The sequence below is a fragment of the Ureibacillus acetophenoni genome (genome assembly GCF_900220965.1).
In the GTDB taxonomy this organism is placed as follows: Bacteria; Bacillota; Bacilli; order Bacillales_A; family Planococcaceae; genus Ureibacillus; species Ureibacillus acetophenoni.
Genome location: NZ_OBQC01000002.1, coordinates 57,672 through 173,014 on the forward strand (window position 1 = coordinate 57,672; position 115,343 = coordinate 173,014).

General features: G+C 33.9%; 121 protein-coding genes, 5 pseudogenes, 1 riboswitch and 1 other annotated feature (2 of these 128 cut by a window edge). Of the genes and pseudogenes, 17 read left to right on the forward strand and 109 right to left on the reverse strand.

All coding sequences use genetic code 11. From position 1 onward, the window contains the following. The 5 genes from CRO45_RS02955 to CRO45_RS02975 all read right to left on the reverse strand — a co-directional run. A protein-coding gene (locus CRO45_RS02955; protein ID WP_097148153.1) for an exonuclease domain-containing protein crosses the window boundary here: on the reverse strand, positions 1-640 show its 5' portion. Its footprint begins 83 nt before the window's first position; 640 of the gene's 723 nt are visible here — the first part of the coding sequence; the start codon lies at positions 638-640; its stop codon lies off the left edge, out of view. 40 nt (positions 641-680) lie between these two features. Continuing rightward, on the reverse strand, positions 681-1,637 hold the full coding sequence (locus CRO45_RS02960; RefSeq protein WP_097148154.1) for a DUF294 nucleotidyltransferase-like domain-containing protein: 957 nt from the start codon (positions 1,635-1,637) through the stop codon (positions 681-683). A gap of 95 nt (positions 1,638-1,732) precedes the next feature. After that, positions 1,733-3,028, reverse strand: a complete 1,296-nt coding sequence (locus tag CRO45_RS02965; protein ID WP_097148155.1) for an ammonium transporter — start codon at positions 3,026-3,028, stop codon at positions 1,733-1,735. A gap of 230 nt (positions 3,029-3,258) precedes the next feature. Further along, entirely contained in the window at positions 3,259-3,477 is a 219-nt protein-coding gene (locus tag CRO45_RS02970; RefSeq protein ID WP_097148156.1) for a hypothetical protein, read from the reverse strand. A gap of 91 nt (positions 3,478-3,568) precedes the next feature. Further along, entirely contained in the window at positions 3,569-3,802 is a 234-nt protein-coding gene (locus CRO45_RS02975; RefSeq protein WP_097148157.1) for a hypothetical protein, read from the reverse strand. A 330-nt stretch (positions 3,803-4,132) separates the two neighbouring features. Between CRO45_RS02975 and guaC the strand changes: the two genes are divergently transcribed. Next, complete coding sequence (gene guaC / locus CRO45_RS02980; protein WP_097148158.1) at positions 4,133-5,116, forward strand: GMP reductase; 984 nt, start codon at positions 4,133-4,135, stop codon at positions 5,114-5,116. A 37-nt stretch (positions 5,117-5,153) separates the two neighbouring features. Here guaC and CRO45_RS02985 read toward each other — a convergent pair whose 3' ends face one another. The 7 genes from CRO45_RS02985 to CRO45_RS03015 all read right to left on the reverse strand — a co-directional run bounded on the left by CRO45_RS02985 (position 5,154) and on the right by CRO45_RS03015 (position 11,252). Continuing rightward, positions 5,154-5,351 carry an SRPBCC family protein gene (locus CRO45_RS02985; RefSeq protein WP_097148159.1) on the reverse strand — a complete coding sequence of 66 codons (198 nt, stop codon included), beginning with the start codon at positions 5,349-5,351 and terminating at the stop codon, positions 5,154-5,156. A gap of 20 nt (positions 5,352-5,371) precedes the next feature. Then, positions 5,372-5,638, reverse strand: coding sequence for an SRPBCC domain-containing protein (locus tag CRO45_RS02990; protein WP_170949392.1), 267 nt, complete (start codon positions 5,636-5,638; stop codon positions 5,372-5,374). A gap of 284 nt (positions 5,639-5,922) precedes the next feature. After that, on the reverse strand, positions 5,923-6,624 hold the full coding sequence (locus tag CRO45_RS02995) for an ABC transporter ATP-binding protein (protein WP_408057108.1): 702 nt from the start codon (positions 6,622-6,624) through the stop codon (positions 5,923-5,925). After that, positions 6,608-7,420, reverse strand: coding sequence for an ABC transporter ATP-binding protein (locus CRO45_RS03000; protein ID WP_097148162.1), 813 nt, complete (start codon positions 7,418-7,420; stop codon positions 6,608-6,610). Before CRO45_RS03000 ends, CRO45_RS02995 begins: the two co-directional genes overlap by 17 nt. Before the next feature lie 42 nt (positions 7,421-7,462). Then, the gene (locus tag CRO45_RS03005) at positions 7,463-8,749 is read right to left on the reverse strand and encodes a branched-chain amino acid ABC transporter permease (protein WP_097148163.1); all 1,287 of its coding nucleotides are present in this window, start codon (positions 8,747-8,749) and stop codon (positions 7,463-7,465) included. 9 nt (positions 8,750-8,758) lie between these two features. Further along, entirely contained in the window at positions 8,759-9,745 is a 987-nt protein-coding gene (locus tag CRO45_RS03010; RefSeq protein WP_097148164.1) for a branched-chain amino acid ABC transporter permease, read from the reverse strand. A gap of 301 nt (positions 9,746-10,046) precedes the next feature. Continuing rightward, entirely contained in the window at positions 10,047-11,252 is a 1,206-nt protein-coding gene (locus CRO45_RS03015) for a branched-chain amino acid ABC transporter substrate-binding protein (protein WP_097148165.1), read from the reverse strand. Positions 11,253-11,561: 309 nt separating this feature from the next. Between CRO45_RS03015 and CRO45_RS03020 the strand changes: the two genes are divergently transcribed. Next, positions 11,562-11,882, forward strand: coding sequence for a MerR family transcriptional regulator (locus CRO45_RS03020; protein ID WP_097148166.1), 321 nt, complete (start codon positions 11,562-11,564; stop codon positions 11,880-11,882). 168 nt (positions 11,883-12,050) lie between these two features. On the opposite strand, the gene CRO45_RS03025 is transcribed toward CRO45_RS03020, so the two are convergent. The 6 genes from CRO45_RS03025 to CRO45_RS03055 form a co-directional block, all read right to left on the reverse strand. Beyond that, positions 12,051-12,821: an ABC transporter ATP-binding protein gene (locus tag CRO45_RS03025; protein ID WP_097148167.1), complete on the reverse strand. Its 771-nt coding sequence runs from the start codon at positions 12,819-12,821 to the stop codon at positions 12,051-12,053. 196 nt (positions 12,822-13,017) lie between these two features. Beyond that, positions 13,018-13,752 (reverse strand): alpha/beta fold hydrolase, encoded by a 735-nt coding sequence (locus CRO45_RS03035; RefSeq protein ID WP_097148169.1) that lies wholly within the window; start codon positions 13,750-13,752, stop codon positions 13,018-13,020. A gap of 15 nt (positions 13,753-13,767) precedes the next feature. Next, positions 13,768-14,322: a signal peptidase I gene (lepB, locus tag CRO45_RS03040; protein ID WP_097148170.1), complete on the reverse strand. Its 555-nt coding sequence runs from the start codon at positions 14,320-14,322 to the stop codon at positions 13,768-13,770. 174 nt (positions 14,323-14,496) lie between these two features. Continuing rightward, positions 14,497-15,102 carry an NADPH-dependent FMN reductase gene (locus tag CRO45_RS03045; protein ID WP_097148171.1) on the reverse strand — a complete coding sequence of 202 codons (606 nt, stop codon included), beginning with the start codon at positions 15,100-15,102 and terminating at the stop codon, positions 14,497-14,499. Between the two features lie 232 nt (positions 15,103-15,334). Further along, the gene (locus CRO45_RS03050) at positions 15,335-15,769 is read right to left on the reverse strand and encodes a MarR family winged helix-turn-helix transcriptional regulator (protein WP_097148172.1); all 435 of its coding nucleotides are present in this window, start codon (positions 15,767-15,769) and stop codon (positions 15,335-15,337) included. Positions 15,770-15,933: 164 nt separating this feature from the next. Beyond that, the gene (locus CRO45_RS03055; RefSeq protein WP_097148173.1) at positions 15,934-17,865 is read right to left on the reverse strand and encodes an FUSC family protein; all 1,932 of its coding nucleotides are present in this window, start codon (positions 17,863-17,865) and stop codon (positions 15,934-15,936) included. 219 nt (positions 17,866-18,084) lie between these two features. Here CRO45_RS03055 and CRO45_RS03060 point away from each other — a divergent pair, with 219 nt between their 5' ends. Further along, positions 18,085-18,606, forward strand: coding sequence for a methylated-DNA--[protein]-cysteine S-methyltransferase (locus CRO45_RS03060; RefSeq protein WP_097148174.1), 522 nt, complete (start codon positions 18,085-18,087; stop codon positions 18,604-18,606). 2 nt (positions 18,607-18,608) lie between these two features. Here the strand turns inward: CRO45_RS03060 and CRO45_RS03065 are convergent, their stop codons facing one another. Beyond that, positions 18,609-19,298, reverse strand: coding sequence for a DNA alkylation repair protein (locus CRO45_RS03065; RefSeq protein WP_097148175.1), 690 nt, complete (start codon positions 19,296-19,298; stop codon positions 18,609-18,611). An 88-nt stretch (positions 19,299-19,386) separates the two neighbouring features. Between CRO45_RS03065 and CRO45_RS03070 the strand changes: the two genes are divergently transcribed. Beyond that, on the forward strand, positions 19,387-19,755 hold the full coding sequence (locus CRO45_RS03070; protein WP_097148176.1) for a DUF3221 domain-containing protein: 369 nt from the start codon (positions 19,387-19,389) through the stop codon (positions 19,753-19,755). A gap of 42 nt (positions 19,756-19,797) precedes the next feature. Here the strand turns inward: CRO45_RS03070 and CRO45_RS03075 are convergent, their stop codons facing one another. From CRO45_RS03075 to mce, 9 genes and pseudogenes are all read right to left on the reverse strand, one after another. Further along, positions 19,798-20,844 (reverse strand): LLM class flavin-dependent oxidoreductase, encoded by a 1,047-nt coding sequence (locus CRO45_RS03075; protein WP_097148177.1) that lies wholly within the window; start codon positions 20,842-20,844, stop codon positions 19,798-19,800. Positions 20,845-20,961: 117 nt separating this feature from the next. Beyond that, on the reverse strand, positions 20,962-21,303 hold the full coding sequence (gene crcB / locus CRO45_RS03080) for a fluoride efflux transporter CrcB (RefSeq protein ID WP_170949393.1): 342 nt from the start codon (positions 21,301-21,303) through the stop codon (positions 20,962-20,964). Then, the gene (locus CRO45_RS03085; RefSeq protein WP_097148179.1) at positions 21,303-21,653 is read right to left on the reverse strand and encodes a fluoride efflux transporter FluC; all 351 of its coding nucleotides are present in this window, start codon (positions 21,651-21,653) and stop codon (positions 21,303-21,305) included. The genes crcB and CRO45_RS03085 overlap by 1 nt, the downstream gene beginning before the upstream one ends. 43 nt (positions 21,654-21,696) lie before the next feature. Further along, positions 21,697-22,182 (reverse strand): DUF1648 domain-containing protein, encoded by a 486-nt coding sequence (locus CRO45_RS03090; protein WP_235864513.1) that lies wholly within the window; start codon positions 22,180-22,182, stop codon positions 21,697-21,699. Between the two features lie 73 nt (positions 22,183-22,255). Further along, positions 22,256-22,741 (reverse strand): chemotaxis protein CheW, encoded by a 486-nt coding sequence (locus CRO45_RS03095; protein ID WP_097148180.1) that lies wholly within the window; start codon positions 22,739-22,741, stop codon positions 22,256-22,258. A gap of 20 nt (positions 22,742-22,761) precedes the next feature. Then, positions 22,762-23,874 carry a M20/M25/M40 family metallo-hydrolase gene (locus CRO45_RS03100; RefSeq protein WP_097148181.1) on the reverse strand — a complete coding sequence of 371 codons (1,113 nt, stop codon included), beginning with the start codon at positions 23,872-23,874 and terminating at the stop codon, positions 22,762-22,764. Positions 23,875-24,131: 257 nt separating this feature from the next. Beyond that, a pseudogene (locus CRO45_RS03105) lies at positions 24,132-24,842 on the reverse strand (GMC oxidoreductase); the annotation flags it as partial. Between the two features lie 68 nt (positions 24,843-24,910). Continuing rightward, positions 24,911-26,458 carry an acyl-CoA carboxylase subunit beta gene (locus tag CRO45_RS03110; RefSeq protein WP_097148636.1) on the reverse strand — a complete coding sequence of 516 codons (1,548 nt, stop codon included), beginning with the start codon at positions 26,456-26,458 and terminating at the stop codon, positions 24,911-24,913. A 5-nt stretch (positions 26,459-26,463) separates the two neighbouring features. Then, positions 26,464-26,874: a methylmalonyl-CoA epimerase gene (gene mce / locus CRO45_RS03115; protein ID WP_097148182.1), complete on the reverse strand. Its 411-nt coding sequence runs from the start codon at positions 26,872-26,874 to the stop codon at positions 26,464-26,466. 115 nt (positions 26,875-26,989) lie between these two features. Here mce and prli42 point away from each other — a divergent pair, with 115 nt between their 5' ends. After that, the gene (gene prli42, locus CRO45_RS19980) at positions 26,990-27,085 is read left to right on the forward strand and encodes a stressosome-associated protein Prli42 (RefSeq protein ID WP_170949394.1); all 96 of its coding nucleotides are present in this window, start codon (positions 26,990-26,992) and stop codon (positions 27,083-27,085) included. Positions 27,086-27,159: 74 nt separating this feature from the next. Here the strand turns inward: prli42 and CRO45_RS03120 are convergent, their stop codons facing one another. The 11 genes and pseudogenes from CRO45_RS03120 to CRO45_RS03165 all read right to left on the reverse strand — a co-directional run bounded on the left by CRO45_RS03120 (position 27,160) and on the right by CRO45_RS03165 (position 39,702). Further along, entirely contained in the window at positions 27,160-28,125 is a 966-nt protein-coding gene (locus CRO45_RS03120) for an aromatic acid exporter family protein (RefSeq protein ID WP_097148183.1), read from the reverse strand. A gap of 91 nt (positions 28,126-28,216) precedes the next feature. Next, positions 28,217-28,657 carry a BrxA/BrxB family bacilliredoxin gene (locus tag CRO45_RS03125; protein WP_097148184.1) on the reverse strand — a complete coding sequence of 147 codons (441 nt, stop codon included), beginning with the start codon at positions 28,655-28,657 and terminating at the stop codon, positions 28,217-28,219. Positions 28,658-28,746: 89 nt separating this feature from the next. Continuing rightward, a complete protein-coding gene (gene meaB, locus CRO45_RS03130) occupies positions 28,747-29,826 on the reverse strand; it encodes a methylmalonyl Co-A mutase-associated GTPase MeaB (protein WP_097148185.1) in 1,080 nt (359 codons plus the stop codon). Beyond that, entirely contained in the window at positions 29,826-31,973 is a 2,148-nt protein-coding gene (scpA, locus tag CRO45_RS03135) for a methylmalonyl-CoA mutase (RefSeq protein WP_097148186.1), read from the reverse strand. The genes meaB and scpA overlap by 1 nt, the downstream gene beginning before the upstream one ends. Further along, a complete protein-coding gene (locus CRO45_RS03140; RefSeq protein WP_097148637.1) occupies positions 31,970-33,658 on the reverse strand; it encodes a methylmalonyl-CoA mutase family protein in 1,689 nt (562 codons plus the stop codon). The genes scpA and CRO45_RS03140 overlap by 4 nt, the downstream gene beginning before the upstream one ends. Positions 33,659-33,789: 131 nt before the next feature. Then, positions 33,790-34,623, reverse strand: a complete 834-nt coding sequence (locus CRO45_RS20425) for a dihydrolipoamide acetyltransferase family protein (RefSeq protein WP_408057109.1) — start codon at positions 34,621-34,623, stop codon at positions 33,790-33,792. After that, positions 34,611-35,082: pseudogene (locus CRO45_RS20430) on the reverse strand (biotin/lipoyl-containing protein); the annotation flags it as partial. The gene CRO45_RS20425 and the pseudogene CRO45_RS20430, both read right to left, overlap by 13 nt. A 13-nt stretch (positions 35,083-35,095) precedes the next feature. Further along, a complete protein-coding gene (locus CRO45_RS03150) occupies positions 35,096-36,079 on the reverse strand; it encodes an alpha-ketoacid dehydrogenase subunit beta (RefSeq protein ID WP_097148188.1) in 984 nt (327 codons plus the stop codon). Further along, the gene (locus CRO45_RS03155; protein WP_235864524.1) at positions 36,079-37,029 is read right to left on the reverse strand and encodes a thiamine pyrophosphate-dependent dehydrogenase E1 component subunit alpha; all 951 of its coding nucleotides are present in this window, start codon (positions 37,027-37,029) and stop codon (positions 36,079-36,081) included. Before CRO45_RS03155 ends, CRO45_RS03150 begins: the two co-directional genes overlap by 1 nt. A gap of 94 nt (positions 37,030-37,123) precedes the next feature. Further along, entirely contained in the window at positions 37,124-38,545 is a 1,422-nt protein-coding gene (gene lpdA, locus CRO45_RS03160; protein WP_097148190.1) for a dihydrolipoyl dehydrogenase, read from the reverse strand. A 62-nt stretch (positions 38,546-38,607) separates the two neighbouring features. Further along, positions 38,608-39,702, reverse strand: a complete 1,095-nt coding sequence (locus tag CRO45_RS03165) for a Glu/Leu/Phe/Val dehydrogenase dimerization domain-containing protein (protein WP_097148191.1) — start codon at positions 39,700-39,702, stop codon at positions 38,608-38,610. A 245-nt stretch (positions 39,703-39,947) separates the two neighbouring features. Between CRO45_RS03165 and CRO45_RS03170 the strand changes: the two genes are divergently transcribed. Beyond that, a complete protein-coding gene (locus tag CRO45_RS03170) occupies positions 39,948-40,190 on the forward strand; it encodes a DUF2627 domain-containing protein (RefSeq protein WP_097148192.1) in 243 nt (80 codons plus the stop codon). Between the two features lie 23 nt (positions 40,191-40,213). Here CRO45_RS03170 and CRO45_RS03175 read toward each other — a convergent pair whose 3' ends face one another. From CRO45_RS03175 to nusB, 14 genes are all read right to left on the reverse strand, one after another. Beyond that, positions 40,214-40,954, reverse strand: a complete 741-nt coding sequence (locus CRO45_RS03175) for a glycerophosphodiester phosphodiesterase (protein ID WP_097148193.1) — start codon at positions 40,952-40,954, stop codon at positions 40,214-40,216. Beyond that, positions 40,947-42,518 (reverse strand): DUF342 domain-containing protein, encoded by a 1,572-nt coding sequence (locus CRO45_RS03180; RefSeq protein ID WP_097148194.1) that lies wholly within the window; start codon positions 42,516-42,518, stop codon positions 40,947-40,949. Before CRO45_RS03180 ends, CRO45_RS03175 begins: the two co-directional genes overlap by 8 nt. A 183-nt stretch (positions 42,519-42,701) precedes the next feature. Next, the gene (locus tag CRO45_RS03185) at positions 42,702-42,959 is read right to left on the reverse strand and encodes a phage holin (protein ID WP_097148195.1); all 258 of its coding nucleotides are present in this window, start codon (positions 42,957-42,959) and stop codon (positions 42,702-42,704) included. A gap of 346 nt (positions 42,960-43,305) precedes the next feature. Then, the gene (gene spo0A, locus CRO45_RS03190) at positions 43,306-44,097 is read right to left on the reverse strand and encodes a sporulation transcription factor Spo0A (RefSeq protein ID WP_097148196.1); all 792 of its coding nucleotides are present in this window, start codon (positions 44,095-44,097) and stop codon (positions 43,306-43,308) included. A gap of 274 nt (positions 44,098-44,371) precedes the next feature. Then, entirely contained in the window at positions 44,372-45,310 is a 939-nt protein-coding gene (locus CRO45_RS03195) for a SpoIVB peptidase S55 domain-containing protein (protein ID WP_097148197.1), read from the reverse strand. A 207-nt stretch (positions 45,311-45,517) separates the two neighbouring features. Further along, positions 45,518-47,218, reverse strand: coding sequence for a DNA repair protein RecN (gene recN, locus CRO45_RS03200; RefSeq protein ID WP_097148198.1), 1,701 nt, complete (start codon positions 47,216-47,218; stop codon positions 45,518-45,520). A 22-nt stretch (positions 47,219-47,240) separates the two neighbouring features. Then, positions 47,241-47,690 (reverse strand): transcriptional regulator AhrC/ArgR, encoded by a 450-nt coding sequence (gene ahrC, locus CRO45_RS03205; RefSeq protein ID WP_097148199.1) that lies wholly within the window; start codon positions 47,688-47,690, stop codon positions 47,241-47,243. Between the two features lie 201 nt (positions 47,691-47,891). Beyond that, a complete protein-coding gene (locus CRO45_RS03210) occupies positions 47,892-48,710 on the reverse strand; it encodes a TlyA family RNA methyltransferase (RefSeq protein ID WP_097148200.1) in 819 nt (272 codons plus the stop codon). After that, positions 48,707-50,608, reverse strand: coding sequence for a 1-deoxy-D-xylulose-5-phosphate synthase (gene dxs, locus CRO45_RS03215; RefSeq protein WP_097148201.1), 1,902 nt, complete (start codon positions 50,606-50,608; stop codon positions 48,707-48,709). Before dxs ends, CRO45_RS03210 begins: the two co-directional genes overlap by 4 nt. A 91-nt stretch (positions 50,609-50,699) precedes the next feature. Beyond that, positions 50,700-51,584: a polyprenyl synthetase family protein gene (locus tag CRO45_RS03220; protein WP_097148202.1), complete on the reverse strand. Its 885-nt coding sequence runs from the start codon at positions 51,582-51,584 to the stop codon at positions 50,700-50,702. Continuing rightward, complete coding sequence (locus CRO45_RS03225; protein ID WP_097148203.1) at positions 51,581-51,820, reverse strand: exodeoxyribonuclease VII small subunit; 240 nt, start codon at positions 51,818-51,820, stop codon at positions 51,581-51,583. The genes CRO45_RS03220 and CRO45_RS03225 overlap by 4 nt, the downstream gene beginning before the upstream one ends. A 1-nt stretch (position 51,821) precedes the next feature. Continuing rightward, on the reverse strand, positions 51,822-53,177 hold the full coding sequence (xseA, locus tag CRO45_RS03230; RefSeq protein ID WP_097148204.1) for an exodeoxyribonuclease VII large subunit: 1,356 nt from the start codon (positions 53,175-53,177) through the stop codon (positions 51,822-51,824). Positions 53,178-53,283: 106 nt separating this feature from the next. Further along, positions 53,284-54,141 (reverse strand): bifunctional methylenetetrahydrofolate dehydrogenase/methenyltetrahydrofolate cyclohydrolase FolD, encoded by an 858-nt coding sequence (folD, locus tag CRO45_RS03235; protein WP_097148205.1) that lies wholly within the window; start codon positions 54,139-54,141, stop codon positions 53,284-53,286. Between the two features lie 49 nt (positions 54,142-54,190). Further along, positions 54,191-54,577, reverse strand: a complete 387-nt coding sequence (nusB, locus tag CRO45_RS03240) for a transcription antitermination factor NusB (protein WP_097148206.1) — start codon at positions 54,575-54,577, stop codon at positions 54,191-54,193. 186 nt (positions 54,578-54,763) lie between these two features. On the opposite strand from nusB, the gene CRO45_RS03245 reads away from it, so the two are divergent. Continuing rightward, a complete protein-coding gene (locus tag CRO45_RS03245; RefSeq protein WP_097148207.1) occupies positions 54,764-55,360 on the forward strand; it encodes a hypothetical protein in 597 nt (198 codons plus the stop codon). 44 nt (positions 55,361-55,404) lie between these two features. On the opposite strand, the gene glpK is transcribed toward CRO45_RS03245, so the two are convergent. Beyond that, positions 55,405-56,895 carry a glycerol kinase GlpK gene (glpK, locus tag CRO45_RS03250; protein WP_097148208.1) on the reverse strand — a complete coding sequence of 497 codons (1,491 nt, stop codon included), beginning with the start codon at positions 56,893-56,895 and terminating at the stop codon, positions 55,405-55,407. 298 nt (positions 56,896-57,193) lie between these two features. Here glpK and CRO45_RS03255 point away from each other — a divergent pair, with 298 nt between their 5' ends. Beyond that, complete coding sequence (locus tag CRO45_RS03255) at positions 57,194-57,394, forward strand: cold-shock protein (protein ID WP_097148209.1); 201 nt, start codon at positions 57,194-57,196, stop codon at positions 57,392-57,394. A 73-nt stretch (positions 57,395-57,467) separates the two neighbouring features. On the opposite strand, the gene CRO45_RS03260 is transcribed toward CRO45_RS03255, so the two are convergent. The 15 genes from CRO45_RS03260 to CRO45_RS03330 form a co-directional block, all read right to left on the reverse strand. Beyond that, positions 57,468-58,079 (reverse strand): C40 family peptidase, encoded by a 612-nt coding sequence (locus CRO45_RS03260; RefSeq protein ID WP_097148210.1) that lies wholly within the window; start codon positions 58,077-58,079, stop codon positions 57,468-57,470. 113 nt (positions 58,080-58,192) lie between these two features. After that, positions 58,193-58,597 carry an Asp23/Gls24 family envelope stress response protein gene (locus CRO45_RS03265; RefSeq protein ID WP_097148211.1) on the reverse strand — a complete coding sequence of 135 codons (405 nt, stop codon included), beginning with the start codon at positions 58,595-58,597 and terminating at the stop codon, positions 58,193-58,195. Between the two features lie 217 nt (positions 58,598-58,814). Then, the gene (accC, locus tag CRO45_RS03270) at positions 58,815-60,194 is read right to left on the reverse strand and encodes an acetyl-CoA carboxylase biotin carboxylase subunit (RefSeq protein ID WP_097148212.1); all 1,380 of its coding nucleotides are present in this window, start codon (positions 60,192-60,194) and stop codon (positions 58,815-58,817) included. Positions 60,195-60,206: 12 nt separating this feature from the next. Next, the gene (gene accB / locus CRO45_RS03275; protein ID WP_097148213.1) at positions 60,207-60,719 is read right to left on the reverse strand and encodes an acetyl-CoA carboxylase biotin carboxyl carrier protein; all 513 of its coding nucleotides are present in this window, start codon (positions 60,717-60,719) and stop codon (positions 60,207-60,209) included. A 171-nt stretch (positions 60,720-60,890) separates the two neighbouring features. Continuing rightward, positions 60,891-61,436: a SpoIIIAH-like family protein gene (locus tag CRO45_RS03280; protein WP_097148214.1), complete on the reverse strand. Its 546-nt coding sequence runs from the start codon at positions 61,434-61,436 to the stop codon at positions 60,891-60,893. Then, on the reverse strand, positions 61,433-61,840 hold the full coding sequence (locus CRO45_RS03285; RefSeq protein ID WP_097148215.1) for a hypothetical protein: 408 nt from the start codon (positions 61,838-61,840) through the stop codon (positions 61,433-61,435). The genes CRO45_RS03280 and CRO45_RS03285 overlap by 4 nt, the downstream gene beginning before the upstream one ends. Positions 61,841-62,046: 206 nt before the next feature. Then, the gene (locus CRO45_RS03290; protein WP_097148216.1) at positions 62,047-62,958 is read right to left on the reverse strand and encodes a stage III sporulation protein AE; all 912 of its coding nucleotides are present in this window, start codon (positions 62,956-62,958) and stop codon (positions 62,047-62,049) included. Between the two features lie 12 nt (positions 62,959-62,970). Beyond that, positions 62,971-63,348 (reverse strand): hypothetical protein, encoded by a 378-nt coding sequence (locus tag CRO45_RS03295; RefSeq protein WP_097148217.1) that lies wholly within the window; start codon positions 63,346-63,348, stop codon positions 62,971-62,973. Between the two features lie 7 nt (positions 63,349-63,355). After that, positions 63,356-63,562, reverse strand: a complete 207-nt coding sequence (locus tag CRO45_RS03300) for a stage III sporulation protein AC (RefSeq protein WP_097148218.1) — start codon at positions 63,560-63,562, stop codon at positions 63,356-63,358. A gap of 237 nt (positions 63,563-63,799) precedes the next feature. Continuing rightward, positions 63,800-64,342 (reverse strand): DoxX family protein, encoded by a 543-nt coding sequence (locus CRO45_RS03305; protein ID WP_097148219.1) that lies wholly within the window; start codon positions 64,340-64,342, stop codon positions 63,800-63,802. A 181-nt stretch (positions 64,343-64,523) separates the two neighbouring features. Next, positions 64,524-65,051: a DoxX family protein gene (locus CRO45_RS03310; protein WP_097148220.1), complete on the reverse strand. Its 528-nt coding sequence runs from the start codon at positions 65,049-65,051 to the stop codon at positions 64,524-64,526. Positions 65,052-65,312: 261 nt separating this feature from the next. Further along, on the reverse strand, positions 65,313-65,870 hold the full coding sequence (efp, locus tag CRO45_RS03315) for an elongation factor P (protein WP_097148221.1): 558 nt from the start codon (positions 65,868-65,870) through the stop codon (positions 65,313-65,315). Between the two features lie 13 nt (positions 65,871-65,883). After that, the gene (locus tag CRO45_RS03320) at positions 65,884-66,945 is read right to left on the reverse strand and encodes a M24 family metallopeptidase (protein ID WP_097148222.1); all 1,062 of its coding nucleotides are present in this window, start codon (positions 66,943-66,945) and stop codon (positions 65,884-65,886) included. 12 nt (positions 66,946-66,957) lie between these two features. After that, positions 66,958-67,389 (reverse strand): type II 3-dehydroquinate dehydratase, encoded by a 432-nt coding sequence (gene aroQ, locus CRO45_RS03325; protein WP_097148223.1) that lies wholly within the window; start codon positions 67,387-67,389, stop codon positions 66,958-66,960. Between the two features lie 125 nt (positions 67,390-67,514). After that, positions 67,515-67,973 carry a hypothetical protein gene (locus CRO45_RS03330; RefSeq protein ID WP_097148224.1) on the reverse strand — a complete coding sequence of 153 codons (459 nt, stop codon included), beginning with the start codon at positions 67,971-67,973 and terminating at the stop codon, positions 67,515-67,517. Between the two features lie 185 nt (positions 67,974-68,158). Between CRO45_RS03330 and CRO45_RS03335 the strand changes: the two genes are divergently transcribed. Beyond that, positions 68,159-69,043 (forward strand): DUF1385 domain-containing protein, encoded by an 885-nt coding sequence (locus tag CRO45_RS03335; protein ID WP_097148638.1) that lies wholly within the window; start codon positions 68,159-68,161, stop codon positions 69,041-69,043. A gap of 124 nt (positions 69,044-69,167) precedes the next feature. On the opposite strand, the pseudogene CRO45_RS03340 reads toward CRO45_RS03335, so the two are convergent. From CRO45_RS03340 to CRO45_RS03365, 5 genes and pseudogenes are all read right to left on the reverse strand, one after another. Continuing rightward, positions 69,168-69,791, reverse strand: a pseudogene (locus CRO45_RS03340) (response regulator SirA); the annotation flags it as partial. Between the two features lie 68 nt (positions 69,792-69,859). Next, on the reverse strand, positions 69,860-70,693 hold the full coding sequence (locus CRO45_RS03345; RefSeq protein ID WP_097148226.1) for an HNH endonuclease: 834 nt from the start codon (positions 70,691-70,693) through the stop codon (positions 69,860-69,862). Positions 70,694-70,910: 217 nt separating this feature from the next. Then, positions 70,911-71,465, reverse strand: a pseudogene (locus CRO45_RS03350) (vitamin B12-dependent ribonucleotide reductase); the annotation flags it as partial. Positions 71,466-71,926: 461 nt separating this feature from the next. Then, a pseudogene (locus CRO45_RS03360) lies at positions 71,927-73,366 on the reverse strand (vitamin B12-dependent ribonucleotide reductase); the annotation flags it as partial. Between the two features lie 248 nt (positions 73,367-73,614). Continuing rightward, positions 73,615-74,448, reverse strand: coding sequence for a lipoate--protein ligase family protein (locus CRO45_RS03365; RefSeq protein WP_097148229.1), 834 nt, complete (start codon positions 74,446-74,448; stop codon positions 73,615-73,617). Between the two features lie 101 nt (positions 74,449-74,549). Here CRO45_RS03365 and CRO45_RS03370 point away from each other — a divergent pair, with 101 nt between their 5' ends. Further along, on the forward strand, positions 74,550-74,933 hold the full coding sequence (locus tag CRO45_RS03370; protein WP_097148230.1) for a rhodanese-like domain-containing protein: 384 nt from the start codon (positions 74,550-74,552) through the stop codon (positions 74,931-74,933). Between the two features lie 323 nt (positions 74,934-75,256). Here CRO45_RS03370 and gcvPB read toward each other — a convergent pair whose 3' ends face one another. The 10 genes from gcvPB to comGA form a co-directional block, all read right to left on the reverse strand. Next, the gene (gene gcvPB / locus CRO45_RS03375; RefSeq protein ID WP_097148231.1) at positions 75,257-76,720 is read right to left on the reverse strand and encodes an aminomethyl-transferring glycine dehydrogenase subunit GcvPB; all 1,464 of its coding nucleotides are present in this window, start codon (positions 76,718-76,720) and stop codon (positions 75,257-75,259) included. Continuing rightward, positions 76,713-78,059: an aminomethyl-transferring glycine dehydrogenase subunit GcvPA gene (gcvPA, locus tag CRO45_RS03380; protein ID WP_097148232.1), complete on the reverse strand. Its 1,347-nt coding sequence runs from the start codon at positions 78,057-78,059 to the stop codon at positions 76,713-76,715. The genes gcvPB and gcvPA overlap by 8 nt, the downstream gene beginning before the upstream one ends. Positions 78,060-78,079: 20 nt before the next feature. Next, on the reverse strand, positions 78,080-79,183 hold the full coding sequence (gcvT, locus tag CRO45_RS03385) for a glycine cleavage system aminomethyltransferase GcvT (protein ID WP_097148233.1): 1,104 nt from the start codon (positions 79,181-79,183) through the stop codon (positions 78,080-78,082). 225 nt (positions 79,184-79,408) lie between these two features. Beyond that, positions 79,409-79,565: riboswitch (glycine riboswitch) on the reverse strand. 130 nt (positions 79,566-79,695) lie between these two features. After that, positions 79,696-80,208 carry a shikimate kinase gene (locus CRO45_RS03390; RefSeq protein WP_097148234.1) on the reverse strand — a complete coding sequence of 171 codons (513 nt, stop codon included), beginning with the start codon at positions 80,206-80,208 and terminating at the stop codon, positions 79,696-79,698. A gap of 193 nt (positions 80,209-80,401) precedes the next feature. Continuing rightward, positions 80,402-80,857: a competence type IV pilus minor pilin ComGF gene (gene comGF / locus CRO45_RS03395; protein ID WP_097148235.1), complete on the reverse strand. Its 456-nt coding sequence runs from the start codon at positions 80,855-80,857 to the stop codon at positions 80,402-80,404. Then, positions 80,830-81,141 (reverse strand): hypothetical protein, encoded by a 312-nt coding sequence (locus CRO45_RS03400; protein ID WP_097148236.1) that lies wholly within the window; start codon positions 81,139-81,141, stop codon positions 80,830-80,832. The genes comGF and CRO45_RS03400 overlap by 28 nt, the downstream gene beginning before the upstream one ends. Next, a complete protein-coding gene (gene comGD, locus CRO45_RS03405) occupies positions 81,131-81,580 on the reverse strand; it encodes a competence type IV pilus minor pilin ComGD (RefSeq protein WP_097148237.1) in 450 nt (149 codons plus the stop codon). Before comGD ends, CRO45_RS03400 begins: the two co-directional genes overlap by 11 nt. 61 nt (positions 81,581-81,641) lie before the next feature. Beyond that, positions 81,642-81,971: a competence type IV pilus major pilin ComGC gene (gene comGC / locus CRO45_RS03410; RefSeq protein ID WP_170949395.1), complete on the reverse strand. Its 330-nt coding sequence runs from the start codon at positions 81,969-81,971 to the stop codon at positions 81,642-81,644. 13 nt (positions 81,972-81,984) lie between these two features. Then, entirely contained in the window at positions 81,985-83,052 is a 1,068-nt protein-coding gene (gene comGB, locus CRO45_RS03415; RefSeq protein ID WP_097148238.1) for a competence type IV pilus assembly protein ComGB, read from the reverse strand. Further along, on the reverse strand, positions 83,033-84,043 hold the full coding sequence (comGA, locus tag CRO45_RS03420; RefSeq protein WP_456243257.1) for a competence type IV pilus ATPase ComGA: 1,011 nt from the start codon (positions 84,041-84,043) through the stop codon (positions 83,033-83,035). The genes comGB and comGA overlap by 20 nt, the downstream gene beginning before the upstream one ends. 290 nt (positions 84,044-84,333) lie before the next feature. On the opposite strand from comGA, the gene CRO45_RS03425 reads away from it, so the two are divergent. After that, positions 84,334-85,032, forward strand: coding sequence for a helix-turn-helix transcriptional regulator (locus CRO45_RS03425; RefSeq protein ID WP_097148239.1), 699 nt, complete (start codon positions 84,334-84,336; stop codon positions 85,030-85,032). A 122-nt stretch (positions 85,033-85,154) separates the two neighbouring features. Continuing rightward, positions 85,155-85,397, forward strand: coding sequence for a DUF2626 family protein (locus CRO45_RS03430; protein WP_097148240.1), 243 nt, complete (start codon positions 85,155-85,157; stop codon positions 85,395-85,397). A gap of 58 nt (positions 85,398-85,455) precedes the next feature. Here CRO45_RS03430 and CRO45_RS03435 read toward each other — a convergent pair whose 3' ends face one another. After that, on the reverse strand, positions 85,456-86,100 hold the full coding sequence (locus CRO45_RS03435) for an MBL fold metallo-hydrolase (protein ID WP_097148241.1): 645 nt from the start codon (positions 86,098-86,100) through the stop codon (positions 85,456-85,458). A 166-nt stretch (positions 86,101-86,266) separates the two neighbouring features. On the opposite strand from CRO45_RS03435, the gene CRO45_RS03440 reads away from it, so the two are divergent. Continuing rightward, complete coding sequence (locus CRO45_RS03440; RefSeq protein ID WP_097148242.1) at positions 86,267-86,446, forward strand: DUF2759 domain-containing protein; 180 nt, start codon at positions 86,267-86,269, stop codon at positions 86,444-86,446. A gap of 99 nt (positions 86,447-86,545) precedes the next feature. On the opposite strand, the gene CRO45_RS03445 is transcribed toward CRO45_RS03440, so the two are convergent. The 4 genes from CRO45_RS03445 to rpmG form a co-directional block, all read right to left on the reverse strand. After that, the gene (locus CRO45_RS03445; RefSeq protein WP_097148243.1) at positions 86,546-88,441 is read right to left on the reverse strand and encodes an LTA synthase family protein; all 1,896 of its coding nucleotides are present in this window, start codon (positions 88,439-88,441) and stop codon (positions 86,546-86,548) included. Between the two features lie 402 nt (positions 88,442-88,843). Further along, on the reverse strand, positions 88,844-89,050 hold the full coding sequence (locus tag CRO45_RS03450; protein WP_097148244.1) for a YqgQ family protein: 207 nt from the start codon (positions 89,048-89,050) through the stop codon (positions 88,844-88,846). Further along, entirely contained in the window at positions 89,047-89,634 is a 588-nt protein-coding gene (locus CRO45_RS03455; RefSeq protein ID WP_097148245.1) for a 5-formyltetrahydrofolate cyclo-ligase, read from the reverse strand. Before CRO45_RS03455 ends, CRO45_RS03450 begins: the two co-directional genes overlap by 4 nt. Positions 89,635-89,733: 99 nt before the next feature. Continuing rightward, positions 89,734-89,883 (reverse strand): 50S ribosomal protein L33, encoded by a 150-nt coding sequence (gene rpmG / locus CRO45_RS03460; protein ID WP_036173524.1) that lies wholly within the window; start codon positions 89,881-89,883, stop codon positions 89,734-89,736. Between the two features lie 173 nt (positions 89,884-90,056). Between rpmG and CRO45_RS03465 the strand changes: the two genes are divergently transcribed. Both CRO45_RS03465 and CRO45_RS03470 read left to right on the forward strand, forming a co-directional pair. Continuing rightward, positions 90,057-90,482, forward strand: coding sequence for a hypothetical protein (locus tag CRO45_RS03465; protein ID WP_097148246.1), 426 nt, complete (start codon positions 90,057-90,059; stop codon positions 90,480-90,482). Next, positions 90,479-90,991, forward strand: a complete 513-nt coding sequence (locus CRO45_RS03470; protein WP_097148247.1) for an MltG/YceG/YrrL family protein — start codon at positions 90,479-90,481, stop codon at positions 90,989-90,991. The genes CRO45_RS03465 and CRO45_RS03470 overlap by 4 nt, the downstream gene beginning before the upstream one ends. Before the next feature lie 83 nt (positions 90,992-91,074). Here the strand turns inward: CRO45_RS03470 and CRO45_RS03475 are convergent, their stop codons facing one another. Next, positions 91,075-91,971 carry a LysR family transcriptional regulator gene (locus CRO45_RS03475; protein ID WP_097148248.1) on the reverse strand — a complete coding sequence of 299 codons (897 nt, stop codon included), beginning with the start codon at positions 91,969-91,971 and terminating at the stop codon, positions 91,075-91,077. Positions 91,972-92,114: 143 nt separating this feature from the next. On the opposite strand from CRO45_RS03475, the gene CRO45_RS03480 reads away from it, so the two are divergent. Further along, complete coding sequence (locus CRO45_RS03480; protein WP_097148249.1) at positions 92,115-93,332, forward strand: MFS transporter; 1,218 nt, start codon at positions 92,115-92,117, stop codon at positions 93,330-93,332. Positions 93,333-93,349: 17 nt separating this feature from the next. After that, complete coding sequence (locus CRO45_RS03485; protein WP_097148250.1) at positions 93,350-93,820, forward strand: glutathione peroxidase; 471 nt, start codon at positions 93,350-93,352, stop codon at positions 93,818-93,820. 34 nt (positions 93,821-93,854) lie between these two features. Here CRO45_RS03485 and CRO45_RS03490 read toward each other — a convergent pair whose 3' ends face one another. From CRO45_RS03490 to CRO45_RS03580, 19 genes are all read right to left on the reverse strand, one after another. Next, positions 93,855-94,436: an anthranilate synthase component II gene (locus CRO45_RS03490; RefSeq protein WP_097148251.1), complete on the reverse strand. Its 582-nt coding sequence runs from the start codon at positions 94,434-94,436 to the stop codon at positions 93,855-93,857. After that, complete coding sequence (gene trpE / locus CRO45_RS03495) at positions 94,433-95,830, reverse strand: anthranilate synthase component I (protein ID WP_097148252.1); 1,398 nt, start codon at positions 95,828-95,830, stop codon at positions 94,433-94,435. Before trpE ends, CRO45_RS03490 begins: the two co-directional genes overlap by 4 nt. 123 nt (positions 95,831-95,953) lie before the next feature. Continuing rightward, positions 95,954-96,185, reverse strand: a binding site (T-box leader). Positions 96,186-96,280: 95 nt separating this feature from the next. Beyond that, on the reverse strand, positions 96,281-96,937 hold the full coding sequence (phoU, locus tag CRO45_RS03500) for a phosphate signaling complex protein PhoU (RefSeq protein WP_097148253.1): 657 nt from the start codon (positions 96,935-96,937) through the stop codon (positions 96,281-96,283). Positions 96,938-96,956: 19 nt separating this feature from the next. Further along, positions 96,957-97,796 carry a phosphate ABC transporter ATP-binding protein PstB gene (gene pstB, locus CRO45_RS03505; protein WP_235864525.1) on the reverse strand — a complete coding sequence of 280 codons (840 nt, stop codon included), beginning with the start codon at positions 97,794-97,796 and terminating at the stop codon, positions 96,957-96,959. 24 nt (positions 97,797-97,820) lie between these two features. After that, positions 97,821-98,699, reverse strand: a complete 879-nt coding sequence (pstA, locus tag CRO45_RS03510) for a phosphate ABC transporter permease PstA (protein ID WP_097148254.1) — start codon at positions 98,697-98,699, stop codon at positions 97,821-97,823. A gap of 1 nt (position 98,700) precedes the next feature. Then, positions 98,701-99,648: a phosphate ABC transporter permease subunit PstC gene (gene pstC, locus CRO45_RS03515; RefSeq protein WP_097148255.1), complete on the reverse strand. Its 948-nt coding sequence runs from the start codon at positions 99,646-99,648 to the stop codon at positions 98,701-98,703. A 93-nt stretch (positions 99,649-99,741) separates the two neighbouring features. Beyond that, positions 99,742-100,725 carry a PstS family phosphate ABC transporter substrate-binding protein gene (locus CRO45_RS03520; RefSeq protein ID WP_097148256.1) on the reverse strand — a complete coding sequence of 328 codons (984 nt, stop codon included), beginning with the start codon at positions 100,723-100,725 and terminating at the stop codon, positions 99,742-99,744. Between the two features lie 234 nt (positions 100,726-100,959). Then, entirely contained in the window at positions 100,960-103,173 is a 2,214-nt protein-coding gene (locus tag CRO45_RS03525) for a peptidoglycan D,D-transpeptidase FtsI family protein (protein ID WP_097148257.1), read from the reverse strand. Positions 103,174-103,373: 200 nt separating this feature from the next. Continuing rightward, complete coding sequence (locus CRO45_RS03530) at positions 103,374-104,480, reverse strand: ABC transporter permease (protein WP_097148258.1); 1,107 nt, start codon at positions 104,478-104,480, stop codon at positions 103,374-103,376. Next, on the reverse strand, positions 104,477-105,733 hold the full coding sequence (locus tag CRO45_RS03535) for an ABC transporter permease (RefSeq protein WP_097148259.1): 1,257 nt from the start codon (positions 105,731-105,733) through the stop codon (positions 104,477-104,479). The genes CRO45_RS03530 and CRO45_RS03535 overlap by 4 nt, the downstream gene beginning before the upstream one ends. Positions 105,734-105,746: 13 nt before the next feature. Next, a complete protein-coding gene (locus tag CRO45_RS03540; protein ID WP_097148260.1) occupies positions 105,747-106,679 on the reverse strand; it encodes an ABC transporter ATP-binding protein in 933 nt (310 codons plus the stop codon). Between the two features lie 336 nt (positions 106,680-107,015). After that, on the reverse strand, positions 107,016-108,224 hold the full coding sequence (locus CRO45_RS03545; protein ID WP_328588596.1) for a serine hydrolase: 1,209 nt from the start codon (positions 108,222-108,224) through the stop codon (positions 107,016-107,018). Positions 108,225-108,230: 6 nt separating this feature from the next. Next, positions 108,231-108,878, reverse strand: coding sequence for a response regulator transcription factor (locus CRO45_RS03550; RefSeq protein WP_268878117.1), 648 nt, complete (start codon positions 108,876-108,878; stop codon positions 108,231-108,233). Then, on the reverse strand, positions 108,878-109,969 hold the full coding sequence (locus CRO45_RS03555; protein ID WP_170949396.1) for a sensor histidine kinase: 1,092 nt from the start codon (positions 109,967-109,969) through the stop codon (positions 108,878-108,880). Before CRO45_RS03555 ends, CRO45_RS03550 begins: the two co-directional genes overlap by 1 nt. A 90-nt stretch (positions 109,970-110,059) precedes the next feature. Continuing rightward, positions 110,060-111,319, reverse strand: a complete 1,260-nt coding sequence (locus tag CRO45_RS03560) for a M48 family metallopeptidase (RefSeq protein WP_097148263.1) — start codon at positions 111,317-111,319, stop codon at positions 110,060-110,062. Positions 111,320-111,443: 124 nt separating this feature from the next. After that, positions 111,444-112,418, reverse strand: a complete 975-nt coding sequence (locus CRO45_RS03565; RefSeq protein ID WP_097148264.1) for a DMT family transporter — start codon at positions 112,416-112,418, stop codon at positions 111,444-111,446. Between the two features lie 53 nt (positions 112,419-112,471). Further along, positions 112,472-112,801 (reverse strand): Zn-ribbon domain-containing OB-fold protein, encoded by a 330-nt coding sequence (locus tag CRO45_RS03570; RefSeq protein ID WP_235864514.1) that lies wholly within the window; start codon positions 112,799-112,801, stop codon positions 112,472-112,474. After that, positions 112,802-113,938: a thiolase domain-containing protein gene (locus tag CRO45_RS03575; RefSeq protein ID WP_097148265.1), complete on the reverse strand. Its 1,137-nt coding sequence runs from the start codon at positions 113,936-113,938 to the stop codon at positions 112,802-112,804. It lies immediately after the preceding gene. After that, positions 113,935-115,343, reverse strand: the 3' portion of a protein-coding gene (locus CRO45_RS03580; protein WP_097148266.1) for a class I adenylate-forming enzyme family protein. 73 nt of this gene lie beyond the right edge of the window; only the last 1,409 of its 1,482 coding nucleotides appear in the window; its start codon lies beyond the right edge, outside the window; its stop codon occupies positions 113,935-113,937. Before CRO45_RS03580 ends, CRO45_RS03575 begins: the two co-directional genes overlap by 4 nt.

The following is a 115,343-nucleotide window of genomic DNA, read 5'->3' on the forward strand; positions in this document are numbered from 1 at the left end:
TTTCCGCTGTCATTTTAGCATCACCTAGTGCATGATGTCGATTTTCAATGGGTATATGATGGTAATTACATAATTCATCGAGCGTGTATTTTTGAAAATTTGGTTCCACTATTTTTAATAAGAATGAGGTGTCAACAATACGATGCTTAAATGATGTTTTAAAAAGTTTATTACAAAAATGTTGCATAAAACTTCTTTCATGATTCGAGTGGTGAGCAACAAGGGGGGTGTTTCCGATAAATTGAAAGAATTTTATCAATACATCAGATAATGGAGAGGCTACTTTAGTGTCTTCAGCAGTTATCCCTGTTAATTCTTCAACCTCTTTAGGAACAGGCAGGTCTGAAAAAACTAAAGAATAGTATAGTTCCTGTTCCAATATTTTTTTACCATGCATTTTAGTAGCACCAATTGATAGAATTCTATCTCCTCTTTCAGGATAAAACCCTGTAGTTTCAATATCGAATACAACAACTTTTAGTTCATCTAATGGTACGTACATTACATTTTCATTTAACATTTGTTGTTGTAAATTTCTTAAATAAGCCATTTGTTGTAGGTTTTGTGTTTCACTTATTCCAATTAACGATTGTCTCGATTGTATTCCTTTAAAAATCTTTAAAAATGGTTCAAATGCCATAAAATACACCCTTCATTATTTAAAATTACAAAATTTTATATCATTGTAATACTTGAGCTATCACTTGATCATGAAGACTTTTTCCATCTTTTAAAATTCGTTTTATTTCCTTTTTTTGTTCATTTGTTAGTAATCTCACATTCAGATAATGGGTATCATCATAACTTGCACCATTTAAGAATGTCATACGATAGTTTAATAAATTGGAAAAATTACTCTCGCAACCTTCCAGAACATTTCCGTATATTTCCATTCCATTCAGAACTTCTATACGTTGCAGCGTAGAGCATTCTAAAATGCCTTCCTTAATTGCAAGTAGTCTAATAGAGTTAACATATGGAATAAATGCAGCGTACTTTAAATTAATACCCCCTTGGAATTTCCCATGCTGTTCTATCATTATTTGCCCTAAAGGACCGATTGCATTTCTAACGTGTTTTATATTAGCTACAATCCTATGTAATAGACTTGGATGTTCAATTTGATATTGGTAAATACTATATTTCAACTCTTGTATATAATTGGTATTACCATAAAGCTCCCTTGCATCATAGAAAATTTGCAAATACCTTATACTCTCCCAACTTTCGTCTGCCATCCAATTAAATAGTTGTCGTTCCCACTGAACAAATGATTTACACCAAACAGGATTGGAACTCATAATATTGCCTTTACAATAAGGATAGCCTACAATGTTCAATCCAACAGAAATCTCCTTACCAAGCGCTAAAAAATATGCATCACTTTCTATGTCTGACTTAGCATAAATAATTCCATGATCCTGGTCACTTACTATACCTTGCTCTAGTCTCCCACCACTTCCAGTTATAAACCACGTAAACTCGCATGGAATATTGTATTTTGACAACTTTTTCATTGCCACGTCTAATACTTTGCTCATAACTTGATCATGGAAATCATTTAAAGATTGATTCGTATCAAGATATGAGGATATATTTTGATCCTTCCAATGTTTTATAGATTCATACGTTTCCATGATTCACATCCTTTAGTTTAAAAAGGGCTGCTAGAAAGGTAATCTTCCTAAACAGCCTATCGATTTATTAATATATGAACAATGTTTCTTTTATATTATTTTTCTGTCGTGGCAGCTGTCGTTAAATTAGCATGTTTTTCTTGCATTTGTTCTGGATAACCGTAACTTCCGTGCTCACTAATATCTAAACCCATAATCTCCTCCTCCTCAGAGACGCGAAGTCCTATAATCATATCTAATGCTTTTAAAATAATAAATGAAACGATGAATGCAAAAGCTCCTGATGCAACAACTCCTAATGCTTGAACACCTAATTGGTCGAACCCACCTCCGTAGAAAAGTCCTGCTTGCCCCCATTCGATTTCAGTTGATAATGCAGGGACTGCGAAAAGACCGTTTGATAAAGTACCCCAAACACCTACAGTACCGTGAACGGATAAAGCAGCAATTGGATCATCTATTTTCAGTCTATCAAATAGTTTCATAGAGAATACGACCATAATACCTCCAATAAGACCAATTACTACCGCAGCCCATGGTTCAACAAATCCACAAGAAGCTGTGATCGCAACTAAACCAGCTAGTGCACCATTTAATGTAGTAGGAATATCAGCTTTACCTGTTACAGCCCAGACAGTAAACATCGCTGCAATTGCACCTGCACCAGCTGCTAATTGTGTATTTAATAATACGAAACCTAAAAATCCATCTGAAACTCCAAATGTTGAAGCTCCGTTGAATCCGAACCAACCTACCCAAAGAATTAATACACCTAATGCAGTGAAAACTTGATTATGACCTAAAAGATTGTTTGAAGAGCCATCCTTGTTATATTTACCAATACGCGGTTTTAAAATCATCGTTGCTGCAAGGGCAGCCATCGCGCCAGTTAAGTGAACTACAGTGGAACCAGCAAAGTCTTGTTTCCCATGTTCAGCTAACCATCCTCCACCCCAAATCCAATGTGCAACAATCGGATATATAACTGCTGAAAATAACACTGCAAATATAATATAGATCGATAACTTAGCGCGTTCAGCAAATCCTCCGAAAGCAATCGTTAGTGAAACTAGTGCGAACATTACTTGGAATGAAAAATCGACAGCTGGAGTTAACCCTCCATCAGCAGCAGAATAATCACCATAAAAGAAATTCGATAAACCGATAAAGGCATTTCCTTCACCATATATAAATCCATATCCTACCGCCCAAAATACAATTGTTCCGATACCTGCAGTAAAAATAGTCTTACCTGCAATATGACCTGCATTTTTCATTCTAGTTGAACCAGCTTCAAGTAAAATAAATCCTCCAATCATAAAGAAAACTAAAATTGCACCCATAGCTACCCAAAGGTTATCCATTAATACGACAACAGCATTTACATCCATCAACATTCTCCTTTCTTTGATCTCCGTGTAACATATACTCCATTTTTATGTAATGAAATGTTACACAACTCTTATAGTTTTATTTTAACTTGTCAGAAAATACAGTCAATATCATTATTCGATGATATTAATCTAATGTAAGAAATAATGACATTGATTTTGGTTGTATCCCTTACCAACAATAAAAATGGCCACAAGTAAAAACTTGTGGCCATTTTTTAAGTATATAATTAATTCAATAATCGATCTGTTAAGTAGCTCGGGAACATATAAATGCCATCGATCAAATCCAAGTCGTAATGTTTTTGTCTAAATTTTGATTGATATACGTATTCCATAAGAACAATTTCATCATCTGTTGCTTCACATAGTACACCGGAAATTGATAATCCATTTTTAAATGCAACACCGATTGGCTGACCTATTAACGCTTTTATCCTATCCTGCATAGATTAGCCCCCCTTCCTAACAGTTTATGACTTGTAGGTTGGAGGGCCTGTGTGTTTGCCTTTTTTTAAATAATGAAAAATTATTTATTGTTTATTCTTTCTTATGTCCTTTCATTAATTTTTCAAATCGCTCCATCATTAAATCTTTTTTCGGATTTAAGTGATAGGGATTTTTTTCTACCCCAAATTCTTCGTTTTGTTTCGAATATGTGAAAACACTTATTTTATCTCCTGCGGATGCCGTTGAATCATTAATTACATTTTCTTGTATTCCATCTGGATGAGGACTAGCTTGGACATGCTGGTTTTGTGTATCCTTTGGCATAAATATATCTCCTCCTACTACTATTTTGCGATTAGAGAATTGATTTATGCTCTTCAAAATATACCATGCGACTTTACCTAACATCTCAAATTTACCCAAAGTGTAGAATACTTTATCTCAACCACTGTTGTTGGATTGATACTCTCTATTCTTTATACCATTAAACCAATAATTCCATAACAAACATAAATTAATTTCCAAAGCACAAACTAAAAAACAAACTTTTTATGCAAAATACTTTGACATCGCATATGAAATAAGGTAAATTACCAAAGGGCGAACAATTTGAGCCCAATATTTAAAAATATTCGTTTTTTGAGGTGTGTATTTATGGATAACGTTTTTGATTACGAAGATATTCAATTGATTCCTAATAAATGTATTGTTAACAGTCGTTCCGAATGTGATACTTCTGTTATGTTTGGTGGCTTTAAATTTAAATTACCTGTTGTACCTGCAAATATGCAGACTATTATTGATGAAAAAATTGCAATTCAATTAGCTGAAGATGGTTACTTCTATATTATGCACCGTTTTAATCCTGAAACTCGTGCTGATTTTATTAGAGATATGCATGCAAGAAAATTAATTGCATCAATTAGCGTTGGAGTTAAGGAAGAGGAATATAAATTTATCGAACAACTTGCAATTGAAGATCTAGTGCCTGAATTTATCACTATCGACATTGCTCACGGACATTCAAATAATGTAATTGCGATGATTAAACATATTAAAACTCACTTACCACAAAGCTTTGTTATTGCTGGTAACGTTGGAACACCAGAAGCAGTACGTGAACTAGAAAACGCTGGCGCAGATGCAACAAAGGTTGGTATCGGACCAGGTAAAGTATGTATTACAAAAATTAAAACTGGATTTGGTACAGGTGGATGGCAACTAGCAGCCTTACGCTGGTGTGCAAAAGCTGCTACAAAACCGATTATTGCTGATGGTGGCATTCGTACACACGGAGATATTGCAAAATCTGTACGTTTCGGAGCTTCAATGGTAATGATTGGTTCATTATTCGCAGGTCATGAAGAATCTCCAGGTCAAACTGTTGTAAAAGATGGTAAAATGTACAAAGAATACTTCGGTTCTGCATCTGAATTCCAAAAAGGTGAAAAGAAAAACGTTGAAGGTAAAAAAATGTATGTTGAACATAAAGGTTCATTAAAAGATACATTAATTGAAATGGAGCAAGATTTACAATCTTCTATTTCTTATGCAGGGGGAAATAAATTAGAGGCAATTCGTACAGTTGACTACGTTATTGTAAAAAATTCTATTTTCAACGGCGATAAAGTCTATTAATAAAAATGAGGAACCCTTAAAGAGAGTTCCTCATTTTTTATTTATATTGTTCAACGAGTGACTTGTATTCTTCATACCACTTTTCCCACTCATTATCAGGAATTTCTATTGTTGAATCATTTATAACATTACTTAAGTGCATCAAGCAAACTTGCCATCCAGCTAAATCTTTTGGTGTATGGTCCGTTAATTGATTTATGAATTCCTTCATTATTAATTTTGATCCGTTATTCATAGGGAAAACTTCAAAACGGACTATACTTCTCCCCACTCGAACTCAATTACCGATTGATCTTCAAAATCAGTTATTTTCATTTCTTCGAACTTATCAGAACCATCATTATAATGGAAAAGCATTTTACCATCTTTGCGCATATCGACTATTTCCAAATGCGCCATCCATTTTTTAAAATGTTCATTATTAGTAATACTATCCCATACTTTTTCAGTTGGTTGATGAAATTCATTTACATATTCTGCAGTAAATTTCGTTCCATTTTTAGTTAATGTTGCAATTGTCAATTGTGTTTCCTCCATTGAATAATTATTTATTTCATTCTACCCTATTTTTTCATTAAACGATGAAAAGAAGAGTGTTTTGTTTGTAAATCAAGAAGTTTAGTGTCCTTTTTGGATCATTAAAAAATGACCATCAAGCGTAATCCAGATACGACATATTAAGAATTATGTGCATTTGCACTTAATTATTAATATGTCCTATGATTATTTCGGATACTGATTAAAAGGAGTTTATAAAAATATCGATGAAAAAAACGACTATGAAAAATCATTAGTCGTTTTCCTTTTTAAGCTAAATAAGCTTCTTTTATTTGTTCATTTTCTATAAGTTCAGAGCCTGTTCCCGATAATACAATTGCACCGTTTTGAATTACATATCCACGATGTGCAATACTTAATGCTTGATAAGCATTTTGTTCGATTAAAAGAATCGTTATTCCCATCGAATTTAATTGAAGAATGATTTCAAAAATTTGTTCAACGATTATTGGAGCTAATCCCATAGAAGGTTCGTCTAGCATTAGTACCTCAGGCTGCATCATTAACGCACGCCCGATTGCAAGCATTTGCTGTTCTCCACCACTCATTGTACCGCCTTTTTGATTCAACCTTTCTTTTAATCTTGGAAAATAGCTGAAAACCGTTTCCATACGTTCTTGAATAATATCTTTTCCTTTTACTGAATAGGCACCCATTTGTAAGTTTTCCTTAACTGTTAGTTGGGCAAAAATTCTTCGGCCTTCAGGGACATGGGCAAGTCCTAAAAGCGTTGTTTCATGTGGTGGTCTATTTGTAATATCCTTATCTTTATAAATAATGGATCCATTTTTCACTTTCGCTAAACCGCTAATGGATTTTAATGTTGTTGATTTACCTGCTCCATTACTTCCGATTAGTGTAACAATTTCCCCTTTACCTACATCCATACTAATTCCTTTTAACGCTTGAATAGCTCCATAATATGTTTCAATGTTATTCAGTTGTAGTATTGGCACTTGCCTCACTCCTTTGCCCTAATTGCACCGCACCTGAACCTAAATACGCTTCAATTACTTTTGGATTTGTTCGAATCTCATTTGGTGTACCTTCAGCAATTTTTTCACCATGGTCAAGTACATAAATTTGTTCTGAAATTTCCATAACAAGCTTCATATCATGTTCAATCAGTAAAATTGATACGTCAAATTCCTCACCCATTTGTTTAATGATATCCGTTAGCTCTTTCGTTTCCTTTGGATTCATACCTGCTGCAGGTTCATCTAATAAAATTAATTTAGGCTTTGTAGCAAGGGCACGGGCAATTTCTAGTTTCCGCTGGGCACCGTAACTTAAATTTTTCGCCTTTTCATTTAATAATGGTGCTAGATCAAAATATTCTAATAGTCGATACGCTTCCTTTTCTGCCTCTAGTTCTTCATTTCTAGTACTAGGCAAGTTAAGAATAATTCCTAACAAACCTGTTTTTAAATGTTTATGCATACCAACCAGAACATTTTCAAGCACTGTCATCTCTCCAAAAAGACGTATATTTTGAAACGTTCTAGAAATCCCTCTTTTAGCGACTTCATCCGGCTTTAATCCTACAACCGATTTACCTTCTACTAAAATTTCACCAGATGTCGGCTGATAAACCCCAGTTACTAAGTTAAAAAACGTTGTTTTCCCTGCCCCGTTTGGACCAATTACCGCTGTAATAGAACCTTTTTCCACACTCAACGTAATATCTTTATTTGCAATTAAACCACCGAATTCCTTCGTTACGTTAGTTACTTCTAATATTGGCATTTATACCCCTCCTACATTGAATAAAGTTAAATATGAATGAAGTTAAACATTATCTTTATCAATCGCTACAGAATTTTCTCGATCGATAGAAAGTGAATTGGAGCTTTTCAACTTACTTTCATCAAACTTTTTGTTTTTAGCAGGGATTAATCCAATAGGTCTGTACAATGCAAAGATTACTAGAAGTAACCCAAATAATAACTTTTGCATTTTTGCCGGTGATAAGGCATCAGGTATCGTTATCATTCCGCTTAAATTTAACTGGTTTACCCAATTCGTAAGCTCAGTTAATACTTGTAAATTTAAAATTGTTACTAAAGCAGCACCTAATATTACTCCAGGAACACTACCCATTCCACCAAGAACAACCATAACTAGAATTGTAAATGACTCTAACAACGTGAAGCTCGTTGGGTCAATAAATGCCTGTTTAGCTGCGAATACAACCCCCATCATCCCTGAAAATGTTGCCCCAAGAGCAAAAGCTAATAGTTTTGTTTTAACTAATGGAATTCCCATAGCTTGAGCTGCAATTTCATTTTCACGAACTGCTTTCCAAGACCTTCCAAGCTTTGAATGCTCAAATCGTAACACTGCAAAAATCGTAAAAGCTAAGATGAGCAAAGTTACAAAATAGAAATGATGTGGAAATACAAGATTAAATCCAAATATCGATGGAGGTGTAACAGAAGAAATACCCATTGCACCATTTGTAAAGTTTATTGGACGGTCAAGATTGTTAAATACGATACGAATAATTTCACCAAAACCAAGGGTTACAATTGCTAAGTAATCCCCTTTAACACGGAGTACAGGTATTCCAATTAGCACTCCCGCAATAGCCGCACAAATACCGCCGATAATTAAAAAGATCCAAAAACTTTCTCCACCTAGCGGATATTGTCCGAAAGGCATAAAGTTTGAAGCTTGTGGTGTTGCAAAAATTGCATAAGAATAGGCACCTACAGCAAAGAATGCAACAAACCCTAAGTCAAGTAATCCTGCCAAACCTACTACAATATTAAGTCCAAGTGCCATAGCTACATATATTCCGACCATCGTCGCTACTTCCATATACGACTGGAATGCTGGTCCTCCACTAGAGGCCATAGGAAGTAATATGAATAAGATACCCGCACTAACAATCCACTTCGTTAAATTCTTTAACTTCATATAGTAAAGAACGAGTAACGAAGCTAATAACAATAGAAAGGCTACGACTGATTTTTGAGATAAATATAATGATAAGGAAGTGATGACAACAAATAATGTAAATAAAATAACTTGTGACCATTTATTTTGTAAAAAACTCGTTAATTTTTCTTTCATGATAGTCACCTACACTTTCTCTGCAGTCGGTTTGCCTAATAATCCTTCTGGCCTGAAAATAAGCACAATGATTAAGATAGCAAACGCGAATACATCTTTATATTCTGCACCGAAGATTCCACCTGTTAAAATAGAAAGATTTGCAGCAGCAAACATCTCCATTAAACCAAGGATTACACCTCCGAGCATAGCTCCACGAATATTGCCAATCCCACCTAATACGGCAGCAATAAACGCCTTTAATCCAAGGATAAACCCGATATAAGGGTCAATTGTTCCATATTGCATAGCAAATAACACACCCGTAGCTCCACCAAGTGCAGATCCTACAAAAAATGTAGTTGAAATTACTTTATTCACATTAATAGACATTAATGAAGCAGTCTCACGGTCTAAAGAAACAGCTCGAATCGCCGTTCCCCACTTTGTCCTATTAACAAAGTAATCTAGTGCAACCATTAATAAGATTGCTGTAATTAATACAATTAGAAATGATGTTTTAAAACTAGCATTATTAAACCAACTGGAAATAGAGGAGAAATTAATCGTTATTTGATTAGAAAATAATGAAGGACCCGTTAAGATGTAACGACCAGTCGCAAGCTCTGCGATAAAACGAATTACATCTTGTAGGATAAATGAAATACCAATTGCCGTAATTAAAGGTATTAACCTTGGTGCACTTCTTAATGGTCGATAGGCAACCCTTTCCATTCCGACTCCTATTAAACCTGTAAATGAAGCTGTTATTACAATGACTATAATGAATAAAAGTAATTGCGGGATCGCTGTAGTCCAACTCATTCCCATAAGCATTATAAAGAAACCCGTCCCAATAAAAGCACCTGTCATAAAGATTTCTCCATGTGCAAAGTTAATAAGTTGTAAAATACCATATACCATAGTGTAACCAAGCGCTACAACTGCATAAATAGCACCTAATGCAAGTCCATCAATTAAAACTTGTGGCAAACTGAACAACAATTCCTGAAGCATCCTAAACCCTCCCTAAATCAACTTTTTCCTATATGCGAACAATATTCAAATGCGTATTTCCATCACGATTATTTCAATAATTGCATTCGGATAACGTTTTACGAAGTTGTCCCAATCTTATATGCAGAAAAAGTGTTGAGAGTAGCCCCAACACCTTTTTACACATGAAGAATGTGGATTATTGTCTAGCTGCGAATGCTAGCTCCGCGAAAACTTCAGAACTGCCATCAAGGGCAAAGGGCGCGCCCTTAATGTAAGTTCTTCCTGTTTTTTCGGAGATGAGCGAGCATTCTCCGCTTTTCTATTGACCTACTTCACCAACTTGAACTGGAGGATATGAAGCTTCTTCGAACTCATAAATGAACACTTTCGAATTTACGTTATCACCTTTATCATCAAATGTTACAGTAGTCAGTGCACCTTCATAATTTTCAATTGCACGAACTGCTGTAGCTACATCTTCTCTAGATGGAAGCTTTCCACCATTTGAATTAATGGCGTCTTCTAAACCTTTTAAGAATACACCCATTGAATCGTAAGCATATACAGAGAATGATTCAGGATCTTTGTTAAATTTCGCCTTGTAATCAGCTACGAACTTTTTACCTTCTTCTGTTGCATTACTATCCCCAGCGATTGATGTTATAAATGTGTTTATAATTGCATCTCCAGCAATGTCAACTAGACCAGAAGAGTCCATTCCGTCTCCACCCATGAATGGTACTGTAATTCCCTTATCACGAGCTTGTTTGATTAAAATTCCACCTTCAGAATATAAACCACCGAAGTAAACTAAATCAGGTGATGCAGTTAAAACTTGGTTTATAACACCATTGAAATCTTTTTCACCAATAGTGATAGAACCTTCACCAACGATTTCAGCACCTAAATCTTTCGCTTCCTTCGTAAATGTATCTGCAATACCTACACCATATGCAGTTTTGTCAGTTATCACAAAGATTTTCTTTGCACCTAACTCATTAACTGCATAAGCTGCACCTGCAGGACCTTGTAAGTCGTCACGAGCTACAATACGGTTTACAGTTTTTAATCCGCGCTCTGTCACTTCAACTGCAGTATTCGCAGGTGAAACCATTACAAGATTGTATTTTTCATAAACTTCAGATGAAGGAATCGCTACCCCAGAGTTGTAGTGTCCAATTACTCCATAAATTGATTCATCAGCACCAATTACGTTTGCATTGGATACACCTTTTTTCGGGTCACCTTGATCATCATAAGGCTCTAATTGAAGAACAAAGCCCATTTCTTCAAACTTTGCTTTTTCTTCATCTAATTTCATTTGAGCTCCAGACTTAATAGCATCTCCAATTACTGAAGATCCCCCTGAAAGTGGTGATTGTGTAGCTATTTTAATAACTGTTTTACCACCACTCGTCTCAGTACCTTCACTTGAGTTGGAAGTCTCACCTGACGAACAGGCAGCTAATATCCCAATCGTCAAAATACTTGAGAGTAGTAATGTTAGTGACTTTTTCAATTTCATAGCAAACCCCCTAATTCTATTTTTTGTTTACTAGTGTTTGACACTAGTTCTTTCTAAGTATAAAGATGAAACTATAAATTCACATTAACCTTGTCAGATGTTCTAACACACTTTTTATTAATTAATATAATTCAACTCATTAATTTTTTTCATTCCTTTCAAATTTGTTGAAATATGTCTAACATTAGCTGAATTTGTGTTAATTTTTCTAACATCTACGACAAATTACTTGTTGTAATCATTTTGTGAAAAAAGTAAAATGATTAATATTAATCTTTTTTCTGAAAATTTAGAAAGAGAGGTTTTGCAATGCCTTTAACCGATGGATCATTTAAAAATAAAAAAGTAATTTCGATTGGAACGGTAAGTGAATTAACTGGTTTATCTGAAAGACAAATTCGATATTACGAATCTAGAAAACTAATTTTTCCCGAACGGTCCAAAACTGGACTCCGTAAGTATTCCTTTCAAGACATTGAAACATTAATAGAAATTGCTAATCGACTAGAAGATGGAGTATGGACAAACGAAATACGCAAGGAACTGAAAGGACGGAAACAATTAGCAAAGGATCCAGGTTTTACAAATCAGCTAATAAAAGGACAGCTTAATGCTCAAATTAAAATGTAAGTCACTAAATCTTATGTGCTCTCAAATTAAATATGATAAAAAAAGACTAATTTGAAAATCACCAAAGTTCGTTGGTATCATTTCAACATTAGTCTTTTTTACTATTAAAATTAATTGAGCTTATATGTCTAACACAATCTTTCAATACAAAACATACGAAAGTAAAACTTAAATAAGCGCTAACCATTTTCGATTTTGCTCAATTTGTACAGAAATTCTTCTATCAAAAAATGTAGATAAAGTATCCTCATTTAATAAATCACTTGATTTACCCTTCGCAAATACAGTACCTTGTTTTAATAATAATGAATGTGTAAAACATGGTAAAACTTCTTCAATGTAATGGGTTACATAGATTAAAGTAGGACCATCTTCTAGTTTTGCAATTTTTTCTATAAACTTCAGAAGCTCTTCTCTAGCAATAATATCGAGTCCATTACACGGCTCATCTAATACTAAAATTTTTGGTTCTGCCATTAAAGCTCTAGCAATTAGTACCCTTTGTTTCTCTCCTTGCGAAAGTACGCCATAATCTTCATTTTCTAAATGTAAACAATTTAAAAATTCCAACAATTTTTGAGCTGTTTCTACATCCTTCTTTTCCACTGCTTCATATAATCCAATTGATGCGAATTTACCGCTTAAAACAACACCTAGTACACTTTCATTTCTTTGAAATTCATGTTTTATCGAAGAACTTACTAATCCAATTTCTTTTCGTAATTCTTGTAAATTAGTTTTTCCAAACTCTTTACCTAATATCTTTACTCCACCTTTATAAGGATAAACATAACCGTTCACTACGTTTAATAATGTCGTCTTCCCTGATCCATTTAGCCCGATAATGCACCAATGTTCACCACTTTTAACAGTCCATGAAACATCTTTTAAAATATATTTTTTATTTCTTAATACATCTATTCTATCGATTTCAATCATTTAGAATCGCCTCTACTTTTACTTAGTTTCCTATCCTTTTTGTTTAAAGAAATTAGAATGGTAAGTATAACAATAGCACAGAGTATATTAAAATATGATAATACCCTTTCCTCATTCCAGAAGAAATAGCTTTGAATAGAGAAAATGATAATAAGCCCTATACCATAGAATTTCATGCAGTTGTTTAATGGTCTTTTCATTTTGCTTGTACCTCAATTAGCCATTTTTCTAATATTTGGTTAAATTGTGCCGATGCTTTAAAAGGTGAATTATGTGCTACCTTCTCAAATATAAATCCATTAGCATTTAATGAATTATTTTTTAACCGTTCAAAGGACTGTTTTACTATTTTTTGTTCCTTACTACCGATTGTATATAGTAACGGTATCTTCGTTTCATAAAAGGAATTTGGTACTTCAAAACACATGTTTTCCTTCATCATGTTTAGAAAAGCATCTTTAGATAGTAGCAATGACTCTTCAAAATATGTATTAAATAAATGTTCAGGTATGCCCATACTACTAGCTTGTAGCTTTGCGAACAGTCGACTTCTTGTCAAAGGATATGAGTATTTTAATGATATATCCATCAATCGATTGTTTATTGGAACAACTAATGGGCTATTAATCATTGCAGCTTGTATTTTACTTAGACTGTTGCCAATCATCGAAATACATATTTGTGCACCAATACTAAAACCGACTAAGATTATTTTTCTATTTTCTAAATTTTCATCTATGAATTTGTTCAGCTCAATTGCTGTATGTTGAATTTTAAAATGAGAATTCGAAAGTGGGAGTTCGGGTATTAATAAAAAATAGTCCCGTTGAAAATATCGAACCTGTTCCTCCCACATCCAACCCCCTACTCCTCCTCCATGAAGAAATAAGATGGTTGGATTTTTCTCATCCCCAAAAGTATTAATTTTCATCCGTTTTTTTCCCCTTTACCAAAAAAGTTTTATACTTTGAAAAGGGAAAACTCTTAGTTTTGACTCGCCTAAAATAGCTTCCATAGAAATTAACCCGTAATGTCGACTATCAGCACTCTTCAATCGATTATCTCCTAAAACAAATATAAATCCTTCAGGCACTTTATCTTCCCCAATAATTTCTTGGAGAGTGAAGTTTTCAGTTATTCGATTTTGTAGAGGGTCAGCAGCTTCCCGATTTACATATGGTTCTTCATATTCTTCACCATTAACAATTAATACATCATCTTTCATTTCGACTGTATCACCAGGTAGTCCAATTACACGTTTAATATAATATTCATCTTCGTATGGTGCTTTAAAAACAACATGATCAAATCGATTAATTTTACTAATTTTACTAACAATGATTACATCTTTATTTTCATATGTTGGGACCATTGAAGCACCTTTTACTACAACTGGTGAAAAAATGTATTCACGACAAACAAATGCAACTACAATTCCAAAAACAATTGCAAACACCCATGAAATAATCTCTTTTTTTGTTGAAGCTTTTTTTTCAGTCATGCACCCGACTCCTCATATCATTCAATACTATCTCCATATTACATTATTTGGCGTTATTTAGGAAATCAATGACTACCATTTTAATATAGTATTAACAATTTAAATGTATATAAAGGACGATAAAATAAAAAAGACTTAAAAGGTAGTCACCTTCTAAGTCATATGTTTTGTCTATTAACGAATTGTTTTTAATGCTGTGCTCCAAGAAATTACTTGGTCAAGCATATCATTAACTGATTGAGTTTGAACGTCTGCTGGTTTTAATACATTTCCGTTTTCAAAATCAGTGAATAAAGATAAAGCTGGGTGTACGCGAACGTCAGCAACTAATAATTCACCAAGAATTCCACGTAAATGTTCAGCTGCACGAGCTCCTCCTACAGAACCGTATGATACGATACCAGCAGCTTTGTTATTCCATTCTTCACGTAAGAAGTCTAATGCATTCTTTAAAGCTCCTGAAATACTATGGTTATATTCAGAAACGATGAAAACAAATCCATCACAACCAGCTACTCTTTGAGACCAAGCTGCTACACCTGAAGCATCGCCTCCTGGTTCACCTAATAGAGGTAATTTAAATTCTGCAATATCAATAATTTCGTAAGAAGCATCGCCACGCTTGTCTGCAATACCTTTAACCCATTCACCAACTTGTGGGCTTACGCGACCTTCACGAGTACTACCTAAAATGATACCAATTTTTAGCATTTCTTTTCCTCCGTCTTGTTGTTGAGTTACTTCTTGTTTTTTACCAAATAATTTACTAAAAAATCCCATGTTTACTCCTCCAATAATTCCACCTTAATGTTCTGAACGACAAGATGTTTTTCATATTTGTTAGTTTGTCTTTGCTGCTATACATCAATCCTTCGTGCTACATTAATAAATGGAAATTGGGAAATAATTAAACATTATTAATTTCACCATTACTTTCTCAATTTATTCATATTCACAACTGGATAATGTTAGCGTAATAAAAAATTTCGAATTCAAGATATTTGTTAAAAAATTATTGGTTTCGAGCGTTCAAACCAACCTTTTTGAGTGAATCGATTAAGTTGATAACTTCTTCATCTGTTAATACACTAAAAATCTCTTCAATCTTTTTGACATGTAAAGGAAAAATATTGTCCATTAGATTTTTCCCTTCTTCCGTAATTACTGCATAAGTTACACGGCGATCCGTCGGGCATGCACTACGTTGAACTAAATTTTTCTCCACTAATTTGTCAACTACATAAGTGATACTACTACTCGCAATTAAGATTCTTTTACCGATTGCTTGTATCGGTTGATCGCCTTTATGATATAGCAATTCAAGAACTGCAAATTCAGTCGGATTTAAACCTTGTTTCACATGATCTTTTTTAGAAGCGTCTTGAACAGTTTGACTAGCTTTTAATAGTACAGTAAATGCTTTTAATCTATTATTTTGTTGGTCCAAAGGTATTCCCTCCTTCTACCAGCAACTCTTTCGAAGTTAAATATCTTTAATTCGAGATAAATATATCATTATTATTTCCCAATGTCAACAAACTAAACTTAGTATCGTCAATCTTCGAAAAACTATGTTTTATATAATAAAACTCGTGATTAATCTCACGAGTTTTAAATCGTTTTTTCATATTGTTTAATATATTTCTGTAATTCTTCTAGCGCATCATGAATACTTTGGAACCCTGGTATATTAGGAATGTTTTTCTCTTGTGCACTCAACTTTCGTTCAATCGCATTTGCCATTGATTCAAACAGAAGGAGAAAATGAGCTATTTCTTTATCATTTAACAAGGTTCTAGTATTAACTCTAGAACATTGTTCCAATAAATAGGTTAACTGTTCCACAGTAAATACAATCGGCCAATAATATTCCAATGCTTGTTTATCTTTTGGTATCTCACCAGAAGCAGTATCATAAACCATCTTTAAGTTTGACATGTTTGTTTTCATTTTATTGAAGTTAATATTTTCACCTGTGCTAGATTTATTACTTTGGGACGAAAATAAAACATAAAAGCTTTGAGATTGGCTTCGAATCGTTTTCGAAATTAGATGTGGCAACCTGCTTGATGCAGACTTTCTTCCAACTAACCAAACCCCAACTAAGCCAATTAAAATACCAATTGCTACATCAATTAACCTTGCAGTTGCAAAAAATTGAAACGAATAGACACCTGGGTTTCCACTTTCGGCCATTATTAGTGCATTTGGTGTAAAAAATAAAGCTGCAAGTCCATAGTTTTTCACGATAAATAATTCAGTAATAAAGGTTAAAAGAAAAACAAAAAACGCTACAACTATTCCTGATGGATGTAGTGCCAATATTACACTTGCAATTATAATTCCAAAAATTGTTCCAAAACTTCTCTGGATCGCTCGGTGAAATGTCGCTACCGCGGTAGAACCTGCTATTACTGCCACACATGACAATGGCACCCAGAAAGAACGTTCAAATTCTAATTCATAAGCAATAATTGCAGCGAGTGTAGTAATTGCTCCAAATCTTAAAGCATTGATAAAAATAATTGAGTTTTTATCAAGTGCACCTAATATTACACTGCTTGCAGAAGGTTGATTGACTTTCACTTGATCTTTAACACTTTTACTGGATAGAAGTAGGCTTTCCTTTGCAGACTCAATTTCAATGAAAAGTATTGCACTTTTTTCTTCCACAGTTTCAGGATGTGGTAATTGGACTGTAGCTTCATCTTGAATATTTTTTGAATCGAGTAAATTTGCAATAACTCTTAATGATTGACCGAATTCTTTCGGTAATGGTTTAGGCGAGTTTTGAAAACTTTCAACAACATATAGGAATATTTTATTAGCAAAATTGTTTAATACAAATAACCGATTGTATAGATCATTTCTTCTCCACGGAATATAACCCGACACTAAAATATTACTAGCTTCTTTTAAGGTAGACATTACTTGATGTTGTCGTTCATTTTCATTTTCAGACCCAATCGAATCTAAATAATCTGCTAATACTTTATACGTTCTTTTCACAATATTTTTCTCTGGCCCATAGGGGTTAAAAAACCATCCACTCATTGCGATGATAAAGGATATAACGCCACCTGAAAATGCTAATCCTGCTCTCAGAAATGCTTCCTCAGGATTAATTGGCATACCGGTTGTCATAGCAAATACTAAAACAAAGAATATCGCGGAGGGTCCAATAAGTCGAAATGCACCAAAAATAAATATCGCAGTTGCACCAATGAGTCCCATCACGATAGCTGTTGCAAAGGGATGCGGAGCTAAAACCGTACCTAAAAAGACACATGAAGTAATTGAAAGTACGACCCAGAATAACTTTTTAGCTAACTGTGCATATGGGATCGGAAACACATATAAATATGTAAAGCCTCCTAACCCTGCAATTAGCCCATATTGAAGTTTTCCAAATAACAGTCCAAATATTATGATTGGAAGTCCCGCTGCTACACCTGCTAGAAATGCCTTAAGCCAAGGAAATGGTTTATTATTGACTTGAAGTGCTTGTCTAAAAATGGAAGGCGTTTTTTTACTTTCTTTCACATAGCTGTCTCCTTACGAATTAATAACACAATTACTATAATAATCCCCTTTTATAAAGGGATTCATCCTATGATTGCAAAAATCGTTCTAGCCCATAATTGAACTGAACGATTTTGTATACATTATAACATACGACTTTTACATGAAATTCTATATGAGGAAAATATGTTAAAAGAAAATAAAATCATGATAGAATGTAGAAAATGGAGGAATTTAAATATGAAACAAAACGAATTAATATACTATACATTATTTAACTACAAGGGATGGTCTATGTATATCGCAGCTACAGAAAAAGGGTTATGTTACGTTGGTTCACAAAACGAACCCATCGATGAGTTAGAAAAATGGGTACAAAAAAAATTCAAACATGGAAAGCTTATTGGCAATAATGAACAGCTAACTCCATATATTCAAGAGTTGATGGATTATATAGATGGCAAGATTAAAGATTTTACGTATGCATTTGATTTAAAGGGTACCGATTTTCAAAAGAAAGTCTGGCAACAATTATGTACGATTCCTTATGGTGAAACTGTGTGCTATTCAGATGTGGCAAAAAAAATCGGAAACCCAAAAGCAGTACGTGCTGTTGGGACAGCAATTGGAGCAAATCCAATTGCAGTAATAATACCTTGCCATCGTGTTCTTGGTAAAGACGGTTCATTAACAGGTTACAGTGGTGGCCTTCCAATAAAAGAAAAACTACTTCAACTTGAAGGAATCCCTTATAAGAAATAGTTTTATTTCATTTTACGCTTCATATTTCGTAATTCATCTTTTGTTTCCTGATCAATACGACTCGATTCTATAATTTTTTGAATCGATTTATTATAAGTAAAATCATCCAAGTCGTTATTGTTTAGAAATTCAATCGTCCTTTGAGGATAATGTATAAAGCAGACTGAAATTGCCCAAGCAAGTGCCATTTTTACGTAATATCCTTCATGTTTTATAAAATTAAATAATGTAAGAATCATCACTATATATTCTTTTTCGATAAAATAGTTTAATAACATAACAATACCAAAGCGCACTTCATATTCATCTGATGAATTTAAGTATGGCATTAAAAAATCCCATACTATTTTTCTATCTTTTTCTGTCACTTTTATTCCCGAACAAAAGCTATCGCAGATCGACCAATTCGATATTTTTGGAACAAACCATTCAACCCACTCTAGTTTTTCTTCCAAATTAACTTTTAGATAGCCGATGACTAGCCCTTTTAACATTACTTCTTCAAAATAGTCTTCAGGATCATGAACTAAAAATTGTTCCCACTCACCTTTAGCAATTTCTTTTGCTATTTTCCTGAGAACTGGAAGGCGTACACCTAGTAGATTTGTAGTATCAGGTATTAATTTGGATTGAAATTCTTGATATTTTTCATCCACGTGTTCAAGTAATTGATTTCTAATAATAGTTTCCATGTCAACCTCTAGTAATATCGTTTTTTATTAATTATAAGTATTATTGTATTGTATTTTACCAATTTCATCAAAGGAAAGGAAATTTTACATGAAAGTGAACAAATGGATTCTACTATGTTTATTAATATTGTCGATTTTCCTATCCTTTACAATGGGCTTTTACGTTGGGAAACATAGTAACAATGAAAACTACTATGAATCATTTTATGCAAATATAATTCGTAATGAAAATGGGACTCTGCATATTACTGGTATTCCAGAAAATGATATTAATCACCGTGGAGAGTTTACAATAGCACATAACAACATTGACCATGTATATAATGTAACTTCTAAGAAAATAAACATAGTAGAATTGTCTGTAGGATCCCAAATACGCGTTATTTATGATGGAATGGTGTTGGAATCATATCCAGCACAAATTACGCATGTTCTTAAAATCGAGCAAGTTGAATAAATAAAAATGAAGGTAACCTCATTTTGAAGTTACCTTCTTTAATTATTTATTTATTGCTTTTTTTACAACAGGTGCAACTTTTGTAGCTAATAATTCAATGGATCTTTCTATATCTCGAAACGGCACTCCACCAATATCTACTTGTGCCATAAATCTCGTATGACCGAATAGTTCATATTGATGTAGAATTTTTTCGACGATTTCATTGGGACCCCCAACAAATAGAGCACTATTTGGAGCTGTCATCCCTTTAAATCCTTCTTCAGTTATTCTAAAGCCCATTCCCCTCTGTTTATTTACATACGTCCAATAGTTTGCGTAATATGGGAAAAATTCCTCTCTTGCTTGGTCAATTGTATCGGCAATATAAGTATGGCCTGTTACTCCAATTTTCAATTTATCATTTGGATGACCAGCCTCATGAGCAGCTTCAAAGTAACCATCTACTAAATATTTAAAGCGGATTGGATCCCCGCCTAATATAGCGAGTGCCATACCAACACCTAAACGACCAGCACGCAAAGCACTTTCATAAGTACCACCTACACCAATCCATAATGGGATTTCTTTTTGAACTGGGCGTGGTGCTATTTGTGCATTATTTAGCGCAGAGCGGAACTTCCCTTCCCATGTAACAAATTCATTTTCATTTAATAATTGAAACAACTCAAGATGCTCTTCAAATAACTCATTATAGTCATTAAGGTCATAACCAAACAGCGGAAATGATTCGATAAAAGCACCTCTACCCGCTAATACTTCTGCCCTACCTCCTGATATTAAATCTAGTTGGGCAAAATCTTCAAATAACCGGACAGGATCTAATGTACTTAAAACGGAAGTCGTACTAGTTAAGCGAATATTTTTCGTAACCATTGCAATTGCTGCTAAGATGACTGCTGGAGAGGAAACTGCATAGTCAAGTCGATGATGTTCCCCTACTCCAAATATATCAAGACCTGCTTCATCTGCAAGCTTTGCCATTTCAATGATTTCTTTCACTCTTTCTTCAGCACTGATGGTAGTTCCAGTTAATGGATTTGGCCCAATGTCTGCTAATGTATAAACGCCAATTTCGAACTTCGACACAAAATTATCCTCCTATACACCTCTATAGTTACATTTTGTAACCAAGTATATTTTAGTAATTTGTTAAAGTCAAATTTACAATACAAAAAACAGTGCACACTTACTACGCACTGTCCTTTAAATATAGAATCCTAATGCGAACATAGCTAACCCACCGACCAAGGTTATAGATAAATAAATTATTGTCTTTGTTACATATTTTTCATTAAATAATTTTACAAGATCAAAAGCAAAAGTTGAAAAGGTAGTAAAAGCTCCTAAAACACCTATTGCTAAAAATGTAAGTATGAGTTCGCTATTTAGTTTTTGTATTACGAGACCAAGTAGAAATGACCCGATTAAGTTAACTATTACTGTTGCATAATTTACTGGGTAATTCAGTTTAGTTATAAATACCGTCACAGCATATCTAAGCGATGCACCAACTCCACCACCTAATGCAATCATAATCCATTCCATCATCGCTCACCTTGAACTATTCGATAGCCTAAAAATGAAACAACAAAACAACTAACAGTCATAATTGTACCGAATAAAATCCCGACCATTACATTTTCCCTAAGTTGGAAAAACCACTCTTCAGAGAATGTTGAAAATGTAGTAAACGCACCTAACATACCTGTTGTAAGAAATAATTTCAACGTTTCATTTTCCTTCTTATTAAAAACACCATTTAAAGTACCTAAAAGGAAACTCCCTATTAAATTTGCAATCCAAAGCATTAGATAAGTATTTGTAAGTGATTGTACTAGGAAACGTAAAGTAGCTCCTACCATTCCACCTATAAATACAATAGTGTAATTTTTCAACACAATCACTCCAAATAAATGCGTTTATTTTATTTTTGAACTTCTATATAAACCTAAAATTAACGGAATAAATACTAGTAAAAGGAACATTGGAAGAAACCCATCCACCAAGAGACTCTATCTCACCTTTTGCAACTCTAATAACTTGGACAATCAGTAATCCAAAAATAATAAGACAACTATTTTTTGTCATATTAAGGATCATTCTACTATTTAAATAGAATTGTTCTACATTACTTTCATTTAATCGTTTAGGGTAATTATGCATATGAGGTGCCTTTTCAAAAAACGTCATCAAAGTAAAAATAAATAATCCTATGATCGGCAAAATAATAATTTCATATTTCGAACCCCATCTATCAACCTCACCAAGTGCATTAAAATGCCCCGGAATTTTGTCTGGTAGTTGCGGCCAATTTATCAATGCGAAAATTAATGATAATAAAAAAACACCTATACCAACTAAGTCAAAAATTCTTTCAAGTTTCGTTTTAGACAACTTTAATTCCGGACGATATGGGTTACTCATAACTATCACCTCAATTATAAAAGAATAGCTAGAAATCACCAACTAATGTTGGTAACTTCTAGCCAAAAGACCATTATTCATTGTGCTCTTTTTCATTTTCAAGCATACTTTGTAAATTCTCAATAATTTCACGGATACCTTCTAATGAATTCACTAATATTTTTGGTTCCACACAAGTAATCATTCGATTTTCTAAATTGGCAATGGCTGTGAAATATTGTGTCTTTGCATAGTTTACTAATCCCATTTGAGTCAATTCATTGTTACTAAATTGTAGAATTTCTTTTGCCTCATCTACGACTAATCCATAGTTTACAACGTCTGTGTTTAACACAATCATTTTTGCTGTGTTCGGTGAACTAGGTGTATTATATAAAATAATTCCAAAATCCAATACAGGAACTAATTCCCCCCGCACTCGAGTAAAACCTAATAAATAATTAGGTAAATGAGGTACTGGAGTTATTTTTTCTATTTTCTCGATTGAAACAACTTGGTCAACAGGTACCGCATATTCTTCAGTTCGAGAGCGAAAGACGATTGCTTTTTTAAATGACATGTTATAACACACCTCTAGTTTTATTTAGCAGAGCATTTTACAATTTCAACTAATAGATCTGCTAACTTTTCTAATTCTTCGATTGGCATACGTTCATTTGTCGTATGGATTTCTTCATAACCAACAGAAAGGTTAACTGTTGGAATACCAAATCCAGAAATAATATTTGCATCACTTCCGCCACCAGAAACACCTAAATTAGGTTCTCTTCCTATATTATTTACTGCTTCCATCGCAATTTGAACCACTTTATCTGCTTCTGTTACAGAAAAACCTGGATACATGACTTTCACTTCAATTTCAGCCTGTCCACCATTTTCCAATGCTACAGATTCAAAAGTTTCTTTCATATGTTTTGTTTGGGCATGTAGTTTCTCTTCATTAATCGAACGAGCTTCCGCTAAAATAAATACTTCATCACAAACAATATTCGTTGCTTTTCCACCTTCAAATCGTCCGATATTCGCAGTAGTTTCGTAATCTATTCTTCCTAATTTCATTTTCGCAATTGCTTTCGAAGCTAAAGTAATTGCTGAAATACCTTTTTCCGGTGCAACACCAGCATGGGCAGTTTTACCGATAATTTTTGCATTCACTTTTGCTTGGAAAGGTGCACCCGTTATAATTCCTCCAACTTTTCCATCACTATCAACAGCAAATCCGTATTTTGCAATAATTTTATCTCGTTCAAGCTCTTTTGCACCAACTAAACCAGACTCTTCTCCCGCTGTTATTATTAATTGGATTGTGCCGTGCTCTATATTTTGTTCTTTTAATCGTCTTGCCATTTCAAATAAGGCAGCGATTCCTGCTTTATCGTCAGCACCTAAAATAGTTGTACCATCTGAGTAAATGTAACCATCTTCTCTAATTTCAGGTTTAATGCCATTACCTGGAACAACCGTATCCATATGTACTGTAAAATAGATAGGATCTACTTCAATGCTACCTTTTAATGTAGCAATGATATTCCCTGCTGCATGTCCAGTTTTTGTATGCGAATCGTCTTGGTAAACTTCAAAACCCATTTCTTCTAATTTATTCATAAGTACTGGCGCGATTTTGTCTTCGTGCTTCGTCTCAGAATCTATTTGTACCAATTCTAAAAATTCATCTACTAATCGACTGTTCAATGGAAAAACTCCTTTTTTTACTATTTTCTTTATATTTTACGCTTGAAATTACATAAAAACAACAGTTCTACCTATAACATTCAATCGTATCAATAATAAGAAAAGAGTTATTTTTGAATCGGTTAAAATACAGTAGGATAATCATGAAGTTTAAGGACATTTGCTATTCAAAAACAATTAATTAATAAAATTTTCGTAAATAAATTGGCACTATTTTATGCGTATATAATTAAAGATTAATAGACTAAACTAAAGTATTATTTACTTACTAATTGACCGCCAGTTTCCATGTATTTCGAAATTCCTTCTGCAGCACGGTAAGCTAATGCGCCTACTGTACCTGTTGGGTTATATCCTGCGTTTTGAGGGAATGCATAAGCACCAACAACAAATAAGTTATCACAATCCCACATTTGTAGGTAGTTATTAACCGCAGATGTTTCAGGGTCAGCACCCATAATTACGCCACCTGTATTATGTGTAGATTGATATTCTGCAACATTATATGGTCCAAGCTCTCTACTTGTGTCAACGTGGTCTGCTCCCATTTCTAATAGAATCTGTTCACATTTTTCAGCTAAGAATTTCGTCAATTGACGATCTTGTTCTTCGATGTCAAATGTAATACGAGCTAGCGGATCACCGAAATCGTCAGTGTAGGTAGGGTCAAGGTCAATGTAATGTTGACGGTAAGCCATTGATGCACCTTCACCTTTAACTGATAAATAAGCGTTAGAATATTTAATAGATGCTTCTTTAAACTCAGCACCCCATGATTTAGTACCTGATGGAACAGCATTATTCGCAATTGGTCGTAATCCAGTTTGACCTAAGATAATCATACCACCGTGGATAAAGTCTAAATCAGTGTGGTCGAAGTTATCACCGTTGAAATCATCAATGATCATACCTAAACCAACTGAACCTGCAAAGTTATTGAATTTTTTACTCTCAAAGAATCCAGTTGCTGCATTTAATCTTATAGAATGAAAAACCAAGAATGGTGAACATTCTTGGTTTTTTCATTATCATTTTTTTACAGTGGAATATTACCATGCTTTTTAGCAGGTCTTGTTTCCTCTTTATTAGACAACATATCTAATGCTTGTACTAGCTTAATTCGTGTATCACGTGGATCAATTACATCATCAACCATCCCTCGTGAAGCTGCTACATAAGGATTTGCGAACTTTTTCTTATATTCTTCAATTTTTGCAGCGCGCGTCGCTTCTGGGTCTGGAGAATTTGCAATTTCATTGGCAAAAATAATATTAGCCGCGCCAGCTGCACCCATAACAGCAATTTCAGCATTTGGCCAAGCGAATACTAAATCGGCGCCAATGGATTTTGAGTTTAATGCAACATACGCTCCACCATATGCTTTACGTAAAATAACTGTAATTTTTGGAACAGTTGCTTCCGAATATGCATATAAGATTTTTGCGCCATGACGAATAATACCACCATGTTCTTGTTTTACCCCTGGGAAGAACCCAGATACATCCTCAAATGTAATAATTGGAATGTTAAATGCATCACAAGTTCTGATAAAACGAGCCGCTTTATCGGAAGAATCGATATCTAATCCACCTGCTAAAGCTTTTGGTTGATTACATACTAATCCAACAGATTCCCCAGCAATTCTAGCAAAACCTACAACGATATTTTTAGCAAATTCTGAATGGACTTCCATAAATGATCCTTCATCTACTACTTGTTCAACTACTTTACGAACATCATATGGTTTAGTCGGTTCAATTGGTACATAATCAATAATATCTGGACGATAGTCGTCACCTTCTGGACGTGGTAATTTAGGAGCCTTTTCCTTATTGTTTTGTGGTAAATAACTTAGTAATCTTTGAATCTGTTTAATAGATTCTTCTTCGTTAGGCGCTCGGAAATGTGCATTACCACTAATCGTATTATGAACTTTTGACCCACCTAAATCCTCAGATGAAATTTTCTCACCCGTCACTGTTTCAATAACTTTTGGTCCTGTAATAAACATTTGTGATGTTTTATCAACCATTAGAATGAAGTCAGTTATTGCAGGTGAGTAAACTGCTCCACCAGCTGATGGTCCCATAATGACAGAAATTTGAGGGATTACACCAGAGTAGATTGAATTTCGATAGAAAATATGACCATAACCATCTAATGACAGTACCCCTTCTTGAATACGAGCTCCACCTGAATCGTTAATACCGATAAATGGTGTACCGTTTTTAGCCGCTAAATCCATAACTGCTGCAATTTTCTTCGCATGCATTTCACCAAGGGCACCACCAAAAACAGTGAAATCTTGAGCAAATAAGTAAACGTTACGTCCATTAATTTTTCCAAATCCTGTTACAACACCATCACCAGGTCCTTTTTGCTTGTCCATTCCAAAATCACTTGTTCTATGTGTAATAAATGGATTAACCTCAACAAATGTTCCTTCATCAAGTAATAAGTCAATTCGTTCTCTAGCAGTTAACTTTCCTTTTTCGTGTTGCTTTTCAATTCTTTTATCTCCACCGCCAAGTTCGATTTCACGTTTCTTATCATATAATTCATTAATTTTATCATACATATCCATAGCCATTATTCCCCTTTGTCTGTTTTTTCATATAATTCATATAAAACACCAAAAGAATCTTTTGGATGTAAAAATGCCGCTTTTGAACCACCAGCTCCTGGAACAGGTTCTTCCGAAAGTATACGAACTCCCTTTTCACGCAATTCTGACATTTTTTGATATATGTCATTAACCTTAAAGGCAACGTGTTGAATACCTTCTCCACGTTTTTGAATATGATTATAAATAGCTCCCTCATCACTTAATGGCTCTAATAGTTCAATATGAACATTCCCTGCGTCAATAAAGGCTACTCGCACATTTTGTGATGGTACTTCTTCGACTCTTAAAAGTTTTAAACCTAGTATTTCAGTATAATATGTAATTTTTTCTTCTAGATTAGTTACTGCAATTCCAATGTGATCGATTTTTTCCATATAAACACTCCCCTTATCCCCTATTTTACATAATTTAAAAGATTCGCGCTACGTACTTGAGAATTTTTTCATATTTGATAAACTACTAATAGAACAAAAAGGAGCGATTATTTATATGAGTAATAAAAAGATTCAAAAAACAGTAGTTTATATTATGATAGCTATTATGATTATTTCAACATTTGCATTTGGACTAGCTATGTTTAATTAAAGAGAGCAGGGTGCCTCTTAATAAACATTTTGAATGCACCCTATTCGTTGGATCCTAATCTACATTTAACTCATTCACTTCTTACCTTTTAACCCCTTAAAGGTTTGCTTTATTTCCAAATATTCATCCATTTCCTCAATAAATTGATACAAGGATGCCATTGCGAGAAATTTTTCATGTGTTTCAGGCAATGGTAACTCTGCGAATTCTTTTTTCACTATATCTAGCTTATCTCTAAAAGTACGTGCAGTATTACCTGAATGGACATTTTCGCTTAATTCTTTCATAAAAGAAGCAACTAATTGTGCCTGTTGTACTATTACAGGTAGTGTTGTAATTTTTGGTAATACCCTTTCGATAATTTCAAGCTGTCTTTCCCTCATATCAAAGTAAAGGTAGTATTCATTTTCTCTACGTGTTAAGTGATTCTCAACGTCTATATAGGCAAGAGATTTTGCCTTATTTAAAAGCTTTTCAGCTTCAATTAACTCTCGGCCATCCCAATCTGTGTCTCCGACTTCTAAATATTTATAAATTTCAGAAAAAATAGTTTTGTATAATTCCTCTATCTCTATTCGATATTTGTCTAATCGCTTTTGAATATCTCCCATATATAAGTTCACTAATAGAGCAACACCAAAACCGACTGTCATTAATCCTAATTCATTATAAAATAAGGATAATGTAAAATTTGCTTCGGAATATATATGCATCATAATAACCGCACTTGAAATAAATCCAGCAGTAACACCGATCGATACAATAGAAGGAATAAATAGTAAAATCATTATTACAAGAACATACGGATTGTATCCAAATGTTTCAAACGCAATAAATGAATAGAGCATTCCTAGTAAACTTGCGACAAACCGTGTATAGACAGCATGTAATGATTTCTTTTTCGTAGTTTGTATACAGAGAATCGTAAGTATTGCTGCAGAGGTGAAAAACTGCAAACCGAGAGATTGTGCTATTGCTATTGATAATGCAGCACCTATTGCAGTTTTAACCGTCCGGTAGCCGATTCGAAATGGTTTTATACGGATTGCCCCCTATCTACAATCAAAATAAATGAACTCTTAAAGAAGAAATGTCCTTAAGTGAGCTCACTTAAGGACATATTTTTAGTTATTAAACTTCTTCACAATGTTCTTCGAAGTTAGCTTGTAAGTTTGTTATAACTGACATTGGATCGTGACCTTCAATTTCATGTCGACCAATTTCAGCCACAACTTTCCCATCTCTTAATAAGACAAATGATGGTGATGATGGAAGATGGTCTTCACCAAACATGTATCGAGCAGCTGCTGTCGCTTCTTTGTCTTGTCCAGCAAATACTGTTACTAGGTGATCTGGTCTTTTGTCGTAGTGTATAGCATTTGTTGCTGCAGGACGTGCAATACCTCCAGCGCAACCACAGACAGAGTTAACCATAACTAATGTAGTACCTGTACGAGCAAATGCTGATTCTACTTCCTCAGGTGTACGTAACTGTTCGTAGCCAGCTGCTTCCATTTCAGAACGTGCTGTTCTAGTAATTTCTTGCATAAATAAATCGTAATCCATATTCATAATTTCCACTCCTTTTACGTTCATATTTTAACACATTTATAAACTATATTAAGTATAAAAGACTTATTATAGTATAGGAATTTGTTCATCTACTCAAATAATCTTTTCACACCTTGCGTTACTGTGATATCACCATGTAAAATTGATTTTTCCAAATCATTTATTAAATTTTTATTGTCCTTATTGTTATAAAAACTTTCTATTAAATGATCTGTAATCATATTATGGAACCAATCTTTCGTTTGCTGAGATCTTCGCAAATCCCAAAATGATGATGATTTTACAGTTTCCTCAAATTTGCATATCATTTCCCATGTTTCTTTCAGCCCTGTTTTAGCTATAGATGAAACAGCAAGTGATGTACTCATCCAACCAGGTGTAGCCGGTTGTAAAAAATGAAGAATTTGTTTATATTCTCGTACAGTTTTTCTTGCACGATTCACATTATCACCATCGCTTTTATGAACAATGATGCCATCAGCTAATTCCATTATTCCTTTTTTCATTCCTTGTAACTCGTCTCCAGCGCCAGTAAGTACAAGTAGTAGGAAAAAATCAACCATTCCTCTAACATAAGTTTCACTTTGACCAACACCGACTGTTTCAATTAAGATAACGTCAAAACCAGCTGCTTCACACAGTAACATAGTTTCTCGTGTTTTTTTATGGACTCCACCTAGCGTTCCGGCACTCGGAGATGGTCTAACAAAAGCATTTGAGGTACGACTTAACTTTTCCATTCGCGTTTTATCGCCTAAAATACTTCCACCAGAAAGTGTTGAACTAGGATCTATTGCAAGAACTGCCACTTTTTTTCCCTTGTCACATAGCATCGTGCCAAAACTTTCGATAAAAGTACTTTTCCCTGCGCCAGGAACACCAGTTATACCGATTCGTATACTATTTCCTGTATAGGGTAACAACTCTTGTAATAGTTTTTGTGCCTGCTCCTTATGCTCACTATTTGAACTTTCAACTAGTGTAATCGCTCGAGACAAAGCGATTCGATTACCAGAGCGAATGTCAGCCGCCAACTTTTGAAGATCGAACTTATCGTCTTTCTTCTTTCGAAACTTTTTAGGCGAAATTTTAGATAATCCATCATGTCCACCCTTTACACCATCCATGACAAAAAGTGCACTCTCTTCAGTCCCCTTTTGCTCTTTCATTATTCAGACACTTCCTCGTAGCCTAAACGTTTATAAATTTCTTCAATAATTTTCATCGCAGAAATTGGAATTACGCTACCTGGTCCAAAAATTGCTACAGCACCAGCTTCATAAAGGAATTCATAATCTTGTGCTGGGATGACTCCCCCTACAATGACAATAATGTCTTCACGTCCTAATTTTTTCAGTTCTTCTATTAATTCAGGTACTAATGTTTTATGTCCTGCAGCTAAAGAAGATACTCCTACACAATGAACATCATTTTCTACAGCCATAATTGCAGCTTCTTCTGGAGTCATGAACAATGGTGAGATATCAACATCAAATCCTAAATCTGCATAACCAGTTGCTACAACTTTTGCACCGCGGTCATGCCCATCTTGACCCATTTTTGCAACTAAAATACGTGGACGTCTTCCTTCATTTTCTAAAAATTCATTTGTCATTTGTTTTACTTCTGCAATTAATTCCTCGTCAGAGAAGTTAGATGAGTAAATTCCTGAAATTGAACGAATGATTGCTTTATGTCGGCCAGAAACTTTTTCAATAGCATCTGAAATTTCTCCTAAGGATGCGCGAGCTCTTGCAGCATCCACTGCCACTGCAAGCAAATTCTCTTCACCAGTTTCAGCAGCACGTGTTAAACGGGCTAAATGCTTTTGTACTTCTTCTTCATTTCTCTCAGCTTTCATTTTTTCAAGTCTTTCAATTTGTTTTTGTCTTACAATTGTATTATCGATATTAAGAATATCAATAGGTTCTTCTACATCAAGGCGGTATTTATTCACCCCGATAATTGTTTCTGTTTTCGAATCGATCTTTGCCTGACGTTTTGCAGCAGCTTCCTCTACTTTCATTTTTGGAAGTCCTGTTTCAATGGCTTTTGCCATGCCACCTAATTCTTCAATTTCATCAATTAAATCCCATGCTTTTTCAGTCAGTTCTTCTGTTAATTTTTCTACGTAATATGACCCACCCCAGGGATCAATCACTTTCGTCATTCCTGTTTCTTCTTGTAGGAACAATTGTGTGTTACGAGCAATACGAGCAGAGAAATCTGTAGGTAATGCAATCGCTTCATCTAATGCATTTGTATGAAGTGATTGAGTGTGCCCCATGCTAGCCGCATTAGCTTCGATAAGCGTACGCGTAACATTATTAAACGGATCTTGTTCTGTCAAAGACCAACCAGAAGTTTGTGAGTGTGTACGTAATGCAAGTGATTTTGGATTTTTCGGATTAAATGTACTCATCATTTGAGCCCAAATTCTTCGTGCTGCACGCATCTTTGCAACTTCCATGTAGTAATTCATTCCAATACCCCAGAAGAATGATAACCTAGGTGCGAATGAATCAATATCGATTCCTGCTTTAAGACCAGTACGAACATACTCTAATCCGTCTGCAAGTGTATATGCTAATTCAATATCCGCTGTCGCTCCTGCTTCTTGAATATGATAGCCAGAAATCGAAATGGAATTGAATTTAGGCATAAATTTACTTGTAAATTCAAATATATCTGCAATGATTTTCATTGACATAGCCGGTGGATAAATATATGTGTTCCTTACCATATATTCTTTTAAAATGTCATTTTGAATTGTACCTGCAAGTTTTTCTGGTGTTACACCTTGCTCTTCAGCAGCTACAATATAGAATGCCATAATTGGTAATACAGCACCGTTCATCGTCATTGATACTGACATTTGATCGAGTGGGATTCCATCGAACAATATTTTCATATCTTCAATTGAATCAATGGCAACCCCTGCTTTACCTACATCTCCTTTTACGCGAGGGTGATCAGAATCATAGCCGCGGTGAGTCGCTAAGTCAAAGGCAACTGACAACCCTTTTTGCCCCATTGCTAAATTCCGACGGTAAAATGCATTCGATTCTTCTGCAGTAGAAAACCCTGCATATTGACGAACAGTCCAAGGGCGTGCTACATACATCGTTGGATATGGACCCCGCGTATTTGGAGCAATACCAGCACTATCGTTTAAATGTTTTGCGTCTTGAACATCTTCTTTTACATAAAGATCTTTTACTTCAATACCTTCATTCGTTAAAAATGAGTTTGAAGATGTTAAATTTTCATCAATTAAAACTTGCTCAATATTTACTGCCTTGAAATTTGCACTCATGCTTGTACCCCCCTCAAACTAAGAGCTACTGAATTCAGTTTTTCAATAATGTTTTGACCAGCATAAATAAAACCGTTTAACCCATTTGCTAACCATTTTTCTTCTTCATCTTTAAAGCGCCCAGCTACATCAAGTAATAACTTTTGTGGCTTATTAGCTAATAGTTCTGGTACAATCGCTTTTGTATCTTCATCTGTTGTTGCAATAACAACATAATCATATTTACTATTAGTTAGCCATTCTTTAGCAGCTTCTATCGATTTTAATTCACCTGATTGCTCACTAATTATCCCTGCAGTTGATAACAATCCTGAAACAAAGTCTGCACGAGCTTTAAAATTTTTAAGTTCGCCATATGTTAAAATAGCCACTTTTGGTTGAATTGACTGGTAAGTTGCCCGTAATTCCTCAAATGGTATTGCAAAACGTTTTACCTTCTCAAATAGGGGGTTTGTATCATTTGATAGCTCATCCACTGGATTAGCATAAATATTTGTTCCTATTAGCGATTGTTTTCTAGTTGCTAAAGCATTCTGTCTAATTGTATTCACTTCTTCTAAATATTTAGCAAGTTTTCCATTTTGAATAAATGAATCAATTCCGCCATCTTCTTCTATTTCTAAAAATAGCTCCCAAGCCTTTTCAACATATTCTGCCGTTAAAGTTTCGATGAAATACGAACCACCCGATGGATCGATTACGTTTTGAACAAGAGACTCTTCTTTCAATACTAGAACGACATTTCGGGCAATTCGGATAGATTGATCTGTTGGATTAGTTAGTACATCGTGAGGATGGACAGTAATTAAATCAGCACCACCTATGAGTGCTGAAAATGCTTCGTTTCCTCCACGCAGTAAATTTACATAAAGATCCAAGTTCGAGTAACTTCTTAATGATGTTTCCACAACAATCGGTAATGGAATTGTTTCAGAAATTCCATATGCAGATGAAAATGCCTTCCACAAAACTTTAATAGCTCGTAACTTCGCTATTTCTGAGAAAAATTGTGTATCAATTGCAAAGTTAACAAAAAATTTGTTAGCGAACGACTCAAAATTATTTTCACCAATATATTTGCGTGCAATTGCTAAAGTTAACGCTAACTCTTGAACTGCATTTGCACCTTCATAGTGAAATGGAATAGTATTCGCACAAAAAGTGCGCACATTTGGATAACTATTTAGATTGATTGGTTCTTCTGAAATGATATATCCTTTTACATATTCACGTTTTTTTTCTTCAATTCTATCAAATAATCTTAACAGATTATCAGATGAATCTTGAACAATAAGTTTAAATTCATTGTTTGAAATGATATCAGCAAGTCTATTTAATGAATTTTCAGACCATTTAAAAGAAAAACGACTATCGATTGTTAATACAGAATTCCCTCGCTCTAAGCTATCTGTTAAATTAGCAAAAAATTCTTCTTCAGTATTTCCGAAAATTTGTTGAGCACAAGAGAAACCCTCTGATGCTTTTACCTTTCGAACAGTCGTGATTTGTTTTTCTAAATGTTCCCCTAGCTTGTCTATTAATGTTTCTTGTGTGTATAAAGGTTGAAGCGTAACTCCTTCTGTTGTTTTAGTGAAAAGAGATTCAAATGGTTTACCCTTCAGTGCATTTATTGCTTGTTCTTTCCATTGTTCATAACTAACAGATTCAAATTGGATATCTTTCATTTTTGACATACTTTCGCTAAATAGCTGCCCCCTTTATGATGTCTTAATAATATTTTACAATAGAAAGACTTTCCATTAAAGTATAAAAAAATAATGGAAGCCTATAATTAATGGCTTCCACTACAATATTTTTAATATATAGACATATTACTAGCATCCGTACTTTCTAGAATTGATTTAACTCGATTTAAAAATCTTCCAGCTACTAAACCATCTAGTACTCGATGATCAATAGATAAACATAAATTTACCATATCTCTAGCAGCAAACATTCCACCATTCAAAATGACTGGTTTTTTCACAATCGATTCAACTTGTAAAATTGCAGCTTGTGGATAATTAATAATTCCCATAGATTGTACAGAACCGAAGGAACCTGTATTATTTACCGTAAATGTTCCACCTTCGATATGTTCTGAACGTAACTTACCTGCTCTAACAATTTTGGATAATTCATTAATTTCCTTTGCAATTCCTTTAATAGACTTGTCATCTGCGTTCTTTATAACCGGCACAAAAAGAGAGTCTTCTGTTGCAACTGCAATAGATACATTAATTGCTTTTTTCTGAATAATTTTATCCCCGGCCCATACTGAGTTCATGATTGGGTATTCTTTCAAAGCAATAGCAACGGCCTTAATGAAGAATGCAAAATATGTTAAATTAAACCCTTCTTTTTCCTTAAACTCAGTTTTGATACTTTCACGATAATTAACTAAGTTAGTAACATCGACTTCCATCATCATCCAAGCATGGGGAATCTCCGTTTTACTACGCACCATGTTATTAGCTATAGCTCTTCGAATTGATGTTACTGGAATTTCTATATCACCATGTGCTGTTACTTGAACAGGTTCAGTTTTTTGTTTGACAGGCTCTACTTGAGAAACAGAAATTGATGTTTCTGAAGTTGATGTATTATTTGAATCATTTGAAACTAGTTGATCGACTCCACCTGATTCAATTAATTTTAATAAATCCTTACGCGTAATTCTTCCATCTAACCCAGAGCCATTCACTAAATCGAGGTTAATATTATGTTCCTGTGCAATTTTCAAAACCGCTGGAGAATATCTTGCTTTTTTATTGGACACGTTCTTATTCTCTGGAGCTGATTTTTGAATTTCAGTTGTTTCCGGTTTAACAATTTCAACTGTTGTTTTAGACTTCTGTCCCGAACTATCTCCTACCTGTAATGTACACACAACAGTACCTACAGCTAAAGTTTCGCCTTCTTTTGCAATTAGTTCATGTACAACACCAGAAAAGGATGAAGGAATTTCTGCGTTTACCTTATCTGTTACTACTTCAGCAAGGGGATCGTATTTGTTAACAACATCACCCGGTTTTACTAACCATTTTTCAATGGTACCTTCTGTTACACTTTCACCTAACTGGGGCATTAATATATTTTCAATTGGCATCACTACACCTCCATTAAAAAGCAGCTAATTCACGCATTGCCTGCTCAATTTTTTCAGGATTTATCATAAAGAATTTTTCCATAGTTGGTGAATAAGGCATTGCAGGAACATCTGGTCCAGCTAAACGTTTAATTGGCGCATCAAGTTCAAATAAACATTCCTCTGCAATGATGGCAGATACTTCACTCATAATACTGCCTTCTTTGTTATCCTCCGTAACTAATAGAACTTTACCTGTTTTACTTGCTGCTTCAACGATTGCCTCTTTATCCAGTGGATAAACCGTTCTTAAATCAAGAATGTGAGCTTCTATTCCATCAGCAGCGAGTCTTTCTGCAGCTTGCAATGCAAAATGGACAGCTAAACCGTAAGTAATGACTGTAATATCATCACCTTCACGTTTTACATCAGCTTTCCCAATAGGCAATACATAATCATCAGTTGGTACTTCACCTTTAATTAAACGGTAGGCACGCTTATGTTCGAAGAATAATACTGGGTCCTCATCGCGGATTGCTGCTTTTAGCAATCCTTTTGCTTCATAAGGAGTAGAAGGAATAACAATTTTTAATCCTGGTGTACCTGCAAATAGTGCTTCCACTGATTGAGAATGATATAATGCCCCATGTACTCCACCACCAAATGGAGCACGTATAACTAGTGGACAGTTCCAATCATTATTAGATCGATATCTAATTTTTGCAGCTTCTGAAACTATTTGGTTAACAGCAGGCATGATAAAGTCTGCAAATTGCATTTCTGCAATCGGCCTCATTCCTACCATTGCAGCACCAATCGCAACTCCTGCGATTGCACTTTCAGCTAACGGTGTGTCTAGAACTCGATATTCACCAAATTGGTTATAAAGTCCTTGAGTTGCTTTAAACACTCCACCTTTTAGCCCTACATCTTCACCTAAAATAAAAACACTTTCGTCTCGTTCCATTTCTTCTTTCATTGCTAAATTAATAGCTTCTATAAAAGACAGTACAGCCATTATTCACCAGCCCCTTCCGCATAGACATGTTTAAGCGCATGTTCAGGTGGAGAGTAAGGAGCTTCTTCTGCATAATCTGTTGCTTCATTGACAACATTCATGACTCGTACATTCATTTCATTCAACAAATCGTCAGATGCAACTCCAGTATCTTTCAAGTAATTTTCAAAACGATTTATAGGATCATTTGCTCTACCCTGAGCAATATCATCGGCTGAACGATATTGTCTGTCATCATCATCTGATGAGTGGGCTGTCAGTCGATAAGTAATCGCTTCTATAAGAGTTGGACCTTCTCCAGCTCTCGCCCGATCAGCAGCTTCTTTTACTGCTTGATAAACCGCTAAGGGGTTCATTCCATCAACAGTAACACCAGGCATACCATAGCCAATTGCTCGATCAGATACTTTTTCATTACCTAATTGTTTTTCAATTGGAACACTAATGGCATACTTATTATTTTCAACCATCGTAATAACAGGTAATTTATGAACACCTGCAAAATTAAGCCCTTCATGAAAATCCCCCTGGTTAGTGGAACCTTCACCTAATGTAACGAAAGATACATAGTCTTTGTTTTGCATTTTAGCTACTAGAGCTACACCTACCGCATGTGGTATCTGTGTTGCAACCGGAGATGATCCAGTTAATATTCGATTTTTCTTCTGTCCAAAGTGACCAGGCATCTGACGACCACCTGAGTTTGGGTCTTCTGCTTTTGCAAAGGCAGATAGCATTAAATCTTTTGCTGTCATACCAAAATGTAATACAACTCCCATATCACGATAATACGGGGCAATATAATCTTTTGTTTTATCCAACGCGTAAGCGGCACCTACTTGCGCAGCTTCTTGACCCTGACAAGAGATAACAAAGGCTATTTTACCTGCACGATTTAATAGCCACATACGCTCATCAATTCTTCTTGCCATTAGCATAGTTTCATACATATTTAATACATCTTCGTCTGTTAACCCTAACTTTTTATGATGTAAATTCCCATTAGTCAAACAAATCATCCCCTTTCTATTAAATTAACCATGTTTAGTAATGGATTGCCCTTCCATCAACACTTAAAGCTGCTTCCCCAATCACTTCACTTAATGTAGGATGCGGATGTATAGTTTCACCTATTTCCCATGGTGTTGCATCTAATAACATTGCTAAAGATGCTTCGGAAATTAAATCCGTTACATGTGGACCAATCATATGAACTCCTAGTAAATCATTCGTATCTTGATCGGCAATTATTTTTACGAACCCTTCCATATCTCCATAAACTAAAGCTTTACCAATCGCTTTAAATGGAAATCTTCCTACTTTGATGTTCATCCCTAGATTTTTTGCTTTTTCTTCAGTTATACCAATACTCGCTGCTTCTGGGTTTGAATAAATACATCTTGCAATATTTTCATAGCGAATATTTTTAATAGTTCCATTTACTATATGTTCTACAGCAGCGATTCCTTCATGTGAAGCAACATGTGCCAATTGTAATCCACCAATACAGTCACCTATTGCATAAATATGTTTTTCTTTCGTTTGGTACGCTTCATTTACTTTAATAAAGCTAGATTCTAACTCTATTTCAGTATTATCCAGACCAATATCAGAAATATTCCCTTTTCGACCTACGGATACTAACATTTTTTCTGCTTCAATTCGTTTTTCTTCATCATCAATTAAAATAGTAGCTTTTATATTCTTATCTGAAAGATTAAGTTTATCTGTTTGAAGGAATGCATTTGTATAGATTTCAATTCCACGTTTTTTTAGCATTTTCGCCATTTCATTTGCGATATCACTATCTTCAGAAGGCAGTATTTGTTTACTAGTCTCAATAATCGTTACTTTCACGCCAAAATCTGTAAGCATAGAAGCCCATTCTATACCAATTACTCCTCCACCAATAATGAGCATAGACTTTGGAAGTTCCGACATTTCCAGTGCGTGATCTGAGTTTAATACCTTTTTACCATCTGGTATTAGTCCTTCGAGATTTCTCGGGGTAGAACCAGTTGCTATTATAATATTTTTTGGAATGAGCATTTCATTTTCTTCGCCTTCTTTTTCAACAGAAATAGTTCCTGCCATAGGTGAAAAAATAGAAGGCCCTAGAATTCTTCCCGTTCCATAATAGACATCAATTTTCCCTTTTTTTATAAGGCCTTTCACTCCGTTATGGAGTTGCTCGACAATATTATTTTTTCTTTTTTGCACTGCATTAAAATTCACTCGAACTGCAGCTACTTCGATTCCAAAATCACTTGCATTTTTTGATTGCTGGTATACTTCCGCGCTTCGGAGTAATGCTTTACTTGGAATACATCCCTTATGCAAGCAAGTACCTCCAAGTTTTTCTTTCTCAACAATAGCAGTGGACAAACCAAGCTGGCTTGCTCTTATCGCAGCTACATAGCCACCTGTTCCACCACCAAGAATGACTAAATCATATTCACGAGACATAAAGAATCCCCCTTGAAAAATTTGAGAATGAAGGCACCTCGGCTTCCATTCTCATATTTCGACTATCTACCGTTCAGTATATTTTTTTCACTAGGTAAAAATTGCTTACGTGATTTTGCTATACGAGCAATTCGGTCTTCCGCTAATTTGTTTGCTGCTAAATAAGTTGGAATATTTTGTTCCTTTGAAATAGCGTAAATTTTCGAAAGACTATCATAAATCGTTTCTACACGTTTCATTGCACGTTCACGGTTATAACCATATAATTCATCAGCGACATTAATTACTCCACCAGCATTGATAACATAATCTGGTGCATAAATAATTCCCATTTCGTGAAGTACATTTCCATGTCTAGATTCCTTTAACTGATTATTTGCGGAACCTGCAATCACCTTAGCTTTTAGTTGTGGAATTGTTTCATCATTAATAATTGCCCCTAAAGCACATGGGGAAAATACTTCAACTTCTTGTGTGTAAATATCATTTGGTTGGACTGCTTTCGCTCCAAAATCTTTTACAACACGTTCAACAGCCTTTTTATTTATATCAGTGACGATTAATTCTGCACCTTCTTGGTTTAGATATTCGCATAATGAGTATGCTACATTTCCTAAACCTTGTACAGCAACTTTAATTCCTTTTAACGAATCAGATCCAAATGCTTCTTTAACAGATGCTTTCATTCCTATATAAACACCATAAGCAGTTACAGGTGACGGATTTCCAGACGAGCCAAACGTTGGTGAAATGCCAGTTACATAATTCGTTTCTTCATGTATTAAGTCCATATCAGATTCTGTAGTACCAACATCCTCTGCAGTAATGTAACGTCCATTTAAACCTTGTATAAAACGACCTAAAGCTCTAAACATTTCTTCATTTTTGTCTTTCGAAGGATCACCAATAATAACCGTTTTTCCTCCACCAAGATTTAAACCAGCTGCGGCATTTTTGTAGGTCATCCCACGAGCTAAACGCAATGCATCTTCCACTGCTTGATCTTCAGTTTCATATGGCCACATGCGAACCCCGCCTAGTGCAGGCCCTAATGTAGTATCATGTATAGCGATGATTGCTTTTAGACCTGATGTTCGATCTTGACAAAATACCAATTGCTCATAATCGTACTTTTCCATATACTTGAAAATTTCCATTATTAAATCCTCCCCTTGCGAAAGCGCTTTCTTTTAAAAAAGCATTTTTCTCTATAATATTCAAAATAATTCTCGGTAAAATACCCTTATTTCTACAATACTTTTAAATCAATTATGAATCAAGATATTAATTTCCAAATAATAATTTTCGTTCAATAGTATGAATTCCCTAGAAAGACAAATGTCGTTCCTTGACAATCATTTTCTCCATTGTAAAATGAAGATAGTTGTAAGGAGGACTTTATATGGCTCGAATGGCAGCGTTTATCGTGTTATTAATACCTGCACTCATGGCTGGAGCCGGTATTAAATTTTTACGTGATACTTTATATGGCAAGTTAATCTCACCATTTCCATGGTTATGGTTACAATTTATAATTGGTATCGTTTTTTTAGTAATTGGTCTAGGTTTCTTTGCGGGATATTTACTAAATCGAGATCGAAAAAATGGTCGGGTTGCCCCTAAATTTGAAAAGCAATCAAAATAATAAAGAGACTCAAAAAGTCAACATTACTTTTTTGAGTCTCTTTTTTCTTTTTGAATTTTTAACACTCTATCTGGATAGTCTGTAATCCATCCGATGACGGATGGGTCAGGATTAACTAAAAATGTTTCACTTCCGATAATTGAATAAAACCGCATCTTCTTATTAGCTTCCTTGACATAATTTAAATAACTCGGTTTGTAAAATCTTTTGTGAGCATGGATTGTATCTATATAGGACATGGTTTTCAACTGTTCCCAATTAAATTTTTTTGTTACAATAAACGCCGTTTCAATATCTGGTCTTTGCATTTTTACAATCCTCATTAAATCTTCATGGAAAGATGAAAAATGACTTCCTTTAGGTAAACTTAGTCTTTGTAATTCATCAATCAAAATGTCTGTATTTGTTAATACAGATTCTTTCAATTCGACGTTAAGTGGTATTTGATGTTCATTTGCCCAAACGACGACATTGTTAAAACTCGGAATATGATGATTAGTAAACTTTCTAATAAATCGTTTTCCAATTTTCACTTTTGATAGCTCATCGAATGTACAATCTGAAATAAGTTTATTTAACCCAGCTAGTCTGGACAAATTTAGATCGTGAAAAACTACAAGTACATTGTCCCTCGTTAGTTGAAGATCAATCTCAATGCCATTTGCCCCTAATTTCATTGCCTTATCAAAAGCTGACATAGTGTTTTCTATTTCGTAACCTGAAGCACCTCTATGTGCATAAATGAGAATATTATTCTTATACATTTAACTCTCCATTCTCAATTCGAAATGTACCATTCGTTCCTTTTGTAAGTAGGCATGATTTTCGACCAATTTGTATGAACGTGCCAGGATATGCTTCTTTTCGTACTACAACTTCTTCTTTTGTTGTTTTCCTAAATTGACTCATCATTTCTTTGATTTTGACATCGATTTTTTCAGCTTCTATTTTTTTATCTTCCACTAATTGTTTTAATTGATGAAATGCACTTAACTGCTTTTCATTCATTTTTTCAGTATATTGCTGTGTATTATTTAATTGTGAAGTAATTTGAATAATTTCCTCATGTAATGCTTTTAAAATTTGGGCTTTTTCTTGCATTAAGTCTAACTGTTCCTGCCTAGTAATACTTTCAATAATTAATTCCGTTCTACGTTCCATTTTATTCCCTGAAATGGCTGTTATAATTGTGTCCTTAGCTACTGCTTTTCCACCTATTATTTTTCCTTTTCTTTCATCGACAATAATTTTATTTCCAGTTATATTTGAGCCAAGAGCGTAGGAACCAATCACAATTTCATTTCCCGCAATTAAATTCGCTTCGTTTACATGTTTTACGAAAATATTTTTTCCTGCTTCTACAATTGTTTTTCCAAGCCCAAAAATGCCTCCTCGTATAAAAATATCACCATTTGTCGAATGAATTAATTTTGCTCCATTTACACCCTCTATATCTTCAATTGCAATATCGCCTGTGGCTAAAACACTGAAGCCGTTTTGAACTGTTCCACGTATGGAAATAGATCCATCGAATTGTATGTTTCCAGTATCATAACCAACATCACCATCGATAGGTAGGTGACGACTAACTGATACTAACCCTTGGCTTTGCTCAAAAACCCCGTTACTTGTTGCACGAAGTATGATTTTGCCATCTTCCTGAACCTCTTTTGCAGTTTTACGATCATATTTAAATGGTATATCATTACCTGGTGGGGCTGGTATATCCTCCCCATAAATATTCTTACCAGGTATACCGGGCTCTGCTGCAATTTTCTCTCCCAACAGATCGCCTTCTTTAATTTCAAATATAAAATTCATCTCAAAATAATCCGCTCGTCCATCTTCTCGTATAACAGGTTTTCTTTCCGGTATTTCAATATAAGTAACTTTTGCATCGTTACCCTTGATTGGATCAGTTCCTTTTGCTATTAGAAATGCTTTACTGGTTTCAATTTTGCTAAAATCAATAGGCAGCAATCCATGTACTATCCCTTTTTCTCTTATTTGAGAGTGTATTTCATTTAAAATTTCGTCTTTTTTTGTATTAATGGATTGTTTAGTTTCATTTATGTATATAGATGCTGACATCTTATTATTTGCAATTTCAATTTCTATTAGAGGAAGATATTTACCAACTTCAATAGGTTGTGTGGTTACTGTTGATAATACATTCTTTAATAAAGCAAAATTAGTTAGTTTTATACGAGGATGTATGTTAATAATTTCTTGAAAATTTTTGAGTGGAAATCCAACTTTATTAGTTTGAATGAATAACTTTCCGTTTTCCTCTAGAATTTTGAAATATTCATTTTCAAAAATTTTCAATGCTAACTACCTCCAAAAATATTATTAATTAATAGTATATACAACATTTTTAAGATTGTTTAGATTTTTTATTGTCAACAACAGAAAAACCCCACTTGTTGATGTTTTTGAAATCAGAATGGGGTAAATTATATTAAAAAGGTATATTTTTATTGGAATGATTTCTGCTATTAATGAGTTACATTATCCCTTTTTCTTTGGAGTGGTATAGGTCAATGCCTGATCACTATCCTTTATACCATGCGTAGTTGGATCGACGATAACTCCTAAAAATACTAAGATCATTAATATCGTTTCAGCTAATTCAGTAAATTGGGCATTGAACAAAGTAACATCTATATTAAAAATTGAAGCGACTTGATTTAGAAAAATTGAAATTAACGCAATAAGTGAAATCCAAAATGATCTATGTTTAAATCGAACTTTCCAGTTAATCCCCATTATGTCTATCACCTCCTTTAAATAAGAGACCAATGAAAATAAAACCATTATTTTACTTCTATTGTATTTTTTAAATTAATAACTGAAACTACATATGCCTATAAAAAAACACTCAAATAGTATTCATAGGAGAATACTATTTGAGTGTTAAAATAAAAATAAAAAACCCCAGGAATTAGCGACCCGGGGTTCTTAATGGCAAAGCAAAACAAAAATTGTTTTGTAAAATAATTTTATATTGAAAACATTATATTATCAACAAGTAAGTTATACCAAAGTAACCAAATTGCTTAAAAAGTAAATAAAGGGTAAATATTATAAATTATTTACCCTCTATATATATTATTTATGATGCAACTAATTCAATACGAATTTTGTCCGCAATCATGGCGATGAATTCTGAATTTGTTGGCTTTGATTTTAAATGGTGAACTGTGTAACCAAACATTTGTGAAATGGACTCATAATTACCGCGATTCCATGCTACTTCAATGGCATGACGAATTGCACGTTCTACACGTGATGGTGTCGTACCAAATTTTTTAGCGATTTCCGGATATAAGATTTTAGTAACAGAACCAAGTAACTCAATATCATAATAGACCATTTGAATTGCTTCTCTTAAGTAAGAATACCCTTTAATGTGAGCTGGAACCCCAATTTCTTTAATAATTGAAGTAATTGTCGTATCTAGTTGACGTTGATTTACTTTACCTGTCGTTTCAGGTTGTAAAATGCTTTGACGTTTTACTGTCTCTGTTTTTTGACCAGCACAATGTAATATTTTTTGTACCAGTTGGTCAAATTCAAATGGTTTTAACATGAAGTAAGATGCACCGTAAGTTACAGCTTGTTTCATCACATCTTCTTGTCCAAATGCCGTTAACATTATAACTTGTGTATTAGTAAAACGATTATCACCGTACATTGCTTCTAATACAGCTAGTCCATCTAAATGTGGCATGATAATATCTAAAAGTAGAACTTCTGGTTGAAAATCTTCTAACATTTTTAAACATAATTTTCCATTTGGTGCCGTTGCAACAATTTCAATTTCGGGATGATTCTCAAAAAACTGTTCCAATGTTCTTACTAAATCTCTGTTATCGTCAGCAATCGCAACTCTTACTTTCGCCAAAATAATTCCCCCTAGTGTTTAATTCTACTTAATAGTTCCCCTTTATTTAAGAAGTCACAGTTTTTTACTTGACGATTTTAATTTCGACATTTGCCCTAGAATACCCTTCCAAAAATAGAAAATGATATACAAGTCGTACAAATTCATTACTCATCGACAAATTAATCGGGACTAAAACAATAAAACACAAATCAACCATTTCAATTTATCGTATAATTATCATTAATATAAAAAAAAGACTACACATCAACTAATGTGCAGTCTTTTTTACTCATCATGGCTTTTTCTTTAGCATTTCAACAACTGATATTGCTGCCCCTTTTTGTGGTTGTTCGACAAACATATGGGTTACAGCACCTACAAATTTACCATTCTGAATTATAGGACTTCCACTCATGCCTTGTAAAATGCCACCTGTTTTATCTAATAATTTCTTATCTGTAACAATAAATTGTAAAAAACTATCTTCTGTCTTAATTATTTCAATTTCAAATTTCTCAACAGTTGAACCTTCAATAGCAGTGTAAAGTTCTGCTTTTCCTAATTTAATATCCTTCTCGTGCATAATTTCTATAGGTTGTCGTAAACTTTGATTATTGGTCTCCCACTGACCAAATATACCGTATATATCATTTGACTTAATATTTCCTAAACGAATGTTATTATTTTCAATAACAGAAATTTTATATCCTGGATGACCTGGACTACTCTTTTTGATTTGCTCGATTGATGCTAAAAAAATAGATCCTTCAATAAATTTAGGCGGTGCATTAAGGACTCCATCAATAATTTGGTGACCTAGTGCACCGTATTGTTTAGAATCAGGATCAATGTATGTTAAGGTTCCGATACCATCTGTTTCATCTTTTAAAAAAGGTAAAATATTGCTTGCTTCTTCTTTTGTTAAGGATACTTGTCGTTTTTCATCCTTTTTTTGAACCGAAATAGTTAAGTTACTCTCGTCTAACTCTTCCTTAAGTGATCTAACAGAATTTACTTCACGTCCATTTAATTCTGTTATAAAGTCACCCTTTTTGAGCCATTCCCCATTCGGTAATAATACGTCATGAGCAACATAGACAAATGGTAATTGTAACTGTATTCCAATAGATTCACCCATCGGAATTAGCTTTTTCGCTTCCGCTAATACCGTTTGAGTAAAGAACAAAGTGATGAGTAAAGTTATTGTAAACAGTATACGCAAATGTCTCATAGTCCACCTCCTCTAAAGTTTGTAACATTACTATGTGTCAGAAACCATTCATTAATGAGAGGTAAATATTTGTCGTGAAATACGAAAAAAATATTAGAAAACTTAGCTAAACGTCATTTCTTTTGACAATTTGACTTAGTTGTTCTTTTTCTGTAAATAAAAAATTGCCGACATATACATAATTATATTGTCGACAATTTTTCGGATTTATATTTTCACTTTTGTTTCTTTTTTTCGATCTTCCGCTAAATTTAACAATTCTTTTGCATGTTGTAATGTTAAATCAGTAATTTCAGCACCACTCATCATACGACTAATTTCTTCAGCACGTTGTTCAATATTTATGTTAGAAACAGTCGTAAATGTTCGATTGTCCTCTACATTTTTACGAATTAAATAATGTTGGTCAGCCATAGCAGCCACTTGTGGTAAATGTGTGATACAAAGTACTTGCGAATGATGTGAAATTGCAGATATCTTTTCTGCAATTGCTTGTGCAACTCGTCCACTTACGCCAGTATCGACTTCATCAAATATAATAGAAGTAACTCCTTCATTTGAAGAGAAAATGGTTTTAAGCGCTAACATAATTCGTGACAACTCTCCACCAGATGCAATCTTAGGTAATGACTTTGGTGGTTCCCCAACATTTGTCGAAATGTAAAATGTTATTTCATCTTTACCATTAATATCAAAATGGTTTAATGAATCAAAATTAACAATGAATTTTGCTTTTTCCATATGTAAGTCACGAAGTTGGTCCATTATTGCGTTACTTAATTTTTCAGCGCATTCTCTTCTAATTTTTGACAAATCCTCAGCGTAAATTTCAAGACTTTGTTCAAGTTCAAGTAGTCTCTGCTCTTTATGGCGTAATGTTTCATCACGATTTAATAACTGGTCTAACTCATCTTTTATTTTTTCAAGGTAAATTAAAATTTCTTCAACTGTTGAACCATATTTTCGCTTCAATGTTTGGTATTGTGTAAGTCGATGTTCTACCTCATTTAATCTTTCAGGATTAAATTCAAGGTCGTCTAGAATATTTTTAATTTGGTATGACGCATCTTGTAGAGAATAAAATGATGAAGCTACTATTTCCTGAACTTCCTTAAACTGAATATCAAGGTCAACGATATCATCAAGGGCACCCATTGACTTCCCAATTAGATCTAATCCATTCATATCTCCAGAAATTGCTTCATAAGCAATACTTGCACGTTCAAATATTTTATTGAAGTTGATAAGACGACTACGTTCTTCTAATAATTGATCTTCTTCATCAAGTTGTAATTTAGCATCTTCAATTTCCTTGATTTGAAATTGATATAAATCGATTTTTTGGATTGAGCGTTTTTCATCATTACTCAATTGAGTTATTTCTCGATTCAAATCTCGATAGGTTTGAAATGCTTCTACATATTTTTCTTTAATTGAAGAGATTTCTTGGGATGCAAAGTAATCAAGCAAATGAATATGTTGTTTTTCATCCATTAGTTCTTGATTTTCATGTTGACCATGAATATCGACTAATCTACTACCAATTTCACGTAAAATAGATAATGGAACTAGTTTTCCATTAATTCGACAGACACTTTTACCTTTCCCGTTGATTTCACGATGTAAGATTACTGAATCCTCTTCAATTTCTATGCCAACTTCTTGTAATTTTTCATAAATTGCATGATGATTATTTGTAATTTGAAATAAGCCAGAAAGCTCAGCTTTCGGAGCCCCATGTCTTACAAATTCATGCGAAGCTCGTCCACCTGCTAATTGATGAACCGCATCAATAATAATTGATTTTCCAGCTCCTGTTTCACCAGTTAAAACGGTTAAACCTTCTACGAAGCTTACGGTAAGGTCATCAATGATTGCAAAATTACGTATATTTAGCTCTCTTAACAAACATTTCACCTCTAGTATGAATTTATAGCATTTCTAATAAACGTGCTTTTATAGTTTCTCGATCATCTTCTGTTCGGCAAATAATTAGAATTGTATCATCACCAGAAATCGTACCTAATATTTCGTTCCAATCTAATTGGTCAATGAGTACTGCAATTGCGTTTCCATTCCCTGGTAAGGCTTTTAATACTAATAAATGCGAAGCTCCCTCAATACTTATGAAAGCATCCGCAAGTGAGCGTTGTAATTTCTGCAATGGATTAAATCTTTGATCTGCAGGTAAGCTATATTTATACCGGCCATCTTGCATTGGCACTTTTACTAAACTTAACTCTTTAATATCTCTTGAAACTGTTGCTTGAGTAATGTTGTAGCCTGCTTCTCTTAACCTTTCAACGATTTCGTCCTGTGTTTCAATATTTTCATTTGTTATTATTTCGCGAATTCTAAGATGACGTTGTCCTTTGTTCATTTACACACCTCTTATGAATATATATGTATAATTATACTAACATTTTGTGTTAAATTTTCAAGCGACATAAAGCAACAAATATTTTTAACACACAAAAAAGAATGTCCCAATAGTTTGCTGTTGCATAACTTTGGGACTTTTTAATGAAGAATATAAAGTAACCGAATCATTTAAAGTTGCATAAACACTTTAATATGTTAATCATTTTAGTTCATTATGTGCTAATTCGACGACCGATTTAAAATCTGTAAAAGCTTCAAAGTGATCATTATCATCTGGATTCACTAAATGGAATAAAAACTCAATATTCCCTTCGCCACCTGTAATTGGGGAAAAGGAAGCATTTTTTAAAATAAAACCTTGTTCTGAAGCCATTTTTGCAGTATTTTCTAATACTTCAAGATGTACTTTTGGATCCCTAACAATTCCTTTTTTGCCTACATTTTCTTTTCCGGCTTCAAATTGTGGTTTTACTAATGCCATAACATCTCCACCAGGAATTAATATAGCCTTCAAGACAGGTAATATTAAGGATAGAGAAATAAAAGATACGTCGATTGTCGCAAAATTAGGTAATCCTTCAGTAAAATCTTCAGGTTTTGAATACCTAAAATTAGTCTTTTCCATAACCGTTACACGTTCATCAGACCGTATTTTCCAGGCAAGCTGATTAGTGCCTACATCAAGTGCATAACAGTGTTTTGCTCCATTTTGTAATGCACAATCTGTAAATCCACCTGTTGAAGATCCGATATCTAACATAATTTTACCTTCAACCGACATATCAAATATTTCTAAGGCTTTTTCTAGCTTTAAGCCTCCACGACTTACATATTTCAATTGGTTTCCTTTTACTTGAAGAGGTGCATCTACGGGTATTTTTTCACCAGCTTTATCTATTCGAGTTTCATTAGAATAGACTAGACCTGCCATAATAGATCGTTTTGCTTTTTCCCGTGTTTCACACAATCCTCGTTCAACTAAAAGAACGTCCACACGCTCTTTCATTTGTTTCGTCATACTGTCTTCGTTCCCAAACGATCATTTGTGCTTACTAAAATTTCAATACGTTTTATAATTTCTTCTTTTGTAATATCAATCTCATTAAGTAATAAGTCAACGCTACCTTGTTCAACAAATAGATCTGGAATACCAATTCTTTCGATTGAATTATAATAATTATTGTCACTCGCAAATTCTAATACAGCGCTACCAAAGCCACCTTGTAAGACAGCTTCTTCTACTGTTAAAATAGGCATTTTTGATGACATAATTTCATGAAGCATGCCTTCATCCATAGGTTTAATAAATCTAGCATTAACGACTTGCACATGAATACCTTTTTCCGATAATTCCTCTGCTGCTTCCATCACCATTGGTATTGTTGTGCCAAATGTTAATATCGATGCACTTTGACCTTCTCTTAATACTTCCCAGCTACCAATTGGAATCGTCGTCATTTCTTCATCTAACGGTACACCATATCCATTACCACGTGGATAACGCATAGCAATCGGTCCATCATTATATTCGACAGCAGTTTTCACCATATGTTGACCTTCGTTTTCATCTTTAGGCATCATTAAAACAATGTTTGGAATATGTCTTAAAAATGCAATATCATAGACACCTTGATGTGTTTCTCCATCTGCTCCAACTAGTCCTGCGCGATCGATACCAATAAACACATTTAAATTTTGGCGAGCTACATCATGTAGAACTTGGTCATATGCTCTTTGTAAAAATGTAGAGTAAATAGCTAAATACGGCTTCATTCCTTGTGTTGCTAAACCAGCAGCCATCGTAACCGCATGTTGTTCAGCAATTCCTACATCAAAGAATCGATGAGGGAAATCTCTTTGGATCCCTTCCATTTTCGATCCAACTGGCATCGCTGGTGTAATAGCAACAATTCTCTCATCTGTTTCCATTAGTTTACGTACAGACTCTGAAACTAAACTACTCCATCCCGGACCTTTCGTTTTGCTTTTAACAAAATCCCCAGTTTCCATTTTATATGGACCCGTTCCATGCCAAGTACCAATTGTATCTTCTTCAGCAGGCTTATATCCTTTTCCTTTTTTCGTAATAACGTGTACAAGGACAGGACCTTTTGCTTTTTTTGCATAGTCTAATGTTTTTTCAAGCGAGTCAATATCATGCCCATCGATGGGTCCTAAATATTTAAAGCCCATTTCCTCAAAAAAGACACCAGAAACAACTAAATATTTCAAACTATCTTTCACTCGCTCGGCAGTACTTGCCATTTTGCCGCCTAGTACAGGAATTTTCTTCATTAAAGATTCTAGTTCTTCTTTAGCTTTTGAATATTCCTTAGCCGTACGAAGTCTTCCTAAAATATTGTGTAATGCACCGACATTTGGCGCAATTGACATTTCATTATCATTTAAAATGACAATCATTCTCGTTTTTTCATGACCGATATGATTTAATGCTTCTAGCGCCATACCACCAGTTAAAGCACCATCACCAATAATCGGCACAACATAAGAATCATCCTTTTTTAAATCTCTAGCTACCGCCATACCCATAGCAGCGGAAAGAGAAGTTGAACTGTGTCCAGTTTCCCATTCGTCATGTTCACTTTCATTTCTTTTTGGAAAGCCACTTAGCCCTTTATATTGACGTAAACTGTCAAATTGACTAGCACGTCCAGTTAAAATTTTATGAACGTATGATTGGTGACCGACATCCCAAATAAATTTATCTTTCGGGGTGCTAAACGCTCTGTGTAATGCAATTGTTAGTTCTACTACACCAAGATTCGGACCAATATGCCCACCAGTTATTGAACATTTATTTATAAGAAAAGATCGGATATCGTTTGCTAAAGTATCCAATTCTTTTTTATTCAACTTTTTTAAAAAGGATGGACTAGTAATATTGTTTAAATCCATCTCTCACACACCTTTTCATCAAATATTTATCATCAAATTGTTTTTCTTATTATAACAGTGTTCGAGATTAAGAAAAAGCAATACATTTCGATTATTTGTTACGACGCACAATATACTCTGTAAGTTCTTTTAATACAGTAGTATCACCTTTTAATTGTTCTAAAAGAGAAATCGCTACTTCATAGTGTTCGTTTAATTTATTTTTTGCACCATCTATTGTTAATAAAGATGGGTATGTACTTTTATTGCTAGCAACATCTTTTCCAGCAGTTTTACCCAATTCTTCAGATGTACCTTCAATATCTAAAATATCATCTTGAATTTGAAAAGCTAATCCAATATGGTGAGCAAAATCAACTAAAATACTTCTTTCCTCTTCAGAAGCTTCTGATAAGACTGCTCCTGCTTCTATACTAAATCTTAATAATGCGCCAGTTTTATTGATATGAACTTGTTCAAGTTCCTCAAGGTTTAATAAGCGTGTTTCTCCATCAATATCAAGTACTTGTCCACCTACCATACCTTCAGCTCCGGCAGCGATACTTAATAAATTGATAAGTTGTACTTTAATATTAGCAGGTACATTTTCCATCCTTGCTAGAATTCCAAAACTTAGTGTATTTAAAGCATCTCCAGCTAATGTAGCAAGTGCTTCTCCATAAACAACATGGTTTGTAGGTTTTCCTCTTCTTAATTCATCATTATCCATACTTGGTAAATCATCATGAATTAAAGAATAAGTATGAATCATCTCTACAGCAGAAGCAACTGTATAAGCTTCTTTTTGTTTATAATTAAACAACTGACAAACCGCAAGGACAAATAATGGTCTTATTCTTTTACCGCCTGCTTTTAATGAGTATAGCATGGATTCTTTTAACGTTTTTGGTGCAACAATCTTTTCAACTAATGAGTATAATTCATCATCAACTAATAGTAGATGTTCTTCCATAAATCTATTTAATGTATTTGTCATTCTGTTAGCCCTCTATCACCTATTTGATCAAATGGTTGTTTTTCACCATTTTCATTTACTACTGATATTAACTGTTCTTCCGCATTTTGTAATTTCACATGACAAAATTGGGATAATTCCATACCTTTTTTATATAAATCAATTGCCTCTTCTAAAGGAACTTCGCCTTGTTCCAATTTTTGTACGATTTCTTCTAATTCTGCCATTGCTTCTGCAAACGTTTGCTGTTTCGTCATATTATTTGCTACCTCCTTCGTTCACTTGGGTATCTATAATCTTAGCCCTCGCCTTACCATCTTGGAGTTGTACTGTAATTTCGTCATTTACAGACAGTTGAGAGACAGATTTTATGACTTTATCCTCTTTAAAAGTAACACTAAATCCTCGATTCATAATCGTTAACGGATTTAAAGCTTCTAAAGTTCTTATTGTAGATGAAAAAGATTCTTTTTTATTCGATAATAACTTTAATATTGATCGTGTCAGTAAATTTGTCGTTTGATCTAATTGTTTACCATAATACTGAATTGCATTTTTAGGTGAATACATTTTAATTGCACCATCTAATCTTTGTAATTCACTATTCTTTTTCATTAAAAATACTTGTCCTGAACGAGATAAACGCATATCAAGATGAATCATTTTTTCAGTAAATGGGCGATATAATCTTTCTGGAGTTGCTAAAGGATAAGAATTTTGCAACTTTTTTAATCGATTTCGTTCTATCGCCAATTTCGAGGACATGACCTGATGCAAATAGGATTTACTTCCAAGGATTCGTTGATACAATTCTTTTTGGTGCGGTACAGAAAGCTCTGCAGCTGCAGTTGGCGTCGGTGCTCTTAAATCAGCTACATAATCTGCGATTGTAGTATCTGTTTCATGTCCAACAGCGCTAATGATAGGTATTTTACTCTCAAAGATTGCACGAGCAACTATTTCTTCATTAAACGCCCATAGATCTTCAATTGAACCGCCACCACGTCCCATTATAAGAACATCACATAGATTTTGTTCATTAGCTAACTTTATATTTTTCACAATATTTGGTGCTGCTTGAGCGCCTTGTACAATTGTTGGATAGATGACAATTTCACAAAGAGGATATCTTCTTGAAATCGTTGTGCAAATATCTCGAATAGCTGCACCCGTAGTTGCTGTTAATACTCCAACTGTATTTGGAAATTTTGGAATTGGCTGTTTAAAATTTGGGTTGAAAAGTCCTTCTTTATGTAACTTTTCTTTTAATTGATTGAACGCAATAAACAAACCGCCGATACCATCTGGTTCCATACTTTGTGCATATAATTGATAACTACCCGAAGATTCGTATACAGAAACATCACCACGAATAAAAACTTGCATACCTTCTTCTGGCTTAAATTTTAACTTACTTGCTTGAGTCCGAAACATCGTAGCAGATATACGTGTTTCATCATCCTTTAACGTGAAATAAATATGTCCCGATGTATGTATTTTTACATTTGAAAGTTCACCTTTGACATAGACATCACGTAAGTGGGGGTCTGCATCGAACTTTCTCTTAATATATTTTGTTAATGCTTTAACGGTTAAATAAGAAGACGCTGTCATTTACATACGAATCCTTTTCTATAAATTCTTTAATTAGTGTATAAATTAAAAGCTGTTTCTCATCAGAAAAACAGCTTTCTGCACATCTATTTTACATGTTTTAAGACTATTTGTCCTGTTGTAATGTATTTTCTGCAGATTGAACAGTATTGTATAGCAACATTGTAATCGTCATTGGACCTACTCCGCCTGGTACAGGAGTAATGTGAGATGCAATAGGCTCGACATCAGTAAAATCGACATCTCCAACTAATTTATTATTCTCGTCGCGGTTGATGCCAACATCGATTACAACGGCATCCGGTTTAACATGTTCGCTTGTAATGAAGTTAGCTCGACCAACCGCTGCAATTAAAATATCAGCTTGCTTTGTAAATGATGGTAAATCTTTCGTTTTTGAATGTGTATATGTAACGGTTGCATCCTTTTGAAGTAACAATTGACCCATCGGTTTACCAACAATATGACTTCTACCCACAATTACTGCATGTTTACCTGCTAGTTCTACACCAGAAAATTCTAACAACTTCATAACACCAAATGGAGTACATGGTAGGAATGTATCTTGCCCAAGCATCATTTTCCCTACACTGATCGGTGAAAATCCATCAACGTCTTTGTCAGGAGAAATCGTTGCAATTACATTATCTTCATTAATATGTTTTGGTAGAGGTAGCTGAACTAGGATTCCATGAATATCTTGACGGTTATTTAATGTTTTGATGTGTTCTAACAATTCTTCTTCTTTCGTTTCTTCAGGTAGTTTAATTAGTTCTGAATAGATACCTATCGCTTCACAAGATTTTTGTTTATTTCTTACATAGGTTTGTGATGCTGGATTATCTCCTACTAAAATTACTGCTAATCCTGCAGTAACACCTTGTTCTTTTAACTTTACTACACGATCAGCAATAGATTGTCTAATTTGTTGTCCAATTTCTTTACCGTTAATAATGCTAGCCATATTTCTTATACTCCTTCAAAAAAGAATTTCCGTAAAAAATATTATTTAATTATTCCACGAATTTAGAAAGTACTCCATTTACAAATTTGCTTGATTTTTCATCGCCATATGTTTTACACAGTTCAATCGCTTCGTTTAATACAACGTTATTTGGTGTATCATCCATAAACAATAATTCATAAACCGCTAAACGTAATACCGTTCTCTCAATTTTGGGTAATCGGTATAATGACCAATTTTCTAATTTTTCTTCAAGCGCTGCATCAATTTCTTGTTTCTTATTTATTGTCCCGCGAACTAATGACTCAAAGAATGAATCAGTTTCTGATTCTTCAAGTACATGGCTAATTGCCTCATCTACTGTTAGTTCTAACTCGGTATTATCTAACTGAAACAATACTTGCATAGCTTTACTACGCGCTTCATGTCGTTTCATGTATAAATCTCCTTCTTTAGTAACATTAAGACCTATAATAACATATTTTAGCTAATCATATACAGCTTCAAACAAGTTTCATTATTCTAAAAATAGCATTTGAAATTTTACGAAAATTAAAAGAAACCCATTGACGTTATATTAAATGTTCTTTAGCATAAGCCGTAGAAATTGGAGGTGTGTATTATGAAAATGTTTCTATACTACTTATTAATAGCATTTGTTGGATTTTGGATCGCATATTATTTTAGCTGGCCGAAATGGACAGTTTTTATTTTCATGGTAATCGCATGTATAGTAATGCTAGGTAGAATGCTTTATGTTTTGTACGGAACAAAAAATATAAAAAGTGTGGAAAAATTTTTAGCGAATAATAGAAAAGAGCCTATATATGCCTTTGTATACGAGCAGGCAAACGGCACAAAAGAAGAGCAATTAACGGCGATCGAACAAATACTTAAGAAATATCCTAAAGGTTACATATATCAGAATTATCGATTTGTCCGTGAAATGTTAAAAGAAAATTTTGATGTTGCTTTTGAAGAAGCTAATTTAATCGAGAAAGAACCGTTTATGAGCTATAGTAAAGCATTAGTCTATGCAACTTATGGTAATCGTCACGATGCGCTTTCTTTTGAGTTATCTAAAGAATGGATGAAAGAAGCTATTTTAGCAACTTTAGCTAAAAGGGAAAATGACAATATTTCTTATGAAGAACATAAGCAAAATGCTATACAGTCAGCTGGAGGAATTCAACGATATGGTTTAATTCATTCATTATAATTTTTAAGCACTGGAACTAAAGTAGATTTCCAGTGCTTTTCATTTCACTTAAAAGCTTGAGTTGCTTTTATCGCTTTTTGCCATCCTTCATAAAGTTTTGTACGTTTTTCTTCTTCCATTGACGGCTCGAATTTTCTTTCTAGATTCCAATGATCTACTATTTTCTCTTTACTTTCCCAAAATCCTACTGCAAGCCCAGCTAAATAAGCTGCACCTAATGCTGTAGTTTCGTTAATTGCCATTCTTTCAACAGGAACATTCAGTATATCCGATTGAAATTGCATAAGAAAATTATTGTGAACCGCTCCACCATCAACTCTTAAGGATTTTAAAGCAATAGTTGAATCTGCTTCCATAGCAGCTAAGACATCTTTTGTTTGATAAGCTAAAGACTCTAAAGTTGCACGAATAAAATGTTCTTTCGTTGTCCCCCTTGTTAGACCAAATACAGATCCGCGCACTTCGCTATCCCAATATGGTGTACCTAATCCTACAAATGCTGGAACTACATATACACCTTCCGTACTTTCTACCCTTTCAGCATAACTTTCACTTTCAGATGAATGACGTACCATTCGTAGACCATCTCTTAACCATTGGATGGCAGAACCTGCGACAAAAATACTACCTTCTAAGGCATATTCAACCTTGCCATCAACACCCCATGCAATCGTAGTTAACAGTCCATGATTTGAACGTACTGCCTTTTCTCCTGTATTCATTAGCATAAAGCAACCTGTTCCATACGTATTTTTCACCATGCCTGATTCAAAACAAGCTTGACCAAACAAAGCAGCTTGTTGGTCTCCTGCAATTCCGGCTATTGGTACACTCGTACCGAAAAAGTGATTTTTAGATACTTCACCATAAATTTCAGAAGATTGTTTGACTTCTGGAAGCATTGAGATAGGAACATCGAGTATAGATAAAAGTTCCTCATCCCATTTTAATTCATGTATGTTATACATTAATGTTCTAGAAGCATTAGAGTAATCCGTCACATGAACTTTACCTTCAGAGAGTTTCCAAATAATCCACGTATCAATCGTACCGAAAAGTAATTCACCCTTTTCTGCTTTCTTGCGAGCACCTTCTACATGTTCTAAAATCCACTTCACTTTTGTCCCCGAGAAATATGCATCGATTAAGAGTCCCGTTTTCTCTCTAAATAATTCTTCATGGCCTTGTTCAATTAAATCATTACATATAGATGTTGTTTGTCTTGATTGCCATACGATTGCATTATAAATCGGTTCGCCTGTTGTCTTATCCCAAACAACGGTTGTTTCACGCTGATTTGTTATACCAATTGCTGCAATTTGTTCAGGGCGAATATTTTTTTCTGATAGAACTGAAGCTATAACTGATAATATGGAACTCCATATCTCTTTTGCACTATGTTCAACCCAACCACTCTTCGGAAAGTATTGCTTAAACTCACGTTGAGCAATGTGAACTACATTACCAGCCTGATTAAATAGAATTGCTCTAGAACTAGTTGTACCTTGGTCTAAGGAAAGAATATACTTTTCCATTTCCCTTCTTTTCCCCCTCTTCTATTTATGGAACTTGTTTACTACTTCGATTAATTATATTCATATTCCTACTATACATTTAAATGTTATTTTATTTTAATTTAAATCTTTTGATGGTAAAGTATTGACATAGTAAATTTTACAATGTATAGTATAGAGACTAGTTAATATCATTACTTATCCAAGGAATTCACATGTTACAAAAAGTATCGGTGAACGTTCGGTACTTTTTGTAATGTGTGAATTTTTTTACGATAACAGATCTTAACTATAATAAATTTTTTGGAGGTCTTCTCAAATGACTCAAGGTACAGTAAAATGGTTTAACTCAGAAAAAGGTTTTGGATTTATCGAAGTTGAAGGTGGAAACGACGTATTCGTACACTTCTCTGCTATCCAAGGCGACGGATTCAAAACTTTAGAAGAAGGTCAAAAAGTTGAATTCTCAGTTGAAGAAGGAAACCGTGGACCACAAGCTACTAACGTAGTTAAACTTTAATTCTTTGTAATACCAACATAGAATGTTTTAAAGCCGACAAATGTATTAAATACATTTAGTCGGCTTTTTTCATTTAAAGTACACGTTGCGCCCATAAGAAATGTTTTTGTGTCCAACTTCCCCATGTACTTAAAATTTCAACATCATCTTCCGTATTTAAATTACTAATCCAATAATCATTCCCCATATAAATTCCTACATGTGTAATTTCCTTATCTTCACGAGTACTGAAAAACATTAAATCACCTTTTTTCATATCCTCAAATTTAACTGGTGTTCCAACTGTAGCTTGTTCTGCAGAAGTACGCGGAAGATTTATACCAAACATGTAATATATATGTTGTGTCCAACCACTACAGTCTGTATATAATGGTGGGTTGTAATTTTCTTGGCCTCCATAGACATATGTAGTTCGATCTTGTAGACTTCTCGCATAGTCAACTAAATCCGTAGCAATATCACCACTTCTTACTACGACTTTATCTCCAATATCAATTGAGTTTGGATTTTCAAAATGCGGATTCAATTCAATAATATCAGTTAACGTCATATTATATTTTTTAGCAATTTTAAATAATGTATCCCCTTGTTTAGCTGTATATTGGGCATTTGCTATTTCAACGCCACTAAATAGAATAGTAGTTGCAAATGCACCTACAACAGCTTTTCTGATGGAAAATTTCAAAGTGATGTCCCTCCAAATGTTAAATTACGACTATAGTTTGTTTCGGAAGACAACATATATACTTTTATGAAAAAAAATTCTTCCTTCAAATAATGAAGGAAGAATTAGAAAAATTATTCTTGTTCTTTTGTGGATTCAAATTGAATTGCTGTAATGTGGATATTTACTTCGTTTGTATCAATGGAAGTCATATTGAAAATTGCTTGTCTTATAGCTGTTTGGATATCTTTAGCAACTTTAGGTATGGAATATCCGTATTTCACCGAACAATAAACATCTATAATAATATCTCCATTATCAGATATAGTCGCTTTAACACCTTTCGAGTGTACTTTTTTACCAAATCGTTCAGCTACACCAGAAGCAAAATTTCCTCTAGTCGCTGCAACACCCTCAACCTCAGTAGTTGCGATCCCAGCAATTACTTCGATTACTTCAGGTGCTACTTCAATAAGACCAAGTTCTTCTTTACCAAAAGGAGTTGGTTGTACAAAAGTTTGTGTTGCTTTGTCAGCCATCTTCTTCACCCTCTCTTTCTCAGGCATAAACATAACTGTCATTGCCAAAGAGCCTTAATTAACTTAATTATACAATATTTTATACAGGGTTGCTCGAAATACACATAACATTAATGACTATATTTTATTTTATTGATAGTTTTAAACCAAAACTAAAATAAAGTTAAAAATGTGTAGACGATTAGAAAATATCCAATGTCTACACATTTTATAATAATTATTTAGTTACAGATTCTTTTTCCTTTTGGATATTTAATACATCATTTTCTTCTAAGAATTTCGTATTAAATTTACCTGATTGGAATACTTCGTTGTTCATTAACGCTTCGTGGAAAGGAATTGTTGTGTTAATACCAGGTCCTTCAACGACAAATTCGCTTAGCGCACGATTCATACGAGCGATTGCTTCGTCACGTGTATCTGCATGAACAATTAGTTTTGCAACCATTGAATCATAGTATGGTGGAATTGTATAACCTGCGTAAACAGCAGAGTCAACACGAACTCCATATCCACCTGGCGTAATATAAGTATCTACAGTACCAGCAGATGGCATAAAGTTTTTGTATGCATTTTCCGCGTTAATACGGCATTCAATTGACCAACCATTAATTTTAATATCTTCTTGAGCAAATGGTAACTTTTCACCCGAAGCGATTTTTAATTGTTGTTGAACTAAATCAACACCAGTAATCATTTCTGTAACTGGATGTTCTACTTGGATACGAGTATTCATCTCCATGAAATAGAACTTGTCCTCTTTATAATCGTAAATAAATTCAATCGTACCTGCACCTTCATAATTACAAGCTTGTGCTGCTTTTACTGCAGCAGCCCCCATTTCTGCACGGCGCTCAGGTGAAAGCGCTGGAGATGGAGCCTCCTCAACAAGCTTTTGCATACGTCGTTGTACAGTACAATCACGTTCACCTAAGTGAACAACATTACCTTGTGAATCTGCCAACACTTGGATTTCACAATGACGGAAATATTCGATGAATTTTTCTAAATATACACCTGGATTACCAAATGCTGCAGCAGCTTCTTTTTGTGTAATTTCGATCCCTTTTACAAGGTCTTCTTCAGTACGGGCTACACGGATACCTTTTCCGCCGCCTCCAGCTGTTGCTTTAATAATTACTGGGTACCCGATTTTAGCAGCCCATTGTTTACCTGTTTCAATATCAGGAACAATGCCTGTACCAGGAACAAGAGGAACACCCGCTTCTTCCATAGTACTTCTAGCTACGTCTTTCATACCCATAATTTTAATCGAATCTGATGATGGTCCGATGAACTTAATTCCCGCTTGTTCACAAGCTTCCGCGAAATCAGCATTTTCTGCTAAGAAACCGTATCCAGGATGAATTCCATCAACACCCGTTTTTTCTGCAACACTTAAAACAGCTGGGAAACTTAAATAAGAATCTTTTGATAATTTAGGTCCTATACAGTACGCTTCATCTGCTAATTTTACATGAAGTGCATCTTTGTCTGCTTCCGAATAAACAGCAACACTTTGAATACCTAGTTCTTTACATGCACGAATAATTCGAACTGCAATTTCACCACGGTTAGCAATTAATACTTTTTTCATTTTGGTCACCCCTTACTCAGGTTTTACTAAAAATAGTGGTTGACCATATTCTACTAATTGGCCATCTTTTACGAGAATTTCTACAATTTCACCTTTAATTTCAGCTTCAATTTCATTGAATAACTTCATAGCTTCTACGATACAAACGATCGTTTCATCTGAAACTTTATCTCCAACTTTTACATATGGAGGAGCATCTGGTGATGGAGCTTGATAGAATGTTCCTACCATTGGAGAAGTGATTTTATGTAGTGACTCATCACTAGCAGCTGTTGCTTTTGGTGCGGCTTCAGTTACTGCTTTTGCAACCTCTACTGGTTGTGGAGCAGGTTGTTCTACCGGCTTTGCAACAGGTTGCTCTACGACTTGTGCTACAACTTCTGACTTAGGTTGAACGACTTCCGTTACAACACCATTTGATTTTTTTAATTTTATTTTTGCCCCATCATTTTCATACACAAATTCTTCGATCGATGATGCGTCAACTAATTTAATAATTTCACGTAATTCTTGTACTTTGAACACAATAACACCCCTTCATAAATAATAGATACATCTTTCATTTTATAATTTTTTGGTACAATTTGAAACTATTATTTATTATTTTCTACAAAACGTAAAAAAACAGTGCTTTTGCCATAGACAATGTCGCACTGTTTCTTCCTTAAATTATATTTTATTTTATAAAGTGCTTAATCAATAGTAACTTGATTGAAAACCAACTGTTACGTTTGTGATATTCATATCTTCAACTTCTTTTCTAACTGTATAAATAATATCATTAGCCTGTTTTGTTGATAGTTCGTCTGATAGTACTTGTACTTGTACTTTGTCCTCTTCCACTCTTACAAACGCATCAGAATAGCCAAGTGATTTGATTAGCATCTCAAGCATTGCTTCAGAAGACTCTTGTTTAATAAGTTGATTCATTTGATTGAATGCTTCATTTTTCTCTTCATTTGTAAATTCGTTCGATGCAATTTTATTTGTTAATTGAGTACGTATTTGACTACGCTCATTATCAACTTGAATTCTTAAATCATCGAATAAATAACTTTCCGTAGAAGTAGAAGTATTTGTTAATTGATCTACACCCGTTAAAGTTGTTTGTTCAAGTGGGTCGTCCGTGAAGACAGCCGATAAATTCACATCGCGATTACCTTCAAATAGGTAGTAAACTGAAATGACAGCCGCTAAGCTAAATAAAGTTAATAGCCATACTGTTCGTCTTTTTACTTTCATTCTACATCTCCTTTTCTCTCCATAGGTACAATCATGATTCTGTGAGTAGGCAATTGCATTACTCGACTAATGGTTTCCAATAGTTGACTTTTGATGGAGGGGTTCGAAGCCCCTTCCGATACAATGAGCATACCTGATACTGTTTTTTGGGTTTTACCTGATGAAAAATATTCATCTAGCAAACTAGCTCCATCTGGTACATGATCATCGTAATGTAAATACACTTTAACTTGTCCAACGCCTTGAATTTGCTTTAACGTTTGCTCTATTTTCCCCTCAAGTGTACTTGTATCACTTTGCTCACTGTTTGGATCATTAAACGTTAAAGAAATGTACGCAATGAACGCAACTAGTGCTATTGGAATCAGTATTAGGTTAGTCTTTGTCCATTTTTTCTTTTCCACTTCACGTCCCTTTGCGGCCTCCTTTCTGTAACGTTTCAACACATTGTATGATGGTTGATGCTCGTCTATGCTTTATAGATTTAGGAAATCTAACAAAGTTGTTAAAAAAATAATTAAGGTTGCTAGTTTAATATAAATAATGAGATCTGTTTCCTCGGCTAATAGTAGTAAACATTTGCCCACTAAAATTATTACAACTAGTTTTATCAAAACGTTTTACCCACCCCTAGTTGAGTCATAACCATTAGAATTAGCCAAATGAAAACAAATGCGATTCCTAATAAAAACGCTACTGCACATAACACCAAAAGTGACTTTCCAACATCATCAACTAACCCACTGACAGTACTACTTGAAAACGGTTCGATGATAGCGGCTAGCAGCTTAAATGTCATCGCATGTATTAATAATTTCCCGGCTGGATAAAAGGCAGCTACCCAAAATGCAGACATCGCACCTAGTCCCGCCACCGTCGTAGCCGTTGATTGATATTTATTGAAGATTGAAAAGCCTTGTACAATTAAAGATCCAACGATGGGAATAGTCTGTTCAATAACTTTCTTCACTGGATCTGCAATCGCTTTATCGATTGTAAAAAAGGCAACACCCGTGAATGATAAAATCGTCATGATTGCAATTACTGTTGCTGTAATAATCGTCATTACTGAACCTCTTATTAAATCTGAGGCTTTTCCAAAAGACATTTCTCCGATAAACCGTGTACAAAAATCAAAAATTAATGCAATTGTTACAGCAGGAATCAAAATTCTCTCACATAGCAAAATGAGTAGTTCAAATATAAAGAATATGATTGGACTCCAAGCGATAAAAGAAAAAACAGAATTTAAAATTACGAGTAGTGACATAATGATTGGGTACAATGCTAAGAAGAAATTAGAAAATATTCCTGCTAATTGTGCCATTAATGAAAATGCATCCATTACAGTTTGTCCCAAAGCTAAGACTAGAACGACGATAAATAACGTATCACTCCACTTTTTAAACTTTGGAACATAGGCTTCAATTGCTAAAAATAGGACGGTATACGTGATGATTAACAAGATAGATTGTCCTGCGATCTTCAGCGGATCCAAGAAAATATTTAGTATTTCATTCATTGATCAAGCCCCTTATTGAAGCTTTTCTAATATTGAGGAAAACTTTGATAAAACTGTTGCAAATTCGGTTAGCCAATAAGTTAACAAAACGATTCTTACAGCAATCATGACTAATTCTCCAATGGATTCGTATTCCTGTTCTTCAAAAACTGAATGAATAAGAGACCCAAGTTGGTAGAATAATGCCGAATAGATTAGTTGAGCAACATATGGTACCGAGTGTACATAAGAAAGGAGCTTTTCTAAAAATGGAATCACAAGCATCGACAAAAGGAAATGTAGTAGTATGAAGAAAAATATGATTGCTATTAGAGTGTGTAGTTTTTGGAATGAATCTCTTATCAATAATAAGATTAAAAGTAAGATTACGGCATAAAAAATAAATATCATAAGCTACCTAATTTAAATTCAGCCATTGGAAGAATACTAAGATGTCTCCAAAAAATAGCCGTAAGAATCTTAAAAGTTCTGCAGTTAAATACAAATATGCAATAAAATATAAGAAAAATGAAAATTCCTTTTTGCCGAATTGCTCTAATAAGACATGAAGTAGAGCTAGAATCAACCCTACCCCAGCTACTCGCAAAACGTCCTGTAACTCCATATCTCGACGCCTCCTCGTGTAACGCAGTATATGAGCTTGTATCATTAAATAGACCAGCTCTAGAAAGAAAAATGGGACAACCATAATTGCAATCTTACGCTTATAAAATATTACCTTCATCAAAACACATTATATTTACATGCCTAAATAAAAAATGACTCAAATCCCATAGAAATTTGAGTCATTTTTAGTCGATATTTTATCTATATTATTTCTCAATAAGTTTATAGTTTGACTTTATTGTGCAACGCTTGTTTTAACATTTCCTTTTCCATTACCATTGTTATTTTTAGGTTCTTCAAACAGTGACTTTTTTAAGAAAGGAATTACAAATGGATCTAAACCAAATTTCCCTGCATTTGAACCAGCAAATAGAATCATTAAGCCAATTAATATATCAATAGGATTATGAGAGATTGCTCCAGCCATTAAGAAAGAGAAATTCATTATGATACCAAAGAATGCTGCCGTAGTTGTTAGACATCCAAGTATTAACCCGATACCAACTAAAAACTCTCCCCACGGTACTAAAATATTAAAGATTTCAACATTTGGTAACGCCACATTTTCTAAAAATGAATGATATAATCCAAACACATTCGAACCATCTGGGCCTTTTACCGGATTTTGAACGGCATTATTTAAGAACCCACTTGCATCAAATTGTCCGCCAGTTATTTTACCCCAACCAGCAATCATAAAGTTATACCCTAAATATATACGTAACAGCATCATAATTCCTGCTGCAATATTGTTATTTCTTAACCAGTTGTTAATCATGTTAATCTCTCCTTGTTGTTTGTTTGTAAGGATATAGTAACATGTTATACAACAGAATAATACCTGTTATATGACAGTTCAAATTTTAGTAATATTTTTGTGAATAATTTATGAAATTATGACTTTCGAATAAAAAATTACTCAAACTTCATAGAAATTTGAGTAATTTTTAAATAATATTTTATTGTGCGACACTCGGTTTAACTTTATTTTCTTTATATTCGTTTTTGTGTAGCATTTTTCTAACGTATGGAAGGACAAAGTAATCTAAACCAATTTTACCAGCATTTGCACCAGCAAATAAGATAAGTAAGCCGATTAGAATATCCGTTGGATTATGTGAGATCGCTCCAGCCATTAAGAATGAGAAGTTCATAATTACACCAAAGAAAGCAGCGGCAGTTGTAAGACATCCTAAAATTAACCCTAGTCCAACTAAAAATTCTCCCCAAGGTACCAAAATGTTAAATAGGTCGACATTTGGTAATGCAACATTTTCTAAGAATATATTATATAAACCAAATACACTAGAGCCATCCGGACCCTTTACTGGATTTTGAACTGCATTATTCAAGAATCCACTCGCATCAAATTGTCCACCAGTGATTTTACCCCAACCAGCGACCATAAAGTTATACCCTAAATATATACGTAGCAGCATCATAACAGCTGCAGCAATATTATTATTTCTCCACCATTTGTTAATCATTTGAATCTCTCCTTGTCAAATATGATTTGTAATATGGTCATAGAATACCATGTTATACAACAGCGGAAAATATATTACTAGTACAGTTCATAATTTATCAAAATCTTTGTGACAGTATCATGAATTCAATACTTTTTACCTTCCAATTTTCTTCTTACGAAACATTCTAAAGTACTAATAATGTTAAATTACAACAAAAATCCTGTATAAAATACAAAAAACCAGAAGAAATGATTTTCTTCTGGTTTTTCAACTTATTCATTATGCACGAGATACATACGAACCATCTGTTGTATTAATAACTAATTTATCGCCTTCATTTACAAAGAACGGTACGTTAACTACTAAACCTGTTTGTAATGTAGCTGGTTTAGATCCGCCTGTTGCAGTATCACCTTTAATACCTGGTTCAGTTGCAGTTACTTCTAATGTAACTGTATTTGGTAATTCAATACCTAACATTTCACCTTGGTAACTTTGAATATGAACTTCCATGTTTTCTAAAAGATACATTAATTCATCTTCAATTTGGCTAGCAGCAAGTTCAGTTTGCTCATAAGATTCCATATCCATAAACACGTGAGAATCACCTTGAGCATATAAATATTGCATTTTACGGTTCTCAACCATTGCTTTTTCTACTTTTTCACCAGCACGGAACGTTTTTTCTTGCACGTTTCCATTACGTAGGTTACGTAATTTTGAACGTACGAATGCTGCACCTTTCCCTGGCTTAACGTGTTGGAAATCTAATACACGATATAGGTTACCGTCTACAATAATTGTAAGACCAGTACGGAAATCGTTTACTGAAATCATGAATATTCCTCCATTATAAAATAATTAGTTCTTTTTTCGAATGAGTTAGTACTTCATTACCTGTTTCTGTTATTAGTATATCGTCTTCAATTCGTACGCCACCAATACCAGGTAAGTAAACACCAGGTTCAATTGTTACAACCATATTTGGTTCTAATACTGTGTCAGAACGGAATGATAGTCCAGGTCCTTCATGAACTTCTAATCCAATTCCATGACCCGTTGAATGTCCAAATGCTTCGCCTAGACCTTTTGATTTTAAATAATCTCTTGCTACAGCATCTGCTTCAATCCCAGTCATATTAGGTCCTACTTTTTCTAAAGCAAGTAACTGTGATTCTAACACCGCATTATACATATCGACTAATTGTTGGGAAGGATTACCTACAGCAATAGTACGAGTTATATCTGACACGTAGCCATTATAGTATGCACCAAAATCAAGTGTTACAAAATCGCCCTTTTCAATTACCTTGTTAGTTGCAACACCATGCGGTAATGCACTACGCAATCCACTTGCAACGATCGTATCAAAAGAGGATGATGTAGCCCCTTGTTTTCTCATGAAAAACTCTAATTCATTCGATACCTCAAGCTCAGTAATTCCTGGCTTGATGACATTAAGTATATGTGTAAATGCATTATCTGCAATTTCACATGCAACCTTAATAATATTAATCTCTTCGTTTGTCTTAATCAAGCGAATTTTTTCAATTAAACCAGAAACAGGTATTAAATCTGCCTTAATTTTCGTTTTATAATTTTCAAATGCAGAGTAAGTTACTGTATCTTTTTCAAAACCTAAAGATTTAATCCCCATTTGTTCCACTTGTGTAGCAACTTCATCGACGATTAGTTTCTCGTGTTGAACAATACGGAAGCCTTCAACTTGTTTCTTAGCTTGTTCTGTATATCTAAAATCAGTAATAAAAACAGCGTCATTTTGTGATACAATCGCCACACCCGCTGTTCCAGTGAATCCTGTAATATAACGGCGATTAAATTCACTTGTAACTAGTAATGCATCTATATTTTGTTCAACTAAAGCTTTTCTTAACTTTTCCAATTTTGCCATCTTCAGTTCCCCCTACTTTTTCTCTAAAAAACTTCTTAAAGCTAGATCGTATCCAACTGTTCCTAAACCACATATCTGGCCAACACATTCAGGTGCTAGTAGCGATGTATGACGGAAAGATTCCCGCTTATGTATATTTGATATGTGTACTTCAATAACTGGAACTTTAACTCCAGCAATTGCATCACGAAGAGCGATACTTGTATGTGTGTACGCACCAGGATTAAATACAATACCTTCTACACCAGTATCTTCTGCTTCGTGAATCCAATCTATTAGTTCACCTTCGTGGTTAGATTGTCTAAAATCAACCATCGAATTAAACTCTTTTGAAAGGTTTTCCAATCTTTCTTTAATATCCTCTAATGTTTCACGGCCATAAATTTCAGGCTCTCTTTTCCCTAATCGGTTTAAATTAGGTCCATTTAACACTAAAATTTTCATTCCATTTCCCCCAATAAAACTAGATCCCTATTTTTTCCGCTGTATAGTAAAGATACGGAACCTAGTAACTAAATTACCTTCCATCAATGGCTTTGGAGAAAAAATCCACTGATGGAAGTTTTACTTTATTTTATCACAGTGTCTTCATACGGCAACTCATTTTGTTTTTCATTTGCGTTCGCTTGGAAGTGGAAGCTTGCAGTTTCAAAAACGAATCTTGCTGTAATAATAACCGTAATCATAAACGGTATTGACAATTTCGTGAATGAATTCAATTCTGCAGGTAATTCAAAAATAAACCATTCGATGATTAATGCTACTAATCCCCCAATGAGTAACGATGAAACAAAAGCAGGAACTAGAGCAACGTACTGCATAATCCAATAGAAAATAAAAATAATAATAAAAAGCACTAACCCTAAAAACACCCATTGAATGGATCCATGACTATTTTGGAGTATATTAAATCGTTCAGTATAATCTAATGGATTCCATTGGATGAATTTAAATAAAGCTAACCCACTCAATGAAAGAGTTAAAAAGATAGATGCAGCAAGACTTGTGATTAATGCAATTCTAAACATAGAAACACCTCATTTTTTTCTTTTAGTTTCACCAAAAGGTTAAATTGATATGCTTAGACGTAGTGCTTTTTAAGAAAATTTAGTACAATATAATAGTTACTATTTTTAGATTCTAATAGAGAGTGGTGTACATATTGAGCAAGCAAACACCTGCATATGGAGGACAAGCACTTTTAGAAGGTGTTATGTTCGGTGGTAAGGATCATACGGTTACAGCAATACGACGAACAGATGATTCTATCGAATATTTTTATGCGAAAAAGGAGAAGAAACCTTTATTTCAAAAACTAAAAAAAATCCCTTTCGTTAGAGGAAATATAGCAATTATTGAATCCGCTGGGATTGGTGCAAAACATATGCAATTTTCAGGTGACCGATATGAGGTAGACCCTGGAGAAGAAGAAGAAAATAAGGAAGAAATGTCTAAATTACAAATGATTTTAGGCGTTGCAGTTGTGGGCGTACTTTCTTTCTTATTTGGTAAATTTGTGTTTACTTTAGTACCTGTATTTATTGCAGAATTATTTAAAGCATGGATTCCAGGTAAAACAGGTCAAATCCTTTTAGAAACAGTTATTAAACTCATTTTACTTTTTGCATATCTTTACTTTATATCAATGATGCCTATTATCAAACGGGTTTTCCAATATCATGGTGCAGAGCATAAAGTAATTAACTGTTATGAAAACGGGCTGGACCTAACCGTTGAAAACGTACAAAAACAATCTCGTTTACATTACCGTTGTGGTTCAAGTTTTATTTTATTTACAGTTATTGTAGGGATGTTTGTTTATTTCCTATTCCCAACAGATCCACTTTGGTTACGCGTGATTATTCGAATTTTATTAATCCCTGTTGTTATAGGAATTTCTTTTGAAGTTCTACAAGGAACAAATGCAATAAGAGATATCCCTGTACTAAAATACTTAGGATATCCCGGTCTATGGTTACAATTATTAACGACTAAAGAGCCAAAGGATGAAATGGTCGAAGTATCAATCGCTTCATTTAAGAAACTTCACGAAGTTGAGAGAAATCCAGAAATTGCAAAAGAATTACACCATGAATAATTTTAGAGAGAGTTTGGTAACTAACCAAACTCTCTTTTTTTCGGTATTGTATCTGCTCTCTTTTACGTAATAAAAAGGAGACATCTTGAAATTTCACTTTCAAGATATCTCCTGTTCATTTAACTTATAAACCACATTTTAGTTGTGCACCACAGCTTGTACATGTGTTACAGCCACCTAATTCTTCAACTGTACCTTGACGACAAACAGGACATGTATTTCCTACTTCAGATCCTATTGTTACATTTGTTGTTTGAAGAGGTGCAATTGTATCAACTAATACAACCGGTTGTTTTTCTTTCTTTTCTTCTTCTTTCAACTCATCAAATGATAATTGCTCATCATGAGAAGACGAAGATTCAGCTTTTAATGTTAATACTTGCGTGTCACGGCTGCCATCAACATAAACCGTACCACCTTTTGCTCCACCTTTGTACAGTCGTTCGTATACTTTTTGTACTTGTTCGACTGTGTAGCCTTTTGGTGCATTAACAGTTTTTGAAATCGATGAATCCACCCAACGTTGGATGACACATTGCACATCTGCGTGCGCTTCAGCCGTTAAATCCATTGATGAGATGAACCAATGTGGTAAATTGTTTTCATCTGCTTCTGGATGACGATCTAAATATTCTTGTACGATTTCAGCCTTTACTTCGATAAATTTACCTAGACGTCCTGAGCGGTAATAAACGAATGAGAAGTAAGGTTCTAGGCCTGTTGCAACGCCAACCATTGTACCTGTGCTCACAATTGTTACTCTCTAATAATAGAGGGCGGGATTATTAGTACCCGCTCCATATGTCGCCATATGGGTCAGACTATATCATCAACCATTTTTGAATGTCTTTTTCTATGACATGGATATTCGCAAAGTGTAATTAAATTTGAAATCTCATTTGCTTTTTTCCACTCACCATTAAAGTTTCTGAAAGGAATAATATGGTGTACAGAAAGTTCCTTACCATATTCCTTTTCTGTTATACCGCAGTCTTGACATGTAAAATTGTCTCTTTTTCTTACTTTGCGTCGTTGTGCTCTCCAATTTGGTCCATAGTAATCTATGTCGCCACCTCTCCATGTTCCACTATTTTCACCAGCGAACATGTTAGATTTAGCATAATAATCACTCATACATTCAATAGAACAAAAATTATGTTCCGTTAATTCTGAGGGTTTTTTAAAAATTACTGTTGGGCAATTATTGCAAATTACCATAACTCTCTTCTGCAGGAGTTCTTTTGCTCTTCGTCCATTAGCTTTGCCTAAACACTCTTTTGAACAATATTTTACACTTGATAATCTAGAAGGAATAACTTTAAATTGCTTTCTACACTCTAGACACTCAATTAACACCTTTTCTTTTCGTATAGGAGCGAATAATTGTTCTTTATACTTCCTTTGGAATTTAGCTTTACAACCTTGGGAACAAAAAGAATACTTAGTTTTCTTTAAAACAGAAGGTTTTCTTAAAAGCTCCTTACTACAATAGTCACAACGAACAATCTTTTGCGTTTTCAAATGTTCAAATGCAGCAGGATTCTTAGTTTGGTATTCACCTTTACATTTTCGAGAACAATACTTTTTTCTGTCAAATTGACTGGGTTTTACTTTAATTTCCTTTCCACAATTAAGACAATTCTTTTTCAATGGAATCACCCTACCTTGTTTTAAATAATTATAAAACAAGAACAAGTGTTCCTCAATATATTTTGGTTGCTCGGCATGTAGTCGTTGAGGGGTCAGCCACGACTTCCCTGCGGATTGTCTGGTAGATAATTAGTCAACACTTTTACATTTTTACCTATTTTAGCTGGCAAGGCTTGGTAGTAAAAGATACGCCAGAGTTTCCCGCATATAGCCAAGTTTACGCTACATTTTTACAAATGTAGGGGGCAACATGTTTACCCGTAGGTGCAACGGTTAATAGATGTGAGTTGCGTATACCATTTTCAAGTACACCTTGACGTACGTGTTCAGGCATACTACTCATGTAACCTGTATTAATGAAGGCTTGTCTTAAGCGATTTGTTTCTTCTTCTGTTTGACCTTGTAAGAATGGGAAGCTTCCACGCTCTTTACCAAGTTCAATAGATGTTTCATATGCAGTTACTGCAATCGTTTCAAAGATTTTATCTACAAGTTTGTTACCTTCTTCTGATCCATACTCTTTTTCACAGTAAATTAACAAGTCTGCAAGACCCATAACTCCAAGGCCAACACGACGTTCACCTAAAGCTTGTTTACGGTTTTCTTCTAGGAAATATGGAGTTGCTTCAATAACATTATCTTGCATACGTACACCAGTGCGTACAGTTTCTTTTAATGCTTCATAATCAACTGATTGTTGATCTTTAATAGCAAATTGCGCTAAGTTAACAGCTGCTAAGTTACAGACTGAAAACGGAGCTAGGGGTTGTTCCAGTAATAATAATTGTTATCCTAAAGGCTTTTTATCCTCTAGTTCTTACAGTTCCTTTTCCTGTAAGTTCAGCATACATTTTCATTACACACTTTTTTCATGAATTTTAATAACTCTTTTCTCCCATAAAATTTATAACCTAAATCAAATACTTTAACCTCATATCCCCATGGGATAGAATGATAATCCAAATATTTAGCATATGCATATTCATAAGAACTCCTTAAATAATGTCCTTTATAAAAACTAGCATATCCCCTATTCAATTTTATCACCTCAAGGTGTTTGATTAGTTATAATTGTGTGTAATGTTGCGGTCTCGTGCTCGGATTATAGTCTACATAAGTAGGATCACCGAGTATGCGTTGCCCCTGACTAAAGCTTTACCTCTAGCCTTCGGTTCGGATTAGCGTCTCAGCCTTCCCGCTTTATCCCGCAATTTTTAACGTGAGGCGAACTCCACCACACGGGTTCGTAGCTACAACTTTTTGCCCGTATGCTCGAGCATTTGTCATATCATTCGCATTATCAATGAAGAAAATGCCTGGCTCTGCAGCATACGTCGCACATACGTTGATAAGGTTCCAAAGTTCACGTGCGCGGATTGTACGATAAGTGCGTACACGGTAACCAAGTTGTTCCCATTCTCTAACGTCCCCTACTTCATGCCATTTCTCATTATAAATAGCCATTTCTTCAGGTGTGTAGTTTGCTACGTCAGGGAAACGAAGTTCGTATTCTTCGTCGTTTTCAACTGCTGCCATAAACTCTTTCGTTAAAGTAACCGAAATATTTGCTCCAGTTAAGAACTCAGGGTTATGAACACTGTAAGTTCCACCATCACGAAGCTTTTGTTCAGCTTCTTTAATAATAGACTCACTAAAACCACCAAGACCAGGGAAGTTTTTATAGTTTACAATACCTTGATACATAGCTTCTTCTTGGGCAGTAAAAGGTTGGAATTTTAGTTTTTCTTGTGCTTGACGAGAGATTAGCTCATCGTTCGTATTTTCAATTAAATAACGTAAAATACGTGGATTTTGCATTTTTGAAATAATAAATTCCACGATATCAGGATGCCAATCTGCGAGCATTATCATTTGAGCGCCGCGTCTAGAACCTCCTTGTTCTACGAGGTGTGTCAATTTAGCAATATCATCAAGCCATGATACAGAACCACTTGATTTACCATTTACACCGCGCGCTAATGTATTACGTGGACGAAGAGTTGAACCATTCGTACCAACGCCACCACCACGGCTCATAATTTCCATTACTTGCTTACGATGATCACTAATTCCTTCACGACTATCAGGAACAAATGGCATAACGTAGCAGTTAAAGAACGTTACGTCAGTTTGTGAACCCGCTCCGTATAGGACACGTCCAGCCGGTACAAATTTAAGCGATACTAGCTGTTCATAAAACATATTAAACCATTTCTTACGGTCTTCTTCAGTTTTTTCAACAGCTGCAAGACCTGTGGCATTTCGTTTTGCAATTTGTTCATAAAACACTTCTAGAGGCTTTTCAATTACGTCTAAAGAGCGAACAATGACTCCTGTCTCTTGTTCTTGTGGATTCTCTAGAACATGACGATACTCTTCTTCAATTAAGATTTCTGCTTTTTTTGTTTCAATATCAATTGATCGGATATATCCTAAACCTCTAGCAGGAAACTTAGGATCTTCTTTAATTGTTAAAACTACAAAATCTCCAGTTTTTAACGTTTTCTTTTCCGTATCTTTAAAAGAATAACGGTCAATCATTACTAATCTTGATACACCTTTATGTGTAATGTGCATATCTGGTGTAATTGGATGAACTTGAGGAAATTTCTCGATGTCTTTGTTGAGTTGTTCTACGAGGATGGTTGCTTCCTTTGCATCTACCAATACCATCAGGCAGCCTCCCTTTTCTATATTCTACATCTAGTATACTATCTAACGCCTATCAAACACAATATATTGTGTTGCTTTAGATGAGAATGATACTAGATGTAGATTTATTTTGTCTTAGAAAAGATTACCTCATAAATTTTTTCAATGCAAGGGGTTGATTTTTTCAAAAATGATAGAAACCAATAAAATACAAGGATTGGAACTATTAAAAAAATTTTCTAAATATTTTATACCAAAAAGTAATATAGTTATTTTCTATAATTCCATTCATCTGTCATATATTTACTTTCTTCTAAATGCTTTACATATTGTTTTTGTTCATCAGTTAATTCATAGTGTACTAAATCAATATTTAAAGAATCCTCAAAGCCTTTTTTAAACGCTTCTATACATTGAGGGATAGTAATTCTTCGATCGGTTAGACGGTTAATAGCAACTGCTTTTTCGGGTAACTCCAATCGCATTTTTTCTTTCGCTTCTTCTGAAGAGAATTTGAATACAGATAGTAATTTATCTTCATCCAAATCGAGTAAAATGGCACCATGTTGTAATATGACACCCTTTTGTCGAGTTTGAGCACTTCCTGCAACTTTTTTTCCTTCAACAACTAGTTCATACCAACTAGGTGCATCAAAACAAACTGCACTTTTTGGTTTTTTCAGATCTGTTAATTTTTCCTCTGAATCGGGAACACTAAAATAAGCATTTAAACCTAAATTTTGAAATCCTAATAATAATCCTTCGCTTAACACTCGATACGCTTCTGTAACTGTTACAGGCATATTTGGATAACTTTCGGTTACGATAATACTATAAGTCAATTCACTATCATGTAAAACCGCACGACCTCCAGTAGGACGACGGACAAATCCAAGATTTTGTGATCTTACAGCATTTAAATCGATTGCTTTTTCAGCACTTTGAAAATATCCAATTGATAGAGTTGCGGGATTCCATTCATAGAATCTAATAACAGGAGGGATTTCTCCTTTACTATGAAACTCTAATAATGCTTCATCTAATGCCATGTTATATGATGGGCGACTAGGACCTGAATTTATAAAATACCACTTTGTTTTCATCTCTACATCTCCTCACAATGTAATCTATTTTATCAAACTGATTGAACTATCGCTACTTTCTCTTTTATAATGGTATAAGAGATAGAAAGGAGAAATATTTAGTGCAAGTACTTTATACTATTGCGATTATACTTGTTGTAATAATTGTGTATGTAGTAGTAAATTCATTACGCTTGAAAAAAGCCGTGACGAACTTAACACAAGAACAATTTATACAAGGTTATCGAAAAGCCCAATTAATTGACGTTCGTGAAACAAAGGAATTTGACGCTGGTCATATTCTAGGTGCAAGAAACATCCCTTCCACTCAGCTTCGCCAACGTTATAAAGAAATTCGCCCAGATTTACCAGTATACTTATACTGTCAAAATACTGGTCGTAGTGCGAGAGCTGCGCTTCTTCTTAAGAAAAAAGGTTATAACCAAATTTACCAGCTTCAAGGTGGTTTTAAAACTTGGACAGGGAAAATTAAATCTAAAGCGTAAGAATTTACTTACACAAAGATGAATAGTGGACTTGCATTAATTTTAATAATGCAAGTCTTTTTTTGTTGTGAAACATAATCAGTTTACGAAATAATGAAATATTTGTGGATAATTGTTGAATTTCGTTTTAAATTATTCACGTAATCATTATGTAGTATTCAAATTCCTACTATTATATAGTAGTTTTTCAAAACTATTAAGAAAAGTAAAATATAATTGGTACTTCATTCTTATTTCCTTGGATATTACTTATTAAATATTTGATACAAATGAAAGGCCCGTTTTGGAAGGTAAACTTCCAAGACGAGCCCTTAATAATTTTTCTATGCTTTTTGATAACGTAGAATCGGAGTTCTAGCTGCACGTGTTTCATCTAAACGGCTTATAACCGTAGTGTGAGGTGCTTCTTGTACGATAGAAGGATTTTCTTCTGCTTCTTTAGCAATTTGTATCATTGCGTCGCAGAATGCGTCTAACGTTTCTTTAGACTCAGTCTCAGTTGGTTCAATCATTAATCCTTCTTCTACATTCAATGGGAAGTAGATTGTTGGTGGATGATAACCAAAGTCTAGTAGACGTTTTGCAATATCTAATGTACGTACACCTAATTTCTTTTGACGACGACCTGATAATACAAACTCATGTTTACAATGACGGTTGTATGGTAGATCAAAGTATGGTTCTAAGCGGCGCATCATATAGTTTGCATTTAATACAGCGTATTCTGTTACTTCTTTCAAGCCTTCTGGACCCATTGAACGGATATAAGTATATGCACGAACATTAATACCGAAGTTTCCGTAATATGGTTTAACACGTCCAATTGCTTGTGGGCGATTGTAATCAAAATGGAACGTGCCATCTTCTTTTTTCACTAAAACTGGTTTTGGTAAGAAAGGAATTAAATCTGCTTTAACCCCTACAGGACCTGAACCAGGACCCCCACCACCGTGTGGACCAGTAAATGTTTTGTGTAAGTTTAAGTGTACACAGTCAAAGCCCATGTCACCAGGACGCGCTTTAGACATAACTGCGTTTAAGTTTGCACCATCATAGTATACTTTCCCACCAACACTATGAATAATATCAGCCATTTCAATAATGTTTTCTTCAAATAAACCTAAAGTATTAGGATTTGTAAGCATAAGTGCAGCTGTATCTTCACCTACAACACGACGTAAATCTTCTAGATCTACTAATCCATCTTCATTAGATTTAACTGTAATCGTTTCAAATCCAGCAACAGCGGCTGATGCAGGGTTTGTTCCGTGGGCAGAATCAGGTACGATAACTTTATTTCGATGACCTTCACCGTTTGCTTCGTGGAATGCACGGATCATCATAAGTGCTGTCCATTCACCGTGTGCACCAGCAGCAGGTTGTAAAGTAACTTCATCCATACCAGTAATTTCAACAAGTTGCGTTTGCAGGTTATAAAGTAATTCCATTGCACCTTGAACAGTTGATTCATCTTGTAATGGGTGAAGATTCGCAAATCCTGACATACGAGCAACATTTTCATTAATTTTTGGATTATATTTCATCGTACAAGAACCAAGTGGATAGAAACCAGAATCAACCCCATGGTTACGACGAGATAATGCTGTATAGTGACGCATAATATCAAGTTCTGATACTTCTGGAAGTTCTGCAGCTTCCTCGCGAATAGATCCTTCAGGTAATAGTTCAGATAAGTCGATATCTTCAACATCTAGTTCAGGTAAACTATAACCAACACGGCCTTCTTTCGTTAATTCAAAAATAAGTGATTGGTTTTCGTTATGCATTGTAAGCCCCCATTTCTGCAACTAAGCTCTCAATTTCCTCTTTTGTACGTAATTCAGTTACCGCAATTAGTACGTGGTTTTCTAGCTCTGGATATACTCGACCTAAATCAAAACCACCGATAATTCCCTTTTCTAACAATTTTTTATTAATTTCTTGAACAGGTTTATTTGTTTTCACTACGATTTCGTTAAAATGAGCGCCTTGGAAAGGAACTTCAAATCCAGCAGCTTCAAAAGCATTTTTCGCAAATCTAGTTTTCACGATATTTTGCTTCGCGATTTCTTGAACACCTTTTTTACCTAGTGCAGTCATAGCAACTGATGAAGCAAGAGCTAATAAAGCTTGGTTCGAACAGATGTTAGATGTCGCTTTTTCACGACGAATATGTTGTTCACGAGCTTGTAATGTTAATACAAAGCCACGACGACCTTCTTGGTCAACAGTTTCTCCAACTAAACGACCTGGAACTTTACGCATTAATTGCTTCGTTGTAGCAAAATAACCACAGTATGGTCCACCAAAGCTTTCAGGAATTCCGAAAGGTTGTGCATCTCCCACAGTAATATCTGCACCAAGTTTTCCAGGTGGTGTTAAAATACCTAATGCAAGAGGGTTTGATGATACGACAAACAAACTTTTTGCATCGTGGGCTAATTCACCAATTGTTTTAATATCTTCAATTTGACCAAAGAAGTTTGGATACTGAACCATAACAGCAGCTGTATCACTATCAAGTAATTCTTTTAACGCATCAATATCTGTAATCCCGTCTTTTGTTGGAATTGTTACGACATCAATAGATTGACCTTTTGCGTAAGTTGATACAACGTCACGATATTCTGGGTGTATCGCTTCAGAAACTAATAATTTTTTACGTCTTGTATGTGCTGCAGCTAACATTCCTGCTTCTGCCAATGACGTTCCGCCATCATACATAGATGAGTTAGCTAAATCCATGCCAGTTAGTTCTGCAATCATTGTTTGGAATTCAAAGATTGCTTGTAACTCACCTTGTGAAATCTCTGGTTGATATGGAGTGTAAGCCGTATAAAATTCAGATCGTGAAATCACGTGGTCAACAATAATTGGTTTATAGTGGTTATAAATTCCAGCACCTAAAAATGATACATTTGTTTCTGTATTGCTATTTTTATCTGCTAATTGTTTTAACTCTTTAAGTAAAGCAGACTCTGATTTAGCTTTTGGAATATTATATAATCCTTGATAACGAACTTTTTCTGGAATATCTGAAAATAATTCATCAATACTATTTATTCCAATCGTTTCAAGCATTTCTTTTTTATCTGTCTCCGTCATCGGAAGATATCGATGTGTCATGTTTTTAGACCCTCTTTCCATTATTTTGAGCGTTTATAAAATGGTGTTGCCACAATTTTTGCTTTTAGTTTTTTATTACGAACTTCGATGTCTAATTCAGTATCAAGTTCCGTAAATTTAGAGTCAATTAATGCATATCCGACGTTTCTCTTAGTTGATGGTAATTGTGTACCTGTAGTAATTTCACCAATTTCAACATCATCTATAAAGACTTTGTAACCATGGCGAGGAATACCTTTATCGATCATTTCAACACCAACAATTTTTCGTGGTAAGCCAGCTTCTTTTTGTGATTGAAGAGCTGTTTTACCAATGAAGTCACTTTCTTTTTGTAACTTCACTGCAAAACCAATTCCAGCTTCTAGTGGTGTAATATCTTGCGATAACTCTTGACCATAAAGTGGAAGTCCAGCTTCAAAGCGAAGTGTATCACGAGCACCAAGACCAGCTGCTACGACGCCTTTATCTTTACCTGCATCTAGTATTTTGTTCCATAAAACAACTATTGCAGTAGGTGCGCCATAGAGTTCAAACCCATCTTCACCTGTATAACCACTACGTGATACGAGTACTTTATTACCTGCTACATCTACTTGATCACGGAATTTGAAAGGTTTAATTTCTGAAAGGTTTTCTTCTGTCAAAGTTTGAAGAACTTCTTCAGCTAATGGTCCTTGTAAAGCAATTTGGGCAAATTCATTTGATTGATTTGTAATTGTTACATTACCTTCAGCATGGCTTAACATCCACTCGTAATCTTTTTCAATATTTGCAGCATTAACACATAATAAATAACGATTATCTTCAAGCTTATAAACGATTAAGTCGTCAACAACCCCACCGTTTTCATAGCACATTGCATTATATTGAGCAGCACCAATTTGAATTTTTGAAATATCATTTGATAGTAATTTTTGTAAATAGTTTAAAGCATCGCTACCTTCTACAAAAATTTCACCCATGTGTGATACATCAAATAGACCAGCACGATTTCGAACTGCGTCATGTTCTTCTTTAATTGACGAGAATTGAACTGGTAACTCCCAACCACCGAAATCGATTGTCTTTCCACCATATTTTGCATATTCATTAAATAGAGGTGTTCGCTTTAAATTAGCTTCCATTTTAATCTCCCCTTTAAATAGTAATCACTTTTTATTTTGTTTTGAGGGACCATAAAAAAAGACAGAAGAATCCCTCATTAATTGAAGAATTCTCTGTCCTTGCACCTGAAAGTTACACCAAGTTAATCATATAGATTAACAAGGCTTTCCCCTTTGGTGGCTGTGTATTTACTTCAACGGCTAGCAAGATTCATTTAGAAGAATTAACAGCGCTCTCCAGAGATGCGTCCTGTACGTGTCTTTTTGCCTGAGAGATTCATAGCCTAGCTATTTGCTCCTTCGGCGACGTAATTAAGCAATCCTTGCGAACATTCAAAAAATTCACAAGATAATTATACATTAAAACTGTATAATGGTTCACGTTCTCTCCACGTACACTCATCCGCCCAGTATTTAAATATTAATGTACAAACCACGTTTACAGTCTATATCCTAACATTACATTGAGCAAAAAGGCAATCCTTTTTATAAAATAACTTAAAAACCGAACATTTCATTTGTTTCAATACACATCATTCGCCTTTTAATCGATTTACTTGAAATCCAATATATTCGACTATTTGTCTTTTACTTCGGTTTTCTGTTAATACTCTTATATGACCAACAGCCCGATAAAATTTTCTTCTTTGAAAATATAATTGTTCTAATTCACTTTTTGATGATTTTTGAACAATAGGACGATTTTTGTCGTTTTTAATCCTTTTATAAATATCTTCAAATGTAGCGTCTAGATAGAAAACTAAACCTGTTTTTCGCATAATTTTTCGATTTTCTTCATTTACTGCTACACCACCACCTGTTGAAATGATGCATGCTTCATCCCGAAAATTACGCAAAAAATCGGTTTCAACCTTTCTAAAGTACTCCTCGCCATATTTTTCAAATATTTCTGGAATTGTCATTCCTTGCTGTCTAACGATTTCACGATCCATATCGTAATAAGGAAGTTTCAGAAAATAGCTTAATCTTCGTCCAATTACACTTTTTCCGCATCCCATAAATCCTACTAAGTATATTTTTCGCATGTTTCCACCTACTTTGCTACAAAAGACTTAACTACTAAATATTTCTGCTAGTAAGTTTATCGTAGCACGAACATTGGCGAATTCCAATGAATTATATATAAATAATTGTGATTGAAAAGAGTGAATATAATATCCTAAAAAAGTAAGGGAAACAAATAATAGGATAATTACTAGCAAGAAACTACTACCATTCTCATTCCGGATATAATTGAACAAAAAAAGTTCTCTCCTTTACTACGTCATTTGGATATTTAACGATGATCTTTAAGTAATTTTCATATAAATCATACTTCAAGTTTTGAATACCTATTAGCATGGGAACATTTCCTACGTAATCTACTTGTTTTCTAATGACATCCTTTAGCTGACCTATTTGAACACTAGGGTTACCATCGTTATATGTAATTTCAATAACATCTTCATATCCAGTCACTTTTATATCTTTAACATTGACTAAATAACTTTGAAAGTCATTAACAAATAATTCCCATGTTGTATCTTCATTCGTTAGATAAATATTATTCTGTTTTTGAATCCATATAAAAATGAGAATAATCAATTGAGATAAGAGAATAAAAACGACCAAATGATAGAGTGCATCAAGTAATGTGAATCCATTTTTTATATGACTCCCTTTTGAGTGAAACATCTTTTTTCGACCTCATTCAAAAATTGAAAATTAACGCAAAGTGTTTGCCCATCGAACATCCAATGGTAATTTGTTTTATCAATTATTTCTGATCCAGCATTCGTACCTAAATCAATTATCTGTTTTGCAGCATTATAGGCAACTTGAGATACATGTAACTCTATTTTTTTAACTTGTAATGTTTCATGTAGTTTAGAACTTAACGGTATTAACGATCCAGTTAATAACATGATGATTACTACCGTTAATAAGGTTTCAACAAATGAAATACCTTTATCGTTCATTAATTTTTATCCTCCCCTTCTCTATGTTCACAATTACTTCACGGTATCCTTCTGGTGTAAAAAAGATAATTTTCCCAAAGTTAGAAACTTCACCTTTATTGTCAAAACTAACTCTTTTTAAATTACTTGATGTATTTAGAATGACTCCTTTTGGAAACTTCATTTCTACTATATGATTAGTAGTATCATTTTGCACAAAACCTTTGTACGTATTGTTATCATAGAATACAATTGTCGTGTGAACTCCCTCTTTCAGGGCTAACGTTTGCATTCTCTGAACATCTAAAGTCAATTGAATGAAAAATTGGTCAATTGCGTTTCTTTCAAATGCATTCGTTGTTAATTTGCCAACAATAGAACAAATAACTATTAGAATAAATAAGACTAATAACATTTCTAGCAAAGTAAAGCCTTTTTCATTTTTGTATGTTTTATACAATGATTACCATTCACCTACAGTTCAATTAGTTTAGTATCTAGAAATAGATATGGAACCTCTTCTAATCATCACCGATTCCTTCACTACTAGCACTAATAGCATTTACCCGACCGTCTTTAATTTCTATCGCTTGTCCATTAGGGCATTTAGTTTCATCCTTCATTAAATACTCTTTTTCTACTAATTGTTCTATAGTTGGAAAAGTCATATGATCTATTTTGTACGCTTCAACCTGACCTTGAACCATTGCAACGAAAGCTTTACATCCTTTATCATCAATTGAAGCAAAGTGTTTGGAAACATTGGGGATTGTAATAATTATTAATACAGAAATAATCAATAGAACAATTAACATTTCAACTAACGTAAAGCCTTTTTCATTTTTCAACATATTGATTCTCCTTTTATATAATTTCAATAATGTTATACATTGGAAGTAAGATACTTATATAAGCTGCAATAATTGATAAAGCAATAAATATAAAGAAAAGCGGTTGGACAAATGATAATCCAGTTTTCAACAATGACTGCATCTTCTCGTCTAACAAATCACTATAAATAAGCATTTCCCTTCCCAAATAACCGCTTTTTTCCCCATGTTTTATAAACTCTTGAAATTTCGGAAAGAAATATCCCGTAAGTTGGACTGCATTTGATAAAGAATCCCCATAAATAATTTTCTTTTCGATAGTAACCGACAAAAAATTTAAATATTTATTTAACTGTTGTTCTTTTAATATTTCTAATGCTTGCTGTAAAGAGAAACCACCAATTAACAAATTTCCTATAATTCTAGAAAACTGTTTTGTTAAATGTAGTTTGAAAAAATATCTAACTATGGGGATTGTCGTAAATATTTTCATTTGATAAAAAATAGGTCTCGTTTTAATAAAAAACCACATGAGGATGTAAACTATTGTGATGGAGATCATGCTGATAATCATTATTTCGGGGAAGTATAATAAAATATTTGAAACAGTAAAATTTGTATTGAAGTCCTCACTAGTTGCTCGAGAATGAACAATTTGCTCAATATTCGGCATAAAATACGTTCTAAACCCTACAAATATTGCAACTAGAAATAGGATTAAAAAAATTGGATACATAAGTAATTTCGTTAGTTTTTTCTTCATATTTTGTTGAAAATCCATTTGTTGGCTTATTAAATTTAAAGTTTTCGCTAAGTCTCCATTTTCTTCAGCTATTTGTATTGATATTAAAAAATGATCGGGAATCGATAGAAATTTAAAAATATCAATGACACTTTCTCCATTTCTTAATTTTTCTTCTATCGTTTTATGCCAATAAATATCATTATGAACGTGGTATGGAAGCAACATATGGATTGAATCGGAAAAAGTATAACCTTCTTCCAATAATGTACTCATTCGGTTTAAAAATTGAGGCATTTGTTTTACTTGATTTTTTTTGAAATTAATTCGACTTTTAAACTTAGATACTGTTTGAAACAAATTGTTTTTCCACCCCAATGGTTTGCATTTGGTAAACAAGCGTCTCAATGTTTGGAAGATAGTACGGTTCACCACGCATTGTTGCTAATATCGCTTCAAATAACAAGCTATCGCTTAATATTTCATACAATGCTTTTCTTTTATCTTGTTCGACTTGTACCAAACATTGAGCCACGATTCCTACTAGAGCCTGTCTTATCTCTTCAATGGTAATACCTAAATCCATTAACCGATAAATACAATTCACAGAATCTTTCGCGTGTATTGTAGATAATACAAGATGACCTGTAAGCGATGCTTCAATGGCGATTTTTGCCGTTTCCCGATCTCGAATCTCACCTATCATGATCACATCTGGAGAGTGTCGTAATATTGCCCTTAAACCTGCTGCATAAGTTACCCCCGCTCGTTCATTAACTTGGATTTGTAGTAAGTTTTCTTGACTGTTTTCTACCGGATCTTCTAAAGAGATGACATGACGCGACAAAGTATGACTACTATAATTAATCAGAGAGTACATGGATGTTGTTTTTCCTGATCCAGTTGCCCCACAAAACAAAAGTAATCCTTGACGATTTGATATTAAGTTAATTAATTTATCTGCTGATTTTTGGTAATAACATAAAGCGGATATAGGATGTGTTGCATTTTGCAACATGAGACGAATCACGAGGCTTTCTTTTTGAAAGACTGAAGGCAATGTAGAAACACGAAAAGAATAATGCTTTTGTTGAAATTCCTTTTGGAACGAACCACTTTGAGGCTTTCTCTTTTCGCTTATATCAAGTGATGATAAAAACTTAAAATATGAAATCATTCGAATTCCTAAATCTATAGAGATATCCCCTGCGTTAAACAATTTTCCATATTTTCTAAAATGAATCGAATAGTTATTACTCGTTGGTACAATGTGAATATCCGATGCACCAAATGTTAATGCTTTCATTAAAAGCTGTTCACTTCTATTTTCGACAACAATTTCGACATTCACTTTTCAACACCTCTTTTTGTGTATTTCGATTGACCGCCAATCTTTACGAACAGTATAAAACGATTTTTTAAAAAGGAAAATGCTATTTCTCAACATAAATGTTTGTATAGGAAAAGCTATAGCAAATCAGAATTTTAATGAAAATTAGTTGGAAAATCATAGATTTATATATCAAAATACAAATTTGAAAATATTTCTATAACTGAAATAATTTATATAATAGTCTATCATTTCAATTTTGGACACGATAAAATGGATTAAAGCGTGGTTAACAAAAAAGAGGTGATTTTATGAATAATTTGAAAGTAATGAGCACTTTAGCTGATGAAACACGCTATCGCATTTACCATTATGTACTTCAGCATCAAAAGTCATTTACTGTTCAAAATATTGCTGAACAATTCGATATACATCCAAATGTTGCACGTTTACATTTAACAAAATTATGTGAGATAGGAATCGTTCATGCGGAATATGTAAAGTCAGGAAAAGGTGGACGCCCTGGGAGAGTGTATAATGCATCCAAGGACGGTATAGTCATTAGCTTTCCAAAACGAGATTATGAAAAGTTACTGAGTTGGACTCTTGAATTAATTTCATTATTAGGTGATTCTGCTGTTGATAGTTTAAAGTCTATCAGTTATAAAGATGGATATAACGAAATGTCTACTTTGACGAAAAAACAATTGAAAGATTCCATCACCTTTGAAGAAAAAATAGAGCTATTAGCAAAAGCAGCTTACCAAATCGGTTATGTACCATCAATAATTGAAAAGGACGGAACAAAACAAGTTATACTTTCAATTTATAACTGTCCATTTAAAAATCAATTAGAAGGAAACGCTCATTTAATTTGTAGTTGTCATGAATCTTATTTAAAAGGGCAAATTGACGTTTTATTTCCAAACAATGATTTTATTCAAATTAATAGTATGCTAAATAGTTGTAATAACTGCCAATATAAAATAAAAATTGCAGATTCGCAGTAAAATTTAATAATTTCCACTTGTTTGTCACATTCTATGTAAAGTATGAGTTTACTTTATTGTTAAAAATCATTTATAATAAAACGTGAGATAATTGTGTCTTAGGCAAAAGGAGGGGATTCTTCATGGCTAACATGTATAAAGTTATGGCTTGGTTTACAGGTATATTTGCCGTTTTCTTCTATCTCGGAGATATGAACGAGGTTTCGCTATTATTTTTAGGTAATACTGGATTATTCTTATTATTAGGCTTCTTAAACCTTTCCGAAAGAATGTACATGTATATATTTGGCGCGTACTTAACTGTCTTCTGGGCAGGATTTACGTATTATACAACATTCATTTACATGCCTGGTGGAGGTCATTAACCTCACCTCATATTAAAACACCGTTTGCAAATTGCAAACGGTGTTTTTTATACAGAATTTAAAAACCATTTAAAAATGGATTCATCTCCATCTCTTCTTCTGGTGTCGTATATGAACCATGTCCTGGATAAATAATTGTATTTTCAGGTAGTGTTAATAATTTTTCATGTATAGATTTTAATAATACTTCGAGTGATCCACCGATTAAATCTGTTCGACCAATACTTCTTTCAAATAACGTATCACCAACAATAGCAAACCCATCATCTTCAAAAATATAAGAAATACTTCCAGGTGAATGTCCTGGCGTAAATACTGCATTAAACTTAAAACTACCGATTTCTATTACTTGCTCCTGACGTATAATATGTTCTTTGTCGGGTAAATTAACAATATAATTTGGAAGTTCAGCATACTTTCCTGAACCATTTTTCATCGGATCATTAAGCCAATTAACTTCTTTCTCATGTACATATAATGGCAAATTATAGAGTTCTCTTAGAGCGTCCACTGCTCCAATATGATCAAAATGAGTATGGGTTAAAAAGATCGCTAGTGGTTTATATTGATTTTTACGTATTTCTTTTATTATCCTCGCCGATTCTTCACCAGGGTCGAAAATGATACAATCTTTTTGCTTATTACTTACGATATAACAATTTGTTTGAACAGGTCCTAACGAGTATACTTTTACATTTAACAATTCAATCACCTCTATCTTAGTATACTGTTCTCTATAAAAATTAACAGCAACTGTTCATACAAACGTCACGATTAGTTCTCGACAAAACTATCTAGTTGCATTACAATAAGAATGAATATTGTCTACCGACATTCATTTTCTGATGTCGAAAGGAGTGTCTAGTTTAATGAACTTATTAATGGTTATTTTCGCTTTAATCGCAATTTTATCTTTAGTAAGCGCATTTAAGTCAATTCGTAACAAGAATGTTCTTGCGCTAATTTTCGGTATCGCTTCATTTGCGATTTTCGGATGGTTTACAGTAATGACGGTTTTAAATCAAGGTTATCCACCAACATTACACTAATTATCTGAATAAAGGACATCTCACTAGTTGAGATGTCCTTTTTCTTTCGCACTTACAATCAAAAAAGGCGACTAGTCATTCAAGACTAGTCGCTTTTTCTTATTGGACCGCATCTTTTATTAAGTTCCCTGTAATTTCATCATAGAAACGAAGTAAATCTCCGTTAATAATTTTGTCAGAATAACTTAATTCTACTTGTGCACGGTCGATATATGGTTGACAAGCTGCAATATCGGTTACTTCCCCAGATGGACGTTCATAACAAGTTTCACTAGCATAAACAAGCTCATCCGTTACAAATCCACCATCACGGAAGATAACAAATTCTTCATGTTCTTCAGAGAATAAATCTGCCCCTAATTGCATGTCATTTGAAGTATCAATTCCAAGAAGATGTAAAAGAGTTGGTCTTAAATCAATTTGACCAGATGTTTGGTCAATTTCTTTACCATCTCCTGAACCTGGAATATGGATAAATAATGGTACTGACTGTAGTAACGCAGTATCATATGCTGTTATTTCTTCTTTTTCTAAATACATAGCCATCGCTTTATTATGGTTTTCAGAAATTCCATAGTGATCACCATACATAACGATAATTGAGTTTTCATACAGACCTTTTTCTTTTAACTCATCGAAAAGTACTTTAATTGATTCATCTAAATATCGTACTGTTTGGAAGTAGCGATTTAATGTACCTGAATTTGACGTATATTCAGGAATCATTTGATCCTCTTCATTTAAGTAGAACGGATAGTGATTCGTTAATGTAATCAAACGAGAATAGAATGGTTGTGGCATCTCTGTCATATGCTCAACAGATTGCTCAACGAATGGGATATCTTTAAGACCCCAGTTAACAGAGTTTTCTTCTGTTACATCATATGAATTAATATCATAGAATTTTTCAATTTTAAGTGAATCATACATCATATCACGATTCCAGAATGAATCATTGTTAGAGTGCATGACATTTGTAAAATAACCATTTCTACCAAGGTTTTCAGCCATTGAATTATAAGTGTTTCCACCATGTGTGAAGAATACGGCTCCACGACCTAATCCGAACAATGAGTTCTCAACGATAAATTCTGAGTCACTCGTTTTACCTAAGCTTGTTTGGTGATAAAAATCACTAAAGTAATACGTATCCTTATCATTTGTTAAAGAATTTAAGAATGGAGTAACTACTTCACCATTCATGTCATTATTAATGACAAAGCTTTGTAGAGACTCTAGCTGAACCAAAATAAGATTGCGGCCTTCATATTTACCGAACATTTCTTCATTTGATGAGGCTTGATTAGCTTGAACATAGTTATCAATTTCAACAAGCTCACTACCATTCGCTAATGCACGTTGAGCTGAAGATTTTGACTGAATATAAAAATCGTATAAATGATAATTGTAAGTTCCAATGTTTTTCACAAGTATTTCACGGTCAAAGCTACGTGTTAAAAGTTGTGGTCTTTCAGTTTCTGCTAAACCTAAGTTTAAAAATGCAATTGCTAGTGCAACAACAAAATAGGCACGACGAACATTTTTACGAATTGCTAGTTTGTCTTCCATTTTAGGTATAAATTTAATTGCAATTATTAATACTATTACATCAATGAAGAATAAAATATCGTACCAATTTACAATTTCAGTAATAGAAGATCCTAATTGACCGACGTTATCTGTTTGGAATAATACTGGTAGCGTAATAAAGTCATTATAAAAACGATAAAATGCTACGTTTGCATAAAGTACTATAGATAATAAAATACTAACAGTAATTAAATAACCGTTTTTGACTTTTGGTGATTTAAAGTATAATGAAATCCCATAAGCGAATAATAAGAAACTTAGAGGATTAATAATTAAAATAAACCGTTGCATCGCATTTTCGATGTCGATTTCGAAACTTGTATGGTAGGTGACTGCTGTTTTAATCCAAGTAGCGATAATCGCTATTAGCAGTATGGAATGTTTAGGCCATTTTATGGACTTCATTCCGAATCATCCTTTCTAATATTAAAGATATTTTTTTATGGTCAGATTTTCAACTTTACATTACATTTACATTGTCGTAAGAGACAACGTTTATCTTAATACGTTTTTTTTTATATTGCAATAGGTTTGGTATTAAACGGAATATGCTGAAAATTAAATAATTCCTCACGTATTTTCGCATACAGACCACATATAAATATTTACGTTTTATTAACAAAAAGGTTCCCTAAAATACACCAATCATCGCAAAAGGCGATTAAGAGGAGGTTCTTCCTAGCGCAAATATCCTAGAAGAAGCACTAAATTTATCGAATATAAAAGAAAAACAGTGATTCATTAACCACTGTTTTCTAATATACTAACCAAAATAATTATTTCTAAATTAGTTGGTTCTAAATTTATTTAAATGTTTTTTTGTGTTTCAAGTTTTGTTACTTCTTGGCGAATAATTAGCATAGCACTTTGAAATTCTTTCACATCTAATACTTGTGCTTTATAAAGCTCTCTGACTTCATCCTCGATTAAAAATAAATCACCGATTCGATCTCCTGTATATATAAATGTTCCATATTGCTTTAGTAAATCATAAATATCGATCATGGATTTCAATTAGAAGACCCCTTTCGATTTCTCAATGTATCAATTCTTCGTTTCTCTGTGATGATTAAATCCACAGGAATATCATGTGATTCACTAGGTACATTTTTTATGACTTGCAAATCAAATGCCAATGTAATAAGTGTTCCATTATAGTTCACAAGGTAACGGTCATAATAACCACCACCAAAACCTATACGATAACCAGTCATATCATAAACTACACCTGGAACTACAATGATATCAATATTTTCAGATTTTATAGGAATAGTTTTCTCAGGATCCGGTTCTTTTAAATTCATATAAACCGTTTCAAGTTGATTGAAATGCTGTAACTCATAAAATTGCATTGAGCGGTCCTTAGGATTGCATTTTGGTACTACTACTCTCTTCTTACTTTCCCAAAGTTTCTCTATAAGTTGATATGTGTCTACTTCAGGTCTATTGGACAAGGTAATAGCAACCGTATTAGCATTTTGAACTGTATCTTCCATTAGAAGCTTCTCAATAATACTATTTGAGTATTGAACATACTGCTCATCTGTTAAGTCTGCTAACGCTGCTTTTACTTTGCTTCGCATTTCTTTCTTATCCATTGGAAAACCTCCAATCAACATTTATATTTTACTATTTTACTATGTATATAAAAGCAAAAAGCCAAAACCTTTGAGTGGTTTTGGCAATGACGCAAAAACTTATTTTGTTTCACGGTGAAGAGTAACTTTCTTCTCGCGTGAGCAATATTTTTTAAGTTCAAGACGTTCTGGATTGTTACGTTTGTTCTTTTTAGAAATGTAATTACGTTCACCGCAATCAGTGCAAGCTAATGTAATGTTTACGCGCATCATTAACCCTCCCACTCTATATGAAAAATGTATTGATTTGAGCATTTAATTTTGAGCATGATTTATACGACTAACCCATTATAACATAAATCGATAAAAAATCTACTATGATTTATAATTAACTTTTCTTATGTTAAAATAGTATAAAACATAAGAAATACGGAGGAAACATAGTGGATTTTTCAATTATATTAATCATTATAGGTATTCTTTGTATGATTATATCATTTTTCATCAAAGATACTTCAAAAAAAATTGAAAAAGATGTAGAAGAACTTTCTATTAGTATATACCAAGAAACGAACGCACTAAAACGTCGATTAAAAGTTGTTGAAGAAGAACTACTTTTAGATCCAAGTTTCCAAGTAAAGTCACCTAGCAATTCAAAACAAATGCTAGATCGAAAAACAAATGACCTCTTAATATCAAGTGTTAAAAACAATTCTGTAAAAAAGACGAAACCAGTTAATGAAATATTAGTGCGCCAAGTGATTGAATTGAATAAACAAGGATATGCCATTAGTGAAATAAGTAAATTATCTACTTTGTCTGAAGTGCAAATACTGGAGATTTTAAACAGTCATGGAGGTAACAAATGAGTAGATCTTCTATACGGGCATTTGGTATTGCTTGTTTTCTAATAGGTGCAAGTATGTTACTTATTAATAAATTTGGAGAAGCAGAATCCGAATCATTTAATCAAACTGAATATGAACAAAAAATAACTAAATTGGAGCAGCAATTAGAAAATGCTAACGAACAAATTTCACTACTTGAACAAACAAAAGAATTAAATAATACGAACAAAGAAACTTCAACAAATTCGCAAGTAGAACCGTCAAAAACAGAAAAAAAGCTTGAAGAAACTAAACCTTCCTCCAATATTATTGAAGCGACATTACATATTTACTCTGGCTTAACAGCTTATGATATTGGAAAAAAGCTTGAAGATTTAGGGATTGTAAAAAACGGACTTGAAATGGAGTTATATTTAGCAAAACCGGAATATGCTAAAACGATTCAAATTGGACAATTTGATTTGAACTCCTCAATGTCGATTGAAGAAATTGCAAATATTATTACAGGAAAAAAAGCTTCGTCTGAATAGTTTTTTTAAAGATATGTGCGAGAACAACGACATCTTAATTTAACTACCGAAAGTAACAAGGGATATCTAGAAAGAAAATATTTTTAGACATCCCCCTTTTTATATCCATTGAAATAGTTACGAATATATTTAGTAAACTGTAGTATCACTTCACTTAAATAACGATTATCTATATAGGCAATACCAATTTCCCTTTTACATTCCTCCGAATCTACACGAATTATTCGTAAATTATATAGCTCGAGTCCTTTAATTTTCGGAATTAAAGAAACTCCTAAGCCACTTTCAACTAAACCAGCAATTGTATGTACTTCTTCCCCTTCAAAAGCAATATTTAAAGTAAATCCTTCCTTATTAAATAACTCATCTACAGATTGTCTTAACGAATTTCCCCTTTTAATAGATATAAATGGATCATGAGCAAACTCTTCAAGTCTTACTATTTTCTTTCTACTAAGTCGATGGTTTTTAGGAACGATTAAAAAAAGTTCCTCTTCCCATAGTTTTTCCCATATAACATGACTAGTTGTGTCCAAAGAAGAAATTAAGCATAGATCGAGCTCCCCCATTTCAAGTTTCTTCATAAGCACACTGGAATTACTTTGTGTTAACAAAAATTTCATATGTGGAAACTGTTTCTTCACATCCGTCATTAATGAAGGAATTACTTTCAAACCAAGTGTATGCATAAAACCTAATGACACTTCCCCTGTCCCAGGGGCAACCATATTTCGAAGTTCTTCCTTTGTTCGTTCATATTCTCTTAAAATTGCATCTACACGTTCTAAAAAAAACGTACCATATCTATTTAACTTGATGGAACGTCCATTACGATCAAATAAAATAACCCCTAAACTTTCTTCCAACAAAGAAATGGATTTACTTAAAGCAGGTTGAGAGATATGTAAAAGTTCAGCTGCACGTGACATGTTTTCATATTTAGCAACTGTTTGAAAATAGATAAGCGAAGTAAAATCCATTTTTCGGCTCCTTATAACTTATTTTTATATGATGTATAAAAACAATTGATTTTCATTATATGATTACTCTTATTATAATGAACACAACAACATAGTTCAAAAAATTGTCAAAAATTTGTTTATAGATATAGAGGATGATTATTATGACTTATATTAAAAAGGGAACAAAAGAATTTAAGTTGGCAAATCTTGCCTTATTTGCTGCGGCATTTATTGTTTTTGCAAACTTATATATAACCCAACCATTATTTCCCCAGTTTTCAAAAGAATATGGTGTATCCCCTGCTATAGCTAGCTTATCACTTTCCTTCGCTACCGGTGTACTTTCTATTAGTTTGTTATTATTTGGATCATTATCAGAAGCATGGGGACGCAAACGATTGATGACTTTTTCCATTTTTGCTGCATCAATAATTACAATCTGCCTTGCATTTGCACCCACTTTTGAAATGTTATTGCTATTACGTATAATTCAAGGATTTGTTTTCGCAGGTATCCCAGCAATTGCAATGGCCTATTTAGGAGAAGAGATGGATCCATCCAGTTTAGGAATTGCCATGGGTCTATATATTAGCGGAAACTCCATTGGAGGATTATCTGGTCGAGTCATTATGGGATCGATGACTGATCTTTTTAGCTGGCAAATAGGGATGGTTATTTTAGGAGTTTTAAGTTTAATAGTATCAATATACTTTGTCATTGCATTACCTGAATCAAAAAATTTTATTCCTAGAAAACTAGAATTGAAAGGTTTATCAAAATCATTATTATCTCACTTGAAAGATCCTGGGTTAATTTGTTTATTTGGTATTGCTTTTACATTAATGGGTGGCTTCGTTACTCTTTACAATTACATTAGTTATCAACTAGTTGGACCTCCTTACAATTTAAGCGCTGGCATAGTCGGTTGGATTTTTGTTGTTTACTTAGTTGGAACTTTTAGTTCGACTTGGTTTGGTAGTCTATCAGATACTTTCGGAAGACAAAAGGTATTATTTTCTGGAATTATTATTATGTTTTTAGGAGCTCTTATTACTCTTAACGGACAGTTAATTATTAAAGTATTTGGGATCATCATCTTTACATTTGGATTTTTCGGCTCCCATTCAATAGCAAGTGGATGGGTAAGTTATCGTGCAAAGAAAGATAAAGCTCAGGCATCTTCCCTTTATTTATTTGCATATTACCTAGGCTCAAGTGTCGGTGGAACAACTGGAGGTATTTTTTGGTCCAATTGGGGATGGAATGGAGTCATCGCATTTATAAGTGCGTTTTTAATTACTTCTTTTTTATTTACTGTTATGCTCTTAGTATTAAGTAAAAGAGTAGAAACAAAACTCGAGAACCACCTACAATACTAAGGTAAACGGGGGATATTATGAATATTTATGACTTTAAAGTCACTACTGAAAACGGTGAGAAATATTCACTAGAACAATACAAAGGGAAAGTATTACTTGTTGTAAACACAGCAACGAAATGTGGGTTAGCTGGACAATTTGATGAATTAGAAAATTTATATAAAAAGTATCGTGACAAAGGTTTGGAAATTTTAGGTTTCCCATCTGATCAATTCAAACAAGAACTATCCTCGGGTAGTGAAGCCGCTGAAGCATGCAGATTATCGTATGGTGTAACGTTCCCTATGCATGATTTAGTAAAGGTTAATGGTGATGAAGCTCACCCACTATTTAAATATTTAACTGAGCATACAAAAGGTCTCCTAGGAAAAAACGTGAAGTGGAATTTTACTAAGTTTTTAATTGACCGGAATGGGGATGTTGTTAAAAGATTTGCTCCAACAGATAAGCCATCGAAGTTTGAAAAAGAAATTGAACAATATTTATAAAGCGCTCGGATATACTCCAAGCGCTTTTTCCTTTTTAAAGATTGCCAACTCTATTATATAAAAATGATTCAACCATCTTTGTACCAGTTTCTGTTCCGATTGATTCTGGATGGAATTGCAATCCATAAACAGGATAATATTTATGTTGGATCGCCATAATTTCATGATCATCTGAAGAAGTTGCAACAACCTCCAAATCTTCATGTAAAGTAGCTACGTCAATTATTAATGAGTGATATCTCATTACGCTAACCTCTCCATCGAGGTTTGCAAACAAGCCTTTCCTCTCAAATGAAAGCTTGGATAGTTTTCCGTGCATAATGTTTTTTGCTCGTACAATATTTCCACCAAATGCTTCACCAATTGATTGATGCCCTAAACAAATCCCTAGAATCGGGAATTCTTTATATAATTCTGTTACTACATCTACCGTTATCCCCGCCTCAGTAGGGGTTCCAGGCCCTGGGGAAAGTACAATTGCTTCTGGATTATATGAACGTATTTCGTTAATTGTTATTTCATCATTACGAACTACCTTTACATCTTTTCCTAAGTTAGCAATTTGTTGATATAAATTATACGTAAAAGAATCGTAATTATCGATTAATAGAATCATCTGTGTACCTCCAATAATGCTTTTGCCTTGTTTAATGTTTCATCGTACTCTAATTCAGCAATTGAATCATGCACAATTCCAGCACCAGCTTGAACATATGCTTTATCGTCTTTAACAATCATTGTACGGATAGCTAATGCAAGATCCATATTACCATTAACAGAAATATAACCAATGGCACCAGCATAAACGCCGCGTTTCCTATCTTCTAAGTCATTAATAATTTGCATTGCACGAATCTTAGGTGCACCTGACACCGTACCAGCAGGTAGCGTTGACGTTAGAACGTCCAATACATGAACACCATCTTTTAGTACACCAATGACTTCTGAAACAATATGCATTACATACTTATAACGTTCAATCGTCATATATTTACTAACTTTAACAGATCCTATTTTACTTACACGTCCAATGTCATTTCTACCTAAATCCACAAGCATTCGATGTTCCGCGACTTCTTTTTCATCTTGTAACAAATGTTTTTCGATTTCAATATCTTCCTCAGTTGTTTTTCCACGTGGTTTTGTACCGGCTATAGGGTTCGTTGTTACGATTCCGTTATTAACCTTCACTAAACTTTCTGGGGAAGTACCTAAAATCGTATATTCGTCAAATTCTTGATAGAACATATACGGTGATGGATTTAACGTTCTTAACTTTCTATATAAAGCAAATGGATCCCCGCTAAAAGAAGTTTGGAACCTTTGGGATAATACAACTTGAAAAATATCACCACGGGATATATGCTCTTTTGCCCTTTCAACTAATTGTATAAATCGTTCTTTCGTTATAGTCGGTTTAAATTCAACAGAAATAGACTCATCTTTTTGAAACGTTAGTCCACATTTTATTTGTTTTTCTATAATATCAATGGATTTGTTCATTTCTTCAACAGTACGCTCTTGTCGAAATATATCAACAGATGCAATCGTAACTGTTTGTAATAAATGATCAAAAACAATAAACGTATCGTAAAAATAAAGATGAACATCTGGCATATTTAACTTATCCGGCAATACTTCACCGATTCTTTCAATATAGAAAGCCGTATCATAGCTAAAAAAACCAATCGCACCACCAAAAAAAGTGAATGGAAACGTCTTATTTTGTTGTATCGGCATCATTTCTCTTAATTTTTGTAGGACAGAGCCTTCCTCTGAAACTAATGTTTGGTCTTCATAACCATACGAGAATTGTTCGTTATCACCCTTTAACTCTGCTATTGGGTTAACGGCAATAAATGAATAACGTCCACTTTCTTCATGTTTTGCAGAAGATTCAAATAAAACTTTCCGTTTTCCTTTCAAACTTCTAAACACTGAAATTGGTGTCATCATATCGCCTTCTATTACTCTTATTACATATTCTTTCTCTTTAACTCTACTATTCATTCTCAACTTTCTCCTCTCAAACTAAGCTCATTTTGCACTTGAAAGATACCTTTCACCAAATGGCGATATGATTTCTTTCATTTTCTCGGATACTATCCGACAAATAAAAAAAGGCCTTCCATCACAAAGGACGAAAAAGCCGTGGTGCCACCTTCATTGACAAAAACAACTGGTAAAACATATAAGATTGTTTAAGTCCACTTTACATGTTATAACGTAACATACGCTAGCACCTACTAAATTTCAGTACTAGTAGCTAGAAAGCCCATTCATACTATGTCATGGACTAGCTTTCACCACACGCTAGCTCTCTGAACCATTTCATAATACTACTCTTTTTCATCATTGCTATAAATTTGAAGTTAATCATATTTTAAACGAAATAGACCAACTATTCAAATAAATATTATATGACAATTGAAAAGGACTCCTTTTAGGAGTCCCCTATTATTAATTATTTAAATCAAAACGTTGACCTTTTTTCAAATAAAGCAGATATTCTGCAAGATTTGTTGCAAGGTCAGCACAACGTTCGATATAACGGCAAATAAATGATAAGTATGTGATTTGTGCAATACTCTCTGGTTTAATACTTGTTAGTCTTAGTAAATGCTTAATCATGTTGCCATACATTTCATCGATTTGGTCATCTAGTTCAGCTAATTCCTTAGCTTTTGTTGTGTTCTCATCAACGAATGCTTGAACAATTTGTCGTAACATTTGTGTTGATTTTGTACACATGTCTTCTAATAATTCAATTGATGTAACGAAAGGATCATTTCCAATATGAATTGTTTCTTTTGCGATATTAACAGCGTAATCGCCAACTCGTTCCATATCTGCAGCAGCTTTTAATAAAACGACTAATCGTCGTAAATCTGTAGCTACAGGCTGCTGACGTGTTAACAATAAAATCACTCGATCATTAATAGCTTCTTCAGCATGATTAATTTCACTATCTCGTTTAACAATATCTTCTGCCGCTTCAACATCTTTATTAATTAAAGCAGTAAAAGCTTCTTCAAGCCTTTCAATACTTAAATCGCAAAGCTTTAAAAAATCTTGTTGTACTGATACCATTTCTGCTTGAAAACGTTCTCGACTCATGACGACACCCTCCTACATATTAACCGAAGCGACCTGAAATATAATCTTCCGTACGCTGATCTTTAGGCGTAGAGAAAATTTTATCTGTATTATCAAACTCCACTACTTCACCATTCAAGAAAAACGCTGTTTTATCTGAAATACGGGCAGCTTGTTGCATGTTGTGCGTCACGATAACAATTGAATAATTTCCTTTTAATTCTTGAACTAACTCTTCTACTTTTAATGTAGATATCGGATCAAGGGCTGATGTTGGTTCGTCCATTAGAATTACATCAGGTTCAATTGCTAGACAACGCGCGATACAAATACGTTGTTGCTGTCCACCAGATAATCCGTAAGCATTTTGGTTTAAACGGTCTTTCACTTCATCCCAAATTGCCGCTCCTCTTAATGATTTTTCAACAATTTCATCAAGAATTTTTTTGTTTTTAATACCATGGATTCGTGGACCGTATGCAATATTATCGTATATTGATTTTGGGAATGGATTTGGTTTTTGGAACACCATTCCTACCTTTGTTCTTAATTCTTCTACTTGGTAATTTGCGCCAAAAATATTACGTCCACGATAGTTAATTTCACCATTGGTTCTAACTATTGGTACTAATTCTACCATACGATTCAACGCTTTAATATAGGTTGATTTTCCACAACCTGATGGTCCGATAATTGCAGTCACATCATTTTCTTTAATATCAAGGTTAATTTCTTTTAATGCATGGTGATCACCATACCATAAATTGAAATCCTTTGTCCCGAAAACGGTACTTTTATTATTTTTCACAACCGGTAATTCTTCACTAACAACTTGAGATGATTGTACATTTAATTTTATATTATTTTCATTTTTCATCATAGTCTGTACCACTATTCCACTTCCTTAATATCTTTTTGAGAACTTATTGCGGATGAAAATTGCAATCGAGTTCATAATCACTAAGAACAGCATCAAAACAATAATTCCTGCTGAAGCGACATATAAGAACTCTTCTTGTGGACGTTTTGCCCAATCATAAATTTGCATTGGTAATGCAGTAAATTCGCTCAATAGACCATCTGGTAAGAAACGTAAAATAACCGGAATACCTATAACTACTAATGGTGCTGTTTCACCAATAGCACGAGATAATGCAAGGATACTACCTGTTAATATTCCTGGAATGGCAGCTGGTAATACGACACGAGTGATTGTTTGCCATTTTGTAGCTCCCATACCGTAAGAAGCTTCTCTTTGTTCTTGCGGTACAGCACGGATTGCCTCTTGTGCTGCAACGATAATTACTGGAAGAATTAATAAACTCATTGTAAATCCAGCAGCTAATAAGCTTTTTCCTAAAGCTAAAGCACGGACAAAAATTGTTAATCCAAGTAAACCGAACACGATTGATGGTACACCTGCTAAGTTTGAAATATTCATGCGAATGAAGTCATTAATTTTATTTTTCTTTGCGTACTCTTCTAAGTAAATTGCCGTAGCTACACCTAATATCATAGAAACTGGTGCGATTATACACATCATATAGATAGATCCAACTAGAGCTGCTTTAATACCAGCATTTTCTGGTCTACGTGATGCAAAGTTTGTGATGAAGTCCCAATCTAAATAACCAACACCTTGGGTAACAATTCGAACTAATAATATAACTAAGCATAATAAAGCAAATAAAGTTCCTGTTAAGAAAAGTGCTTTCCAACCTTTGTTTCTGTTTAAACGTGTCTTCATACGCTTCATTACGACTGAATCATCGATGTATCTCATATTAATACTCCTCTCTGAAGCGTTTAGAAATATAATGTGCGAGTAAATTCATAATCAATGTAAAGACAAATAATGTGAAACCTACTGCATAAATTGAATAGTAAATTGTTGTTCCATAACCAGCATCACCTGATGAAACTTGAACAATATAAGCTGTCATTGTTTGAATTGACCCAGTAACACTAAAGTCGAATGTTGGTGAAGCACCACCTGCAAGTGATACAATCATCGTTTCACCTAGAGCACGAGAAATCGCTAATACGGCAGACGAAATAATTCCTGATAGTGCAGCCGGTAATACGACTTTTAAAGCAACTTCGAATTTAGTTGCACCTAGAGCGAGTGCACCTTCTCGAATTGAATTTGGAACGGAACTCATCGCATCTTCAGATAATGATGCAATCATAGGGATAATCATGATCCCTACCACAATACCTGGGCTAAGCGCGTTGAATATTTTCAGCGACGGTATCAATTGTTGTAAAATTGGTGTCACAAATGTTAATGCGAAGAAACCATAAACAATTGTAGGTACGCCAGCTAAAACTTCTAAAATAGGTTTTATTGTACGACGTGCTTTATCTGAAGCATATTCACTTAAATAAATAGCAGCCGCTAATCCTATTGGTACAGCAACTATAATTGCGATTACAGTTACTTTTAATGTTCCCAATATTAATGGTAAAACACCGAATGTCGGATTATTTCCTGAGAAAGGTAACCATGAAGTACCAAATAGGTAGTCTGTAATTGATACTCTCTGAAAAAATTCAAAGGTCTCGAATATTAATGTGAAGACTATACCAATTGTTGTTAATACAGAAATTAATGCAGCTATGAATAATAAAATCGGCATTGTTTTTTCTGTAATCTTTTTCCCTTTTCTATTTCGAGACTTTGCGATCAAATCTTGAACCGATTGACCGTTCCTGAAGCCTTGCGAAGCCATAATGTAAACTCCCTTCCTACTACACGTGAGAAAATGTGTGGGCGCTAGATTTACCCACACATTTTAAAAATCTAGTTTATCAAATTAAGAATATTATTTTAAACCTTCTAAAGTTTTTAAACCTTCTTGGTACATTTCATCTGGTAAGCGTACATAACCTACTTCTTCAGCCATATCACCAGCGTTATTTAATGTGAATTCCATGAAGTTATAGAAAGCTTCGTTTTCCTTAACTTTTGCATTGTTAACATAAACAAATAATGGACGAGAAAGTGGTGAATATTCATTAGTTTCGATTGTTTCGTTATTTGGCTCAACACCATTAACTTTTACAGCTGTTAATTTATCTGTATTTTCTAAGTAGTATGCATAACCAAAGAATCCGATTGCGTTTTTATCACCAGCAACACCTTGTACTAAAACATTATCATCTTCTGATAATTGTGCAGACGATTCTAAATCTTCACCATCTAAGATGACTTCATCGAAGTAGTCATAAGTACCTGAGTCAGTACCTGGTGAGTAGTATACAATTTCTTCTGCTGGCCAAGATGGGTCAATATCAGACCATTTTTTATCAGTTCCATCTTCAATCCAGATTTCTTTTAATTGCTCTACAGTTAAGTCTGTAGCCCAAGTGTTTTCTGGGTTAACAACTACTGTTAGACCGTCATTAGCTATTTTAAATTCTGTATAGTCAATACCAGCTTCTTCTAATGCTGCTTTTTCTTCATCTTTAATTGGACGAGATGCGTTAGAGAAATCAGTTTCACCTGCGATGAATTTTTCAAAACCGCCACCAGTACCAGAAACACCTGCAGATACTTTAACTTCTGGTTGTTCGTCAAAATATATTTCTACTAAAGCTTCTGTAATTGGAGCAACAGTTGAAGATCCGTCTCCAGATACTGAACCAGTAAGTAGTGCAGCTTCTTCATTAGTAGTTTCAGAACCTGTGTTAGTTGCTGTGTTAGTTTCAGTTTCTTTATCACCAGTTTCTTCATTTGAACCACAAGCTGCTAAGAATAAAGCTGAACCAACTACAGCTGTCATCGTTAAGTACTTCCATTTTTTCATGTTTTGTTTCCTCCATCAAATTCATAGTAAGTTGTCTTACAATGAATACTATAAAATTATTTTGTTGATTTCATATAAACGTAGTGTTAAGAGATTGTGCGAAATGTTAAGAGATTGTAAATCTATAAAGTTAATAGTTATAGGAATCATTCGTAGTAACGAATCATATATTAAACCTTTATGTAACGAAAAAAAGACTCAAAAGGCATTAACCCTCCTGAGTCTTCCTGAGTATTATTCTTCCACAATTTGTTCTTCTGTTTCTTCGTCAATTTTTTCATCGGTTGTTGGAGGTAGAATTTTCTGTTCCACCGAATGCGATGATAATCCATTTTCAGCATACTTCTTTTTCAGTTCAAAGTAATAATCTAATACTTCTCTTGCAATTTGGTTATTATGGTCTAAATATAAATTAAAATTAGTCGAAGCCCATGGAATTACAACCGCGTATGCCACCTCTGGGTTTTCATACGGTGCAAAACCAACGTGCGATAAAGTAACGGTATTTGTTCTCCATTCTTCTCTTATCGGACCATAATAAACTACCTCTGCTGTACCTGTTTTACCAGCAGCTGTGTATGGAGCATCTTTGAAATTACCCCGTGCAGAACCTTGAGATCCTATATATACTTGTCGGAGCCCTTTTTTAACATGTTCGATTTCCGATTCAGAATTCGATATACGGTTTAATACGGTTGGTGTAATCTCCTCCACTAATAATCCTAAATTTTGACCATCTTGAGAAGGTTCACGTATTTCTTTTAAAATTCTAGGTTGAATACGATAACCACCATTGGCAACTGTTGAAATATATTGCGCTAATTGCATCGTTGTATAAGTGTCGTATTGCCCAATAGCTTGGTTTAGTACAACCCCTGGATTATCTGGAACACCTTGGAAACCAGGAAATTCACCAGGTAAATCTATACCAGTATTTACGCCAAGTCCAAATTCTGCGAAACCATTACGCATTCTACTTAACGTATCATCCCTAATAATTAGTGGCATATTGTAGCTGTAATTTGTACCACCCATTAGCATTGCAATTTGGAACATATATGAGTTAGACGATCTTTCTAACGCTTTTAGATCATCCATCGGTATAGCACCAGAACGGTTAAATATCGAACTTTTTGGTTCTGTATTTAATAGTTTAATCGGTTGGTCGATTAATCTTTTACCTGGTGAAATTACGCCTTCTTTATAACCCATCAAAACAGTAGCTGCTTTTATTGTTGACCCTGCTTCATAGGCTGTTGTAAATGTACCATATGAGTAGTCAATAATATAGCTTTCCCCAGTTTTGGGATCTGTTTCTATTTTTTTACCTACTACAGCTAACAATTCCCCTGTATTTGGGTTCATCATGACAAAGAAAGCCCTATCTAATAACTTTGAGCCACCTATTGATTTTAATTCTAATAATTTCTCTTCAACAATTCTTTCTGCTTCTTGTTGAAGCTCAATATCTATTGTTGAAACTAAATCATTTCCTGGTTCTCCCTCATAAGTTGTAACTGTATCAATCACTTGTCCTTTTTTATTCGTAACATTTTTTACAACTGACTTTTTGCCTTGTAATAGCTCTTCATATTGTGCTTCAAAATAACTTTCCCCTACTCGATCATTTCGTGAGTAATCTCTAGCTAAGAAATAATCCAATTTTGTTAAAGGAATACCTTTTCTAGGCACTGTCGTTCTCCCTAAAATTGAAAGAGAATTTAATCTAACACGCTTCCAGTCTGTTGTTGTATTAATCCCTGGTAAATCCGGTAAGCGCTCTGAAACACGGGCAAATTCTTCGGGAGTAACATTTTCGTTTTTAATAATTTGAGGAGATAAATTATACCCTGAAGTCATTTCCCTATAAATCGCTAACACTTCTAATTCATGTTCAGTTAATTGTGCTAGTTCTTCATCGGTAATGCGCTCTCGAACTAATCGGTCAATTTCTATTTGTACTTGTTTTGAGTCAAGCTCTTCATTTGCTTTAAGTGCAGCTTCTTCCTCTTCTGAAACTTTTGCATACGCTTCTTCTTTATTTAGTAAAATCCAAAAATCTAATTTATCGCGATATGTAATTCGATCAACTGGTTGTTCGATTAACATTGCTAACTGTTCAGCGATTGTAAGCATTTCGCTTGTAGTAGTGCTAGGCATTTTAGTATAAGTAATAGCATTTTCCGGTTCATTATCTACTAAAATTCTCCCATAACGATCGTAAATTCTACCTCTTGCAACACTTGTATTGACTGAAATTTCTTCTGTTCTTTCAATAGCACGCACATAGTCTTCACCTTTAACAATTTGTAAGTAACCTAACCGAAAAATTAATAGTGAAAATAACACAAAGATTGAAAAAAACAGAACATTCATACGAAAAGATAAATTCGCTCGATATTTTGCCTTTACACTAGAAGCACGATTATTTTTTGGCAATTTTCTCATTTGAATCCCCCTTTCACTTACTAGATTGATAAAAATGTTCTTTAATCATGCATTTTAGTATATCATTTGTTCTTTTAATTAAAAAGAAGTACTCATCATTAAATGTGACGGTTTTCAAATTACTTGGTTTCTTTGTTTTAGGCTAATTATTATTTAATTTATATATAAAAAAGAAGAGGGAAATTCCCCTCTTTACACTCTTATCTAAGCCCCTTTTTCTCTAACAGATTGATACCTATACCCATTAAAAGTACGGTCATAAATAACAGAATGCTGATTGGCTCAATTATGGAAGCCATTGGCGCACCATGTAATGTGACACCAAACAATAATTCCATTCCATAACGGATTGGTGAAATATATGAAATAGTTTGCATAATTTCAGAAGTAACAATTTCAAGAGGCCAGAATCCTCCACCTAACATAGCAACCGGTACTGCAATAACTGACATATAAGCGTTAAATTTACCAGGTGTATCTGAGATGGATGCTATAAAAATTGACAAGGCAACTATACAAATCAAATAAGGTATAATCACTAATAGCGTATTTAAATACCCTCCATAAAAATTAACCCCAACGCCAAAATGAAATATTGATAGAACGAGGGCTACTTGAATATAACCGAGTAAAAAACAATACATTAAATTTGCTAAATATATTTTTGTTTTACTAATAGATGAAATCGTTAGTCGATCCCAAATATTAAATCTTCTCTCTAGAACAATATTGAATACGCCATTTGACACTGTATAAATAACCATATATAAAGTAAAACCAAATAAACTTTGTAATTGAGAATCCCAAATAAATGACTCGTCATTTGAGAAATTTGAATATTGTATTTGAAAACTTGGTGATTGTTTGGCTTCATCTAGAGCAAGCATTACTTCAGAATGCATATTAACAGGGAAAGTATTTAATATGGCATCCTTTTGCATGATTTCTCCATAAATCGTTGTCAACTGATTTTGTAAAATAGGTGCTTCCATATAATCTGGTGCAATTATTAAATCAAAACCACTTTCTTTTAAATGAATCGTTACGTTAACATCCCCGTTTTCAACCTTGCTCAGTGCCTCTTCTTCTTCGTAAATTGTAAATTGGGTACGTGGCAATTCATTTAGCCTTTCTACTATATTATTAGTTAGATTTTCCTCAATATCCGAATATACTGCTATTGGTATCTTAGCTTGTTGTCCTAAACCTAAAACGAAGGCAAATATACAAATTACTATTGTAATAACAATGAAACTAGCAGGTTGTCGTGCTAATAGTAAGAACTTCGTTTTTAAAATATCCATCATACGGTACCACCCCTTTTAGGAAACGAAAGAAATGCTAGTAGAATAAAAATAAATGCTAAAATTCCTAAGTTTAATAAAATCGGTTGAATACTTGAGAATGAAGCGTTCTGAACGAGTCTTAAATACCCTTCTAACGCTGCTCCATTCGGTGTCCATAAACCAATCTCTGCTAAAACAGGTGATAGTCCGCTAATATTAAAGAAACTTCCACCGAGTAACGCTAAAATTGCAACAAATGCATTCATAAATAAATTCGATGCTGTTGCTGAATTGCTTCTAAAATTCAGTGACGATAGTAACGCACTTATTCCGCCAACAGCGAGGGATACCATAAACGTAACTAACAGATACAACATCCAATTTGTAAAAGGAATATTAAACAAAAAGTAGCTAATTAGGAACAAAATCCCCACTTGAACCATTGTTAAAATAACTGTAGAAACAACTATACTAGCCAAATATACTAAAGGATGTACTTGAGCAAGTAGAATACGATCAAAAATGTGTGAATTCTTTTCTAAATATGCATGACTTGCTACACTACCTGCCATAAATAATATAAACATCACACTCATGCTAAAAGTGTAATAGATGCTAGATGTAATTTTTTCCTTTGTGCTGGCTATTCGAATCTCTGAAGTCAAGTCAAGACTAGGCATTGTAAATTCTTCAGTGAGTAGTTGATGTTTTCCTATTGTTGTAAATAATGAGTGTTGATATTGATAATAATCTAAAATGTTTTGTAGTATTGCTGATGTAGTTTGTTCATTTTCATTTAAATAGACTTGAAATGAAGGGGCATTTCCTTCGTCGAAGACAGATATTAAATAATCAGTAGTAAATCCTTCTGGAATTTCAATGATTGCATTATATTGGCCACTATTTCTAGCGTCTTCCAATTCGATTGATTCAAGTTTTGTAATAGTAATAAACTCTTTTACCTCGTTATTTCCAAGCACTTCGTTCAGTAACGTGGATACAGGTGACATTGTTTCTATATTTTGAATCGTCGTCTCGTCTAATGGGAACGAGCTACTTATATCCTTAATAAATTCTTGTATTTGTTCTTCTTCATTACCATGTTGAATAATAGCCATTTCTATCTTTGAGAAATCAGAATTGCCTTCCCAAAGAGAACCTAGAGCAAAACTCAAAATAGTAATAAGACCAACTGGCAAAGCTAAAAGTAATAGTAGCTCGGAAGGGTTACGCAAAAAAACCTTAAATTGTTTTTTAATTAAAGATAAAAACATCTCTTTTCCCCTCCTAGTTCCGTAATGCGCGTCCAGTTAAATGTAAGAAGACATCTTCTAATGTTGGTTCTTTTACTTGAAAACTGTTCAAGACAATTTGATGTTGTTCACAAATTGACATTAACATTGGTAAAAAATTCGTACCCTTAGCAATCGTAAAACTAACTTCAGATTCTTTAACACTTATATTTGAAAGTAACGGATGGTTCATTAATTCATGAACTAAACCATTGGAATACTGATTAAATTTCACTAAAATCATTTTTTCTGAGGAAAGAATAGACTTAATTTCCTCTTTTGTTCCAGAAGCTATAACGCGTCCTTGATCCATAATATAAATACGATTACATAGATACTCAACCTCTTCCATGTAATGGCTCGTATAAATGATCGCCGTTTTTAATTCTTTATTTAAAAGTTTTACAGTTTCTAAAATGTGGTTGCGTGATTGTGGATCTATACCTACTGTTGGCTCATCCATAATTAAATATTGAGGCTCATGTAATAATGCCACTCCAATGTTTAACCTTCTTTTCATTCCACCTGAATAATGTTTTACAAGTTTTTTATGTTCATTTTCTAAACCAATTTGTTTTAAAACAACGTCTATTCTTTCTTTTAATCTACTCTTTGGAATTTTATGCATACTTCCAAAAAACTCTAAGTTTTCCCGCGCAGTTAAATCTCCATAAAGAGCAATTTCTTGTGGTACTACACCTAAAATCTTCCTTAAAACTTTTGGATCTTTAATTACATTTTGATTTTGGAATAGCACATCACCGGCGCTAGGTGTAATAAGTGTAGAAATCATTGCAATGGTTGTTGATTTCCCCGCACCATTTGGACCTAACAAACCAACAATTTCACCTGGCTCTATATAAAAATTCACTTGATCAACAGCTTTGTTCTTTTTATAAACTTTCGATAAATTAACGACTTCAAGCATATTTTTCGCCACCCTTTCCTAACTAATTTAACTATATCAATTCCATTTAACTTCCATAAGTCACCGACGTCATAAAAAAAATGACCTCAGTCACATTGAGTGAATGCCAACAATAAAAATCCAAGGAGTAGCCTTTTCACACTGACACAAATTTTTGTGTAATTAATGAAAAAAGGTTGTCTTGAAGGAAAACCTTTCAAGACAACCACTACCTTGTTCGAAGTCATTTCACCTTTTAAAGTGTATTCATATAGGTTAAGCCCTCATTCATTCACTTTTACTTTACTAGCTTCTATATACCCAATTCGATGTCCAAAAAACACCTTATAATAATCTTTATATTTTTCGAATAGAAGTAATCTTTATATTTTCTGAAAGTGTCGCTATAATATCCTCATCAGGCGAAGGTTTCTTTAAAACATCCACTTCGTCAATAGCATATAAGGTAGCAAATGTCGGTCGTTTATGTATAAAATAATTCGTTGGTTTGATTGTTGTTTCTTTTACATGTGATTTTGGAACATATATAATCGAACTTCCAAACTGAATTCCGTACATAGTGTCTTCATTTGATGTGACTCTGAAAATCTCGTTTACCTTTAAAATACCAATACTTTGATGATCACTTTGTAGTTTATAAATAGGTGAATCAGAAGTTAGTTCTATATATTTCACTTTTTGTTGATGGTGTTTATCAACAATCGATGCGATTGTTGCAATAACACTTTTTGATTTCTCATAAGCAAATCCTTTAGTCATGATAGAAAGCACATATGGTTCCTCATCGTAAACAATTCCAAAATCATGAGAAATATTATACATCGGTATCATGCCGACTTTATGGGAAACTTTTTTATTTGGAATGCCACTTGGGATTGTTTCGTTGTAAACTGTTTGTTGTAAGGTTTCCACTAGTTTTCTAGCATTATCGCTGTATTCACTATATTGGTATAATTGTCTTGCATATAATACTAAATCATTGGCTGATGTATTTTTTAATGCATTAGGTGTTGAGAAACTGGCTCCTAATCTTTTCATATAATTTACATAATTGTTTTGCCCTACTTTTTCTTTTAACATTTCAAAGGCAATATTATCGCTATAAACAATAGATTTTTGAATAAGGTCTTCTATTGTATAGCTAGTACCCACTTTCTCATTTTTTATGACACCACTTCCACCGACATAATGTCTTTTGTTATAAGTTAGCGTTTCATTTATATCTAATTTTTTCTGATCAACTAGTTCGATTACATACATAACTAACGGAAGTTTTATGGTGCTCGCAGCCATATATCCTCTTAGATTATTTCGTGTATATGTTTCTGAAGATGTTAAATCATAATATTCGATTGCAATATCCCCGCCTGTAGATTTAATATACGCTTCTATTTCTTTTGAAAGTTCCTCTTGAAAAATGGATTTCCCACTACTTTGTGTATACCCAGTTTTCGGGAACAGCCCGAAAAAGAATACAATAATGAGAATTATTACAGAAGTTTTTCTCCTACAATAAAAATTCTCTTTTATATGATTTCCTCCTATAAAATTTTATACGATACCATTTTTGATAGCATAAATAGCAATCTGTGTACGATCCCGCAACTCTAATTCTTGCAATATATGAGTTATATGATTTTTTACAGTTCCAACAGATAAAAATAGCAAACTTGCAATTTCTTTATTCGTTTTGCCTTCCCCGACCAGTTTAACAATTTCCAATTCACGTTCTGATAAGGCTTGGTGTTGATAATCAGATTGAGAGATAAAGGGTTGTTGCTGTAATAATTTTGGCATTAACTTTGCTGCTACGTCCTCTTGGATGACTAATCCCCCTTCTAATACACTACGTATGGATGCAAGTAGTTTTTCAGGTTCAGATGATTTTAATATAAAGCCCATAGCTCCATCTTTTAATGTTTGATATGCATATTCATCATCATCAAAGGTTGTTAAAATAAGTATTTTGATCCGTGGAAATCGTAACTTAATCTTTTTAGTTGCTTCTATTCCATTCATTTTTGGCATTCTAATATCCATTAATATTAAGTCGATATGTACCTTTTCTAAAATCTCTAATGCTTCTATTCCATTACTAGCTTCTGAAACTATTTGAAATTCCTCATCTTGCTCAATAATCATTTTCAAACCATTACGAACAATAGCCTGGTCTTCAACAAGTAAAATACGTACTGTCACTATCCTTCTCTCCTTAAAGGGAATGTCCCTTCTACAATAAATTGCTGATCATTTTTAGTTACCCTCAACTCACCTCCGATTTCTTGTAGTCGTTCTTTCATATTAGTTAGACCAAAACCTTGAACAAGGGGCATTTGAGAATAGATTTTATTTTTAACTGAAAATTGTACATGTTGTAAAGAATTTGTTCCGATTGTAACTTCTACTTCCTTTGATTCACTATGTTTCATTGCATTTGTTAAGGACTCTTGTAAAATCCTATATAATATGATCGATTGGTTGTTTGTTAATGGAATTGATAATATCCCTTTTTCTAATGTGAATTTTATTACTAAATGACTTTCCATCTCTAGCTTTCGTATTAATTGCACAACCGATTGAATTCCACTTGCTTCGTTTACTTTTAGTTGACGAACAGCAAAACGAGTTTCTTCTAAACTTTCCCGCGCTAATAATTTAATATGTTGTAAATTATTATCCTCATTTTTTATATCCATCACTTCTAACTGCATAAGTAATGCCGTTAATTTATGTCCAACAGAATCATGCATATCACGAGCAATTTTAGTTCTTTCTTCTGCTCTAACAAGTTGTTCTTGTTCTACTGATAATCTTTTTAATTTTCTATACTGAGATAATAGTTGGTCATATAATTCATTTTTTTCTTTTCTTTCAATGACTGTTTGAAGAAGAAAACTTGCACAAATAACAAGGAGAACAACTAAAAGTAGATTATTTAACGTTAAATATGAGGAAAATACTAAACCTATGCAAACAACTAATAAATATGTAATAAAAATATAAAAATGGCGAGCCATTAAAATGAACGTTCCATCTAATATGAAGAATGAAATAATAACTAATAAGTATTCAATACGAATATTAAAAAGTACCGATAAAGCAAATACGGTAACAATTATCACATAATTTATAATAGCTCGGTTAAACACTGGAATTAAAAAATAAAAGAGTAATAGAAAAGTTAAAATGATTATCATATTAACCATTGGATCATTGGCGAGGTATGATTGGAGTAATACGATAAATGTTATAAGGACTAAGCTACCGTATCGGAGAATCGCTTCTTGCATAAAATATCCACCCATCTAAATTTATATATATCCTAATTATACCATTATTGAAAGGAAGCATTAGATTCAATTTCTAACGCTTCCTTAACTTCACTTATTATTAATTGTCTCTTCTATTGTATTTATTCTTTCAAGCATTGGTGGATGAGTATATCTAAACCATTTGACGAGTGTAGGTGGGTTAACTTCACTTAAACCTGCTTTCGCTAGTTTTTGGAAGCCACTTATTGCAGCTTCAGGATTTTCAACGATTTCAATGGCAAATTGATCAGCTCTTGCTTCTTGATACCTCGAAACAGTGTTATAAAGGGGATTCGAGAAAAATAATAAAAACGAAGAAATCAATAAAAGTAACGGCAATGAATGGATCTGCTGTAGACTTTCAATTTTCAATATTTTTCCGTATTTTCTAATAAACCAAGGCATGAGCTTAGATAATAGCCATAACCCGACAAACATCATAAGAATATATCCGAATATACCAATATAAATATGCTTTTCAACATAGTGACCCATTTCATGTCCCATGATGAAAAGAATTTCTTCATCAGATAATCGATTTAAAGTCGTATCCCATAGTACAATTCGTGAGTTATCTCCAACTCCAGTCACATATGCATTCATTGCATTTGTTTTGTCAGCCATATTGACTTCAAATACATGTTCAGCAGGAATGTTCGCTTCTTCTGCCAATAATAAAATTTTCTCTTCCAATTCCTTATCCTTTAAAGGATAAAATTCGTTATACAGCGGATCGATAATCACCGGTTGTATGTACATTAAAAAGATAGAGAATGGTATTGTTAGTAACCATGCATAGAACCACCATTTTTTTGTACTTTTCTTTATGAGCCAATAGAGGACGGAAATAACAATTACCGTTATGACAAAATTAACCCAAAAATCGATAATATTATCTCTCATCCAGGACGGAAATTCTTGAGTACTAATCCCATATCCTTTACTTAATGTGTATCGAAAATAGTCAATTGGAAAGAACACGATAAATGTTAACAGTGATAATAAAAATAAATACGTGGCATTATGCATGATTTTCCATTTTGTAACATTTGACCATTTTTCAAATAAGTACGACAACCCTGAAATCAATATAAATAAATACAATAACCATTCAAATGGAGTCAAAATAAAAAATAAAAAATTTCTTATTTTAGAATACTCTCCACTTAATAGAAGTTCTTGATCTGTCATAAATGTTTCTGGATCGCTTGGTGACCCTTTTAAAGAATCTGGAATGCCTCCATTATTTAAGTGGAAAAGATAAACATACATAATGAGTACATAAATACCAAAGGCCACTAACCCACGTATTCCCCATTTTTTCGCCATAAACACCCACCTATATCATTCATTTCTTTTCTACACTAATATAATCAAATAGAATAAAAGATAGAACTAAATTTCACTACTTAAACTATTTTTAGACTTAGACTACCTTTTTACTTTGTTTATATTATTGAACCTTTTGTTCATCCTTTATGAAATCTGTATCTAAAAGATTCTCTTCCTCTTGACTTTTCTTCTGTCGATTTTTATATTTTGTAATAATAGATTCTATATTGCTCGTTCCGATTAATACGCCAGTAATGATTATAATAGTACCCGTAATTTGTTGGTAAGTAATTAGCTCATGTAATAAAATTGTCGTTCCAAACAATGCGAATACTGTATTTAGATTAACAAAAATGGCAGATTCAGCTGTTCCAATATGCTTTATACATAAGTTATAAAGACTATGTCCTAATCCAGTTGCAACAATAGCGGATAATAAAAAGACAGACCAAAAAGTTAAATCAGTCGTAGCAAAGGATACAAAACTAGATGGATTGATTAAGCTCGAGCTTAACACTAATAGAATTGAACCAATTGTTAGCATATATGCAGTCATTAATAAGGGAGAAATCGTTTTTGTTCCTCTTCTAATTGCAATAAAGCTAAAAGCCTGTAAAAAGAACGAAAGAAAGACTAAAATATCTCCCAATTCCCAGCTCAACAATTCACGAAAATCACGAAGGACAGCTGTTAAAACGCCTATTCCACCTAAAATAAAACCTATTAATTTTGATTTAGTCATAATAGTGTCTTTAAAAATAACAGCAATTAATGCAACAATTAGCGGACTAAGTCCACTGATAATTGCAGTTTTTGTTCCAGTTGTTTGCTGTATTCCAAATGCTAAAAATGCGTGGTGACATATAACACCGAAAAAACTGCCTAACAATATATATTTCCATGGCATATTTCGTACATATAATTTTTGTCTTAGAATTAATAAAATAGTAAAAACAGTAATACCAGCCAAAAAAATTCGAACAGATTGTAATGTTAATGGATCTCCATTAGAAACAATAATTTTTAGCCAAGTAACATTTAAGCCCCAAGCTAACATAACTAATACTAATATTGTATAGATTTTAGCATTACTCATTAAATCGCCCCTCTTTATACTCCCGAAGCAATAGGAAAAACCCCATAATTCAATTACGAATTATGGAGTACTTTACTACTACCTACTTTTTTAAATACGTATGCCCCATCTACAATAGAATCTAATTTTACCTGATCACCGATTGCTACTGATTCTAAAATTCGAGCAGTTACCTTCGCTTTAGAATTTTTTAGTTGTATTAATGCAACGGTATAAGGGGCAAGATGTGCAAATTGTGCTGGCGGTACTTGAATCACAGTATAACTATAAACTGTTCCTTCCTCTGGTACGTCAATTTCATTTGTAATTTCTTTTCCACAAGAGCTACAATAAACTTTTTTTGTAACAGATTCAATTCCACAACATTCATATACTTTCATCATTTACACCCTCTCCAATATATGAACTACAGAATAGGCACCAGTACCACCTAAGTTTTGAGCTAATGCTATTTTCGGTTGTTTTGCAAGTTGATTTGGAGCATTCCCTCTTAGTTGACGAACAAGTTGATAGATTTGAGAAATCCCAGTTGCTCCTATTGGGTGACCTTTAGATAGTAAACCACCACTTGTGTTAACTGGTATTCTCCCTCCTACTTTTGTTTCTCCTGCTTCAACCGCTTTCCATCCTTCAAGTTTAGGGAAAAAGCCAAGTTCCTCAATGGATAGAATTTCTGTCATTGAGAAGCAATCATGAATTTCAGCCACATCAATATCTTCGGGACCTAATCCTGCTTTTTCATATGCTCTTTCACCAGATATTTTTACGGCCGGAAGAGATAATAAATCAATCGCATCTTGCATTAAAGTTGGACCCGAGCTCTGTGAAGAAGCACGTACCTTAATATTTGATGGCTTACTAGACAAGACAACAGCTGCTGCTCCATCTGTAATTGGAGAGCAATCAAATAATCCTAATGGGTCTGTAACCATTCGAGCATTGACTATTTCTTCAATTGAAGTTGGTTTTTGGAATTGGGCTAATGGGTTATTCATAGCATTTTCTCTATTTTTTAATGCCACTTTTGCAAGATGCTCTTTCTGTGCTCCTGTCTCGTACATATATCGATTTGCTACAGTACCAAAGAAACCTGGAAATGTTAACCCTGCTTCTTTTTCTGTTGTACTTTGGTCCATTGCAGTGTTTATAAATTGGGTTACAGTTGCTGTTGATGCGTGTTTCATTTTTTCAGCACCAACAACAAGGACATTTTCGTATTCACCACTTAAAATACTTAGTACTCCTTGTCTTAAAGCAATCCCACCTGAAGCACATGCCCCTTCTAATTTTGCAGTAGGGATATAACCTAACCCTAAATCATTCGCAACAATTGCTCCTAATATTTCTTGGTTTGATAAAGTCCCCCCCATAAAATTACCAACAAAGACAGCATCAATTTTTGGAAGATTAGCGTCCTTTAACGCCCCAATACTTGCTTCAATTAAAAGATCTTTTAGTGACTTATCTTCAAAGCTACCAAACTTCGTCATGCCTATGCCATGTACGTAAACAGTGGTCATTTCGTCACCCCAATATGTTTTTTAACAAGCTCCCGTTTAAGAATTTTTCCATAAGAGCTCTTTGGTAAACTGTCAACAATATAAATCTCTTTTGGTTTTTTAAAGCTTGCTAGATGATTTTTACACAAATCAATTAGATCTTCATCCTTTACTTCACCACGACCATTAGGAACGATATATGCAACAACATTTTCTCCCCATTTTTCATCAGGAACACCAATAACACATGTTTCCTTAACATATGGATGTTTGTTTAATACTTCCTCAACTTCCCGTGGATAAATATTGACACCACCGGAGATAATAACTTCTTTTTTACGATCGACAATATAAAGATATCCATTTTCATCTATTCGCCCTAAATCTCCCGTATGAAGCCACCCATCTTGTAACGTCTCATTTGTAGCTTTTTCGTTATTCCAATAGCCTTTCATAACAAGTGGTCCTTTAGCGGTAATTTCGCCGATTTCTCCCCTTTGTACTTCTCTACCTTCATCGTCAACAATTTTCACATCAACAAATGGCCCAATTCGACCACATGAATCTAGATGAGTTTGTAAATCATATCGTGGCATAATAGAAATACACATTGGCGCTTCCACTTGGCCATACGTTTCTACAAATTTTGTACCAATTTTATCTAATGCTTCTTGTAATTTAGCAACAGCAATTGGCGCTCCTGCCATATTAATAGATTTAATTGTTTTTAACTTACTTGAATCAAAGCTCTCATGTTGTACCATTAAGTTCACCATTGTTGGGACTAGAAAAATAACAGAAACCTTATCTTGCTCTAGGTGATTCACAAATTGATGTGGTTCAAATTTATCATATACAACTTGTGTTAAACCGTAGAGCCAAGCAACATGACTTAAAAAGTTCGCTCCATGTGTGAGGGGAGCTACATGACCTATAATGTCAGTAAAATCCACTTCACAAGCAATTGCTAGCGATTGGGCACCAGCTACCATATTTCTATGTGAAAGCATTACACCTTTTGGATTACCTGTTGTACCAGAAGTGTACATAATCGCCATTAAATCATCTTCATCTACTTCATTTTCAAAGGATTTACCATAATATTGTTTAACAATGTCTTCATAATCTTTACCAACATAGATCGATGGAATTTCAACTTCTATATTGTTTATTAACTCTTTTTCACCGATTAATAGAGACATTCCAGAATCCTCTATTTGATAATCATGTTCTAATGGATGAAGTCGATAGTTTAAAGGTACTTTTACCAAACCTGCAAGGGATACTGCTATATCTAACTCAATATGCTCTGCGCGATTTGACATTAAAATACCTATACGATCTCCTTTTTTTAGTCCTATTTGATTTAGGTAAGTTGAAAGAGCATAGGCTCTTTTTTCTAATTCTCCGTAAGTATATGAAACAT

Bases quoted from the DNA above. Each gene is read 5' to 3' on its own strand.
- CRO45_RS02960 (WP_097148154.1), bottom strand. From the start codon at position 1,637: ATGGAAACGTATGAATCTATAAAACATTGGAAGGATCAAAATATATCC.
- CRO45_RS02965 (WP_097148155.1), bottom strand. From the start codon at position 3,028: ATGGATGTAAATGCTGTTGTCGTATTAATGGATAACCTTTGGGTAGCT.
- CRO45_RS02970 (WP_097148156.1), bottom strand. From the start codon at position 3,477: ATGCAGGATAGGATAAAAGCGTTAATAGGTCAGCCAATCGGTGTTGCA.
- CRO45_RS02975 (WP_097148157.1), bottom strand. From the start codon at position 3,802: ATGCCAAAGGATACACAAAACCAGCATGTCCAAGCTAGTCCTCATCCA.
- guaC (WP_097148158.1), top strand. From the start codon at position 4,133: ATGGATAACGTTTTTGATTACGAAGATATTCAATTGATTCCTAATAAA.
- CRO45_RS02985 (WP_097148159.1), bottom strand. From the start codon at position 5,351: ATGAATAACGGATCAAAATTAATAATGAAGGAATTCATAAATCAATTA.
- CRO45_RS03000 (WP_097148162.1), bottom strand. From the start codon at position 7,420: ATGCCAATATTAGAAGTAACTAACGTAACGAAGGAATTCGGTGGTTTA.
- CRO45_RS03005 (WP_097148163.1), bottom strand. From the start codon at position 8,749: ATGAAAGAAAAATTAACGAGTTTTTTACAAAATAAATGGTCACAAGTT.
- CRO45_RS03010 (WP_097148164.1), bottom strand. From the start codon at position 9,745: ATGCTTCAGGAATTGTTGTTCAGTTTGCCACAAGTTTTAATTGATGGA.
- CRO45_RS03015 (WP_097148165.1), bottom strand. From the start codon at position 11,252: ATGAAATTGAAAAAGTCACTAACATTACTACTCTCAAGTATTTTGACG.
- CRO45_RS03020 (WP_097148166.1), top strand. From the start codon at position 11,562: ATGCCTTTAACCGATGGATCATTTAAAAATAAAAAAGTAATTTCGATT.
- CRO45_RS03025 (WP_097148167.1), bottom strand. From the start codon at position 12,821: ATGATTGAAATCGATAGAATAGATGTATTAAGAAATAAAAAATATATT.
- CRO45_RS03035 (WP_097148169.1), bottom strand. From the start codon at position 13,752: ATGAAAATTAATACTTTTGGGGATGAGAAAAATCCAACCATCTTATTT.
- lepB (WP_097148170.1), bottom strand. From the start codon at position 14,322: ATGACTGAAAAAAAAGCTTCAACAAAAAAAGAGATTATTTCATGGGTG.
- CRO45_RS03045 (WP_097148171.1), bottom strand. From the start codon at position 15,102: ATGGGATTTTTTAGTAAATTATTTGGTAAAAAACAAGAAGTAACTCAA.
- CRO45_RS03060 (WP_097148174.1), top strand. From the start codon at position 18,085: ATGAAACAAAACGAATTAATATACTATACATTATTTAACTACAAGGGA.
- CRO45_RS03065 (WP_097148175.1), bottom strand. From the start codon at position 19,298: ATGGAAACTATTATTAGAAATCAATTACTTGAACACGTGGATGAAAAA.
- CRO45_RS03070 (WP_097148176.1), top strand. From the start codon at position 19,387: ATGAAAGTGAACAAATGGATTCTACTATGTTTATTAATATTGTCGATT.
- crcB (WP_170949393.1), bottom strand. From the start codon at position 21,303: ATGGAATGGATTATGATTGCATTAGGTGGTGGAGTTGGTGCATCGCTT.
- CRO45_RS03090 (WP_235864513.1), bottom strand. From the start codon at position 22,182: ATGAGTAACCCATATCGTCCGGAATTAAAGTTGTCTAAAACGAAACTT.
- CRO45_RS03095 (WP_097148180.1), bottom strand. From the start codon at position 22,741: ATGTCATTTAAAAAAGCAATCGTCTTTCGCTCTCGAACTGAAGAATAT.
- CRO45_RS03110 (WP_097148636.1), bottom strand. From the start codon at position 26,458: ATGGATATGTATGATAAAATTAATGAATTATATGATAAGAAACGTGAA.
- mce (WP_097148182.1), bottom strand. From the start codon at position 26,874: ATGGAAAAAATCGATCACATTGGAATTGCAGTAACTAATCTAGAAGAA.
- prli42 (WP_170949394.1), top strand. From the start codon at position 26,990: ATGAGTAATAAAAAGATTCAAAAAACAGTAGTTTATATTATGATAGCT.
- CRO45_RS03125 (WP_097148184.1), bottom strand. From the start codon at position 28,657: ATGAATATGGATTACGATTTATTTATGCAAGAAATTACTAGAACAGCA.
- meaB (WP_097148185.1), bottom strand. From the start codon at position 29,826: ATGAAAGAGCAAAAGGGGACTGAAGAGAGTGCACTTTTTGTCATGGAT.
- scpA (WP_097148186.1), bottom strand. From the start codon at position 31,973: ATGAGTGCAAATTTCAAGGCAGTAAATATTGAGCAAGTTTTAATTGAT.
- CRO45_RS03140 (WP_097148637.1), bottom strand. From the start codon at position 33,658: ATGAAAGATATCCAATTTGAATCTGTTAGTTATGAACAATGGAAAGAA.
- CRO45_RS03150 (WP_097148188.1), bottom strand. From the start codon at position 36,079: ATGGCTGTACTGTCTTTTATAGAAGCTATTAATTTAGCAATGAAAGAA.
- CRO45_RS03155 (WP_235864524.1), bottom strand. From the start codon at position 37,029: ATGTATGAAACTATGCTAATGGCAAGAAGAATTGATGAGCGTATGTGG.
- lpdA (WP_097148190.1), bottom strand. From the start codon at position 38,545: ATGTCTCGTGAATATGATTTAGTCATTCTTGGTGGTGGAACAGGTGGC.
- CRO45_RS03165 (WP_097148191.1), bottom strand. From the start codon at position 39,702: ATGGAAATTTTCAAGTATATGGAAAAGTACGATTATGAGCAATTGGTA.
- CRO45_RS03170 (WP_097148192.1), top strand. From the start codon at position 39,948: ATGGCTCGAATGGCAGCGTTTATCGTGTTATTAATACCTGCACTCATG.
- CRO45_RS03175 (WP_097148193.1), bottom strand. From the start codon at position 40,954: ATGTATAAGAATAATATTCTCATTTATGCACATAGAGGTGCTTCAGGT.
- CRO45_RS03185 (WP_097148195.1), bottom strand. From the start codon at position 42,959: ATGGGGATTAACTGGAAAGTTCGATTTAAACATAGATCATTTTGGATT.
- CRO45_RS03195 (WP_097148197.1), bottom strand. From the start codon at position 45,310: ATGAGACATTTGCGTATACTGTTTACAATAACTTTACTCATCACTTTG.
- ahrC (WP_097148199.1), bottom strand. From the start codon at position 47,690: ATGAACAAAGGACAACGTCATCTTAGAATTCGCGAAATAATAACAAAT.
- CRO45_RS03210 (WP_097148200.1), bottom strand. From the start codon at position 48,710: ATGACGAAACAAATGAAAGAGCGTGTGGACGTTCTTTTAGTTGAACGA.
- dxs (WP_097148201.1), bottom strand. From the start codon at position 50,608: ATGGATTTAAACAATATTACTAGTCCATCCTTTTTAAAAAAGTTGAAT.
- CRO45_RS03220 (WP_097148202.1), bottom strand. From the start codon at position 51,584: ATGACAAATACATTAAATAGATTTATGGAAGAACATCTACTATTAGTT.
- CRO45_RS03225 (WP_097148203.1), bottom strand. From the start codon at position 51,820: ATGACGAAACAGCAAACGTTTGCAGAAGCAATGGCAGAATTAGAAGAA.
- xseA (WP_097148204.1), bottom strand. From the start codon at position 53,177: ATGACAGCGTCTTCTTATTTAACCGTTAAAGCATTAACAAAATATATT.
- folD (WP_097148205.1), bottom strand. From the start codon at position 54,141: ATGGCTAGCATTATTAACGGTAAAGAAATTGGACAACAAATTAGACAA.
- nusB (WP_097148206.1), bottom strand. From the start codon at position 54,577: ATGAAACGACATGAAGCGCGTAGTAAAGCTATGCAAGTATTGTTTCAG.
- CRO45_RS03245 (WP_097148207.1), top strand. From the start codon at position 54,764: ATGAAAATGTTTCTATACTACTTATTAATAGCATTTGTTGGATTTTGG.
- glpK (WP_097148208.1), bottom strand. From the start codon at position 56,895: ATGGAAAAGTATATTCTTTCCTTAGACCAAGGTACAACTAGTTCTAGA.
- CRO45_RS03255 (WP_097148209.1), top strand. From the start codon at position 57,194: ATGACTCAAGGTACAGTAAAATGGTTTAACTCAGAAAAAGGTTTTGGA.
- CRO45_RS03265 (WP_097148211.1), bottom strand. From the start codon at position 58,597: ATGGCTGACAAAGCAACACAAACTTTTGTACAACCAACTCCTTTTGGT.
- accC (WP_097148212.1), bottom strand. From the start codon at position 60,194: ATGAAAAAAGTATTAATTGCTAACCGTGGTGAAATTGCAGTTCGAATT.
- CRO45_RS03280 (WP_097148214.1), bottom strand. From the start codon at position 61,436: ATGAAAGTAAAAAGACGAACAGTATGGCTATTAACTTTATTTAGCTTA.
- CRO45_RS03290 (WP_097148216.1), bottom strand. From the start codon at position 62,958: ATGAATGAAATACTAAATATTTTCTTGGATCCGCTGAAGATCGCAGGA.
- CRO45_RS03295 (WP_097148217.1), bottom strand. From the start codon at position 63,348: ATGATATTTATTTTTTATGCCGTAATCTTACTTTTAATCTTATTATTG.
- CRO45_RS03300 (WP_097148218.1), bottom strand. From the start codon at position 63,562: ATGGAGTTACAGGACGTTTTGCGAGTAGCTGGGGTAGGGTTGATTCTA.
- CRO45_RS03305 (WP_097148219.1), bottom strand. From the start codon at position 64,342: ATGATTAACAACTGGTTAAGAAATAACAATATTGCAGCAGGAATTATG.
- CRO45_RS03310 (WP_097148220.1), bottom strand. From the start codon at position 65,051: ATGATTAACAAATGGTGGAGAAATAATAATATTGCTGCAGCTGTTATG.
- efp (WP_097148221.1), bottom strand. From the start codon at position 65,870: ATGATTTCAGTAAACGATTTCCGTACTGGTCTTACAATTATTGTAGAC.
- CRO45_RS03320 (WP_097148222.1), bottom strand. From the start codon at position 66,945: ATGGCAAAATTGGAAAAGTTAAGAAAAGCTTTAGTTGAACAAAATATA.
- aroQ (WP_097148223.1), bottom strand. From the start codon at position 67,389: ATGAAAATTTTAGTGTTAAATGGACCTAATTTAAACCGATTAGGGAAA.
- CRO45_RS03330 (WP_097148224.1), bottom strand. From the start codon at position 67,973: ATGTTTAGAATTGCATTAATCACAAGTCTTGCTGCATCTATCTTTTTA.
- CRO45_RS03335 (WP_097148638.1), top strand. From the start codon at position 68,159: ATGTTCGGTGGTAAGGATCATACGGTTACAGCAATACGACGAACAGAT.
- CRO45_RS03365 (WP_097148229.1), bottom strand. From the start codon at position 74,448: ATGAAAACAAAGTGGTATTTTATAAATTCAGGTCCTAGTCGCCCATCA.
- gcvPB (WP_097148231.1), bottom strand. From the start codon at position 76,720: ATGCATAACGAAAACCAATCACTTATTTTTGAATTAACGAAAGAAGGC.
- gcvPA (WP_097148232.1), bottom strand. From the start codon at position 78,059: ATGACACATCGATATCTTCCGATGACGGAGACAGATAAAAAAGAAATG.
- gcvT (WP_097148233.1), bottom strand. From the start codon at position 79,183: ATGGAAGCTAATTTAAAGCGAACACCTCTATTTAATGAATATGCAAAA.
- CRO45_RS03390 (WP_097148234.1), bottom strand. From the start codon at position 80,208: ATGCGAAAAATATACTTAGTAGGATTTATGGGATGCGGAAAAAGTGTA.
- comGF (WP_097148235.1), bottom strand. From the start codon at position 80,857: ATGTTTCACTCAAAAGGGAGTCATATAAAAAATGGATTCACATTACTT.
- CRO45_RS03400 (WP_097148236.1), bottom strand. From the start codon at position 81,141: ATGAACGATAAAGGTATTTCATTTGTTGAAACCTTATTAACGGTAGTA.
- comGC (WP_170949395.1), bottom strand. From the start codon at position 81,971: ATGTTGAAAAATGAAAAAGGCTTTACGTTAGTTGAAATGTTAATTGTT.
- CRO45_RS03425 (WP_097148239.1), top strand. From the start codon at position 84,334: ATGAATAATTTGAAAGTAATGAGCACTTTAGCTGATGAAACACGCTAT.
- CRO45_RS03430 (WP_097148240.1), top strand. From the start codon at position 85,155: ATGGCTAACATGTATAAAGTTATGGCTTGGTTTACAGGTATATTTGCC.
- CRO45_RS03440 (WP_097148242.1), top strand. From the start codon at position 86,267: ATGAACTTATTAATGGTTATTTTCGCTTTAATCGCAATTTTATCTTTA.
- CRO45_RS03445 (WP_097148243.1), bottom strand. From the start codon at position 88,441: ATGAAGTCCATAAAATGGCCTAAACATTCCATACTGCTAATAGCGATT.
- CRO45_RS03455 (WP_097148245.1), bottom strand. From the start codon at position 89,634: ATGGATAAGAAAGAAATGCGAAGCAAAGTAAAAGCAGCGTTAGCAGAC.
- rpmG (WP_036173524.1), bottom strand. From the start codon at position 89,883: ATGCGCGTAAACATTACATTAGCTTGCACTGATTGCGGTGAACGTAAT.
- CRO45_RS03470 (WP_097148247.1), top strand. From the start codon at position 90,479: ATGAGTAGATCTTCTATACGGGCATTTGGTATTGCTTGTTTTCTAATA.
- CRO45_RS03475 (WP_097148248.1), bottom strand. From the start codon at position 91,971: ATGGATTTTACTTCGCTTATCTATTTTCAAACAGTTGCTAAATATGAA.
- CRO45_RS03480 (WP_097148249.1), top strand. From the start codon at position 92,115: ATGACTTATATTAAAAAGGGAACAAAAGAATTTAAGTTGGCAAATCTT.
- CRO45_RS03485 (WP_097148250.1), top strand. From the start codon at position 93,350: ATGAATATTTATGACTTTAAAGTCACTACTGAAAACGGTGAGAAATAT.
- CRO45_RS03490 (WP_097148251.1), bottom strand. From the start codon at position 94,436: ATGATTCTATTAATCGATAATTACGATTCTTTTACGTATAATTTATAT.
- trpE (WP_097148252.1), bottom strand. From the start codon at position 95,830: ATGAATAGTAGAGTTAAAGAGAAAGAATATGTAATAAGAGTAATAGAA.
- phoU (WP_097148253.1), bottom strand. From the start codon at position 96,937: ATGAGTCGAGAACGTTTTCAAGCAGAAATGGTATCAGTACAACAAGAT.
- pstB (WP_235864525.1), bottom strand. From the start codon at position 97,796: ATGATGAAAAATGAAAATAATATAAAATTAAATGTACAATCATCTCAA.
- pstA (WP_097148254.1), bottom strand. From the start codon at position 98,699: ATGAGATACATCGATGATTCAGTCGTAATGAAGCGTATGAAGACACGT.
- pstC (WP_097148255.1), bottom strand. From the start codon at position 99,648: ATGGCTTCGCAAGGCTTCAGGAACGGTCAATCGGTTCAAGATTTGATC.
- CRO45_RS03520 (WP_097148256.1), bottom strand. From the start codon at position 100,725: ATGAAAAAATGGAAGTACTTAACGATGACAGCTGTAGTTGGTTCAGCT.
- CRO45_RS03525 (WP_097148257.1), bottom strand. From the start codon at position 103,173: ATGAGAAAATTGCCAAAAAATAATCGTGCTTCTAGTGTAAAGGCAAAA.
- CRO45_RS03530 (WP_097148258.1), bottom strand. From the start codon at position 104,480: ATGATGGATATTTTAAAAACGAAGTTCTTACTATTAGCACGACAACCT.
- CRO45_RS03535 (WP_097148259.1), bottom strand. From the start codon at position 105,733: ATGTTTTTATCTTTAATTAAAAAACAATTTAAGGTTTTTTTGCGTAAC.
- CRO45_RS03540 (WP_097148260.1), bottom strand. From the start codon at position 106,679: ATGCTTGAAGTCGTTAATTTATCGAAAGTTTATAAAAAGAACAAAGCT.
- CRO45_RS03555 (WP_170949396.1), bottom strand. From the start codon at position 109,969: ATGCAAGAAGCGATTCTCCGATACGGTAGCTTAGTCCTTATAACATTT.
- CRO45_RS03560 (WP_097148263.1), bottom strand. From the start codon at position 111,319: ATGGCGAAAAAATGGGGAATACGTGGGTTAGTGGCCTTTGGTATTTAT.
- CRO45_RS03565 (WP_097148264.1), bottom strand. From the start codon at position 112,418: ATGAGTAATGCTAAAATCTATACAATATTAGTATTAGTTATGTTAGCT.
- CRO45_RS03570 (WP_235864514.1), bottom strand. From the start codon at position 112,801: ATGATGAAAGTATATGAATGTTGTGGAATTGAATCTGTTACAAAAAAA.
- CRO45_RS03575 (WP_097148265.1), bottom strand. From the start codon at position 113,938: ATGACCACTGTTTACGTACATGGCATAGGCATGACGAAGTTTGGTAGC.